This window comes from Streptomyces virginiae, assembly GCF_040638905.1.
GTDB lineage: Bacteria > Actinomycetota > Actinomycetes > Streptomycetales > Streptomycetaceae > Streptomyces > Streptomyces virginiae_B.
The window spans coordinates 56,948-167,610 of record NZ_JBEZYV010000013.1; the positions used below are offsets into that span (position 1 = coordinate 56,948).

General features: G+C 72.3%; 108 protein-coding genes and 8 pseudogenes. 58 read left to right on the forward strand and 58 right to left on the reverse strand.

What is annotated here, in order from left to right:
- Window positions 1–192 precede the first annotated feature (192 nt).
- The 9 genes and pseudogenes from AB0F82_RS19895 to AB0F82_RS19935 form a co-directional block, all read right to left on the reverse strand.
- Window positions 193–720: a hypothetical protein gene (locus AB0F82_RS19895; RefSeq protein WP_362629343.1), complete on the reverse strand. Its 528-nt coding sequence runs from the start codon at window positions 718–720 to the stop codon at window positions 193–195.
- Between the two features lie 245 nt (window positions 721–965).
- A complete protein-coding gene (locus AB0F82_RS19900) occupies window positions 966–2,444 on the reverse strand; it encodes an RNB domain-containing ribonuclease (protein WP_362629346.1) in 1,479 nt (492 codons plus the stop codon).
- A gap of 117 nt (window positions 2,445–2,561) precedes the next feature.
- A complete protein-coding gene (locus tag AB0F82_RS19905; protein ID WP_356812655.1) occupies window positions 2,562–2,804 on the reverse strand; it encodes a protealysin inhibitor emfourin in 243 nt (80 codons plus the stop codon).
- A gap of 195 nt (window positions 2,805–2,999) precedes the next feature.
- Window positions 3,000–3,242 (reverse strand): hypothetical protein, encoded by a 243-nt coding sequence (locus tag AB0F82_RS19910; protein ID WP_362629349.1) that lies wholly within the window; start codon window positions 3,240–3,242, stop codon window positions 3,000–3,002.
- Window positions 3,243–3,433: 191 nt separating this feature from the next.
- On the reverse strand, window positions 3,434–3,697 hold the full coding sequence (locus AB0F82_RS19915) for a hypothetical protein (RefSeq protein ID WP_356812656.1): 264 nt from the start codon (window positions 3,695–3,697) through the stop codon (window positions 3,434–3,436).
- Window positions 3,694–3,999 carry a DUF6247 family protein gene (locus tag AB0F82_RS19920; RefSeq protein ID WP_362629654.1) on the reverse strand — a complete coding sequence of 102 codons (306 nt, stop codon included), beginning with the start codon at window positions 3,997–3,999 and terminating at the stop codon, window positions 3,694–3,696. Before AB0F82_RS19920 ends, AB0F82_RS19915 begins: the two co-directional genes overlap by 4 nt.
- Before the next feature lie 82 nt (window positions 4,000–4,081).
- On the reverse strand, window positions 4,082–4,510 hold the full coding sequence (locus AB0F82_RS19925) for a hypothetical protein (RefSeq protein ID WP_362629352.1): 429 nt from the start codon (window positions 4,508–4,510) through the stop codon (window positions 4,082–4,084).
- A gap of 643 nt (window positions 4,511–5,153) precedes the next feature.
- Window positions 5,154–5,540, reverse strand: a pseudogene (gene tpg, locus AB0F82_RS19930) (telomere-protecting terminal protein Tpg); the annotation flags it as partial.
- Window positions 5,541–5,772: 232 nt separating this feature from the next.
- A pseudogene (locus tag AB0F82_RS19935) lies at window positions 5,773–5,865 on the reverse strand (IS5/IS1182 family transposase); the annotation flags it as partial.
- Between the two features lie 289 nt (window positions 5,866–6,154).
- On the opposite strand from AB0F82_RS19935, the gene AB0F82_RS19940 reads away from it, so the two are divergent.
- Window positions 6,155–6,634 carry a hypothetical protein gene (locus AB0F82_RS19940; protein ID WP_362629355.1) on the forward strand — a complete coding sequence of 160 codons (480 nt, stop codon included), beginning with the start codon at window positions 6,155–6,157 and terminating at the stop codon, window positions 6,632–6,634.
- Between the two features lie 322 nt (window positions 6,635–6,956).
- A complete protein-coding gene (locus AB0F82_RS19945) occupies window positions 6,957–7,460 on the forward strand; it encodes a hypothetical protein (RefSeq protein ID WP_436842117.1) in 504 nt (167 codons plus the stop codon).
- Window positions 7,461–7,588: 128 nt separating this feature from the next.
- Here AB0F82_RS19945 and AB0F82_RS38720 read toward each other — a convergent pair.
- Window positions 7,589–7,690: pseudogene (locus AB0F82_RS38720) on the reverse strand (Mu transposase C-terminal domain-containing protein); the annotation flags it as partial.
- Between the two features lie 138 nt (window positions 7,691–7,828).
- Entirely contained in the window at window positions 7,829–8,416 is a 588-nt protein-coding gene (locus AB0F82_RS19955; protein ID WP_362629358.1) for a GNAT family N-acetyltransferase, read from the reverse strand.
- Window positions 8,417–8,583: 167 nt separating this feature from the next.
- Here AB0F82_RS19955 and AB0F82_RS19960 point away from each other — a divergent pair, with 167 nt between their 5' ends.
- Entirely contained in the window at window positions 8,584–9,303 is a 720-nt protein-coding gene (locus AB0F82_RS19960; RefSeq protein WP_362629360.1) for an MBL fold metallo-hydrolase, read from the forward strand.
- A gap of 1,181 nt (window positions 9,304–10,484) precedes the next feature.
- Here AB0F82_RS19960 and AB0F82_RS19965 read toward each other — a convergent pair.
- Together AB0F82_RS19965 and AB0F82_RS19970 are read right to left on the reverse strand one after the other, a co-directional pair.
- Window positions 10,485–11,531: a fatty acid desaturase family protein gene (locus AB0F82_RS19965; protein ID WP_362629362.1), complete on the reverse strand. Its 1,047-nt coding sequence runs from the start codon at window positions 11,529–11,531 to the stop codon at window positions 10,485–10,487.
- A 304-nt stretch (window positions 11,532–11,835) separates the two neighbouring features.
- A complete protein-coding gene (locus AB0F82_RS19970; protein WP_362629365.1) occupies window positions 11,836–12,174 on the reverse strand; it encodes a helix-turn-helix domain-containing protein in 339 nt (112 codons plus the stop codon).
- Window positions 12,175–13,445: 1,271 nt separating this feature from the next.
- Between AB0F82_RS19970 and AB0F82_RS19975 the strand changes: the two genes are divergently transcribed.
- Window positions 13,446–14,324, forward strand: coding sequence for a helix-turn-helix domain-containing protein (locus tag AB0F82_RS19975; RefSeq protein ID WP_362629367.1), 879 nt, complete (start codon window positions 13,446–13,448; stop codon window positions 14,322–14,324).
- A 583-nt stretch (window positions 14,325–14,907) separates the two neighbouring features.
- On the opposite strand, the pseudogene AB0F82_RS19980 reads toward AB0F82_RS19975, so the two are convergent.
- Window positions 14,908–15,191 (reverse strand): annotated as a pseudogene (locus AB0F82_RS19980) (chaplin).
- Window positions 15,192–15,708: 517 nt separating this feature from the next.
- Here AB0F82_RS19980 and AB0F82_RS19985 point away from each other — a divergent pair.
- The 6 genes from AB0F82_RS19985 (at window position 15,709) to AB0F82_RS20010 (ending at window position 21,538) form a co-directional block, all read left to right on the forward strand.
- Window positions 15,709–16,605 (forward strand): MEDS domain-containing protein, encoded by an 897-nt coding sequence (locus AB0F82_RS19985; protein ID WP_362629369.1) that lies wholly within the window; start codon window positions 15,709–15,711, stop codon window positions 16,603–16,605.
- Entirely contained in the window at window positions 16,602–17,582 is a 981-nt protein-coding gene (locus AB0F82_RS19990) for a sensor histidine kinase (RefSeq protein WP_362629372.1), read from the forward strand. Before AB0F82_RS19985 ends, AB0F82_RS19990 begins: the two co-directional genes overlap by 4 nt.
- 1,162 nt (window positions 17,583–18,744) lie before the next feature.
- Window positions 18,745–19,059 (forward strand): hypothetical protein, encoded by a 315-nt coding sequence (locus tag AB0F82_RS19995; RefSeq protein ID WP_362629375.1) that lies wholly within the window; start codon window positions 18,745–18,747, stop codon window positions 19,057–19,059.
- Window positions 19,040–19,975 (forward strand): DUF2637 domain-containing protein, encoded by a 936-nt coding sequence (locus tag AB0F82_RS20000; RefSeq protein WP_362629378.1) that lies wholly within the window; start codon window positions 19,040–19,042, stop codon window positions 19,973–19,975. Before AB0F82_RS19995 ends, AB0F82_RS20000 begins: the two co-directional genes overlap by 20 nt.
- Before the next feature lie 638 nt (window positions 19,976–20,613).
- Window positions 20,614–20,841: a hypothetical protein gene (locus AB0F82_RS20005; protein ID WP_362629381.1), complete on the forward strand. Its 228-nt coding sequence runs from the start codon at window positions 20,614–20,616 to the stop codon at window positions 20,839–20,841.
- Between the two features lie 532 nt (window positions 20,842–21,373).
- Entirely contained in the window at window positions 21,374–21,538 is a 165-nt protein-coding gene (locus AB0F82_RS20010; protein WP_362629384.1) for a hypothetical protein, read from the forward strand.
- A gap of 538 nt (window positions 21,539–22,076) precedes the next feature.
- Here the strand turns inward: AB0F82_RS20010 and AB0F82_RS20015 are convergent.
- Window positions 22,077–22,739 (reverse strand): response regulator transcription factor, encoded by a 663-nt coding sequence (locus AB0F82_RS20015; protein ID WP_356812671.1) that lies wholly within the window; start codon window positions 22,737–22,739, stop codon window positions 22,077–22,079.
- Window positions 22,736–23,857, reverse strand: a complete 1,122-nt coding sequence (locus AB0F82_RS20020; RefSeq protein ID WP_362629388.1) for a sensor histidine kinase — start codon at window positions 23,855–23,857, stop codon at window positions 22,736–22,738. Before AB0F82_RS20020 ends, AB0F82_RS20015 begins: the two co-directional genes overlap by 4 nt.
- A 264-nt stretch (window positions 23,858–24,121) precedes the next feature.
- Between AB0F82_RS20020 and AB0F82_RS20025 the strand changes: the two genes are divergently transcribed.
- From AB0F82_RS20025 to AB0F82_RS20040, 4 genes are all read left to right on the forward strand, one after another.
- Window positions 24,122–25,042: an ATP-binding cassette domain-containing protein gene (locus AB0F82_RS20025; RefSeq protein WP_362629391.1), complete on the forward strand. Its 921-nt coding sequence runs from the start codon at window positions 24,122–24,124 to the stop codon at window positions 25,040–25,042.
- The gene (locus tag AB0F82_RS20030; RefSeq protein WP_362629394.1) at window positions 25,039–25,863 is read left to right on the forward strand and encodes an ABC transporter permease; all 825 of its coding nucleotides are present in this window, start codon (window positions 25,039–25,041) and stop codon (window positions 25,861–25,863) included. Before AB0F82_RS20025 ends, AB0F82_RS20030 begins: the two co-directional genes overlap by 4 nt.
- A gap of 656 nt (window positions 25,864–26,519) precedes the next feature.
- Window positions 26,520–26,888: a hypothetical protein gene (locus tag AB0F82_RS20035; protein WP_362629397.1), complete on the forward strand. Its 369-nt coding sequence runs from the start codon at window positions 26,520–26,522 to the stop codon at window positions 26,886–26,888.
- 1,183 nt (window positions 26,889–28,071) lie between these two features.
- Window positions 28,072–29,052 (forward strand): L-threonylcarbamoyladenylate synthase, encoded by a 981-nt coding sequence (locus AB0F82_RS20040; protein WP_362629661.1) that lies wholly within the window; start codon window positions 28,072–28,074, stop codon window positions 29,050–29,052.
- Between the two features lie 19 nt (window positions 29,053–29,071).
- On the opposite strand, the gene AB0F82_RS20045 is transcribed toward AB0F82_RS20040, so the two are convergent.
- Window positions 29,072–29,707, reverse strand: coding sequence for a carbonic anhydrase (locus AB0F82_RS20045; RefSeq protein WP_362629400.1), 636 nt, complete (start codon window positions 29,705–29,707; stop codon window positions 29,072–29,074).
- 712 nt (window positions 29,708–30,419) lie between these two features.
- Here AB0F82_RS20045 and AB0F82_RS20050 point away from each other — a divergent pair.
- From AB0F82_RS20050 to AB0F82_RS20060, 3 genes are all read left to right on the forward strand, one after another.
- Entirely contained in the window at window positions 30,420–30,644 is a 225-nt protein-coding gene (locus AB0F82_RS20050) for a hypothetical protein (RefSeq protein WP_362629403.1), read from the forward strand.
- Between the two features lie 175 nt (window positions 30,645–30,819).
- Window positions 30,820–31,941, forward strand: coding sequence for a nucleotide disphospho-sugar-binding domain-containing protein (locus AB0F82_RS20055; protein WP_362629406.1), 1,122 nt, complete (start codon window positions 30,820–30,822; stop codon window positions 31,939–31,941).
- Between the two features lie 80 nt (window positions 31,942–32,021).
- Complete coding sequence (locus AB0F82_RS20060; protein WP_362629409.1) at window positions 32,022–32,261, forward strand: hypothetical protein; 240 nt, start codon at window positions 32,022–32,024, stop codon at window positions 32,259–32,261.
- A gap of 61 nt (window positions 32,262–32,322) precedes the next feature.
- Here the strand turns inward: AB0F82_RS20060 and AB0F82_RS20065 are convergent, their stop codons facing one another.
- The 4 genes from AB0F82_RS20065 to AB0F82_RS20080 form a co-directional block, all read right to left on the reverse strand.
- Window positions 32,323–33,198 (reverse strand): alpha/beta hydrolase, encoded by an 876-nt coding sequence (locus AB0F82_RS20065; protein WP_362629412.1) that lies wholly within the window; start codon window positions 33,196–33,198, stop codon window positions 32,323–32,325.
- 210 nt (window positions 33,199–33,408) lie between these two features.
- On the reverse strand, window positions 33,409–33,825 hold the full coding sequence (locus AB0F82_RS20070; protein WP_362629415.1) for a hypothetical protein: 417 nt from the start codon (window positions 33,823–33,825) through the stop codon (window positions 33,409–33,411).
- A 93-nt stretch (window positions 33,826–33,918) separates the two neighbouring features.
- Window positions 33,919–34,443 carry a DUF3291 domain-containing protein gene (locus AB0F82_RS20075; protein ID WP_362629418.1) on the reverse strand — a complete coding sequence of 175 codons (525 nt, stop codon included), beginning with the start codon at window positions 34,441–34,443 and terminating at the stop codon, window positions 33,919–33,921.
- A gap of 32 nt (window positions 34,444–34,475) precedes the next feature.
- Entirely contained in the window at window positions 34,476–35,189 is a 714-nt protein-coding gene (locus tag AB0F82_RS20080; protein WP_362629421.1) for a helix-turn-helix transcriptional regulator, read from the reverse strand.
- Between the two features lie 477 nt (window positions 35,190–35,666).
- Between AB0F82_RS20080 and AB0F82_RS20085 the strand changes: the two genes are divergently transcribed.
- Window positions 35,667–36,278 carry a hypothetical protein gene (locus AB0F82_RS20085; protein ID WP_362629424.1) on the forward strand — a complete coding sequence of 204 codons (612 nt, stop codon included), beginning with the start codon at window positions 35,667–35,669 and terminating at the stop codon, window positions 36,276–36,278.
- Between the two features lie 127 nt (window positions 36,279–36,405).
- Here AB0F82_RS20085 and AB0F82_RS20090 read toward each other — a convergent pair whose 3' ends face one another.
- Window positions 36,406–36,942 (reverse strand): MarR family winged helix-turn-helix transcriptional regulator, encoded by a 537-nt coding sequence (locus AB0F82_RS20090; protein WP_362629427.1) that lies wholly within the window; start codon window positions 36,940–36,942, stop codon window positions 36,406–36,408.
- 131 nt (window positions 36,943–37,073) lie between these two features.
- On the opposite strand from AB0F82_RS20090, the gene AB0F82_RS20095 reads away from it, so the two are divergent.
- The 4 genes from AB0F82_RS20095 to AB0F82_RS20110 all read left to right on the forward strand — a co-directional run bounded on the left by AB0F82_RS20095 (window position 37,074) and on the right by AB0F82_RS20110 (window position 40,703).
- Window positions 37,074–38,204 carry an NADH:flavin oxidoreductase gene (locus tag AB0F82_RS20095; protein ID WP_362629430.1) on the forward strand — a complete coding sequence of 377 codons (1,131 nt, stop codon included), beginning with the start codon at window positions 37,074–37,076 and terminating at the stop codon, window positions 38,202–38,204.
- Between the two features lie 483 nt (window positions 38,205–38,687).
- Complete coding sequence (locus AB0F82_RS20100) at window positions 38,688–39,230, forward strand: hypothetical protein (protein WP_362629433.1); 543 nt, start codon at window positions 38,688–38,690, stop codon at window positions 39,228–39,230.
- A 225-nt stretch (window positions 39,231–39,455) separates the two neighbouring features.
- Complete coding sequence (locus tag AB0F82_RS20105; RefSeq protein WP_362629436.1) at window positions 39,456–39,938, forward strand: DedA family protein; 483 nt, start codon at window positions 39,456–39,458, stop codon at window positions 39,936–39,938.
- A gap of 513 nt (window positions 39,939–40,451) precedes the next feature.
- Window positions 40,452–40,703, forward strand: a complete 252-nt coding sequence (locus AB0F82_RS20110; RefSeq protein WP_362629439.1) for a hypothetical protein — start codon at window positions 40,452–40,454, stop codon at window positions 40,701–40,703.
- Between the two features lie 275 nt (window positions 40,704–40,978).
- Here the strand turns inward: AB0F82_RS20110 and AB0F82_RS20115 are convergent, their stop codons facing one another.
- The gene (locus AB0F82_RS20115; RefSeq protein WP_362629442.1) at window positions 40,979–41,695 is read right to left on the reverse strand and encodes a response regulator transcription factor; all 717 of its coding nucleotides are present in this window, start codon (window positions 41,693–41,695) and stop codon (window positions 40,979–40,981) included.
- Window positions 41,696–42,421: 726 nt separating this feature from the next.
- Between AB0F82_RS20115 and AB0F82_RS20120 the strand changes: the two genes are divergently transcribed.
- Window positions 42,422–43,060 (forward strand): ClpP family protease, encoded by a 639-nt coding sequence (locus tag AB0F82_RS20120; protein ID WP_362629445.1) that lies wholly within the window; start codon window positions 42,422–42,424, stop codon window positions 43,058–43,060.
- A gap of 1 nt (window position 43,061) precedes the next feature.
- Window positions 43,062–43,664, forward strand: coding sequence for a ClpP family protease (locus tag AB0F82_RS20125; RefSeq protein ID WP_356812690.1), 603 nt, complete (start codon window positions 43,062–43,064; stop codon window positions 43,662–43,664).
- Window positions 43,665–43,752: 88 nt separating this feature from the next.
- On the opposite strand, the gene AB0F82_RS20130 is transcribed toward AB0F82_RS20125, so the two are convergent.
- Entirely contained in the window at window positions 43,753–44,202 is a 450-nt protein-coding gene (locus AB0F82_RS20130) for a helix-turn-helix domain-containing protein (protein ID WP_362629449.1), read from the reverse strand.
- A gap of 125 nt (window positions 44,203–44,327) precedes the next feature.
- Here AB0F82_RS20130 and AB0F82_RS20135 point away from each other — a divergent pair, with 125 nt between their 5' ends.
- Window positions 44,328–44,462: a hypothetical protein gene (locus AB0F82_RS20135; protein WP_362629452.1), complete on the forward strand. Its 135-nt coding sequence runs from the start codon at window positions 44,328–44,330 to the stop codon at window positions 44,460–44,462.
- Window positions 44,463–45,020: 558 nt separating this feature from the next.
- On the opposite strand, the gene AB0F82_RS20140 is transcribed toward AB0F82_RS20135, so the two are convergent.
- The gene (locus AB0F82_RS20140) at window positions 45,021–46,532 is read right to left on the reverse strand and encodes a DHA2 family efflux MFS transporter permease subunit (RefSeq protein ID WP_362629455.1); all 1,512 of its coding nucleotides are present in this window, start codon (window positions 46,530–46,532) and stop codon (window positions 45,021–45,023) included.
- 811 nt (window positions 46,533–47,343) lie between these two features.
- Here AB0F82_RS20140 and AB0F82_RS20150 point away from each other — a divergent pair.
- Both AB0F82_RS20150 and AB0F82_RS20155 read left to right on the forward strand, forming a co-directional pair.
- Window positions 47,344–47,700, forward strand: coding sequence for a hypothetical protein (locus AB0F82_RS20150; protein WP_362629458.1), 357 nt, complete (start codon window positions 47,344–47,346; stop codon window positions 47,698–47,700).
- An 11-nt stretch (window positions 47,701–47,711) separates the two neighbouring features.
- Window positions 47,712–48,143, forward strand: coding sequence for a hypothetical protein (locus AB0F82_RS20155; RefSeq protein WP_356812889.1), 432 nt, complete (start codon window positions 47,712–47,714; stop codon window positions 48,141–48,143).
- 321 nt (window positions 48,144–48,464) lie between these two features.
- Here the strand turns inward: AB0F82_RS20155 and AB0F82_RS20160 are convergent, their stop codons facing one another.
- On the reverse strand, window positions 48,465–49,961 hold the full coding sequence (locus AB0F82_RS20160; protein ID WP_362629461.1) for a hypothetical protein: 1,497 nt from the start codon (window positions 49,959–49,961) through the stop codon (window positions 48,465–48,467).
- Between the two features lie 315 nt (window positions 49,962–50,276).
- On the opposite strand from AB0F82_RS20160, the gene AB0F82_RS20165 reads away from it, so the two are divergent.
- Together AB0F82_RS20165 and AB0F82_RS20170 are read left to right on the forward strand one after the other, a co-directional pair.
- Window positions 50,277–51,074, forward strand: coding sequence for a peptidoglycan recognition protein family protein (locus tag AB0F82_RS20165; protein ID WP_362629464.1), 798 nt, complete (start codon window positions 50,277–50,279; stop codon window positions 51,072–51,074).
- Between the two features lie 380 nt (window positions 51,075–51,454).
- Entirely contained in the window at window positions 51,455–51,790 is a 336-nt protein-coding gene (locus AB0F82_RS20170; RefSeq protein WP_362629467.1) for an STAS domain-containing protein, read from the forward strand.
- 47 nt (window positions 51,791–51,837) lie between these two features.
- Here AB0F82_RS20170 and AB0F82_RS20175 read toward each other — a convergent pair whose 3' ends face one another.
- Window positions 51,838–52,791 carry a helix-turn-helix transcriptional regulator gene (locus AB0F82_RS20175; protein ID WP_362629470.1) on the reverse strand — a complete coding sequence of 318 codons (954 nt, stop codon included), beginning with the start codon at window positions 52,789–52,791 and terminating at the stop codon, window positions 51,838–51,840.
- 72 nt (window positions 52,792–52,863) lie between these two features.
- Window positions 52,864–54,084, reverse strand: a complete 1,221-nt coding sequence (locus AB0F82_RS20180) for a cytochrome P450 family protein (RefSeq protein WP_362629473.1) — start codon at window positions 54,082–54,084, stop codon at window positions 52,864–52,866.
- Window positions 54,085–54,297: 213 nt separating this feature from the next.
- On the opposite strand from AB0F82_RS20180, the gene AB0F82_RS20185 reads away from it, so the two are divergent.
- Complete coding sequence (locus AB0F82_RS20185; protein WP_356812896.1) at window positions 54,298–54,834, forward strand: NUDIX hydrolase family protein; 537 nt, start codon at window positions 54,298–54,300, stop codon at window positions 54,832–54,834.
- A gap of 197 nt (window positions 54,835–55,031) precedes the next feature.
- Here the strand turns inward: AB0F82_RS20185 and AB0F82_RS20190 are convergent, their stop codons facing one another.
- Complete coding sequence (locus AB0F82_RS20190; RefSeq protein ID WP_362629476.1) at window positions 55,032–55,604, reverse strand: TetR/AcrR family transcriptional regulator; 573 nt, start codon at window positions 55,602–55,604, stop codon at window positions 55,032–55,034.
- 149 nt (window positions 55,605–55,753) lie between these two features.
- Between AB0F82_RS20190 and AB0F82_RS20195 the strand changes: the two genes are divergently transcribed.
- A complete protein-coding gene (locus AB0F82_RS20195) occupies window positions 55,754–56,545 on the forward strand; it encodes an SDR family NAD(P)-dependent oxidoreductase (protein WP_362629479.1) in 792 nt (263 codons plus the stop codon).
- Between the two features lie 158 nt (window positions 56,546–56,703).
- On the forward strand, window positions 56,704–59,160 hold the full coding sequence (locus AB0F82_RS20200) for a CehA/McbA family metallohydrolase (protein ID WP_362629482.1): 2,457 nt from the start codon (window positions 56,704–56,706) through the stop codon (window positions 59,158–59,160).
- Here AB0F82_RS20200 and AB0F82_RS20205 read toward each other — a convergent pair.
- The 5 genes from AB0F82_RS20205 to AB0F82_RS20225 all read right to left on the reverse strand — a co-directional run bounded on the left by AB0F82_RS20205 (window position 59,157) and on the right by AB0F82_RS20225 (window position 62,916).
- Window positions 59,157–59,432: a hypothetical protein gene (locus AB0F82_RS20205; RefSeq protein WP_362629485.1), complete on the reverse strand. Its 276-nt coding sequence runs from the start codon at window positions 59,430–59,432 to the stop codon at window positions 59,157–59,159. The two genes, AB0F82_RS20200 and AB0F82_RS20205, sit on opposite strands and share 4 nt — an antisense overlap.
- Window positions 59,433–59,820: 388 nt before the next feature.
- The gene (locus AB0F82_RS20210) at window positions 59,821–60,987 is read right to left on the reverse strand and encodes an alanine--tRNA ligase-related protein (protein ID WP_356812901.1); all 1,167 of its coding nucleotides are present in this window, start codon (window positions 60,985–60,987) and stop codon (window positions 59,821–59,823) included.
- A 262-nt stretch (window positions 60,988–61,249) separates the two neighbouring features.
- Window positions 61,250–61,930, reverse strand: a complete 681-nt coding sequence (locus AB0F82_RS20215) for a class I SAM-dependent methyltransferase (RefSeq protein ID WP_362629488.1) — start codon at window positions 61,928–61,930, stop codon at window positions 61,250–61,252.
- Between the two features lie 244 nt (window positions 61,931–62,174).
- A complete protein-coding gene (locus tag AB0F82_RS20220) occupies window positions 62,175–62,573 on the reverse strand; it encodes a cofilin family protein (RefSeq protein ID WP_362629491.1) in 399 nt (132 codons plus the stop codon).
- Window positions 62,574–62,640: 67 nt separating this feature from the next.
- Window positions 62,641–62,916, reverse strand: a complete 276-nt coding sequence (locus AB0F82_RS20225; RefSeq protein ID WP_356812905.1) for an isoamylase early set domain-containing protein — start codon at window positions 62,914–62,916, stop codon at window positions 62,641–62,643.
- A gap of 261 nt (window positions 62,917–63,177) precedes the next feature.
- Between AB0F82_RS20225 and AB0F82_RS20230 the strand changes: the two genes are divergently transcribed.
- The gene (locus AB0F82_RS20230; protein ID WP_356812906.1) at window positions 63,178–63,723 is read left to right on the forward strand and encodes a hypothetical protein; all 546 of its coding nucleotides are present in this window, start codon (window positions 63,178–63,180) and stop codon (window positions 63,721–63,723) included.
- A 102-nt stretch (window positions 63,724–63,825) separates the two neighbouring features.
- Here AB0F82_RS20230 and AB0F82_RS20235 read toward each other — a convergent pair whose 3' ends face one another.
- The 5 genes from AB0F82_RS20235 to AB0F82_RS20255 all read right to left on the reverse strand — a co-directional run bounded on the left by AB0F82_RS20235 (window position 63,826) and on the right by AB0F82_RS20255 (window position 66,248).
- Window positions 63,826–64,425, reverse strand: a complete 600-nt coding sequence (locus tag AB0F82_RS20235; RefSeq protein WP_362629496.1) for an alkaline shock response membrane anchor protein AmaP — start codon at window positions 64,423–64,425, stop codon at window positions 63,826–63,828.
- A gap of 47 nt (window positions 64,426–64,472) precedes the next feature.
- Window positions 64,473–65,051, reverse strand: coding sequence for a DUF6286 domain-containing protein (locus tag AB0F82_RS20240; RefSeq protein ID WP_362629499.1), 579 nt, complete (start codon window positions 65,049–65,051; stop codon window positions 64,473–64,475).
- Between the two features lie 37 nt (window positions 65,052–65,088).
- Entirely contained in the window at window positions 65,089–65,448 is a 360-nt protein-coding gene (locus AB0F82_RS20245) for an Asp23/Gls24 family envelope stress response protein (RefSeq protein ID WP_362629502.1), read from the reverse strand.
- Between the two features lie 47 nt (window positions 65,449–65,495).
- Window positions 65,496–65,675, reverse strand: a complete 180-nt coding sequence (locus AB0F82_RS20250) for a hypothetical protein (protein ID WP_356812910.1) — start codon at window positions 65,673–65,675, stop codon at window positions 65,496–65,498.
- An 87-nt stretch (window positions 65,676–65,762) separates the two neighbouring features.
- On the reverse strand, window positions 65,763–66,248 hold the full coding sequence (locus AB0F82_RS20255) for an Asp23/Gls24 family envelope stress response protein (RefSeq protein WP_362629504.1): 486 nt from the start codon (window positions 66,246–66,248) through the stop codon (window positions 65,763–65,765).
- Window positions 66,249–66,610: 362 nt separating this feature from the next.
- Here AB0F82_RS20255 and AB0F82_RS20260 point away from each other — a divergent pair, with 362 nt between their 5' ends.
- The 7 genes and pseudogenes from AB0F82_RS20260 to AB0F82_RS20290 form a co-directional block, all read left to right on the forward strand.
- The gene (locus AB0F82_RS20260) at window positions 66,611–67,135 is read left to right on the forward strand and encodes an RNA polymerase sigma factor (RefSeq protein WP_362629507.1); all 525 of its coding nucleotides are present in this window, start codon (window positions 66,611–66,613) and stop codon (window positions 67,133–67,135) included.
- Complete coding sequence (locus AB0F82_RS20265; RefSeq protein ID WP_362629510.1) at window positions 67,126–67,845, forward strand: hypothetical protein; 720 nt, start codon at window positions 67,126–67,128, stop codon at window positions 67,843–67,845. Before AB0F82_RS20260 ends, AB0F82_RS20265 begins: the two co-directional genes overlap by 10 nt.
- Window positions 67,842–68,204 carry a hypothetical protein gene (locus AB0F82_RS20270; RefSeq protein ID WP_362629513.1) on the forward strand — a complete coding sequence of 121 codons (363 nt, stop codon included), beginning with the start codon at window positions 67,842–67,844 and terminating at the stop codon, window positions 68,202–68,204. The genes AB0F82_RS20265 and AB0F82_RS20270 overlap by 4 nt, the downstream gene beginning before the upstream one ends.
- 196 nt (window positions 68,205–68,400) lie before the next feature.
- On the forward strand, window positions 68,401–69,321 hold the full coding sequence (locus AB0F82_RS20275; RefSeq protein WP_362629516.1) for an SDR family oxidoreductase: 921 nt from the start codon (window positions 68,401–68,403) through the stop codon (window positions 69,319–69,321).
- Between the two features lie 191 nt (window positions 69,322–69,512).
- Complete coding sequence (locus AB0F82_RS20280) at window positions 69,513–70,469, forward strand: TIGR03557 family F420-dependent LLM class oxidoreductase (protein WP_356812916.1); 957 nt, start codon at window positions 69,513–69,515, stop codon at window positions 70,467–70,469.
- Between the two features lie 287 nt (window positions 70,470–70,756).
- Window positions 70,757–70,915 carry a hypothetical protein gene (locus AB0F82_RS20285; RefSeq protein WP_362629519.1) on the forward strand — a complete coding sequence of 53 codons (159 nt, stop codon included), beginning with the start codon at window positions 70,757–70,759 and terminating at the stop codon, window positions 70,913–70,915.
- Window positions 70,916–70,971: 56 nt separating this feature from the next.
- Window positions 70,972–71,219: pseudogene (locus tag AB0F82_RS20290) on the forward strand (IS5/IS1182 family transposase); the annotation flags it as partial.
- Between the two features lie 123 nt (window positions 71,220–71,342).
- Here AB0F82_RS20290 and AB0F82_RS20295 read toward each other — a convergent pair.
- From AB0F82_RS20295 to AB0F82_RS20305, 3 genes are all read right to left on the reverse strand, one after another.
- Window positions 71,343–71,858 carry an SRPBCC family protein gene (locus tag AB0F82_RS20295; protein ID WP_356812921.1) on the reverse strand — a complete coding sequence of 172 codons (516 nt, stop codon included), beginning with the start codon at window positions 71,856–71,858 and terminating at the stop codon, window positions 71,343–71,345.
- An 82-nt stretch (window positions 71,859–71,940) separates the two neighbouring features.
- Window positions 71,941–73,224, reverse strand: a complete 1,284-nt coding sequence (locus AB0F82_RS20300; RefSeq protein ID WP_362629522.1) for a ClC family H(+)/Cl(-) exchange transporter — start codon at window positions 73,222–73,224, stop codon at window positions 71,941–71,943.
- Between the two features lie 3 nt (window positions 73,225–73,227).
- On the reverse strand, window positions 73,228–73,842 hold the full coding sequence (locus AB0F82_RS20305; RefSeq protein WP_362629525.1) for a dihydrofolate reductase family protein: 615 nt from the start codon (window positions 73,840–73,842) through the stop codon (window positions 73,228–73,230).
- A gap of 252 nt (window positions 73,843–74,094) precedes the next feature.
- On the opposite strand from AB0F82_RS20305, the gene AB0F82_RS20310 reads away from it, so the two are divergent.
- Window positions 74,095–76,221, forward strand: coding sequence for an MMPL family transporter (locus AB0F82_RS20310; RefSeq protein ID WP_362629528.1), 2,127 nt, complete (start codon window positions 74,095–74,097; stop codon window positions 76,219–76,221).
- A 143-nt stretch (window positions 76,222–76,364) separates the two neighbouring features.
- Here the strand turns inward: AB0F82_RS20310 and AB0F82_RS20315 are convergent.
- The 9 genes and pseudogenes from AB0F82_RS20315 to AB0F82_RS20355 all read right to left on the reverse strand — a co-directional run.
- Window positions 76,365–76,523: pseudogene (locus tag AB0F82_RS20315) on the reverse strand (DUF1295 domain-containing protein); the annotation flags it as partial.
- Between the two features lie 37 nt (window positions 76,524–76,560).
- Complete coding sequence (locus AB0F82_RS20320; protein WP_436842119.1) at window positions 76,561–77,310, reverse strand: DUF1365 domain-containing protein; 750 nt, start codon at window positions 77,308–77,310, stop codon at window positions 76,561–76,563.
- Window positions 77,304–78,569, reverse strand: a complete 1,266-nt coding sequence (locus AB0F82_RS20325; RefSeq protein ID WP_362629534.1) for an NAD(P)/FAD-dependent oxidoreductase — start codon at window positions 78,567–78,569, stop codon at window positions 77,304–77,306. Before AB0F82_RS20325 ends, AB0F82_RS20320 begins: the two co-directional genes overlap by 7 nt.
- A gap of 136 nt (window positions 78,570–78,705) precedes the next feature.
- Window positions 78,706–79,458, reverse strand: a complete 753-nt coding sequence (locus tag AB0F82_RS20330) for an anti-sigma factor (RefSeq protein WP_362629537.1) — start codon at window positions 79,456–79,458, stop codon at window positions 78,706–78,708.
- Entirely contained in the window at window positions 79,455–80,057 is a 603-nt protein-coding gene (sigK, locus tag AB0F82_RS20335) for an ECF RNA polymerase sigma factor SigK (protein WP_362629540.1), read from the reverse strand. The genes AB0F82_RS20330 and sigK overlap by 4 nt, the downstream gene beginning before the upstream one ends.
- An 828-nt stretch (window positions 80,058–80,885) precedes the next feature.
- Entirely contained in the window at window positions 80,886–81,338 is a 453-nt protein-coding gene (locus AB0F82_RS20340) for a hypothetical protein (RefSeq protein ID WP_362629542.1), read from the reverse strand.
- A 252-nt stretch (window positions 81,339–81,590) separates the two neighbouring features.
- Window positions 81,591–83,924, reverse strand: coding sequence for a DUF6777 domain-containing protein (locus AB0F82_RS20345; protein ID WP_362629545.1), 2,334 nt, complete (start codon window positions 83,922–83,924; stop codon window positions 81,591–81,593).
- A 493-nt stretch (window positions 83,925–84,417) separates the two neighbouring features.
- Complete coding sequence (locus tag AB0F82_RS20350) at window positions 84,418–85,359, reverse strand: alpha/beta fold hydrolase (protein WP_362629548.1); 942 nt, start codon at window positions 85,357–85,359, stop codon at window positions 84,418–84,420.
- A gap of 68 nt (window positions 85,360–85,427) precedes the next feature.
- Window positions 85,428–85,757 (reverse strand): hypothetical protein, encoded by a 330-nt coding sequence (locus AB0F82_RS20355; RefSeq protein ID WP_362629551.1) that lies wholly within the window; start codon window positions 85,755–85,757, stop codon window positions 85,428–85,430.
- Here AB0F82_RS20355 and AB0F82_RS20360 point away from each other — a divergent pair.
- The 6 genes and pseudogenes from AB0F82_RS20360 to gap all read left to right on the forward strand — a co-directional run.
- Window positions 85,756–86,259, forward strand: a pseudogene (locus tag AB0F82_RS20360) (MFS transporter); the annotation flags it as partial. The gene AB0F82_RS20355 and the pseudogene AB0F82_RS20360 overlap by 2 nt on opposite strands.
- A gap of 88 nt (window positions 86,260–86,347) precedes the next feature.
- The gene (locus AB0F82_RS20365) at window positions 86,348–86,437 is read left to right on the forward strand and encodes a hypothetical protein (protein ID WP_362629664.1); all 90 of its coding nucleotides are present in this window, start codon (window positions 86,348–86,350) and stop codon (window positions 86,435–86,437) included.
- Between the two features lie 112 nt (window positions 86,438–86,549).
- Complete coding sequence (locus tag AB0F82_RS20370; protein WP_362629554.1) at window positions 86,550–87,122, forward strand: PadR family transcriptional regulator; 573 nt, start codon at window positions 86,550–86,552, stop codon at window positions 87,120–87,122.
- Window positions 87,123–87,212: 90 nt separating this feature from the next.
- Window positions 87,213–88,937, forward strand: a complete 1,725-nt coding sequence (locus AB0F82_RS20375) for an acyl-CoA dehydrogenase family protein (protein WP_362629556.1) — start codon at window positions 87,213–87,215, stop codon at window positions 88,935–88,937.
- Between the two features lie 289 nt (window positions 88,938–89,226).
- Window positions 89,227–90,183, forward strand: a complete 957-nt coding sequence (locus tag AB0F82_RS20380) for a GlxA family transcriptional regulator (protein ID WP_362629559.1) — start codon at window positions 89,227–89,229, stop codon at window positions 90,181–90,183.
- Window positions 90,184–90,300: 117 nt separating this feature from the next.
- On the forward strand, window positions 90,301–91,299 hold the full coding sequence (gene gap / locus AB0F82_RS20385) for a type I glyceraldehyde-3-phosphate dehydrogenase (RefSeq protein WP_356812938.1): 999 nt from the start codon (window positions 90,301–90,303) through the stop codon (window positions 91,297–91,299).
- Window positions 91,300–91,385: 86 nt separating this feature from the next.
- On the opposite strand, the gene AB0F82_RS20390 is transcribed toward gap, so the two are convergent.
- Both AB0F82_RS20390 and AB0F82_RS20395 read right to left on the reverse strand, forming a co-directional pair.
- A complete protein-coding gene (locus tag AB0F82_RS20390) occupies window positions 91,386–92,948 on the reverse strand; it encodes a glutamate synthase subunit beta (RefSeq protein WP_362629562.1) in 1,563 nt (520 codons plus the stop codon).
- A gap of 165 nt (window positions 92,949–93,113) precedes the next feature.
- Complete coding sequence (locus AB0F82_RS20395; RefSeq protein WP_362629565.1) at window positions 93,114–94,313, reverse strand: serine hydrolase domain-containing protein; 1,200 nt, start codon at window positions 94,311–94,313, stop codon at window positions 93,114–93,116.
- Between the two features lie 290 nt (window positions 94,314–94,603).
- On the opposite strand from AB0F82_RS20395, the gene AB0F82_RS20400 reads away from it, so the two are divergent.
- From AB0F82_RS20400 to AB0F82_RS20415, 4 genes are all read left to right on the forward strand, one after another.
- A complete protein-coding gene (locus tag AB0F82_RS20400) occupies window positions 94,604–95,482 on the forward strand; it encodes a MetQ/NlpA family ABC transporter substrate-binding protein (RefSeq protein WP_362629568.1) in 879 nt (292 codons plus the stop codon).
- Window positions 95,479–96,495 carry a methionine ABC transporter ATP-binding protein gene (locus tag AB0F82_RS20405; RefSeq protein ID WP_362629571.1) on the forward strand — a complete coding sequence of 339 codons (1,017 nt, stop codon included), beginning with the start codon at window positions 95,479–95,481 and terminating at the stop codon, window positions 96,493–96,495. The genes AB0F82_RS20400 and AB0F82_RS20405 overlap by 4 nt, the downstream gene beginning before the upstream one ends.
- Complete coding sequence (locus tag AB0F82_RS20410; protein ID WP_362629574.1) at window positions 96,492–97,154, forward strand: methionine ABC transporter permease; 663 nt, start codon at window positions 96,492–96,494, stop codon at window positions 97,152–97,154. Before AB0F82_RS20405 ends, AB0F82_RS20410 begins: the two co-directional genes overlap by 4 nt.
- A gap of 82 nt (window positions 97,155–97,236) precedes the next feature.
- Complete coding sequence (locus AB0F82_RS20415) at window positions 97,237–97,737, forward strand: hemerythrin domain-containing protein (RefSeq protein WP_362629577.1); 501 nt, start codon at window positions 97,237–97,239, stop codon at window positions 97,735–97,737.
- Window positions 97,738–97,755: 18 nt separating this feature from the next.
- Here AB0F82_RS20415 and AB0F82_RS20420 read toward each other — a convergent pair.
- The 3 genes and pseudogenes from AB0F82_RS20420 to AB0F82_RS20430 all read right to left on the reverse strand — a co-directional run.
- A pseudogene (locus AB0F82_RS20420) lies at window positions 97,756–98,083 on the reverse strand (YbaK/EbsC family protein); the annotation flags it as partial.
- A gap of 47 nt (window positions 98,084–98,130) precedes the next feature.
- The gene (locus AB0F82_RS20425) at window positions 98,131–99,339 is read right to left on the reverse strand and encodes an anhydro-N-acetylmuramic acid kinase (protein ID WP_362629580.1); all 1,209 of its coding nucleotides are present in this window, start codon (window positions 99,337–99,339) and stop codon (window positions 98,131–98,133) included.
- Entirely contained in the window at window positions 99,336–100,670 is a 1,335-nt protein-coding gene (locus AB0F82_RS20430; RefSeq protein ID WP_362629583.1) for an MFS transporter, read from the reverse strand. Before AB0F82_RS20430 ends, AB0F82_RS20425 begins: the two co-directional genes overlap by 4 nt.
- A gap of 312 nt (window positions 100,671–100,982) precedes the next feature.
- On the opposite strand from AB0F82_RS20430, the gene AB0F82_RS20435 reads away from it, so the two are divergent.
- Window positions 100,983–101,429, forward strand: coding sequence for a C40 family peptidase (locus AB0F82_RS20435; RefSeq protein ID WP_390074437.1), 447 nt, complete (start codon window positions 100,983–100,985; stop codon window positions 101,427–101,429).
- 209 nt (window positions 101,430–101,638) lie between these two features.
- On the opposite strand, the gene AB0F82_RS20440 is transcribed toward AB0F82_RS20435, so the two are convergent.
- The gene (locus tag AB0F82_RS20440) at window positions 101,639–101,875 is read right to left on the reverse strand and encodes a hypothetical protein (protein ID WP_030036182.1); all 237 of its coding nucleotides are present in this window, start codon (window positions 101,873–101,875) and stop codon (window positions 101,639–101,641) included.
- 256 nt (window positions 101,876–102,131) lie between these two features.
- Here AB0F82_RS20440 and AB0F82_RS20445 point away from each other — a divergent pair, with 256 nt between their 5' ends.
- Both AB0F82_RS20445 and AB0F82_RS20450 read left to right on the forward strand, forming a co-directional pair.
- Window positions 102,132–102,449 carry an SCO4225 family membrane protein gene (locus AB0F82_RS20445; RefSeq protein ID WP_362629587.1) on the forward strand — a complete coding sequence of 106 codons (318 nt, stop codon included), beginning with the start codon at window positions 102,132–102,134 and terminating at the stop codon, window positions 102,447–102,449.
- A gap of 105 nt (window positions 102,450–102,554) precedes the next feature.
- Complete coding sequence (locus tag AB0F82_RS20450; RefSeq protein WP_362629590.1) at window positions 102,555–102,749, forward strand: antitoxin; 195 nt, start codon at window positions 102,555–102,557, stop codon at window positions 102,747–102,749.
- Window positions 102,750–103,466: 717 nt separating this feature from the next.
- On the opposite strand, the gene AB0F82_RS20455 is transcribed toward AB0F82_RS20450, so the two are convergent.
- Window positions 103,467–104,843, reverse strand: a complete 1,377-nt coding sequence (locus AB0F82_RS20455; RefSeq protein WP_362629593.1) for an aminopeptidase P family protein — start codon at window positions 104,841–104,843, stop codon at window positions 103,467–103,469.
- Between the two features lie 173 nt (window positions 104,844–105,016).
- Here AB0F82_RS20455 and AB0F82_RS20460 point away from each other — a divergent pair, with 173 nt between their 5' ends.
- From AB0F82_RS20460 to AB0F82_RS20475, 4 genes are all read left to right on the forward strand, one after another.
- Complete coding sequence (locus tag AB0F82_RS20460) at window positions 105,017–107,401, forward strand: collagenase (RefSeq protein WP_362629596.1); 2,385 nt, start codon at window positions 105,017–105,019, stop codon at window positions 107,399–107,401.
- Between the two features lie 82 nt (window positions 107,402–107,483).
- Window positions 107,484–108,659 carry an NAD(P)/FAD-dependent oxidoreductase gene (locus AB0F82_RS20465; RefSeq protein ID WP_362629599.1) on the forward strand — a complete coding sequence of 392 codons (1,176 nt, stop codon included), beginning with the start codon at window positions 107,484–107,486 and terminating at the stop codon, window positions 108,657–108,659.
- Window positions 108,659–108,970: a (2Fe-2S)-binding protein gene (locus AB0F82_RS20470; RefSeq protein WP_390078462.1), complete on the forward strand. Its 312-nt coding sequence runs from the start codon at window positions 108,659–108,661 to the stop codon at window positions 108,968–108,970. The genes AB0F82_RS20465 and AB0F82_RS20470 overlap by 1 nt, the downstream gene beginning before the upstream one ends.
- 205 nt (window positions 108,971–109,175) lie before the next feature.
- The gene (locus AB0F82_RS20475; protein ID WP_362629602.1) at window positions 109,176–110,642 is read left to right on the forward strand and encodes an NAD(P)/FAD-dependent oxidoreductase; all 1,467 of its coding nucleotides are present in this window, start codon (window positions 109,176–109,178) and stop codon (window positions 110,640–110,642) included.
- Window positions 110,643–110,663: the final 21 nt, after the last annotated feature.

Here is a 110,663-nt window from a genome sequence, read left to right on the forward strand (position 1 = left end):
GACGACCGGCTCCGGGTCGCGAATCTCGGAGTCGTAGCCGCCCTGGGAACGGTGGGGCGGTGGGGCGGTGGCCTCGGGGGAGCCGTCGGCGGCCGCGACGATCCCGATCGCCACGCCCGTCCGGCTCCTGCGCCGCTTCTGGACGCCGGGCTTCCGGGGCTCCACCGCTCCCCCGCCCACACCCCGAACGGGTCAGGCGGCGCGGCAGAGTTCCGCGGGCCTCGCGTGGGCCGAGGGCCGGGCCACGGTGGCGGGAAGGGTGCAAGCGGCACGAAGGGTACCCGCGGCCTGCGAGCGGGTCCGCGCGAACACGTAGAGGCGGAGCACCGCGAACCGCGCGACACCGGCGAGCGCGGAGGCCGACAGGTAGACGACCTGCTCCAGCATCGGATCGGGCGCCGCCACCAGCTGCCGCAGGGTCAGCACCGCCACACAGGTCACCGCGTACGCGGCCACCGCGGACCCGGCCGACTGCGCGTGCTGGCGCCGGCTCGCGCGCCCGCCCGCACCGAAGGTGAAGCGGGCGTGGAGCTCGGTGGCGAGGAGCGTGGAGAGCACGGCGATCAGGGCGTTGGCCAGGACCCAGGGAATCCAGGAGGCGAGGGCGCCCACGCCGAAGCTGGAGGCGAGCCCCACTCCGCCGCCGCAGAGTACGAAGCGGGCGAAGGCGGCGATGGCGCCGGGCTGCGTCGCCCGCTGCCCGCTCTGCACTTTCTCCATGATCCCCACCCCTTCGACGGCCCACCCGCGAACGCGCCCACCGGTCGGCGAAGGACCCGGGCGCGCCACTCATGATGCCATGATGGCGCAGCAATGGCGCCACGTCGAGCCATAATTGACGCCACGTCTGCGAGCACCCGTTGAATGCGCAGGTCAGGAGCAGCACCAATGCGGCCAAGCCTTTCGCCCACTCGACCGCTCTTGGGTCCGGGTGGAATGGGTGTGGGCGTGGGGTTCAGGGACGGTCACCCCTCGCCCTCAACCAGGCTGAAGAGGATCCGCCTGTTCTTGTCGGCGAAGGCGGGGTCGGCCCGTTGGAGCTTGACCCGGACGCTCGCGCCGAGCTCGAGCTCGGCGGCGGCAGAGGTGACGCTGCCCAGCACGGCGGGCTCCGCCAGCTGCACCTCCCCCTCCCGCGGGTTCGGTCGGGACCCTTCCGCGTCGGTGTCGATGACCACGGCGTCGAAGGTGGCTCCCACCCGGTCCATGAGCAGCGCCGCCTCCACCAGGTCCACGGACTGCCGGTCCGCCGCACTCCCCTTCGCCCTCGCCATCGTGCCCGGCAGGTCGTCCAGGGCCGCCAGTACCCACTCCGGCGCGTCCCGGTCCGCGCCGGCGGCCACGCACACTTCGCCGGCGTACCGGTCGACCAGGCGCCTCAGCGGCGCCGTGCAGTGCGTGTACGGTGCCGCGATCGCCGCGTGGACGGTCTGCGCGGGGATGTGGTCGGGGTCGCGGAAAGACCGGTAGACCGATTTCAGCAACAGGGCGCCGGCCGCCTCGTGGAGGAACGCCGCGTGTTTGTGGTCGTGCGGATTCAGCGAGCGGATCAGCTCCGCGTACGACACGTGGTGCGGCCAGTCGATGCCGAGGCCCTGGGCGATGCGGCGCAGACGCGTGACCTCGTGCGTCGGAGCCTGCTCCTGGGTCCGCAGGATGCCGGGACCGCCGGCCAGCATCATCGTGGCCGCGGCCATGCCGGTCATGAGGGAGATCTGCTCGTTCCAGCCGTCCACGGGCAGCGCAGCCCGGTAGCTCAGCCGGAACGATCCGTCCTCGAAGGTGACCTCCTGGTCCGGCAGGCTGAGCGAGATGCCGCCGCGCTCGGCCTCGACGGCCTCGCGGAGGGTGCCGATGTCGCGCAGCAGTGCCAGGGGCTCCTCGGCGGTGCCGGAGTCGATGGCCTGTTGGACGCCCGCGTAGTCGAGTTTGGCCTGGCTGCGGACGAGGGCACGGCTCACGGACGACCTGGTCACCTCGCCGTGGGCGTCGAGGTCGTGCTCCCACAGCAGGGCGGGGACCTTCTGGTTCGGCAGCAGACTGGCCGCGCCCTCGGACAGGACGGGCGGGTGCAGCGGCACCTTGCCGTCGGGGAAGTACAGGGTCACGATCCGCTTGTGGGCTTCGGCGTCCAGCGCGTCGCCGGCGGTGACGAAGGCGGCCACGTCGGCGATGGCGTAGTGCACGCGGAACCCGCCGCCGGGCCGCCGCTCGAGGTACATGGCCTGGTCGAGGTCCTTCGATCCGGGCGGGTCGATCGTGAAGAGCGGCAGGTCGGTGGCGTCCTTGTCGGGCAGCCGGGGGGCGCGGGCGGCGGCCTCGGCCGCCGCGAGCACCGGATCGGGGAAGACCGAGCGGGCCTGCAGATCGGTCCGGAGCTTCTTCAAGGCGGTGGCCAGAGCGGCCTCGGCCGCTTCGGACAGGCGCATCGGGCGGCGTGGCATGCCCCGAGCGTAGGGCGGCGCGCATGTCCCGGCACGGCGGGCGACCCGTCCGGGGGCCGGGCCGGCGCGCCGCCGCCGGTCGCCGCGGGGCGGCCCGCCCGGCCCGTGGTGAGCCGGTCAGCCGCCTACGCCGAGGACGGTACGGATCAGTGTGCGCTGGGCGTCGGACAGACAGGGGTCCTGGAGGTCGAGTACTTCGTCGTCGACGGTGATCCGGTAGCGGTAGCCGTCGGCGACGGGTGTGACGGCCCGCTTGGCGAGCTCTTCGAGGTCCGCGGCGTCCGTGCGGCCGGACGTGTCGAGTGCGCTGAGCTTCTCCCCGCCGGCGAAGCCTCCGGAGCGGGTGACCGTTATCAGCATGGCCGTTCCTTCCTGGTCGCTGGTGTGGCACACGGTCTGCGCGTCGCAGCCACTGCCGCGCATGCCCCGAACCGCGGCCCGCTGTCACCCGGCGGGGCCCGTTCCCCCCGAACGTCCGGAAACCGCCGCTGCACGGCGGCGACCGGGATGGCATGCCGCTCAGGATCGCCGGCTCCGCCCCTTCGATCACTTCTGTCAGGAGGGGCCGGCTCTGGCGGAGGCATCCCGTCGGCCCGGTTCGCCGGGGCGCACGCTCGGCGCGGGCGAGCCGGTCCGTGAGGAAGGCGCGCAGGAGTTCCGATTGCTGGTGCGGCAGGGCGTGTCCCACGTCGTCGCGGCGTGTCCCGGGTCGTCGACCACGGCGAGCGCGGCGTGCGGGTGGTGGTGGACGAGGTCGACGGCGGCGTAGCCGACCGTCGAGTCCGGCCGCTTGGCCACGACCAGCGTGGGGCCCGGGTACGCGGGCGCGTGGCCGGGTGTCAGCGTCCAGCGTTCGCCGATGCGCCCGGGCGCCGCCTCGCCGACGAGCGCCGCGGCCGGTTCCTCGTGGCGTCAGTACCCCGCCCGCGGCGCTCCGCGCGTCGGCCCGGCCTGCTCGCGGAGCCGGGCACGGGGTACCGGTTCGGGGGCTATCCGAGCCAGACGATGTTCAGGACCGTCAGGCGGCGCAGGGGCCGGTTCACCCAGTAGGTGAGGGAGAGCCGGCCGACGGACGCGTAGCGCACGTCCTCACCCTCGGGGTCCTCGGCGTTCCACTGGCCAAAGCCCCACGGGTCTGCGGCCGCGGCGTCCAGGACGTCCCACACGGTGCCTTCGGCGTGCTCGGGCAGGGTGTCGAGGACCTTCGCGGCCGGTGCGGAAAGGCGGACCGCGTACGGCTGCTGTGCGGTCACCGGCGCCTTCCTCGCAGCTCCGCCATGTCGATGGCCTCGCTGTCGTCGTAGCCGGAGGCGGCGAACGTGTCGACCGCCGGGGCGTGGGCGAGGCGGCCCTGCCAGTCCTGGACGACCTCGTACAGCCCGGCGAGGGAGAAGGTTCGGCGGGACTCCTCCAGCGCGGCCGCCCAATCCCGCTCGAAGGCCGGCACCCATTGTGCGGCGCGCGGGTCGGCGCGCAGCTGGGCGAGCAGGTCGGCCGGCGCCCCGGGTGCGGGGGCGTGCGGGGTGACAGGGTTGTGGTCGGGCTGGGCGCTCATCGACGGTTCCTCCCGGCGGCGGGTCGTACCGCAACGGTACGCGCGCCGGATCGCCGCGGGTGCGGTCATGGGCGGATCCCTCCTACGGGGTGAGCGGCGGCACGAGGGCCCGGGCCCGAGCAGTTGCCGATGTCGGTGCCCGGCCCGTGGTGTGCCGACCGGGTCGGGCGGCGGGGCTGAGGGCCAGGGTGTAGTGGCGGCCGGTGGCCAGGTGGATCGTGAGGGTGTCGCCGTCGGCTGTGATGGTTTCGAAGGCGGGGTGGGCCAGGAGCGCGGGGACGACGACGTCGCGCAGCACGTCGGCAGTGGGGCCGTCTGCAGGGGCACCGGTCGTGTCCCGAAACACGTTGCCGTCGGCGCCGGCCTGGAAGTCGAGCACCCACGTACCCCCGGCCGCGGTGAAGACGATGTCGCCGCGGGTGCCGGAGTCGGTGACGCGCTGGAGTCCGGGGTCGCTGGTGTCCGGGTGGGCCTCCAGGACGTCGGCCAGGCGCACTGCCTCTTCGTCCACGGCGGTCAGCGGCCTCCTGTCACGGTCGGTGGGCGTGAGCCGAGGCTCGATAGATGTCACCGGCGGCACCGCTTAGGCTGCACACAAACCAGGTCGAAGCAGCCGGACTGTCACCAGAGAGGCGCAGGAGTTGTCACACATAGTCGGTCACCGGTGTTCCTGTCACGGGGGCGCAGTGTGACTCGCGACGACCTCATCGCGATGCTCCGCGACCAGACTCCGGCATGCGGACCTGCGCGTAACGCCTTGATCGCCGGGGCTGACTTCGTCGTCTGGGACGGCCTGGTCCCTGCCAACCGGCACGCAGGCGTCTTCCGGCGTCGAATGCACAACTCCTTGAAGCGTGGCCGCACGGTCGATGGCGCGGCCGAGAGTGTCGGCATCCTTCTGCGAGCCGGGGAAGAGCCGCTTCGTACCGGATCCATCGACGCGGTGGACAGGTCATCCTGGTTCACGATCTTCCTGAACTCCACGGCGACAGTAGTGGTGGCCTGCTGCGGCGGACGCCGACCCACCACCATGGAGTCGGCCGACCCCCCGAGTCCGGCGCCCAACCTCGCGGGTGACAACTAGCCTGCCCATGTGACACCTGTCGCGCTTCGGCTTACGGGTGCGACGCTGCCGGTGTGCCCGGCGGCGGGGTTCAGAAGGCGACGTCGAAGTAGTCGATGTCGGTGAACTCGACCCGGAGCTGGTCGGCCCGGGTTCCGCCGTCCTTGAAGTAGATCTCCTGCAGTCCCTCGGCGACGATCGTGCGCAGTTCGCGGTCGGCGGCGCCCCGTGCCCGGGCGTCGAAGAGGCGCTGGGCGTAGGCGGCGGGGAGGTGGACGGTGAGGCGGCGGACCCGGCCGTCGTCGGTGGTGCCGACGGGTGCGGTGTAACCGAACCGGGCGCGGGTCTCGACGGTGATGCCGGTGCTGGTGGCGGCCTCCCTGCGGCGGCGGCCGCGCACCACCGGCTGTCAGCGGGCGCGCACGGCTGTGCCGATGCGGTCCGCAACGTGCTTGGGCGGGGTCTTCCGGTCGCCCTTGTGACCGCCCACTCCCCCGGCGTCCGATCACGCCGGATCGCGCGGTGCAGCGTCGGAATCGACGCGCTAGAACACCCTCGCCCCGGGCCGCGCGAGCGGTCAACTCACGATGGACAGCGGCCACGTTCCCCTTCCACAGCCCCAGCAGAGCCGGCACCTCCGCACTGACCGTGAACCGGCCCCTGATACCGGTCCCGCTCCCCCGGCGCCCCAGCCGCGGCCGCATCCTCCCGCGGATTCCCCGGCGCCGCAGACGGGCCCCGATGGCACGTGAGGAGTAGGCGTGGTCGGCCAGAACAGCGTTGGGCCTGGTTCGGGGCCTGATCTCAGCGACAACGGGGTTTTCCGCGCCCGGCCGGGAGTCGGGCGCCATCCATGTGCGTCCGGGTGCATCCGGAGAGATCCGGACGGACGCTGGGAGAGGGCTCGGGAGCGGGCGCCCGAGCCGTCGGTCAGCGAGCACGTCATGGGAAGTGATCGGCATGACTCACCGTTCTCGGACACAGCGCCTTGTGATGCTTTCGGCCTCGGTAGTCCTGATCGCAGGGGGTGGGCCGGCTTCCACCACAGCGTTCGCCGCCCCCTCCGCCCCTGCGTCGCTGCACGTCACGGCCATGACCGGTACGCCCACCGTGGACTGGGTGGAGACCGCCGATCCGCCCAGTGGCATCAGCGCCGAGCTTCCCGGGAAGGCCACCGTCCGGAAGGCGACCGTTTCCATCGAAGGCAATGCCGTCGACGCACGCGTGTACAGCCTGGATACCCCGGAGGGAGCGGTCGGCTTCGCCGTCCACGACATGCCCGGCGACCAGTACCCGCTCGAGGACAATCTCCAGCGCGTTCTCGAGTCATACATGATCAACACGGCCGAGCCTCTGACCAGCAGCAACGTTCGCAAGATGACGTTCGACGGGCGTCCTGCTCTCGACGCGCGTCTGACCTCCGAGACAGACAGTGAGCCCCTGACCGGCTTTATTCGCCTCATAGCCGACGACAAGCACCTCGTGCAGGCGCTGGTCCTCGGTCCCGAGGCGAACGAGAAGGCACTGAAGGCAATGCAAGAGCGGCTCCTCGCCAGCCTCCGCATCCCCTGACCTCGGCCCCGCGGCGCCCGGGCAGCCAGCCAGCCAGCCAGCCCAGGATTCATGCCAAGCTTCCAGCCGCCGGGCAGCGCCTTGCCGTCACGAAGGTCGATCGGTACGCCCGGCGCTCTTGCGGACCGGTGCCCGCCAACGGCCGCGGGGCCGGCTCCAGCGCAGCAGCGGCCGAGGGCGCTGTCGCGCGGACGGTCAAGCCCCGAGATGCAGGGTCATGCTCCGCTCGGCAGGGTGGGGCTTACTGGAACCAGGGTCCGCAAGGCGATTGAAACGATCGTAGGAGCTCGAGACGGACCGGCACGCACATCAGGAGTCAGCCGTGGCGATGGTAGGACTGTTCTGGATCACCGAGGACTCGGTTTACGTAGGTTCCCCGCCGGACGCGGAGGGGCACTGCGTCCGTATCACCTCCGAAGGGGTACAGGCGCGGGGCCCGGACGGCATCCGGGCGTGGCCGTGGTCGATCCTGCGCTCCGCAGGCGTGAACGCCGCGCCCGTGGAGGGCAACGCAAGGGGCGGAGGCCGATTCCTGGCGGCGGTGCTGGAAGCGGTGGTCACACTGGGATCCAGCTACGGCGGAGAGGAACCGCCACAGATGTACCTGGTCCTGGAGACGCAGGACGGTGCGGAGGAGGTGCGAGTGCCGGCGGCGACCAGGGGCTACACCTCCCACGAGATCACCTTGTCCCAGCGCCTCCTGGCCCGCTTCCGGGAGGGCACGGCCGACCCCCGGACCCTCACGACCTGGAGCCGGGACCACAGCGGTGGCACGCCGAAGCCGCCCGAGCGCGAAGCCCTCCTGCGGGAGTGGACACACGCGTGAGCCCGGCGGGCGGACGGCGCACATCCGCGCAGCACCGCCGTTTGGCTCAGGACGCCGCGGCCCGGCTGCGGCAGCACCACAGCACCGCTCGCTGGGCCCGCGGGCTCGGCCGGGCCCAGGTAGCGGCCCGTGGCGGCGTCGAACGCCTCGATCCGGCAGTCGTGATGCGGCATGAACCGGACCCGGACCCGCTCGCCGCCCAGACCCGTCATCCACGCCGCCACGTAGTCGCGGTTCCGGAAACAACCTTCCGGACGCGCACGGCCGCCTCCGGTCGGACAAAGAACTCATCGACCTCGCCATAGAGAGGGCCATCGCCTCAGGCCGATGCTCTCAACCCCAATCCGCTGGCACCAGTGGCTCAACCACTAACCGCCTCGACTGCTCCCCTCAACAGGCACGTCAACGCCGAACTCAAGCTCAAGCAGTTCCTCTGAAGGCTGGAAGCCGGACCGTTGATAGAGCGGGCGGCTGCGCTCTGATGGCCAGACGATCAGGCCTTCGAAGCCGGCGCTGCGTGAGTGCTGCTTCAGCACCTCAAGGAGTGCCGAGCCAGCTCCTTTGTTCCGTTGTGACGGTAGGACGAATAAGTTCGTTACATAGCCGACCGGGTTGTTGTCCTCGTAGGGCTCCGGAATCCGCTCCACCTGACAGAGGAAGACGTGACCGGTGATTTCGCCTGCGGTCTCCGTGACCCATGCCAACCAGTGGCCGGCGCTGAGCCGGTCGCGGATCCAGTGCTCGGCCTCTTCCAGGTGCCGAGCAGGAGCTGGCGGTTGCCCTGCGTAGTCCTCCTGCTTGAACGTCCAACGCAGTTCGGCCAAGGTCCGGGCATCGGCGGACCGGGCAGGACGCACGATGAAATCTGCGGTCATGGCGGCGAGCATTGCTCGTGCAGCATCCGGAGGCAAACCGATTTCTGCGCCGATCACAGCCGTGGCGGGGTCAGCCGTCAACGCTGTTCAATACCTTGCTGGCGGCCGTACCGAGCGGACGTCTGCGCCCATGGGACTTTCCGCCCCTGGAGCCGTTGGCGTCTCGTGGCCGCGAGTTCACGCTGCGCAGAATTCGCCGGCAGCACAAAGCGACCGGCTGCTCCTCCGGCGCCCGTTAGCGTCGCGCCATGGAACTTACGCAGATCACCCCTGTCGTCTGGCAGATACTCTTCCCCGTCGGACACGTGCACATCGTGCGTCTGCCGGACGGGTACGCCCTGATCGATACCGGTGTGCCAGGGTCCGCCCCGGCGATCCTGGAGGCCCTCGACCAGCTCGGCGGCCGTCCTCAAGACGTGCGGCAGATCGTTCTTACCCACTCCCACGGCGATCACATGGGCTCGGCTGCGGATCTCGTCGCGGCAACGGGCGCCCGAGTTCTGGCCGGTGCGCTGGATGCCCCGTTCATCCGCGGCACCGCCCCCGAAGCCGAGCCCGTATTCACTGCCTCAGAACGTGCCCTTCACGAGCAGGTCATGGCGGGACTCGCCGACGCGGGCGTGCCTCCTACGAAGCATGTTGCAGTGGACGTTGAGCTCCGCGACGGCGACACCCTCGACGGCTGGGCCGAGCCCGTCCACGTCCTGCATGTTCCAGGCCACACCCCGGGGAGCATCGCCCTCCATCTCATTTCCAGCGGCGTGCTGTTCACAGGCGACATCGTTGCCACCACAGAGGGCCGGGCCATCCTTGGTCCGTTCAACGTGGACAGGGAGGAGGCCATCGCTTCCTTCCGGCGGTTGGCCGCGCTAGAGGTCGAGACCGTGTGCGTGCCCCACGGCGAGCCCTTGATGAAAAACGGGGGCGCTGTGCTCCGGGCAGCTGCTCCCGAGGGTGACTGGGTGTAAAGAGGCCCGTTGCCGATGTCGGATCAGTCCTGCGGGTAAGGTGAGGTCGCCGCCGTGCTCCTCGTGTACGCCTTCGCCACACAGCACGGTCTGGGGGCCTTCGTGCTTGACCAGGCCCGAGTTCAAGACCCGCCGGGGAGCGGCTTGCCCTCGCGGGAGGGCGGACCAGCGGGCTCGTCCCGTCGAACAACCCGGTCCGAGAGGACCGCGACCGGGTACTGCCCGGTGAGGTGCATGGGATCGACGTCGGCCGGTACCCCGCGTTCTTGGCAGGCGCGGACTGTTGCCGGGAGCAGGTACCGCGGCTTCGGCCGGTGCTGGCTGACCGGGGGCTGCCGCGGTGAGGGAGCGGGGGCGGGAGCGGGCCGCTGCCGAGGAGACCTACAGCCGGGAGGCGGGCGCGGGCAGGAGCCGACGGCGGCGGATGTTCGCGCGCCACAACCGACGGCGACATGCACGAAGACTCCGCCACCGCCAAGCACCTCGGCGTCGGCCACTCCACCCTCTCTCGGCACCCTCGCCGCGTACGACGAAGCCGCGGCCCGGCCGCGCTGAAGTCGACGCCGCAGACGGTGAAGAACTCATCGTCACGAGCGACAGCAGCGGCAACTCCGCCAACAGGCCGTTCACCGTCGCCGTGCTCTGACCGCACCCCACGCGTCGAGGCCCGTGTCACGCCGGCTTCAACCTTTCCGTTCGGGGAACGGTCACGGGGACCGTTCCCCGAACGCACACTTAAAGTCCACTTTTGGACCGCCGGCACTTGACCTGCTGATACAGGGTTGAGAAAGGGCTCTGAGCGCGATGGCGTATGACAGCAGGCCCGGCACGCCCGGCGGCGGCCAGGGCAGCCCGGTGCACGTGACGCTCCCCGGCGCGATCCCGAACCCGCCCCCGGCTGTCCGGAGTGCGCGGGCGCTGCGGTACGGCGGGCCGCGTGCCGGCGGGCCGGGGACATGCCCGGGGTGTCCGACTGCGATGTCGTCGTCCGCCGCCACTCGCACGCCCGAGACGGGGGTGCCCGGTGATCCACCGGACGGACATCGGGGAGCGGGTAGCAGCGTTCGCAATGCGGCCTGTGTCCCTTGCGCCCGGTCCGACCCGCGCCGGCCGCTGTGCCCCCGGCTGCGGCCGGTGTCCCGCCGACCAGCCGGCCTCCCGCGTGCCGGCTGGTGGTGGCGTCAGGTGGTCCGCGGCCCCCTCAAGGGGGCTCCCGCCGCGTGGAGACTGGCGAGGGTCTGCCGGTAGGAGTCGACCAAGCTGGTCTCCAGGTAGCTGACCCCGAGTTCCTGGCAATACCCGCGGACGATGGTCTGAGCCCTGCGCAGGTGCGGGCTGGGCATGCTCGGGAAGAGGTGGTGCTCGATCTGGTAGTTGAGGCCGCCGAGAAGGATGTCGGTCAACCGGCCTCCGCGGACGTTGCGGGAGGTCAGGACCTGGCGCCTCAGGAAGTCGGGCCGCTCGGCGCCCGTCAGGATCGGCATGCCCTTGTGGTTCGGGGCGAAGATCGAGCCGAGGTAGACGCCGAAGAGGCACTGGTGGACGAGGAGGAACACGACCGCCTTGCCGGGCGGCAGCACCAGGAACAACGCGCCGAGGTAGGCGGCGAGGTGCGCAGCGAGCAGGGCCCCTTCCCACATGCGGTGCTTGAGCGAGCGGTCGAACAGCGACCGCACCCCGGACACGTGCAGGTTGAACCCCTCCAGCGTGAGCAGCGGGAAGAACAGGAACGCCTGCGAGCGGCCGAGCAGCCGCGGCAGCCCCCTGGCCGCGCGGGCCTGGTCCTGCGTCCAGACGAAGATGTCCGGGTCGAGGTCGGGATCGAGGTCCTCGTGGTTGGGGTTGGCGTGGTGACGGGTGTGCTTGTCCTGCCACCAGCCGTACCCCATGCCGATGCCGAGGTTCCCGGCGACGCGCCCGGACACCTCGCTGCCCTTGCGCAGCCGGAAGACCTGCCGGTGGGCGACATCGTGCGCGAGCAGCGCCACCTGCCCGAACACGAAGGCCAGAAAACCGGCCACCAGCAGCGTCCACCAGCTGTCGCCGATCAGAACGAAGGCCGTCCATCCGGCGGCGTACAGGGCCGTCACGGCCGCGATGCGCAGTGCGTAATACCCGGGGCGTCGGGCCATGAGTCCGGCCTCCTGGATCTTCCGGGAGAGCCGGGCGAAGTCGCTCCCCGCATCCGACCGCATGAGAGGGGGACGCACCGTCTCGGAGGAATTCATGATCAGAAGCCACTTTCCGTTCCGTCGGACACAGGAGGGGGCCAGGCCGCCCTACCCGGGGCTGCGCCCGGCACGCGGGTGGCGCTCCCCATACCGCGCATACCCGGGATAAAGGAATCGACGTACGCCTCGGTTCGCCTCTTCCGTTCCCACTCGCGGCGACTGGACGCCGACCGCGGCCGGCCCGGCGTTGCCGCTGAGGCGGGCTGCTCCACGCCGTCCTCGCCGTGGGCTTCCTCCGGCGGCAGGCACCGGATGGACGCCGACGACGTGGTCTCCGCGGACCGGGAGGGCGCGTACTGCCTCAGGCCGCGGCCGTCGGGTTCGCCGCTTCGGCAGTGCGGCTGTATGCGGCGTTGATGCGCTGGGCTTCTTCGAGCTGGTCTTCAAGGATGACGATGCGGCAGGCGGCCTCGATTGGCGTGCCCTGGTCGACGAGTGCCCGGGCACGGGCGGCGATGCGCAGCTGGTGGCGGGAGTAGCGGCGGTGTCCGCCGGCGGAGCGGAGCGGGGTGATCAGGCGGGTCTCTTCGATGGCGCGGAGGAAGCCCTGGGTGGTGCCGAGCATGTCGGCGGCCCGGCCCATGGTGTAGGCGGGGTAGCCGTCGTCGTCGAGACGGCTGAGCGGGTCGTCTGCTGTCATCGCACCTCACTGCGAAACAGGTGGGGGAAAGGGGTCAGAACGCGGGGAGGGGCCCTGGTGCGTACGACACCAGGGCCCCGAAGGAACTGCTACACCATCTGCCGGCCCTCAGTACTGCGCCGGCCTTCTGTGTCCGCATGCCCGACCGAGATGCCGTCGGGGTGCGGGGATCGCGGATGCGTGACCGGAGACCACCTCACTATCGATGTCCTGCGGTACCCGGGCTCGACTTCCGCCCGGGCGATCCTGATGGCGCCCAATTCCTCCGTTCTTCCCTCGGTCCTACCAAACGGGAACTTGTACTGCTGGTACTGCGTACTTCCGGTACTGCTGTATTGCGAACCGCTCGTACTGCTCGTGGCCTCACCCAAGCGCCACGCTTCGGCAGCCAGCCCCGTCGCCCATCCTGCATCTGCTCTGGCTTAGAACCCCACTGCCGAACTTCCCGGCGCGCGCGCCCGCAGCCGACGCCTTCACCGAGGTACCGCTCACTGACTTCACTGCTGGGTACCGCACTTACGGGTATTGCCACTGCATCAACTGCGGTACTGCTCCTGCTCACGGCAGCCCCTGATCACTGCGGGCCACCCGGTCCGGTCGCCAGTCCCGTCGCCGTCCTGCAAACGCTCTGGCTTCGAAACTCCACCACCGCACCGTCCTACGCACTGCAACTACGGGAACTGCGGTACTGCGAGTACTACTGCCCGGCAGTTCGTCTCTGCCAGGCCCTGCGGTCTCTCTGCGTTACGAGAGAAACCATAACCACACCACCACCCAATGTCTACTCCGGCCGACATAGATTTTCGCGTGTCGACAGCGAGGTAATCGGGCTCGAACAGCGACACGGGCAGGGCGCGAGGCGGTCATCGCCGGGTTAACCGCCACGGGCCCGGCCACAAGCACCAGACAGACAGCAGGGGGCGACCGGTCGCCCCGGGTGGTAGCGGCGTGTTGGCGCTGCCGGGCGAGGAGGGCGCCTACGGTCTTGCCTCCGGTCGCCTGATGCAATGACACCCAGTCACAGCCGTTACCCCCGCCATGGCACCAAGCAGCGCACTCGACCAGCGCAGTCCGCCGCTTCCAGATAGGTGGAAGATCATGGCATCCGGGTGAACTCTGCTCGGGCAGTGCACGCGCCCGTACTCGCGCGACGTGACACTCGCCGACAGGGCCCCGTTGATCATCGCTGCGCGGCGAAGTCGTTCGCCCGGGTCCCGGCCGCGGAGATTCCCGTGGCCGGCAGTCAGTCCCGAGCCGGAGGTAGACCGCCCGTGGCGGTGAACGGAAACCCCACCGTCAGACGACGCCGGCTGGGCGCGGAGCTGCGCCGGCTCCGCCTGGCCCGTGGTCTGACCAGTACGCAGGTGGCTGAACGCCTGTTGATCTCCCAGCCCAAGCTCAGCCATCTGGAGAACGGCCGGCGTGCCATCAAGCCCCGCGATGTCCGGGACCTGTGCGGGCTCTACGGAGTCACCGACCCGCAGGTCGTCGACGCGTTGATGCAGATGGCCACGGAAGCGGACCGGCAGGGCTGGTGGGTCGCCTGCGGCGAGGTCCCGTACGCCGCCTACATCGGCCTGGAGACGGAAGCCTCCTCGATCCGCTCCTACGAGCCCCTGGTGATCCCCGGCCTGCTCCAAACACCCGCCTACGCCCGGGCCGTCATTGAGGAAACGATCCCTCGGGCGACCCCTGAGCAGATCGCCGTGCACCATGAGGTCCGGCTGCGCCGCCAGTCCCGGGCCCACCACCCGGCCCGCCCTTTCCGCTTATGGGTCGTGCTGGACGAATCCGCCCTGCGCCGCCTCGTCGGCAGCCGGCAGGTCATGCGTGAACAGCTCCAGCACCTGAACCGTCTCGGCGCGCAGCCACACATCACCGTGCAGGTTCTCCCGCACGACGCGGGAGCCCATCCGGGCATCTCGGGACAGTTCTCCATCCTCGACTTCCCAGACGCCGCCACGGGTACGGTGTATCTGGAGCGATTCACCAGCGACCTCTACCTGGAGAAACGATCCGACGTGCAGCACTACAGCGTCATGTACGACCATCTCCAGGCCCAGGCCCTGAACCCGGAGCACACCCGCCACCTCATCACCCGCACCGCCGACGAGCTGCCGATCGCCGCATCGCTGCCCGGCCGGCCGTGACCACCGCAGCCGCAGGCCACTGCGTCGCGTACAGGCGCTCACGCAGGTACAGCAGGGCGGCGGTGTCCGCGGCGGCGGCCAGATCTGCCAGCAGGGTGCGGATGGCCGCGTCGTCGCCGCCGCGGACCGCCTGAAGGATCTGCACCCCGGTGGGACGCGGGAGAGGGATCCGCGGGGCGGGTTCTCATGGAAGGGGCGGTGTCAGCGCCGGGCGTCAACGCCGACCCCGCATTCACACGGGATGCCGAACGCTGTGGTTGTGCTGCGGGGTGCTGGCCGCCCGCGGCTATGGTCGGGCGCAGTCCGCGCCGATAGGGCGTGCGCGGGCGAGGCCCGGTGACCAGAGCGCTCTGGCGGCAGTAGCACCGGGCCGCCCCACCACCCACCGCGACCGAGGTCCGGCGCGCGGACCGGGCGGAGCGGAACCCGCTCCCCGTGACCTGGCTCGGCTGGTCAGCCGGCTGCACGAGCTGGCCCCGTCATGAGAACGGCCTCCCCTTGGAGGATGAGGGGAGGCCCTTCTGCACCGGGCTGTGCGCTGTGGCTGGTTCAGATGACGCGCCGGGTCCAGGACTTGGTGCTGTCAGTGCTTGCCGTGGTGGTCGGCCTTGTGGTGCCCGTCCGAGCCGCCGTTGTTGATGCAGGTGTTGCCGAAGGCGGGGTTGAGGAGGCCGACGATGTTGACGGTGTTGCCGCAGAGGTTGACCGGGATGTGGATGGGCACCTGGACGACGTTGCCGGACAGGACACCCGGGGAGCCGATGGCAGCGCCCTCTGCCGTGGCCTCGGCGGCGGCCATGCCGGCACCGCCTGCGGGACAGCACCAGCGGCGGCGGCAACGGCTACGGCCTTGGCAATACGGAACATCAAGATCTCCTTGAACTCACTTCGCTGCGGGGAAGTACGGCACTGGACGACGTCCCCCACAACGGCCGGAGGCGCCCGCCCGTACGGACGATGGGCCGAACCGGTGAGCTCGAGAAACGTCCGCTCAGCCTGGCCCAGGCCGCGACCGCCCGAGCCGGCATCCGCGCCGCCATCGCCTTGCGGGCCTGGCGCGCGGGCAGCTGAAGTCCACGCGACCGTGACCGCGCGCTTGCCGTCCTTGCGGGCCTCAAGGGTGTGGACACCGGGCTGCGAGGAGCGACTTTTCGCCAAGACGGCACCTTCTACGCCCCCCGCCCCATCACCTTGACCGAACCCATAGGGGCACCCCCGTCGAACTCACGCTCATCTATGTCGGCCAGAGCCGGACGAGGGCAAGCGGCGGCGCGGCAGGCGACTGCTGGGCGGTAAGATTGTTCGGTTTGCGGCCTGGTCCAGGCGGGCGCCAGGCGTGGGCGCGGGGCCCGGTTCATGTGTCGACGGGAAGGAGCGTGAGGCAGTGGTGGTCACACAGGACGGCAGGGAGCGGCCGGTCCAGGAGCTGGGGCATGGTGATCATGTGTGCCTGGCGTTCGCCGACGACGCCGAGCAGCGCCGGGTCCTGACGGCATACCTGTATGAAGGGCTTGCCCGCGGGGAGCGGGTGCTGTATTTCGCCGAGCAGCAGGATCCTGCCGTGGTGCTCGAATGGCTGCGGCCGGCTGGCGCGGAGGTGGACACCGCTGTAGCGCGGGGTCAGTTGCGGGTGACCACTGCCGACGACAGCTATCTGGCGGCGGGCCGGTTCGACGCCGAAACCATGGTCGCCACCTTGCGGCAGGAGGTGACCGACAGTCTCAAGGCAGGTTATACGGGGCTGCGTGTCAGCGGGGAGATGAGCTGGGGCCTGCGCGACGTCCCCGGAGTCGACCAGCTCGCCGAGTACGAGGCGAAGGTCAACGCGGTGTTCGCGGGCCAGCGCGCGTCGGCGGTCTGCCAGTACGACGCCCGCCTGTTCGCTCCGGATCAGCTGGACGCATTCGACCGGTGCCACCCCGGCACGGTGGAGGCAGAGCCTCTCCACAGCGACGGTGTGCTGCACATCCTGCCTGCGTTCGAGGAAGGTGAACGCGTGCTGCGCATGGCTGGCACCGTGGACTATCGCACCACCGGTGCGCTGGCCCGGGCTCTGGAGACGGTTCTGGGATGGTCAGGGGATGTGCGCGTGGACTTGGGCGCGCTGGAGTTCATCGACCTGGCGGGTTTGCGGGCCCTGGCGCACACCGCCGGGCAGCTGACACGGGGCCGGCGTCTGCGGGTGACGGGGCTGGCGCCGATGCTGTGCCACGTGATCAGCGTGGCAGGTTTCGACCAGCAGGACGCCTTGGTCGTCATCCCCTCGGAGGTCCGGGCATGAACACAGTGATCGACATGCACGGCAAGCAGCCCGGTCAGGCTCCGCGCCTGGTGCACCAAGGCCTGGTCTACGGATCGGATGAGGCCTTCCTCACCGCGACCGTCCCGTTCTGCCTGGACGGTCTGGAACAGGACGAGGCGGTCCTGGCCGTCACCACACCGGCCAACATCGACCTGCTGCGCCAGCAGCTGGGCAGCGCCGCCAAGAGTGTGGAGTTCATCGGGGCCGACGACTGGTACCAGGCACCGGGACGGACCCTGGCCGCCTATTACCGCTACGTCGACGAGCGGACCGCGACCGGCCGTCACCGGCAGGTGCGGGTGATCGGTGAACCGGTCTGGCACGGCCGGGACGTGCTGGAGACCGACGAGTGGACCCGGTACGAGTCGGTCATCAATGTCGCGTTCGCCGACTGCCCGGCCTGGATCGTGTGCCCCTACGACACCCGTGCCCTGCCCGAGGCCGTGGTGGCCGACGCCCGGCGCACCCATCCGCAGCTGGTGACCGGCCCCGCCGCCGAGTCCAGCAGTCACTACGCCGACCCTCTGGGCGGTACCTGGGGTCGGGAGCTGTCACCGGCTCCCGCGGACGGTAAGGCTGTCCTGCGCTTCGACGCCGACCTGACCGCTGTGCGGTCCTTCGTGCACGACACGGCCCTGTCGCTGGGGATGTCCCGGGACGCGGCGGGCCGTCTGGTCTTCGCCGCCAACGAGGTGGCCACCAATGCCATTCAGCACGGCGGCGGCGCCGGGGAGATCACCGTGTGGCGTACCAGCCACAGGGTCATCTGCGACGTCAAGGATCTCGGCAGTGCCGGTGGTCCTGCCGAGGCCGGCTGGGTCCTGGGCTACCTGCCACCGGACCCCAAGCGGCCGCACGGCCACGGTCTGTGGACCGTCCGGCAGCTGTGCGACCTGGCGGAGGTACACACCGGCGACCGGGGCACCACCGTCCGCCTGCACCTGAACCTCGTCTGAACCCTCTCTCCCGCCCGGGGCCGGGCTCGTGGCGAAAGCCCGGCCCTCCGCCGGCACCGGTGCCCCGCGGAGCCGGCCCGCCGCCCGAAGATTTGGATCGGCCACGCGTAGGCCGACTGCGCGTTGATGTCTTGGCTGTCGCCGCAGCGGGCACGCCGAACGGATCCGGCGGGGGCCGGTGGTGTGCAAGCGGCGACCCCATCCACCCCAACGAGGCCGGGCTACCAGCGCATGGCCCGTGCCATCCCCCTCAGCAGACTCTGACAAGCAACACCGGCCCCGGTTGCAGCCATGAGCAGACTGCACCATCAGGGGTGCGGTGATCCGGCGCCGCAGGTGGACAAGCTGGCCCCGAAGGTCTCCGAGGCGTTGGAGGAACCGCAGCCGGCCCCGCGGGACCTCATTCTCTACCCCTGCTTCACCACGCCGCGTTCAGCAGCCAGAAACGGGTAATGCACAGATTGTCGGGGTTTTTGTACGCCTTCACCGGTGTCCGGATTGCCGGGGTTTCAATGCACGCGCAATGTACGGAACGGATTGCCCGGGTTTTTCGGCGGTATCAGCCGCCTTTCCGACCTGGGGTGCGGAATTGGGTGGCGCACCAGCCTGCTGCGTCGGGCTCTTCAGGCCACGGCTCGCGGAACGATGTCACCGCCGACGACGAGGCGCTTGGCTGTGGCCGTCTCCGCGGCCTTCCCTTGACCCAGAGCCTGCATCACTGCGGATGCGGGCCTCCCGCGGAGCCCCGGGGATGTTCCGGAAGCCGCGCCAACGCCATCGTTCCGGGGAGTCAGAGGGAGGGCCGGCGAGACCTCCGAGGCGCACGCGTTCAGCGCGTGGGGTCGGCTGCCGGCGATATGCGGAGACGATCCCGCCGCGCATGAGCCGCCGCCGCGGGTGCGCGGCACCAGCAAGGCCGTCGCGTCGGAGCATGCGCGTGGCTGCCAGGCCGGCGCGGGACGGGGTGAAGGGTCCGTCGCGCTGCGTGTGTCGGCCGCAGCTCATCGTCTCCCGAGTCGCGGGCATGGCGGCGCCGAATGAGGCGCGGCTACTGCCCTCCTGGTTGGCATGGAAACCGATAGGCCGGCGTCAACGCTTATTCGTCGACCACCATCACCCGGATGGCACACACCCAGACCGACACGGAGAGCGTTTACGGAATATGGCAACAGCAAAGCTCCCCGTCTTCCTCCGCAGGACTGCGCAGGAAGACGGACAGGGAGGCAGATTTCACTCCGGGGCCACCCGGATCGGGAAGTGGATGTTCACTCCGCCCTCCACCGACTGTGGCGAGACCCGGAACGCCACGCTGAGACACGAAGATCTGGAAATCGATCTTTGGTACTCCTCCCCGATCCTTGAGGACTTCCTCCACACGATGAGCGTGATCCAGGTCGAGTTCGGCAGGCGCATGGAGAACACGTTGGCGTCCGCGACGGCCGTCGGCGAGTGCTGGGGTGGCAGCTCACGTGTATGAGTCGTACGGGTACCCGGACATCCACGGTCTCCACCCCCAGCCGGAGACCTCCGCGTTCTGGGACCGGCCGGAGAACGTACAGCACGCCTCCACCGGGCAACCGCTCGGCGGGCCCGGTGAGGTGCATCCGCCGTGGGACCCGGTTGAGGAACTCGCCATCCTTCTCCAGGAGAGCGCTGCGCCCGGGCAACCGGAGCCCTTCACCCGAGTCGGCGTCGACGTCGACGTCGACGACACCGGGGTCACCGGTGACACGGTCAGCGCGCTCGGCCTCGTTGCAGGGCTGAAGCACACCCCTACCGGGCGTCTGCCCACACAAGCCTCCGGCGGACACCGCCGGAACCCGTCGAAGCCGCCGGCAGTGACCCTGCTGCAAACGGGCAGTGTGTTCACCGCCGTGCTGGTCGGTGCCATCGCCGCTGTGGTGAGCGTCCTCAGCGGGCTCGCCGTCTGCGACGCCCTGCGCCACAGCGCCGAACCCCACACGGACCGCGAGGTGGCCAGCTGGTGGCCTCTGCTGATCTACGGCCCCTGGGTGGTCGCCTCCCTGTCCGTCCTCAGATCCGCTCTGCACCAGCGCCGCGCGCTTCATTCCTGGTCCATCGTTTTGCTGTTCTCCACCCTGGCCACGCTTCTGTGCGTAGCCCAGGCACCCAGAACGATCGCCGCCATGGCGGGGGCTGCTCTTCCTGCCGTCGCGGCGCTGGCCTGCTTCCAACAGCTGGTCCGCCAGATCACACTCACGCGACCGCCGCGCCAAGCCGCTCCGCGACATCGAACCCCGAGGCTTTCTGCGTCCGTCCCGCTGGGGAAGACGGCCGCAGTCAGACGCAGGCCGGTCAGTTTCCCTCCCGGCTACCCCGCGGCAGACAACACAGCTGTCCGCTCTCCGTCTCACGGTCACAGATTCGGATAAGACGCATAACGGTCGTACGCGTGGAGCAGTGCCACTCGTGCAAGTCAATGTCACGGTCCCAGGCTCGGGCCATGGGTTTGGGTTACTCGAGTCCGCACTGTCAGCGGAGTCTGACTGGCCGACAGTCTTGCCGTCGGCGAGATCGGTCCGCCGTCCACGCGCGGGAAGTGGGAGTCCTGGGCGAGCGTCCCACCGGAAACGGCACTGTCGGACCACGACGCAAGAGGGTCGAGCATCCCATGGGCGGCGACCGCGAAGCACAAAGGCGGTAGCAGCCGCTGACTCCCTGGCCACCCGGGTCCTTCCCACACGTCAAAGGGGCGCTCGCCTGCACCTTTGAAACGAAGATCGAAACCGATAGTCACGGGCCGTGCACAGACTCAGCCCGACGGTCTACCCACCCGTGCCCCATCGGAGCCTGGGGCTATCCACCGCGATGCGCCTCGGACCGCACCCCCGGCACCCCAGACGTCCGGTCAATGCGGCACATCCGAGCGGCGTGCCGTGGGGAATGGTCCTGCCCGCGCGAGGCGGGCCCCCACGGCGACCGAGTACACAACGCGCTCCGGCGCCTCATCCCCCCGCGTTTACCACAAGAGGTCAGCAACATGGTGTACGAGTTGTCCCACGCTGAACGAATGCAGTACAAGCGGCGCCAGGACGCCGCCTACCAGGCCGGCGAAGAGGCTGTCACCAACCTCCAGGCGGCGCTCGCGCTCGCAGACCTGACCCTCCCCTCCCTGAGCAACGACGGGCCAGTGGCCGGCCACGGCTTCGTCCGGCTCGGCGGATGCAACGCCGACTTCGCCAACCGGCTCGCCGTAATCATCGCCGCAGGTGCCGACGCTCTGCAGCATCAACGGTGAATCGGCAGGGCACCGGGTCCTTCTCAGCCGGGGCTGAAGCCGCGCGCGGGCGATGCCATCCTGTTGGGCGGTGATGGACATGTGCTCGTTGCGCCGGCAGGCCACCGCGTCACGGACAGCCCTCGACGCGGCAGTGTCGTGCTCGGCGCCGCCCTCCAGCGCCGTCCACCCCGATGTGCCATCGGGCCCCGGGACTTCCACGAGGCGGTGATCCATACGTCCCGTGATCATGCCCCGGCCTCGGACCACCCCGCCGCACAAGGATCCGTAGCGTTCGGGGAAGCGGTGTCGGGCGGGCGCAAGAATCGTTTTGAGGATCGTGACCGCTGATCAGCGACAATTCTTGCCTCATGTCCTGGGGCAGGCCCGGCTCATGCCTGGTTCCCTCATTCCCACGCAGATCCGGCCGTACGCTGCCGGATCCGGTCGGCATGCCCGCCGCGGCGGCCCCGAAGACGTCGCAGACCAATCCGCGCCCCTGTATGCGCGGCTCGCAGCGGAGTGGACTGCCCGCGGCGCCGCGGTGCCCGGTATGCCCGACCCCCTCTGGGAGCGCCTGATCTCCGTGGAGCACTTCGCGCGGGAAACCGAATCCACCCTGCGCCGGCTCCACCTCGCCGCGGACCCGACCCCACCCTTGTGCCTGCCGGACCCGGATGCCGGCGAATCACGTGAACCACCCACCCGGCACCAGTGAGCCTGCAACCACCCGCGGGCGTTCCAGCGCACAGCCCGACCCACGGGTCCGTCAAGCGAAAGGGACGGTGCAGTTCAGGCGGTGTCCTTTGCCAGGGGCGAGCCCTGGCCAAAACGCTCGCGCTCACCTTTGAAGTCTGGCCTGCCTCGGCCGGCTGCACCGCACTGGACCTCGTCATGAGAGCGGCCTCCCCTTGGAGGATGAGGCGAGGCCGTTCTGTGAAGGGCTGCGTGCTGCGGCTGGTTCAGATGGCGGCGCTGGACGTGAGGGCGCCGCAGCCGAAGCCCGGTTCCGTCGGGGACGAAGAAGGCATTCCGCGCCGAACGTTTGCCGTAGAGAGCGTCCTGGATCCGCCGCCATCGCTCGGTCTGGTTGCACTGGTTCGCGGCCTTCTTCGACCCTGGGTTGTCCCGGTCCACGTTCAGACGGAGCCACTGCGGAGCCCGCCTGACTTCCAGGACGGCCCTTTTCAGTGGCTCGTACACGACACGGGAACCACAGGACATCTCCGACCTCACCATGGGGTCCAGGGACACCATCAGCGAGGCAGCGTGACGAGCCCCATTTCATAGGCGGTGATCACGAGCTGGACCCGGTCCCGGGCGCCCAGTTTGGTGAGCAGCCGTGACACGTGCGACTTGGCGGTGGCCACCGTGATGAAGAGGTCCTCCGCGATCTCGGTGTTCGACCGTCCGCGTCCGACCAGAGTCAGCACTTCCCGTTCCCGTTCGGTGATGCCCTCGACCGGCCGCAGGGAGCGTTCCGGGACAACTTCGGGGCGCCCGACGAAGTCGGCGATCAGACGGCGCGTCACACCCGGCGCGATCAGTGCGTCGCCGGCGGCGACCACGCGGACCGCCGCGAGGATGTCGTCCAGCGCCATGTCCTTGACCATGAAGCCGCTCGCGCCGGCCCGGAGCGCGCCGTAGACGTAGTCGTCCTCGTCGAATGTGGTCAGGACGAGGACACGGGTCGTCGCCGGACCAGCCATGATCAGGCGGGTGGCCTCGATCCCGTCCATGCCGGGCATCCGGATGTCCATCACCACGACGTCGGGGCTGACATTCCTGACCAGCTGGACCGCCTCAGCACCGGTGCAGGCCTCACCGACGACCTCCAGGTCGGGGTGATCGGCCATGAGTACGCGCAGACCGGAACGCACCAGCGGCTGGTCATCGGCGAGCACCACCCGAACGGTCATCGGGCCTCCACCGGAACTCCGACGCGTGCGGGAAGCGGTAGCCTGGCCGCCACCCGGAAGCCGCCCCCGGTCCGCGGCCCGGCGCTGAGGTCACCGCCCAGCAGGGCGACCCGCTCCCGCATTCCGATGATGCCGAAGCCGCGGGCCGAGCTGTCACCGGTGGCGCCGCGCCCGTCGTCGACGACCTCCACGGACAGCTCCTCCGCCCTGTAGTCGATGGCCACCCGGCAACGCTTGGTGCCCGCATGACGGACCACGTTGGTCAGCGCCTCCTGCACGATCCGATAGGCGGACAGATCGATGTCGGCCGGCAAAGGACGCTGCTCCCCTCTGCGGCGCACGTCGACGCGTATCCCAGCATCCGCGGTCGCTGCCGCCAGCCGTTCGACGTCCGCCAGCCCCGGCGAAGGTGCGAGCGGTGACTGCTGCGATACGGTCGCGCCCAGGTCGGCCTGACGGAGCGACACCAGCGTGCGCCGAAGACCCGACAGGGTCTCCCTGCTGGTGGCCTCGATGGCCCGCAGGGCCTCGCGGGCCTCCGCGGGCTGGGTCTGGATGACCCGGCTCCCCACACCGGCCTGGATGGCAATGATGCCGATGCTGTGCGCGACCATGTCGTGCAGCTCCCGTGCGGTCCGCAGCCTTTCGGCGGTCACGGCCTCGGCCACCTCCTGCGCACGCAGCGCCACCGCGTGCTCGCGGCGCTCGCGGCTCAGCAGGCCGACCGTGCAGGATGCGGCCATCGCCAAGAGGGCGATCACGACGTTGACGGTCAGGTTGTCCCCGTGCGCGAAGACGCCGATGACCAAAAGCTGCACGACGAAAGACACGGCCACGGCGGCGAGCGAGGCTCGCCGACTGCAGGTGGCGACGATGAAGCCCAGGACGAGATCCACCGCCACAAACGACAGGAACTGGCCCTGATACCCCACCGACAGGCCCGCATGGACGGAGCTTGGAGTGCCCACCACCACGGCGGTGGATCCGCAGAGCGCCATTGCCAGAGCCAGCAGCGGCATCCGTCGTACCACGCCGATGAGCAGGCTCACGGCCATCAGCGACCCGACACCGTGGACCGTGCCCGACGCCCGCGGCGCGCCCCCCACCAGCAGACCCACCACGAGAAGGTGGGAGGCAGCCCCCGCCCAGGCCACGGCCTTCGTTCTCGTCATCGGCGGCGTGCCCCCCACTCGGGAACAAGGCCACGGTGCGCAACACGCACAGGCAACGGGGTGATCGTTATGAGGTCCACGCCGCGAGACTAACCGGCCACCGCCCGCGCGGCATTAGGCCCGGGACGTACGCCCACGGGCTAACCCGGCCGCGCGATTGCCGCCCACGGCCCCATGTCCGGACGGGGGTCTCTCGGCACTGTGGGTGCCGTGATCGAAGTCAACGAACTCACCAAGCGCTACGGCGGCCAGACCGCCGTCGACCATCTGTCCTTCACCGTGCGGCCAGGCCAGGTCACCGGATTCCTCGGCCCCAACGGAGCCGGCAAGTCCACCACCCTGCGGATGATCCTCGGCCTGGACGCGCCTACTACCGGCTCCGCCACCGTCAGCGGCGTCCCCTTCCACCACCACCCGCGCGGACTGCGGCACGTCGGCGCCCTCCTCGACGCCGCACAGGTCCACGGCGGACGCAGCGCCGCCGCCCACCTGTCCGCCCTCGCCCGCAGCAACGCCATCCCGCGACGCCGGGTGGACGAGGTGCTCCAGGAAGTGGGACTGGCCGAGGTGGCGAACCGCCGCATCGGCGGCTTCTCCCTCGGCATGAAGCAGCGGCTGGGTATCGCCACCGCCCTGCTGGGCGACCCGCCCGTACTCGCGTTCGACGAGCCGATCAACGGCATGGACCCGGAGGGCGTGCTCTGGGTGCGCCGACTCTTCCGGCGCCTGGCCGCCGAGGGACGCACGGTCTTCCTATCCAGCCACCTGATGTCGGAGATGGAGAACACCGCCGACCAGCTGGTCGTCATCGGCCGGGGCCGGCTCATCGCCGCCGAGTCGGTACGGGACTTCGCGGCCCGCGGCACCCACCTCAGCGTCGCGGTCGGGACACCACAGGCCGCCGAGCTGGCAGCGGTGCTGACCGCGGCGGGCGCCACGGTCGAGCCGGAGGGCTCGGCGGGCGCCGAGAAGCTCGCCGTGACCGGGCTCCCGGCGGACCGGATCGGAGCGCTCGCCTTCGAAAACCGCATCCGTGTGGACGAGCTGACCACCCGCACTGCCTCACTGGAGGCGGCTTTCATGGAACTCACCGCCGGCAGCGTCGAATACCAGGCAGGACAGCCCCGATGACCACGCCCGCCCCCGTCCCCCCGACCACCGCCGTCACCGGGCCACCCGTCCGCTTCCGTGACCTGCTTGCCTCCGAGTGGATCAAGCTGCGGTCTCTGCGCTCCAGCCCGTGGACGATGGCACTCACCGTCCTGTTCGTCATCGGGTCCTCTGCCGTAGCCACGCTCGCGGACAGCACCGCCCGCTCCGGCCCCGCTGAATTCCTCCCCTTCGACGCCTATCCGCCGGCCGGCTACTGGACGCTGGTACTCGTCGCCGGCAGCGTCGGCGCCCTTACCGTCGTGAGCGAGTACAGCAGCGGCCTGATCCGCACCACCACTGTGGCCGTCCCCGCCCGCGGCTCGGTGGTGCTGGCCAAGGCGGCCGTCACCGCCGCGCTGTGGACCGCGGTCGGCACGGTCATCTCCACCGGTTCCTTCCTCGTCTCCCAGGCCATCCTGAGCGAGCGGCACGCCGGGGTCCCACTCACCCACCCCGGGGTGCTCCGGGCACTGGTGGCATCCGCGCTGCTGGCACCTGTCTGCGCACTGATCGGTCTGGGCCTCGGCGTCCTGCTCCGCCACAGCGCCGCGACCCTGGTCACCACCGTCTTCACCCTGCTGATGCTGCCCCCCATGTTCTCGGAGAGCGCTCGCTGGTCGGCGGACATCAACCATGCAATGGTGTCAGCCGCCTGGAAGCGCCTGGTCCAGACCTGGGAGCCGGATCCCGGATCCCTGGGCTACCCCGCCACGGTCCCCGGCTCCTGGATCGTTTACGCGCTCTGGCCACTGATCACGGTCGCACTCGCCGTGCTCGTCATCAGGCGCCGCGACGTCTGAGCGTGCCTCCAGGACGCGCACATCGCGCTATGCACGCTCCGGGGGCAAGGCCCATCATGGGATCGGCGTGCCTCTTTCCTGTCCATGCGGCCGCGTTGGGCCGACCGGGCCGAGCCGGGGCGTTCGGAGCACGGTTCCCGCAGACCTGACCGGACCGTCGACCCTGACGGGGAGGGTGGGCTGACGGGGATGGTGGCGGGCTGCGGAAGTCGGTCCTCGGGACAGCGGCTCGGGTCGCGTTCGGGTCGGTGCTTCCCGTCCGGCGTTTCTGCTGTTCTCGGTGGACATCAAGACCGCAGGCAGCCTCTCCTGCCGCTGTCGCTACCGACCTTGCGGGTGGCCTTCGCCCGCTACAGCGGCAGCGCGAGGGTTCACCGGGTGGTGGTGTGCGTGTTCAGCAGCTACGGCCATGAGCACCATCAGCGGCGCCAGCACCTTGTGGAGGGTGGAACTACGCATGCGCACCGCCCAGGACGCGCCGATGTCGGCGTACACGTGAACGTACACCACCCCGTGCGGATACCAGTTCGACCGCCGGTACTCGCAGCAGGCCGGCGGCGGAAGGAACGGATTGGCGACGGCAGCCCGCCGAGGTAGCCCCGTTTGGCGGCAGCATCGGCGGTACGCTCATTCCCGCACGATGGGAGGGGACCCTGGTGATGCAGCCGCTGGAGGCCGGTGATCCGGAGCGGATCGGCACGTACGAACTGGTGGGCCGCCTTGGCAGCGGCGGCATGGGGGAGGTGTTCCTCGGCCGTTCCGCGGACCAGCGGCTCGCCGCGGTCAAGGCCGCCCATGCCGAGTATGCACACGACGCCGAGTTCCGGCGTCGCTTCGCCCGCGAGGTCGAGGCCGCCCGACGTGTCGACGGCCGCTTCACGGCCGCGGTCCTCGACGCCGACCCCAGCGCCCGGCGGCCCTGGCTGGCGACCGAGTACATCCCAGGTGTCTCCGTCACCGAGGCTGTCGTCTCCGTCGGTCCGCTGCCGGAAGCCTCGCTGCGGGTGCTCGCCGCCGGCATCTGAGAACCATCAGGGCGGCCAGCACTTTGTAGAGGGTGGCGGAGCGCATACGTACCGCCCAGGAGGCTCCCGCCCATGCCCCCAGCATGCTTCCGACAAGCAGGTTGGCCGCCACCGGCCAGCGTGCGATCACCTCGGCGGCCGGGACCGCTGCCATGCGGGCGGGCAGGGCGACCAGGACCACAACCAGGCTCATCGCCTTGTTCAGGTGACTGCGGAGAGCGCGGCGAAGGAGAACGGGCTGATGAGCAGCGGGAGGCGGAACTCCGCGCCGCCCAAACCGATCATCCCGCCCCGAATACCAGGGGCGCTGAGTGCGTCGAGCGGAGGGGAAGCAGGTTCTGGTCGGACGTCATGACGGGCATCCTCGCTGCTGGCCGGCCTTGCCTGCTACGGCAGGGCCTTGCCTTCGGGGAAAGGTACCGGCTGTCCCCTCGGGGCTCGTCCGGGCCTCTAAGCGCGAGGGCATCGAGGCCCGGCCCGTGAACTGGCCGCCGCACCGCACGGGCATCTGTCCGCGGTAGCGGCACCGAGCCCGTCAGGGAGATGGTTCGGGCACAGCGCGGGTGAGGGGTGCGAGGTCGCCGTACAGGGCGGCGTACAGTGCGGCGGCGAGTCCACGGGCGCGGCCTTCGGTCTCGACGTCAATACAGCACGAAGTAGACCGGGCCGGCGGAGGAGTCGGAGCGGACCTCCCGCGCGTGGAACAGGCGGACGACGGCGGCGCGGATCGCTTCGGACGCGGCATCGCTCATGGTGTGGTCCGGGTCGGCCATGAGTACGTCGGCTTGCTTTTACGCGGCGTTGAAGGCATCGACGGCGGTGGCGTCGGGGACCTGGCCGGCGGGGCACGGAGTGGGCAACGGCTGCATGAGGGCGTCGTCCGAGGTGAGGCGGGAAGGCTGCGGCGTTGACGCCGATCGTGCCCTTGTCGGTGCGGCGGCGTCGGTGGGGTGAGGCGTGTGCGGGTCGTAGAAGGCGCTTCATGGACGTGTGCAGGTCGGCGGCCCCGGTACCTGCCCGGCACCCGGGGCCGCACCATGTTCGGCCCGACCCTTCCGGGTCCGGCTCGGCCCTGGCGGTGGACCGCCGGGCCGGGTCGGCATGATGAGGTCCGTAGGGCGTGTCCTTGCCGTCATCTGCCGGCGAGGTCATGGACGTGGGCACGGAACAATGGAGTACTGCGATGGTGACGGCAACGACCAGTGACATCGAGCGGGCGGCCGAGGTGCTGCGCGCCGGCGGTCTGGTGGCCTTTCCGACCGAGACCGTCTACGGTCTGGGCGCGAACGCCGAGGATCCTGCCGCCGTCGCGCGCATCTTCCAGGTGAAGGGGCGTCCGCCTTCCCACCCGCTGATCGTCCACATCGCCGCGGCGGAGCATCTGGACGACTGGGTCGAGACCGTGCCCGCGACTGCGCGTCTGCTGGCCGAACACTTCTGGCCGGGACCGCTGACCCTGGTCCTGCGGCGCGGCCACCGGGTGCCGTTGGAAGCGACGGGTGGGATGGAGACGGTGGCCGTGCGCGTGCCCGACCACCCTGCCGCCCTCGCGGTGCTGTCGGCCTTCGGTGGCGGCGTCACGGCCCCGTCCGCCAACCGCTTCGGCTCGGTCAGCCCCACGACGGCCGAACATGTCCGTACGGAGCTTGGTGATGCCGTCGACTTCGTGCTCGACGGCGGCTCCTGCGAGGTCGGCGTCGAGTCGACCATCGTTGATGTCACGGGCGAGATCCCGAGCATCCTGCGGCCCGGCGGGGTGACGCGCGAGGACCTCGAAGCGGTACTGGGGCGCTCGATCGCGGTGCCTTCGACGAGTCATGTCCGGGTACCGGGCCAGCACCCGTCGCACTACGCGCCGCGTGCGCGGGTTGTCCTGGTCGAGCCGGAGAAGGTCGTTGCCGAGGCCGAGCTCGCGCAAGGGCTGGGGCACAAGGTCGGCGTCTTCGTGCCTGGCTCCTTCGCCGACGCCCCGGTGAAGGCGCACGCGGTGGTGACGGTCCCCGGTTCGATGGACGCCTACGCGCACGGCTTGTATGGATTCTTGCGCGAGCTCGACCAGCAAGGGTGCGACCTCATCATCGCCTACCTGCCGCTGGAGGACGGGCTGGGGCTGGCGATCGCCAACCGGCTTCGCCGGGCTGCGGGGCCCCGGCCCTCCCGGTGAGCGGCCGCAACTGGGACGGTCAGGACGCGGTGGGGACCGCCGCATCGATGCCGCGGGCGGCGACGGGGTGTGCAGTGCCGTCGGCCAGCCGGTAGGACAGCCCCACCACTGCGAGGCGGCCGTCGGCGACCCGTTCGGCCAGGACGCGGGAGCGTTCGAGCAGCAGGTCCACGGTCTGCTCGATGTGCTCGTCCAGGATCTCCTCGGCCGTCTCGCGTCCGGCGGCGCGGGCTGCCAGCACGCTCGGGGTCACCCGTTCGACGACATCCCGGACGAAGCCGCCTGGCGTCTGTCCGTCTTCCAGGGCGGAGGAGGCCGCGGCGACGGCCCCGCACGAGTCGTGGCCGAGGACGACGACCAGGGGCGCGTTGAGGACGCTCACGCCGAATTCGATGCTGCCGAGCACTTCTGTACCGGCGACATGCCCGGCGGTGCGGACCACGAACAGGTCGCCCAGGCCGCGGTCGAAGATGATCTCGGCGGCCAGCCGGGAGTCGGAGCACCCGAACAGCACGGCGAAGGGCTGCTGGGACGGTGCGGTCTCGGTGCGGCGGGTGGCGTCCTGGTTCGGGTGCTCAGGCGTGCCGGAGACGAAGCGCTGGTTGCCGGCCATGAGCAGCTCGAAGGCGTCGCGGGGCGTCTGGGTCTGAGTCATGGCCGCAGCTTACGAGGCGGCACCGGCCGTCGCTGCGACCGGTCCCGCCGGAAGGCGCCGGGTCGGGCGACGTCGCCCGGCCGCCAATTGACCCCAGGCGCCGGGCGAGGGCGCCCTTGAGGCAGAACCTCAGCGCGCGGCTCGGCTGCCCGGCCCCGTACGGGTCCCCAGCTCTGCGTACGTCCTGCACAACCGCTGAACGAGCCAGGCGCTGCTCGCGCTGTCGGCCGAACGGGCCATCACGTCCTGAGTGCGTAACGGTCCCCTGGGACGTACATTTCGGGCACTGCGCGGGGCAGAACCGGGGCGTCGACCGCACCATTCAAGCCATGTGAAGGCACACGGGGACCACCATGCGCACTGCCCGCAAGAGTTGGAAGACCTACAGCCTCGGGGCCGCGGCCATCGCCGCACTCCTTTCGTCCGCGGCATGTGACTCCGACGGCGGCACCGCCCCGGGCAAGCGCCCGGCCGCGTCCGATGCCCCCACCGCGTCCGGCGCCGCTTCCCCGTCCGGTACCCAGCGCCCGTCCGGCAGCACGGCCCGGCCGGGTGGCAGCGGGGGCACCGCCGCCCCCGCGCAGAGCACGGGTGGTGGCGACACCACCATCGCCGCCCGCAACGACAACGAGTCGGCGATCCGGTCGCCCCGACGGAGTCCAAGCCGCGGGCCGCCGCCACGATCGGGCCGAAGGAAAAGGCGTACGCCGGCGTGTTCGTCTTCCGGGCCGGCCAGCAGACGAGGACCGTCACCTCGTTCTCCCTCGGCTACCAGGACCGCGCCCCCGACAGCAACCGGGAGGCGGCGCCGCTCGACATCAGGTTGTCGGACGAGGTGGGCACCCTCACCGTCGGTCCCAACCCCCGTGTCACGTACTGGAACACCGATCTGCGCGTGGTCGAGGACTTCCTGTTCAGGTCATCCGGCAACGGCTAGCCGGCGCTCTGAGGCGCGCCTTGAGGTGGCGCCTTGCCCACGGTGCTCCCAGAACGTCTGGTTTTCGATCTCCCAGGGGGAACACCGGGCGTCGTTCCGGCAGTTCAACGGGTGGAACCGGGGGCGGGCCCGCACGACTCGTCCCCGACCGGCACACCATGGGCAAGGAGAAGCCGTGCGCATACTCTTCACCGGCCCGGCCTCGGCCGGGCACCTCTTTCCGATGGTCCCGACGGCGCAGGCCTTACGCGCCGCCGGCCACGACGTGTTGTTCGCCGGCTCGCAGCCGCTGCACCAGCTGCGCCAGGCGGGTTTTCCGCTCGTCGAGATAGGCGACGGCCGCAGCATCCGGGACGTGTTCGAACGGTCCACGGGCGAGGAGGTGCGTTACGTCGCGCCCGACATGACCTCTGACCAGATACTCGACCGGGCGGCACACGGCTTCGCGCTCATCTCCCGTTCCACCGTGGACGGTCTGCTCGAAGCCGCCGAAAGCTGGCGCGCCGACCTGCTGGTCTACGACTCCTTCCAGGCCTCGGCACCTCTGGTCGCGGCCAAGCTCAAGATCCCTTCGGTGATCCAGAACTTCGGCGTCACCTCCGGCCATGACATGGTCGGCCGGCTCGCCGCCAACTTCACCGAGGCGTACGAGACGTACGGGGTGGACGGACCCGCCGAGTCCACCGCGCTGAACATCGTCCCCGCCTCCCTCGGCGGCGACCCGGGCGGCCTGCGGATGCGCTACCTCCCGTACAACGGCGGCGGCACCGTCCCCCTCGAACTGCTCCGCCGCGGTACCCGCCCGCGCGTCGCCGTCACCCTGGGTACGGTGCTCACCGAGCTGGACGGCGTCCGCGCCATCGTCGGCCTGATCGAGGCCGCGGCGTCGGTGGACGCGGAGTTCCTGCTTGCCGTCGGCGACACCGACCTCGCGCCGCTGGGCACTCTCCCGGACAACGTCCGCCCCTTGCCGTGGGTCCCGCTGGCCGAGCTGCTGACCGCCTCCGACGCGCTGATCCACCACGGCGGCTCCGGCACCCTGCTCACCGCCCTCCAGGCCGGTCTGCCCCAGCTCCTGCTCCCTCAGGGCGCCGACCACTTCACCAATACCGGGGCCCTCACCGCGACGGGCGCCGCCCTGCGCTCCACCTCTGACGAGGTGGACGCCGCGCTCCTGACGCGGCTCATCGCCGACCCGGCCCTGCGCGAGGCCGCCGAACGCCTCCGCGCGGAGAACGCCGCTCTGCCGAGCCCGGCCGAGACGGTCCCCGCCCTGGAGGCCCTGGCCGCCGCCTGAGCCTCCTCCACGCGATCGCCGAGGCCCGCAGGAGCCCGGACGGGGAACGACCCCCTGTCCGGGCGACGCGGGAGCCCGACATGATCGGCAAGCAGGACACCCCCCTGGCGAAGGGCGGCCGCGCGGGTCCCTGCCGGGCGAGGCGCTGGTGGCCGGATCGGAGCCCGGCCCGGTGCAGCGCACCGGACCCGGAGGGTCGGGTCGGCTGCGGTGGCACGGTCGCGGAGGCCGACCTGGTGGCGGCGGCCGACGGCTCGGCGGTGCCGTGCGGCGCCGCCTCCTGCCGGCCCACCCGGGTCCGGCGGACGGCCCCGCACTGAGGACCCTTCACCGGCCCCGGCGCGGTCACCGTGGGCGCACTCCTCACCCGGCTGCGCTGCGTCAGGAACCGGTGGTCGGCACCGTGAGCGCGGCGAGCTCCCCGAGGACCCGGGCCGCCGGCGCCGGGTCGACCAGCCACTTCAGGTGGCTGCTTGCCAGGGTGCGGACGTCGTAGGGGTTGTCCGGCGTGAGGGCGTTGCCCTCGCGGATCAGCCGGTCCTGCAGGGCGAGCGGCAGACTCGCGTCGTCGGCCAGGCGTACGAAGGTCTTGGGGATCGTGCCCCAGGTCGCCGCCTGCGCCCGGTCTGCCGAGGTGCCGGTGTCGAGGTTCTCGTCGGGCTGGAAGGTGTTCAGGAAGGTCAGGAACTCCTCGTCGGTGCCGTCGGCGAGGAAGGCCGCCTTGAACGCGGTGAGGGCGGCGGGGTCAGCCGTGCGGAAGTTGACGCGCAGCAGGCCGAGTTCCGCGGGGTTGCCGGCCAGCGCCAGGCCGAGGGAGGCCGCGTCGACCGTGGCCATCTCCGGTTCGGCGTAGTAGGCGCCGACCTCCAGGTCGACCGGGGCCCAGGCGGCGACGTAGACGATGCGGTCGATCAGGTCCGGCCGTGCGTTGGCGGCGGCGGTGGCCGTGATTCCGCCGCGGCTGTGCGAGACGAGGACCACCGGCCCGTTCTGCTTGGCCCGTTCCAGGACGCCGATCAGGTGCTTGGCGTTGTCGGCGAGCGTGACGCCCCGGATCGAGCCGGGCGCCGCGGCGAGCCCTTCGAGGTCCTGCGGTGCCTGGTAGGAGCGCTGGTAACCGGCCTCGAAGCCGTGACCGGGCAGGTCGACGGCTACGGAGCGGTGCCCGAGGAGGCCGAGTTCGGCCTGGAGCGGCGCGAAGGAGAAGGAGTTCGCGAAGGCGCCGTGAACGAGCACGAAGGTGGGGGTCGGCTGCATCTGTCTGATCGCTCACTCTCTCCGTCGGTCACGAGGAATCGTTGGGACACCGGTGGCACCGGGTGGCGGCGAGCTCCTGCCGGGTTCCCCTCAGGACAGTACGCAGAGAATGATCATCAAATCAATCGGTACGGGTTCCTCCGCTTGGCGCCCGGCCTCCCGCGCGCCGTCGACCGTCGGCGGAGAGGGTGGTGACGGTCCGGGGCCGGGTCAGGGCATCTCGTCGGGGTCGCAACTGGCCCGGCGGAGCCCGATCGTGCGGAGGGCCCGCATCAGGGCCTCGGAGTCCCCTTCGCGCACGACATGGACGGCTCCCTCGACCACGAGGCCCGACACCGCACGGGGCACGCGCGCGGAGGGCGTCCGCAGCACCACCCCGCTGGGCGGGTCCAGCCCCCGCACTCCGCGGAACACGCGGAGGACCGCCAGGTTTGAGTCGATGCTGTCGATCCCGGCGGGCAGGGACAGGACCGTGATGTCGGGCAGCAGGACCCGGGCGTGCGCGAGGGCGACGGTGGGGTCGTCGCCATGCGACACGACCTGGAAGTGCGGGTTGCGCTGGATGCCCGAACGGAGCAGTTCCAGCTGCTCGCCCTCGGGCACACCGACCACCAATACCGTCATCACCCTCCCATCGTGCTTTCCGGCGCAGCACGGGGCGACCGGGAGAGATGGGGAGGGGCTGGCCGTACCGGGCTTGGACTGGACCGGGCGCGCGCCTCAGACCGCCGCCGCCCGCGCCTCGTCGGCCGGCCTCGCGCGCCGGGCATCCAGGTGCGGGGCGGCCTCGGCGGCGGTGTACGAGGAGGCGAAGGTGAACGCTCGCGGCGACGGCCCGTGCGCCCGCAGGTCGCTCAGCCGCTCCAGCGCCTCGCCGACGGTCGGCCGGTGGCCGGCGGGAATCCACCAGAGCACCATGTGCGCCTCGACGTGCCGCTCGAACCATTCACGGCGCCGCCGCATCACCTCCAGGTGCCCGCTGCGGTAGGCGAAGTCCCACAGGGCTTCCTGGTTCTCCCACACCGACAGGTTGACGATGACGTCCGCGCCCGCCGGGCGCAGTCCGGTGGCGTCGGCCTCCCCCTCCTCCACGAGCCGCCACACGAAGCCGGGCGCCGCGTCGGCGGCGGAGTTGACCGGATCGAGCAGTTCGACGAACGGCGCGATGCGCGGATCGTCCAAGGGGTGCAGGAGCGTGGCGACGTTGAGTTGGGCGAGGTGGAAGGCGTGCGCGGGTTCGGTCATGGCCTCATCCCAGCACGTAGTCCATTTCTATGTCAATGCTCATTGTCTTTAGAAGCTTCGACGACGACGCAGCACTCCCCCGGCCGGGCGTCCATGCGCGCACGGACGGGGCCGTTGGCGCCGAGCAGCCCTTCCAGCAGTGCGAGGTTCATGCCGCAGACGAGCGGCGGAAAGCGTTGGGCGACGGCATGGAACGGGCAGTTGCGCATACGGACGACGCGCTCCCGGCCGCCCTCTCCTCCCTCGCCTCCTTCACCGTCGTGGCCGCTGTCGCCGTCGCCGCCTTCCAGGTGCGGCTCGTAGCCGCGCGCGACCAGCAGCTTCATGGCCTCTTCGAGCCCGCCGCAGGGCGCCGCCGCGCCGCGCAGGGACTCCCCCCGGCGGCGCGCCGCCGCGCACAGCCCGGCGTCCAGCCCGGCCTCCTCGGCGGCCTCGGCGAGCAGCTCGGCGGCGGTGCGGTAGTCGCGAGCGGGCAGCGAAACGGACCGCTCGACGCGCGCCCGGGTGTACACCTTGGCGGGACGGCCGGCGCCCGGCCCCGAGCGTCCCGTCAGGCGGCGGCTACCGCTCTCCAGCAGCCCCGCCTCGGCCAGCCGGTCCAGATGGTGCGCGGCGAGCGTCCGCGCCACCCCGGCCGCCTCGGCCGCCTCGTTGCGCCCGACCTCGCGCCCCTGGGCGGCCACGTACTCGTACAGTCGGCGCCGCACCGGATCCTGCAGCACCGCGATCACATCGATGTCCTCCACCCTGCCATTCTAGAAACAACACAGGTGGGAGATAGAAGGTGACCACCTCCGCGTGCTCGCCGTGCTGGACGCATGGTGGGGCGGCCTCAGAGGAGGGGCGGGAGCGGCGGAACGTGCGTTGCTGCTGCCCCGGCTGTACCGGCGCACCTTCTACCGGGCCCTCTTCGAATTCGCCCGATCGCATGGGCGCCGCCGGGTGCGCTGCATCACCAGCCCGGAGAACACGGCATCGCAGGCGTTCCCCACCCGGTTGGCTTTCACGGCCCCGGGGGGTGAAGCAGGACTACGACGGCCCCCGACTCGACCGAGTCGCGTTCACCGTCGAAGTGCCCACGCTCTCGAACCCCTCCGTCCCTGGCCCCGTCCACCCCTGAGACCGCCCCATCGCCGACCCTGGCTCAACCCCCGGGGCTCATGGGGGTGTTGTCGGGGCGATCACCCATGTCCCGCAGCACGGGCGGGCGGCAGGGTGAGGCCATGACACCGAACGCGCCGGCACGTCTCGCCGGTATCTCCTTCGTCGCCGCCCCCGTCCTCCTCATCGCCTACGGCTCCGTCCGCCTCCTGGCGGAGGGGTCAAAAGAACCCGGCGCAGCCTGGACCGTCGGCCACCTCGCGTTCCTGCTCGGGGTGCTGTTCTTCGGGGCGGTATGCACGGGGGTGAACCGCATGGCGACGGCCGGCGCGGGGCCGGTACGGCGACGGCTGGCCAAGGCCGGGCTCGTGGCCGGGCTGCTGGGGGTGGCGGCGGCCGCCACGCAGGCGCTGATCGACCTGTATGTGGGGTTTCGGGCGGCGGACAAGCCGGAGATGCGGGAGCTGTTCGGCCGGGTCCAGGACGTCCCGGGCGTGATGCCGGCCGTTTACACCGTTGGACCGCTCTTCCTCTACCTGGGAATGATCATCCTGCTCGCCACCCTCAAGGGCCGTGCCGCCATCCGGGCGCAGGCACTCTTCGTACTGGGCACGGCCGCGAACGCGATCGACCTGGACCTGCTGCCCCTCGGAGGACTCTGCTACCTCCTCGCTTTCGCCCCCCTGGGCCGACGGACATCCACCACCGACACCCTCCCCGCCCGCCCCGCGTAGTCGACCCGGCCATTCGACCGGCCCGTACGCCCCGCCCCTCGACGGATCTGGCCAGTGCCGTCGCCCCCTGCGGGGGCACCGGCCGGGTCGTCGACGTGCCACCCACACTGGGCCGGCGGCCCCCGGTCTACGGGGCGGGCGGCGCCTGTTCGTGCGGGGCCTGCGGGCGGCAGGCGGTGCCGGTGTCGTCTTCCTCCGCGCGCGGCCAGTGCCGTCCTTCGAGGGCCTCGGCGCTGCGGTTGAGCCGGACCAGCACGTCCTCCAGCTCCTGCACCTCCTCTGGGGACCAGTCGGCGACCACCCGGGCCAGGCAGGACCGGTTGACCTCACGGTCTCCTTCGAGCCGGCGCCCGCCCTCGGCGGTGATGCGCAGCTTGCGGGCCATGCCGCCGTCCGGGTCCGCGACACGCTCGGCCAGTCCGCAGCGCAGCAGTGCGGCCGTCTGGCGGTTCACGGTGGAGGTGTCGAGGCCGAAGGCCTCCGCCAACTGTCCGATGGACATGGGCCCTTGGGTGTCGATCCGGCTGAGCAGCAGGTACGCCGACCGCTCCAGGCGTTCGGCGTCGCGCTCGCGCCGAGCCAGCACCTGGTGTCGCGAGAGAAGCATCAGCTCCCGCTCCAGTTTTTCCAGCACTCCGCCTCCCGCTCCTTTCCGGCGCTCCATTATCGCGGACCGGCGGACCGGCGGACCTCTGCGGGCGGGCCCCCGAAGCAATATGCATGATACATAACGTGTGTACTATGCACTTCTCGTTGTCACCCCGACGAGCCACAGCCTCACACCGGAGGACCCTCATGTCCGTCACCCCGTCCACCGCCTCCCGCGCGGCCGAGATCCTCTCCCGGCCCGTCACGCTGAACGGCCTGACCGTCCCCAACCGCATCGCGATGGCGCCGATGACGCGGATGTTCTCCCCCGGCGGCGTGCCCGGCGAGGACGTGCAGGCGTACTACGCCAGCCGGGCCGCCGCGGGTGTGGGCCTGATCGTCACCGAGGGGACCTACGTCGGTCACGAATCCGCCGGGCAGAGCGACCGGGTGCCGCGGTTCCACGGCGAGGACCAGCTGGCGGGATGGGCGAAGGTCGCCGCGGCCGTGCACGAGGCCGGCGGCACGATCGTTCCGCAGCTGTGGCACATAGGCATGGTGCGCAAGCAGGGTGAGGCACCGTACGCGGACGCGCCCGCCGTCGGCCCCTCGGGCATCCGCGTCGACGGCACCGAGGGAACAGGCAGGGCGATGACCCGTGCCGACCTGGACGACGTCATCGGCGCGTTCGCCGACGCAGCCGCGGAGGCCGAGCGGATCGGCTTCGACGGCATCGAACTGCACGGCGCCCACGGCTACCTGCTCGACCAGTTCCTGTGGGAGCGGACCAACCGCCGCACCGACGCGTACGGCGGCGACGCGGTGGCCCGTACGAAGTTCGCGGCGGAGATCGTGGCGGCGGTCCGCGAACGCGTCTCGGCCGACTTCCCGGTGATCTTCCGCTACTCGCAGTGGAAGCAGGAGGCCTACGACGCCCGGCTCGCCCAGACCCCGCAGGAGCTGGAGGCGATCCTGGCTCCGCTGGCGGCGGCCGGCGTCGACGCCTTCCACGCCTCCACCCGGCGCTACTGGCTCCCGGAGTTCGAGGGCTCGGACCTGAACCTGGCGGGCTGGACCAAGAAGCTCACCGGCCGGCCGACCATCACCGTCGGCTCGGTCGGCCTCGACGGCGACTTCATCCGCGCCTTCACCGGCGAGGGTGCGGCGCTGGGTGACATCGACAACCTCCTGGACCGCATGGAACGCGACGAGTTCGACATGGTCGCGGTCGGACGCGCGCTGCTCCAGGACCCGCAGTGGGCGGCGAAGGTCCTCGGCAACCGCTTCGATGAGCTGCAGCCGTACGACGCGGCGGCCCTCAGGTCGCTCAGCCACTAGCGGCACCCGCCTGTCTGCGATTGCCCCGGGAGTCCGGTCCACCGGCCTCCCGGAGCAATGGCCGCTTGTGCCCCTTCGAGGCGGTGACCGTGTGACAAGATCGGCAGCATGAACGAATCCTCAGCACGGAAGGGCGACCCCCGCCCCGGCTCGTGAAGTGGCCGGACGCAGCGGTGGCCGACGGGACCGCTGCGATGCCCGCCCGCATCGCACTCTTCGAGGCCGTACGCGCGACCGCACCGGGCCGGTCCCCATCCGGCTCCTCGGCCTCGCCCGCACCGGAGAGCCGTTCGTACGGCGCGAGGCGATGGACCTCCTCTGCCGCCTGACCGGCGAAAGTCCTGGCCGAGGCCGTCGAAGCGGGTCGCCGACCCGGCTCGGCGACCCCGACGAGGAGGTACGGCGCGGGGCCGCCCACCTCGTCGGGCGCCACGGGCAACGGACCTCGTCCGTGCCGCTCTCGGCGATCTCACCGACCCCGCGGTGCGCACCGTCCTGGCCGGGGACTGGGAACTCCTCACCGATGTCCACGAGGCTGCAGTCCACCTGGCGGACATCGGGCGGCACTGGGGTCGCGTCCTCTCTGCACTGGGGCGCGAGCGGCACGCCCACGCCCTCGTGGCGCGACTCCTCGCGACACCTGACGAGCAGCGGCAGCAGTGTGACCGCGGCCGCCGCCAGTTGGGGCACGCCTCGCGGGCGAGCCCGGCGCCGATGTCACGGGTGGTGGGAAACCACCCCTGGTCTCGGGACGCACTCAGGACCGCCTTGATCTCCGAGGAGGCACGGCAGGTGCACGGGGCCCTCATCGCAGGACTGCCCTTCACGCCGTCCGCGAGGCCCCGCCGGTGCTCCTTCGGGGATCAGCCGACGTACGGCAGCCCGTCCGCCGCCGCCCTCCTCGCCACCAAGCCCGTGGGCATCGTCCGCCTCGGGCACGCCACCGCGATCTTCACCACCGCCGCGCACTTGCCGGGGACGGGGCGAACAGCCAGTGCAAGGCCCCTGCCGTTCCTCCTCCGGTAGCCCGGCATCCCGTATGCGTGTTCGGTTAGGCTAACCTCGTTTGACGTGCAGGCGTACCGGACAGGGGTCTGGTGCCGCAGGCGGCAACCAGGCGGAACGCGCAGAGGCAGGGCGCAGGTGAGAGGTGGTGACCGGGCTTGTGCGCGTCGTGCGCCCGCCGGGGCGGACCGAGCATGCGGATGACGGGCATGCCGGGGTGCGGCCCGGAGATCGGGGCGCTGCCTCGTGGATAAGATCGCGCTCACGGCCGGAGCCCTGTACGTCGTTGTCCTGCTCCGCGCCGGAGGGACGTTCGCCGTCGGGTGGCTCGCCGGCGCCGGTGCCCGGCGCACCAGGCTCGCCGGGCGCATCTCCACGACGAGGTTCCAGCGCGCCGAGCGGGCGATCCAGCGGTGGGGCGCGCCGGTGGTGGCCGTCTCCTTCCTGACTGTCGGTTTCCAGACCGCCGCCAACTTCCTCGCGGGCAGCATGCGCATGCCCTTGCCCCGCTACCTCCCCGCCCTGTTCGTCGGCGGAGCGGCCTGGGCGCTGATCTACGCGACAGCGGGGCTCGGCGTGCTCGAGGTGCTGGGGAGGCTCTTCGCCCTGCGGCCGGCCCTCGCGGTCTCCGCCGTGGCCGTCCTCCTCCTCGCGGTGTGCGGGGCGGTGGTGTACCGCAGACGCAGGGCGGCCCCGTCCTGCGGTGACACCGCGGCCGACGAATCGTAGGCCGGCCCATGGGCGCCACGGTGCCGCGGCTTCGGCCCGGGCCGGCTTCCGGGAACCGTGGCGGCCGATGTCGTGGAGACCTGAACCGGATGCGGGCGCAGCCGGGCGCCGGAACGAGGCGCCGCACGCAGCCGGTCCTCCGGCGCCCTTCCCCGACGCCCGGATGCACCAACCCCGTGCCGAACGACACCGTCGCACGAGCGGTCCGGCGGATGGTGGGGCGGCCCGGTGCTACTGCCGCCAGAGCGCTCTGGTCACCGGGCCTCGCCCGCGCACGCCCTATCGGCGCGGACTGCGCCCGACCATAGCCGGGGCCGGCCATCGCCCCGCCACAGAAGCGCAGGGTTCCGCATCCTGTGTGACGCGGGCCGGCGAGGGTTGACCCCCGGCGCTGACACCGCCGTTCACGCCGGGGCCCTCTCATCGCCGTTCACGCCGGAGCCCCCTCCTCGCACCTCCCCGCACTGCAGGCCGGGCGGCGACGCGGCCGGTCTCGGGCGGGGCGCAGCACCCGTGCACGACACCGGACATGCGGAGAGCCGTCGGGCTCCGCCCTTCCAGCCGCTCGATCACGGTGTCCGGGACGACGGGAGGCCGGCGAGCGGCCACGTCGTTCCGCCGGGCGTATCGAGCGGCTTCCGACCGGTTCGCCATGCCGAGTTTGCGCAGCACAGCGGCGACGTGGTGCTCTACGGTGCGTCGTCGCACGACGTCCCGCAACAAATTGATTTCTGGCAGCCCATGGGCGCCGCGGTGCGGCCGTGACGAGCGGACTCGGCACGTGGACGGAGCACGGCTGGACCGTCCCCCGGCCGGACAGTGCAGTTGCGTCGGCGATCAGCCTGCGACGCAGCAAGCTGGACCCCCTGCTGCGGGAGATCGCCGCTGCGACACGGGGTGTGGATCCCATGCTGGGACACCGCGTGGTCGACCTCCTCCAGGACCATGCCGGTGGCGTCCGGGGTGTGGGCACCGCGAACGGCGAGGCCGCCAACACCGAGTGCCGCGCCCGCCTGCGCAGACCGGGCAGGGGCCGGCCGTCACCACCGGGACGGCTGAGCGGCGGCCGGGTGTCTGTGAGCGTCGCCGGGGGCCCGTCCTGCCGCCTGCGGCAATCCGTCCCGTCCGACGATCCCGGCTTCCCAGGCGAGGACCGCGGCCTGGATCCGATGCTCCAGTCCAAGTCGTTGGACCAGGCGCGAGACGTGTGTCCTCACAGTGGTGATGGACAGACGGCACTCATCGGCGATCCGCTGGTTGGTGTGCCCGCCGCCGATGAGGGCCAGCATCTGCCGCTCCGTGTCCGTGAGGCTGCCGATCCTCTGCAGCAGATCATGGGCGCCCGCGGAAGGACGGCCTCGGGTCAGCGTCTGCATGATCTTCGGATCGAGGACGTTGCCGCCGACAGCCACGATCCGCACCGCGTGAGCCAGCTCGTCAGGACCGCAGTCCTGCACGACGAAGCCCGAGGCTCCGGCACAGAGCACGTCAAGGAGCCTCCCGCCCGGGCTGGAGGTGATCATCGCGAGAATCCTCGGAGGGAAGCCGAGCCCCAACAACTGGCGGGTGGCCTCGACCGCACCTTGGCCGGCAAGGGACACATCCATGATCACGACATCGGGCTGATACTCCTTGGCGGCTTTGACGGCCTGCACAGCATCAGCCGCTTCACCCACAACCACCATCGCCTCGATGGCCTCCAGTACCGGCCGCAGGCCGGACCGGTCATGACTTTCGACGATCAAGACGCGACTCACGCGCTTTCCTTTCCTCCCGGCGTTGCGACGCCGCTGCGAGTTGGCGCCGTGACCAGTACCCCCCGCGGCACCCGGCATACCCGGCCCGGACCGACTACAACGCCCCCGGCCCAATCGACTCGCTCAGCCCAGCGACCGGGTGTGACGCCCGCACCAGCGGCCCGCACCCGCCGGGCGCGGCCGGCACGGAGCTGACCGGACTGCACCACGCCACCGGTCTCGCTGGCCGGGAGCTCCGTGCCGCGGGGTTCACCACGAAGACCCAGGACGACCGCATCCTCGTACTGCCCCCATCACCAGCGTGAGAGCACCGCAGCCCCAGTGGCCGTGTCCTTGACCGGTGCCGTCACAGCCCTTGTGCAATTGCACCGTCAGGCCGGCGACCGGGCGGCTCCCGGCCGGCACAACCAGCCGGGAGCTGCGTACCCGGGCCAGGTCGTCCAGGAACGCCGAATCGGTGAACAGGCCCAGCGCGATGGGGTGGCCGGAGCGAATCGGAGCAAGAAGCGCTGGGCCGCGCTCCCCTACCCGCCGTTGATCTGGTGCTGAAGACGTGGAGCAGGCCGTTCGACTCCAGCGTGGGCAAGGAACTGATCAGGTGCGACCACCAGTGCCGTGACGTGGTGTCCGCCCGTGGCGGATCTGCCGGGGGCAGAGGAACGGCGTCCGGGGGGTTCCCGGGGTCAAGAGTGGAGTCGACGGCATCCGCCTCGAAAAGGAGAAGAGATGACTCCCCTCACCATGCTCGCGCCCCGCGCGGAGGAGGGCGACACACCGCCCGGCCACTTCGACGACCACCTCGCGGCAAGGTTGCTCGACCAGCGGATCGTCCTCCTCGGCACCCAGGTCGACGAGGTGTCGGCCAACCGGGTGTGCGCGCAGCTGCTGCTGCTGTCGGCGCAGGACCCGCGCTCCGACATCAGCCTGTACGTCAACAGCCCCGGCGGGTCGGTCACCGCGGGTCTCGCCATCTACGACACGATGCGGCTCATCCCGAACGACGTCTCGACGCTGGCGTTGGGCTTCGCCGCCAGCATGGGCCAGTTCCTGCTCACCGTGGGGACGCCCGGAAAGCGGTTCGCGCTGCCGAACGCGCGGATCATGATGCACCAGCCCTCGGCGGGCATCGGCGGCACCGCCGCGGACATCGAGATCCAGGCGGAGAACCTCCAGTTCACCAAGAAGGCCGTCGAGCGGATCACCGCCCAGCACACCGGGCAGAGCGAGGAGACGATCGCGCGGGACGGCGACCGGGACCGCTGGTTCACGGCCGAACAGGCCAGGGAGTACGGGATGGTGGACCGGGTGGTGGAGTCGCTCGCCGACATCCGCCCGGCCACGCCGCGCCGACGGACGGGGCTGTGACATGGGGTCGTACACGGTTCCCTACGTGATCGAGCGGACCGCGCAGGGCGAGCGGTCCTACGACGTCTTCAGCCGGCTGCTGAACGAGCGGATCATCTTCCTCGGCACCGAGATCGACGACGGGGTCGCCAACGTGGTCATCGCGCAGCTCCTGCACCTGGAGTCGGCGAGCCCGGAGCAGGAGATCTCGATCTATCTCAACTCGCCCGGAGGTTCCTTCACTTCACTGATGGCGATCTACGACACGATGACGTTCGTGCAGGCGCCGATCTCCACCTTCTGCGTCGGTCAGGCGGCGTCGACGGCGGCGGTGCTGCTGGCGGGCGGAGATCCCGGGCGACGGTTCGTGCTCCGGCACGCGCGGGTGCTGCTCGGCCAGCCGGCCAGCGGCGGCCGGCAGGGGACGGTCTCCGACCTCAGCCTCGCGGCCAAGGAGATGGTCCGCGTCCGCTCGCAGGTGGAGGAGGTCCTGTCCCGGCACACGCACCACGACGTGGCGACGCTGCGCGCGGACATGGACCGGGAGAAGGTGTTCACCGCCGAGGAGGCCGTGGCCTACGGTCTCGCCGACGAGGTACTGAGCCGACGGTTCGCGTTCGTCTGAGCCCGAACCCGGCCGTGGCCGACGGCCGGCGAGCGGCCGGTACGGCGGGGGCGCGCCCCGCCGTACCGGCCGTCGGCCCACGGTCCGGTCAGGCGGCGAGGCAGAAGCCGTCGTACTGCGCCGTGGGCGACGTGGGAGACGTGGGCGATGTGCGGCTCCGGACCACCCGGCTCCGGGCGTGCCGGGCCAGCTGGTCACCGGCGAGAAGGAGCAGGTCGGCGAGGCCGAGCCCGAGGGCCTGAGCGGCGGCCGCGAGTACCTCGGAGGATGCCTCCTTGCGTCCGCGCTCCACTTCCGACAGGTACGGCATCGAGATCCGGGCCGCCTCCGAGACGTCCTTCAGCGTGCGCTCCTGTGCGAGCCGCTCGCGCCGCAGCACGTCGCCGACGAGGTCACGCCACAGGGGCTCCCTCGGCGGGCATGGCTGTGGAGCCCCCACGGGTCGCCTCGGGGCGCCGGCCGCCCGGCCGGAACCGGGCGACGGAGCCTGCGGGCGCAGGGAGTTGACTCGGGACTCGTTCGGCGCATGAGTGCTCACCCCCTCACCCTAGGGATCCGGGGCGCTGGGGGAAGGGAGCGGCCTTCTGCCCTGGGTGAAGCCGCGCCGGTGCCCGGGGCGACGCGGGTCCGGCGCTGAACGTGGTGCGGCGGTTCGGTCCGGACATGGCGGGCCAGACCCTGATCGTCGTACCGAAGAGAACGGCGACCGGCTACACGGGGACCTTCCGCGCCCTCACCAGCGACTTCTCCCTCCCATCCGGGACGGACATCCGCGACCACCTCCTCATATACACCTGAGCCTGCATGCCGGAAACCGCGCGGCACCGGCGGGTGAGCGGGCGACGGACGGGGAGCGCCTTCGCTCCGGCTGGGCGTACGGCAGGAGGTCCTGCGCGAGCGAGTTTCCGGCCTCCTGGCCGAACCGCTGCGCCTGACCGTCAGCGGTGCACCCCAGAACGATTTCGCCGGGAGGAACCGTGCCGCCGGGCAGCAGTACGGTACGGGCGCTACCCCGTGTACTCACCGGGGTCACCGTCCCGCCGAACCGCGGCCCTCGCCCGGCGCCAGGCGCTCACACCGATGAACGCGGCGGACGGCCTCGGCGCAGGCCCGGTCGCCGCGTGCCGTTCGGCCCGCGAGGTCACACCGTCACCGACAGCACGTGGTAGGCGTCCTGCGGGTAGAGGGGTTGGCCGAGGCGGCCGAAAGGCCAGGCTTGGACGATTCGACCACCGCACGGCCTCCGTGTCGTCTTGGCCTTTCGCCCTCTCGCGCCCGTGTGCACCCTTGCCCCCAGTGTTCGCGGAACAGTTCACCCCTCGTCGCGGCGGGCACCGGGCCGAGCCGATCCCGGTATCAGGGTGTGTGGACGGTTGTGTTCGTCGTTGTGCCGTCGTCGTCCTGGACCTCCGGCGCAGCAGGCTGTTGAGGCGCGGGTGGGGTGCGGATCAGCAACGCAACCAGCACGGCCAGGATGCCGAGCGCGGCGCCGACGCCGAATCCCCATTGGATGCCCGTGGCAAGGGCGCCGGTGGCGTCGGCGCCCTCGGCTGCCGCTGTGGCTGCCTGTCCTGACATGACGCTGATGACCAGGGCCGTGCCGGTGGCGGCCGCGACCTGTTGGAGCGAACCCAGAATGGCGGAGCCATGGGGGTAGAGGTGCGGCGGCAGTACGGACAGACCGGAGGTGAAGACGGGGGTGAAGACGAACGCCATGCCCGCACTCAGGGCCACGTGAAGGGCGAGCACCAGCCACGGGGAGGTCTGTTCGCCCGTGAGTGCGAACAGTGCGAGGCACAGCGCTGTGAGTACGGCGCCGGGTACGACCAGGCGTGGTGCCCCGAGTCGGTCGTAGAGCTTGCCGACCTGCGGTCCGAGCAGGCCCATGGCCAGGCCGCCGGGAATGAGGAGCAGCCCGGTCTGCAGGGAGGTCAGGCCGCACACCTCCTGCAGGTAGATCGGCAGCAGGATGAACGCACCCATGAGGGCCATGAACGAAAGACACATCAGGCCCAAGGCCACGGAGAAATGACGAAACGCCAGGGCGCGCAGGTCCAGTAGCGGGGTGGAGGAGCGCTGCAGTGCCAGTTGTCGCCATACGAACAGCCCTACGAGCACGGCGCCGGCCAGGGTGGTGGCCTCCGGGGGCACGAGGGCCTGGGCGGCGTTCTCGGCACCGAGTCCGCTCAGGCCGTAGACCAGGGCGCCGAAGCCCGCTGCCGCCAGGGGGACGGACATCCAGTCCATGGGGGCGGCCTGCGGCTCGCCGATGTTGATCAGGTTGCGCCGGCCGAACACGGCCATGGCTCCGGCGATGGGAAGGACGGCCAGGAACAGCAGGCGCCACGAGCCCAGCTGCAGCAGCACACCGGAGACGGCGGGGCCGAGGGCGGGTGCGACGGAGATGACGAGGGTGATGTTGCCCATGACACGGCCGCGGTCATGCGGGGGTACAAGGGTCATCAGCGTCGTCATGAGCAGCGGCATCATGACGGCGGTGCCGCCGGCCTGGATGACGCGGGCGGCCAGCAGCACGGGGAAGGCGGGGGCGACCGCGGCCAGAGCGGTGCCGGCGAGGAACAGCGCCATCGCGAGACCGAAGGCGGTTCGGGTGGTCACGCGCTGGAGGAACCACCCCGTCACCGGGATGACGACGGCCATGGTGAGCATGAAAGCCGTGGACAGCCATCCTGCGGCCGCTGCGCTGACCTCGAAGTCGCGCATGAGCCGCGGGATCGCGTTCACCATGATCGTCTCGTTGAGGAGGACGACGAACGTGGACAGCACGAGGATTCGCAGCACGGCGGTAACGCGGGCGGGCGAGAGGGTGGGCGTTGCGTGTGGTGCGGGCATGATGCCTTCCGTCATGTGAGTGTCCTCCGTACCTGGCAGGTCACACTGGCAGACTGCGACGCCGGGAAGAACTCATCGGTCGCCCCCGATCCTGTCGGTGCCGCCGTCCAAGCTCAAACCATTTCCGACCCGGAACAGGGTCCTGCTCGGCCTCACCCGGGTCGTCCTCGGTCGTCGGCGGCCGAGCGACATGACCGGCTGCACCACCTTGACTTCCGCCCCAACGACCAGGTGGCGGAGGTAAGCCGCCTGCTGGCGCACGGCGAGCGCCCGGCCGATGTCGGGCAGGGCCCCCGAGGTGACGTGGGTCGTGCTCGCCGATCCGGAGGGCAATTGAGTTCTGCGTCGTGGCCCGCACCGCACCTGACCGGGCGGTGACCCCGTCCGGTCGGCGGGTCTCGGGACAGTCTCCTCCCCTGGTCAGAAGGACCAGGGGAGGGAACGCGCGGGGCGGGGACGTAGGCGCAGTAGGTCCCCGTGCGGATCGTGCGGTCGAGGTGGTCGGCCAGCTCCGGAGCGGCTTCGCGGAGGCGGCCGATGGCCTTGCGCACGGCCTGGGTGCCGCGGCCCGGGCCCGCTCGGAGGCGGCGCCGGCGCGGCGGTCGCGTCCGCCGAGGCCGACGGCGCGGGCGAGTTCGCCGATCAGGAATCACCGAGGTTCGGCTGTCGAGGGTGCGTTGGCCGCGGATGAGGGCCTACAGAACGTCGAGCCGGCGCCGGGCGAGGGCGGGGGGATCGCCGGCTTGTGAGTCCCGGACCGCCGGCAAGGCTTCTGAAACGCACGCGTCGCTCGCGTAGGAAATCGAACATGTGTTGGAATATAGGGGTGACGGCTTCATTCCGGTTTCCTGATGACCTGGTCGCGCTGCAGGCGGCGTGGCTGCGCTCCTATGCCGAGCTCGCGCAGGTGCCCGCCGGGGGTGGGACGACCCTGCTGCGTCGGCGGCTCATCGCGCTGTCCGGCCGCCTGTGCACCCACCCGCACTGGGCCGCTCCCGCCGGCTGGCGGGACGGGGGCGTTGAGCTGCGGCGCGTCGCCCGCGAGAGCCCCCACGACGCCGTTCGGGGGAAAGATCCAGGGAACCCCTGCCCCGCGGGCCCGAAGCGGGCCATGGTCTGTTCCGAGACGGCGGACTCGACTGACTCGGCGGACCCCACGAAGGGCATGGAACGTTGCATCTGAGGCGCATCGGAATGATCTTGGCCGCGGCCGCACTGGCCGTACTGGCGGCCCCGGCCACCGCGGACGCCGCAGCCGTCGCCTGCGGCGGCGGGACGTCGACCGGCCGGGTGGCCGTCAACGGGTGCATCAGCGCCCAGCGCGGATCCGCCGGCAGGTTCCCCACGCGCGAGATCACGGCGTACATCAAGGCGCGCAACACCGGGAGCAAGGGAGTCAACGTCGCCTACGAGGCCTTCTTCCGCGTCGTCGACGGCGGTCACTGGGAGAAGCTGGGCAGTGGCCGCACCTACGTGCGCGCCGGCGAGTCCGTCGGCCCTCTCGAAGTGGGAAGCAGCACCCGGGTGTGCGGCCCCGTGAAGGTCGAGATCCGCGTTCACGCCCGGGCCGACGGCGCCGCCTGGAGCGGCTGGTCCCCCGCTGCGACGAAGCAGTGCCAGACCTGAGCGTCAGCCGGGGCTCCGGTCGTCCGCGTGGGCCGGGTCGCGCCACATCGGCCACGAGGTCGGGCCGCCGTCCGGCAGCCGGATCTCACCGGTGACGCGGAAGCCCAGCCCTTCGTGGCAGGGGATGTTGCCGGACTCCAGGACTCGGAGGGCCGGGCGGGCCGGATGCCGTACCCGGCCGGCGGCACTGCGGGACGTCTGCTCATGCGAGCACGGTAGGCAGCCGGAGCCGGCCCTCCCCGCCGCACGGCGGTGGACACGCCGTAGACCCCGTACACGCCGTACGCGCCACCCGCTCACCGGTCGGCCGCGGCGAACCGTTCAGCGGGGTGTCCCGCTCGGCACACGGACCGGCGGACAGCGCAGCACCTGGCCGGCGGCGGTGCCGACGACGACCGCTCCGTCGGGTGCCGCGTGCAGGGAGAGCGGCCCGTGCGGGGGCAGTCGACGCGTGGCGACGAGCGCGCCGTCGGCCGTGTCGACGGAGACGAGGGTGCCGTCGGCGCACAGGGCGTGCAGCACTCCCGCGTGCGTGTCGAGGCCGATGACCTCGGATTCCAGCGGCCTGCTCCACTGGACCCCGCCGGACGGGAAGGCCCTGCGGACGAGCTCCGTCCGCCCGTGGTACAGCGCGGCGCCGGTGCCGTCGTCCGCGTGCACGGCGCGGCCCAGCGGGGCGTCGGCGCTGAAGAGCACCGTCTCCGGGGCCCCGTCGGGGACGAGCGCGACCACGTCGCGGCGCCCGCGCACGAACAGCAGCTCGGGGCAGCGGCGGGCGTCGAGCGGGACGAGGTCGTAGCGGTCCGCGACGTGGAGCGAGCCCAGCGGGCGTCCGTCGGCGGCGAAGATCCGGGTGTTGGGCGGGGCCGGCGGCTCCGCCCCGAGGCAGCGGTCGTAGGTGTCCCGGATCGCCCAAACCCCGTCGGTACGGACGCACATCGCGGCCGAGAACGGCACCGAGCGGCGGTCGAGGACCCTGCCGTCGGCGGTGTCGACGAGCAGGAAATCGGTCCGGGTGCGGCTGTCGGGACCGGGGGCGGCCACGCGTACGGTCCGCTCGTCGGCGGCCGGCTCGATCCGGGTGCCGCCGTACGAGGACGGCGCGGGCACGCTCCACAGGACCGAACCGTCAGCGGCCCGGCACTCCACCGCCACGTCCCGGCGGGTGGCGAGCACCCGGCCGTCGCCGAGTCCCGCCACGGCCCGGACCGCGCCCTGCTCCTCGTAGCCGCGTCCCGCCCGCTCGGCGAGCGTGCGCAGCGTCTGCAGCGGGGGCGGCGCGTCGTCGTACGTCCCCGGTTCCCCCGGGTCCTGCGCCGTCCGGTCGAGACCGGTCAGATCGAGGGCGTCGGGGCCGAGACCGCGCCAGTCCTCGCGTACGACGGTCGCCCGCGCCACGCGGCTCTCGCTGCCGTCGTCCATGGCGAAGAAGGTGAGTTGCAGCGTGCGGTCGTCCAGCCAGCGGAGGGGATCGATGCCCCATGCGGGGTCGGTGAAGTCGACGCGGTGTCCGGTGTCGGCTTCGAGGAGGGTGAGTCCGCCAGCACGGGAGTACTCGTCGCCGTTGTCGAGGCCCACGGCGAGCAGCGGAAGTGCGGGGTGGAAGGCGATGGATTCGGCTTCCATCGTGAAGGTCAGCAGGTGTGCGCAGGACAGGTCGTCCGTGCGGTAGACGGCGATCCGGCTGTACCGGTGCATCACCGAACTGACCGCGAGCCACTGTCCGTCGCTGCTGACCACCGCCTGGCAGGCGAGTCCCAGCAGTTCGGGGAACGGCTGGTCGTTGAGGGTGGTGTGCGGTTCGAGCTGGTCAGCCATGGTGCTCCGTCATGTGGGCGGACGACGCCCGGGCAGGGGTGTCGATGTTCTCCGGTGTCGCGGCGGCGGGAGGGTCCGGAACGGCCGGGCGGGGGTGCCGGACCGCGCGCCGAGCGGCGTGGCCCGTCCTACTCCCCCGTGCTCGTCCACGCCCATCAAACCGCCCCGCGATGAGCGCCGTCGCGGCGGGGGGCCGGTCGCGCGAGTCGGCGCCACGGCCGGTCGGGGAGAGTCCGGTCGCCGCTCGGTGTGTCTGCGCGACCGGTGCGGCCAGGCTCCCTTGAATGGGCAGCCTCCTACGGAAACGGGCACCGTATGACCCTCCGCGCACCGCACCACCAGCCGGCACCCGCTGCGGGCCGGCACTCCCGCCGGTCAGTCCTCACGGGTGCGTTCGCCCTGGCCACCGCGGCGGCACTGCCCGTCGCCGCGGCCGGGCGCGCGTACTCGGCCGCGGGCCCGGACATCATCGCCTGCGCCACCTGGGGTGCGCGGGCCGCCTCCGAACCCGTCGTGGTCCTCGCCAACCGCCCGGAGCGGATCGTCGTCCACCACACGGCGACGGCGAACGTGACGGACTACACGAAGCAGCGCGCCTTCGCGCTGGCCCGGGCGATCCAGACGTACCACATGGACGCGCAGGGCTGGATCGACACCGGTCAGCACTTCACCGTCAGCCGCGGGGCGTTCGTGATGGAGGGCCGCCACAACAGCCTCGCGGAGCTGCGCACCGGCACCCGCCAGGTGCGCGCGGCGCACTGCGTCGGGCAGAACACCGTGTCGATCGGCATCGAGAACGAGGGGACCTACACCTCGCAGACCCCGCCCGCGGCGCAGTACGCGGCGCTGGCCGACCTGTGCGCCCACATCTGCGACCAGTACGGCCTGCCCGCGTCGGAGATCTACGGGCACCGGGACTTCAACGCCACGTCCTGCCCGGGTGACCGGCTGTACGCCCTGCTGCCGAAGCTCCGCCAGGACGTCGCCGCCCGCCTCGGCAGGCCCCTGTCGGACCCGGAGGGGGAGGACCCGCTGTGGGACCTGGTACGCCAGGCCGCCGGACGGCCGGCCGCGACGATCGGGGAGCACCTGCCGGCGGGCCTCCTGTCCTGACGGAGCACCGGGCGCCCCCACGCATCCGACGAGGCGTCAGCCGCAGCCTTCGCGCAGGGCGTCCCCACGGCGTGGGCTCGATTGCGCAGGTGCAGGCGGGTGGTGAGCCCGTGCGTCACGGTCCCACTTGACCAGCACGTACCGCCGGCTCGGCAGCCGGCGGCGCGCGGAACCAGCCCCGCGTTGAACATCGGCGGCGCAAGCCGCCGGGTCACCGCATCAGGGGCCGCACCCTGACCGCCTGTCCATCAAACGAACACCTGCAGGATTTCGTCTGAGGGGCTGTACGCGCCCGCCCGCCCGGATAGCGTCGGGGCGGGGCGACCGCTGCCGAGGTCCGCCCCGCCCCCCGGAGGCAGGACACCGAAGGCAGGACCGAGATGAACCCCCTGGCCGCCCGCGGTCCGCACAGTGTCACGCTCGCCACCCGCGCCGACCGCAGCGTCATCACCCTCACCGGCGACATGGACCTCGACCACGTCGGCCCCTTGCGCACGGCGCTCCAGGAGGCGTGCACCGCTCCCACCGCTCCGGAGCGGGTGGTCGTCGACCTCTCGCGGCTCGACTTCTGCGACTCCACCGGACTCAACGCCCTGCTCCACGCACGGTCCCTGTGCGAGCAGAACGGGCGGACCCTGACCCTCGCCGATCCCGGCCCGCAGTTCCACCGTCTGCTGCGCATCACCGGCACCGACGCCCTGTTCGACCTCTCCTAGGGGGTGTCGGGCGGGTTCGCCCGACGCGGCGTGCTGACCGCGGCCGCTCAGTCCGATCTCAGCGTGACGGAGGGCGCCACGCCGTATTCCTGCCGGTAGGCGGCGGCGAAGCGGCCCTGGTGGGCGAAGCCCCACCGGCCGGCGACGCCGGCGACGGTCGTGGCGCCCGCCGGGTCGGCGGACAGCAGCTCGGAGTGGGCCCGGGTCAGCCGGACCCGGCGGAGGTAGCCGAGCGGCGTCGTGTCGGCGTGGCGGGTGAAGGCGTACTGCACCGCGCGCGGAGTGACCGGGATCGAGGCGGCGATGTCGGTGAGCGTGATGTCGCGGTGGGCGTTGGCCTCGATGAACGCGACGGCGCGGCGCAGGGTGTCGCTGTGCGCGTCGCGCGTGTCCCGTGGGGTGGCCGCGTCACCGCAGGCGGTGTTCGGCAGGGTCCCCAGTACCAAGGCCGCCAGGTGCTGGGCGGCGGTCGAGACGAGCAGCCCGTCGGGGTCGGCGGCCGCGGCGCTGTCGTCGAGGACGTGGTCCCGGAGGTAGGCGACGGCCGCGCCGAGCCGCCGGTTCTCGGCGGGGCCGGCGGGCCGGGCACCGGTGATGCGGACGTCCTTCCCCCTGGGAACGCCGGCGACCCGGCCCAGCAGACCGGGGTCGAACATCGTGATCGTGTACCGGGCTTCGCGCACCTGCCCTTCGTACGGCCGGTCGTGAGGGGCCAGGAGGAAGGTCTCGCCGGGGCCGTAGACCTCCTCGCGGCCGCCCGTGGTGTCCACGATGGTTCCGCTGTGCATCGTCACCAGACACACCTTGCCCAGGCACCCCGCGTCGTAGCCCATCGTGTAGCCGAAGGACAGACGGTCCACGCTCAGCCCGCCGACCTCCGTACGGGAGATCCGCGCCCGGGTGTCCGCGGGGCGCCCGCCGATCTGCATGGGGGTGTAGGCGGCGGAAAGGAACGCCTCCGTGGCTTCCAGGTTCCCGCTCTCGAAGAAGAGGTTGGTCATCGGGCTCTCCCTCGCCGACGCTCGGCACGACCTGCTGGCCGCCGGAGCCTCCAGTATGCCGTGGACGGCAGGCTAACTACCGGCGCTGAAGGTCACCGGAAGGCTCAGGGGGCCGCGCAGTCCGCCCGGGCGCCAGCGGATCTCGTCGGGCGGCACGGCGAGGGCGAGCCCGGGGAGTCGGCGCAGCGCGGTGCCGATCGCGATGTGCCCCTCCAGCCGGGCCAACGGGGCGCCCAGGCAGTAGTGGACGCCGTGGCCGAACGCGAGGTGGGCGTTGTCCTGCCGGGTGATGTCGAGGCGGTCGGGGTCCGGGAAGCGTGCCGGGTCGCGGTCGGCGATGGCCGAGGCGATCAGGACGGTGGCGCCGCGCGGGACGGTCACACCGGCGATCTCGACGTCCTCACGGGCGAAGCGGGCGATGCCGGGGCTCACGGGGCCGTCGTAGCGGAGGAACTCCTCGACGGCGCTCGCCAGGAGGTCGGGGTCGGAGCGCAGGAGGTCGAGCTGGCCGGGGTGGGCGAGCAGCATCGCGATGCCGCCGCTGATCAGGTTGACGGTGGTGATGTAGCCGGCGGCCAGCAGCAGGAACACCATGGCGATGAGCTCGTCCTCGCTCAGCCGCTGTTCCTCGTCCCGCGCCGTGATCAGGCCGCTGAGCAGGTCGTCGCCGGGGTGGGCCCGTTTGGCCCGGATGAGGTCGGTGACGTAGGCGCGCATGTGCTGCCATGCCTCGTTCACGACGGCGGGGTCCGGCGGCTCCGCTCCCCGCATGATCATGCGGTCGGTCCAGTGCTGGAAGTCGTGTTGGTCGTCGACCGGCACGCCGAGCAGTTCGCCGATGACCGTGACGGGGAGCGGGAGGGCGTAGTCCGCGACGAGGTCTGCGCGGCCGGCCGGCACGATCTCGTCGAGCAGGCGGTCGGTGATGGCCTGGATCCGGGGCCGCATCTGCGCGACCCGGCGGGCGGTGAACGCCTGGGAGACCAGGCGGCGCAGGCGGGTGTGGTCGGGCGGGTCGCTGCGGAGCATGTTGCTGAGCATCGACTCGCGCTCGGTTTCGGGCAGCTGGGCCAGGAGCCGGGGATCCGAGGCGTCGCGGACGTCGCTGCTGAGGCGGGGGTCGGACAGGGCCGCGAGCCCGTCCTCGTACCGGGTGACGAGCCAGGCATCCAGTCCGCCCGCGACGACGACACGGCGTACGGGGCCGTCCTCGCGCAGTTTCCCGTAGAGCGGGAAGGGGTCTGCGAGGAAGTCCTGGTCGGCGTAGGGAAGTAGGACCGGCTGCTCACTCATCGTGCCTCCCGGAATAGGTCACCCTCTCCATGGGAAGTGAGGATATGCGCCCGAGTCTCCATGAATGCTGCTTTTCGGTCATGGCGGAGGAGCCGTCGCGGACCGTCACGACGGCCCGTCGACTGTCCGCTTCGACGACAACCTGACGGCCGGCCGGTTTCCGATGGACGCGCGATCTGGGCCAACGCCCACTGCGGAAAGTATGATCAAGAAATGGCTGACATGACCGAAACAACGCCCGGCTGGCTGACCAGTGACGAGCTGGACATGGCCAGGGCCCAGATGCCGATCCTGTACGTCGAGGCCGTTCCCGTGCGCGTGAACGCCACCGGCGAAGTCACCAGTGTCGGACTGCTCCTGCGGATCGGCGCGGAGGGAACGATCAGCCGGACGCTGGTGTCCGGCCGTGTCATGCACCACGAGCGGATCCGTGACGCGCTGCTGCGCCACTTGGAGAAGGACCTGGGTCCTGTGGCCCTGCCCCTGGTGCCGGCCTCCCTCCAGCCCTTCACGGTGGCCGAGTACTTCCCCACGGCCGGCATCACCCCGTTCCACGACCCCCGCCAGCACGCGGTGTCCCTGGCCTACGTCGTGCCGGTGACGGGGGATTGCCGTCCCCGGCAGGACGCCCTTGACCTGGTCTGGTTCAGCCCGCAGGAAGCGGCCTCGCAGGCCGTGCAGGGCGAGATGCCGGGCGGCCACGCGGTGCTGCTGAAGCAGGCCCTCGCGCACGTGGGACTTGCGTACTGAGCCGCGCCGCACCGCGGCACGACACCGCCTGAGGGCTGTCCCGTAGTCCCCGGTGGATCGGCGCGCGGCGCCGGATGCGGTGCACCGCAAGGCGCAGGAGCGTCCTGATACCGGGCTGGGCGTATCCGGGCGTTCCGACAACGCGGCGGGGCGCCGTAGCGGTCGCTGTGCGCCCGCCGGGGATGGCGGGACAGCCCTCAAGCGGTGTGCGCCGGGGTGAAGTTCGTGAGGATCAGCAGCGTGTCGACCAGGTCCTCGGCGGGCGCTCCGGTGGCCAGGCGGCGCAGCTGCTGCCCGAACACCAGGGCCACGGCCGCGCCGGCCAGGCGTTCGGGGTCCGGCACGCCCAGCTGGGTCAGGATCCGCGTGGCCAGCAGGTCATAGGCCGCGAAGCACTCGGCCGCGGCGGCACGCAGCCGTTCGTCCCGGCCCGCCTGCACGTACAGCTCGAAGGGCGCGATGTGGCGGCTGTCGAAGGCGTTGCCGCCCGCGACCTGCGCCACCACCTCGGCCGCCCGGCCGATGTCGAAGTGCTCGTCGGAGCATTCGTCGGCGAGCGCGGTGAAGTGCCGGGTCTCCTCGGCCACGAAGTGCAGCAGGCTCTCGCGCAGCAGCTCGTGCTGGGTGGCGAAGTGGTAGGTGACGGAGCCCAGGGAGACCGCTGCCTCCTTGGCGATCCGCCGGTTGGTGACGGCCGCGATGCCGTCCTGCCCGATGATCCGCAGTACGGCGTCGATGATGCTCTGGCGGGTGGCGGAAGCGTGGGGCATGTCCGCATTCTGCCCCATCGGACGACGCGATCGCCGTGCGGGGGCCGGGGAGTTGGGGACGGGTGGGGTGTGGACAAGCAGCGGTGCGGTCCCTACTGTTCGTTCGAACGAACAGTGGAAGAACGCCGAAACGCCGTACGGGAGTCGTCGTGGAGATGTCCGGATCGAACGTTCTGCTCACCGGGGCCACCGGAGGCATCGGCGCCGCCCTGGCCGCACGCCTGACCGCGCAGGGAGCCCGCCTCACGGTCACCGGCCGGCAGGAGGCCGCCCTGAAGGCCGCCGCGGACGCCTGCGGGGCCCGGACCGTGCTCGCCGATCTCGCCGTCCGGTCGGACGTCGTGCGCCTCGCCGAGGCCTGCGCCGACTCGGACGTCCTCGTCGCGAACGCCGCCCTGCCCGCCAGCGGCGACCTCCTCGACTACACCGAGGAGCAGCTCGACCGCGCCCTCGACGTCAACCTGCGGGCTCCCGTCCTGTTGTCCCGGCTGCTCGCGGAACACATGGTGGCCCGCGGCCGCGGACACATCGTGCTGGTCGGTTCCATCTCGGGCAAGGCGGCGACCAAGTCGACCTCCCTGTACAACGCGACGAAGTTCGGGCTGCGGGGTTTCGCCCTCGCCCTGCGCCAGGAGCTCAGGGGCACGCGGGTGGGGGTGTCCCTGGTCCAGCCCGGCTTCGTCCGGGACGCGGGGATGTTCGCGGCCACCGGCGCAGCCACCCCGAACGGCATCCGGACCGTCACGCCGGGCCAGGTGGCCGACGGCGTCGTACGGGCCGTCCGCCGGGACCTGTGCGAGGTCAACGTCGCGCCGCTGGAGCTGCGGCTGCTCAGCGCCATAGCCGGGCAGTTCCCCGGCTTCGCGGAGCGGATCCAGGCCCGTACGGACGTCGACGGCTCCGTGCGACAGATCGTCGACGCCCAGCGCGCACGCCGCTAGGTCGTGTCGGCCCCGCCGGCCTGGCGGGGCTTTGACCACCCGACCTGGGCCGCGCCTCCCGCGTCTCTGCTCCTCTGCTCCTCTGCTCCTCGCGTCGTTCGTTCGTCCTCGCACCTGCACGCCTTCCATGCCACCCCATGTGAACGGAGAGCACGGCTGTGCCGAGTGAACACCTCCCGAGTGACGGGCCCGGGGCCGGCCCGCAGGTCGAGCGCAGGTCCCTGCTGCGATTAGGGGCACTGCTGGCCGCGGGCGGGACCGCCGCGCTGGCGCCGGCACCGGTCGCGCACGCCGCGACGAGGGGCCGGGGCACCGATACGGTGACCACCACCTACACGGGCCGCTCCCCCTACGGCAACGACCAATGGGCGTACGTCGCCTTCGACGTCGACGCCGGAGTGCAGCGAATCTCCGTATCGACCGCTCACGACGGCTCCGCCGGCATCCTGGACCTCGGGATCTTCGGCCCGACCGGCTTCCGCGGCTGGTCGGGCGGCGCACGGTCCGGCTTCACCCTCGCCGCGTCGGACGCCACCCCCGGCTATGTGCCCGGCCCGGTGGAGCCCGGCCGCTGGTCCGTCACCCTGGGCCCCATGGTCGGCAGCCCCGACGGCATGGCCTGGCAGGTCGACGTCACCCTCCACCAAGGGGCTCCGCTGCCCGGAACCCCGTACGACATCCTGCCCGCCGCGGTGCCCGGACGCGGCCCCGGTTGGTACCGGGGCGATCTGCACCTGCACAGCGTGCACTCCGACGGCCAGCGCACGGTGGACGAGATCGTGGCGGCCGCACGCCAGGAGGGGCTGCACTTCATCGCCACCTCCGACCACAACACCAGCTCGACCGGCGTCACGTGGAAGGGGAACGTACCGGCCGACCTGCTGGTGATCAACGCCGAGGAGGTCACCACCCGGCACGGCCACTGGCTGGCCGTCGGCCTGCCGCAGGGCGAATGGGTGGACTGGCGCTACGGACCCGCGAACCAGGGCGAGTTCGAGGGACACGCACGGCGCGTGCACAGTCTGGGCGGACTGACGATCGCCGCCCATCCGCTCACCCCGGCACCCGGATCCTTCTGGGAGTTCGGCCTCGACCGCGTGGACGCGCTGGAGGTGTGGAACGGACCGTGGACCCTGGACGACGCGGCCAACATCGCCGCCTGGCACGTCATGCTCTGCCTCGGCAAGCGGGTCGCGGCCGTCGGCAACAGCGACGCCCACAGCCCCGCGGACGCCGTCGGCCGGCCGCACAACGTAGTGCGCGCCGACAGCCTGTCAACTCCGGCGGTCCTGGACGCGCTGCGCATGGGACGCTCGTACGCCGTCGAATCCGCGGCCGTGACCGTGGACTTCACGGCCCGCGCCGGCGCGGCGGTGGCGGGGCCCGGCGAGGAGCTGCCCCTGTCGTTCTTCGACGCCGTCGACGTGACCCTGAACGTGACGGGCGCCCCGGAGAGCATCGCCACGCTGTACACCGAGTGGGGCATCATGGCCGCCACCTGCATCGACGCCGGCGGCCGCGGTCAGCTGAGGTGGCGCGGCTGGGGCAAGGCGTCCCTGTTCGCCCGGGCGGAGGTGCGCCGCCCCAAGCCCGCGTCCACCACGCTGGACCAACTGGTGGCCATCACCAACCCGGTGTGGTTCTACTCCGCCCGACTGCCCCCGTACGACGTCGAGCGGCGCGTGCTCTTCCACACCGAGCGTCGTCCCGACGGATCGTGGAGCGGCATGCGTCCGCTGCCGGGTGCCGGCGGCTCCGCCTCGTTCGCCGGGGTGCAGAGCGCCGTGGCGGGCATGGCGGACGGCTCGGTGGTGGTGCTGGGCATCGCACCCGACAACGGCCTGTGGCTGACCTCCGTGCGTGGTGCGGCCACGCTCCGGCCCTGGCAACGTGTCGCGGGGCCGGACGGATCGACCGATTTCACCGTCAGGGAGGCGGACATCACGGCCTTCCCCGACGGCACCTGCCAGATCGTGGCGACGGCCATGGACGGCACCACGTACCACCAGATGCGGCGGGCCGACGGCGGGCTGCCCGGGTTCCGCGCCGTGCCCGGTCCCACCGCGACGAGCCGTTGGGGTGCGACGAAGGTGGCGATCACCGCCATGCCCGACGGGTCCGCCCAGTTGCTCAGCTACGGCACGGACGGTGCCATGTACCACTGCGTCCGCGGGCGTACGGGTACGTGGACGCCGTGGGGACGGTTGGCCGGCTACAACGGTGCGGCGACGTTCTCCGGCCCCGCCCTGGCGATCACGGGTTTGCCCGACGGGGTCGTCGCAGGTCCTGGCGATCGGGATCGACGGGATCGTCTACCACCAACTGCGGCGGCCGGACGGCTCCTGGAGCGGCTTCCGGGCCCCGAGGGGCGCCACCACCGCCACCATGGGGCCAGCGCCATCGGCATCGCGGGAACGCCGGACGGCTCGGCCCAGGTCGTGGCGGTCGGGCTCGACGGACGGGTCTGGCACAACGTCAGGAGGCCGGACGGCTCCTGGACCCCGTTCGGTCGGATACCGGGCCCCAACGGCAGGGACCCCTTCCCCGCGGGGCAGGTCCGCATCGCCGCCCTCCGCGACGGCACCACCCACGTGGCGGCCATCAGCGCGGGCTAAGGGGCCTTTGCGGGGCGGGGCCAGGGTGCGTCGGCGTCGTCGCCCCGTTCCGGGCGCAGGCCCAGCTCGTCGAGTTCGTCGAGTCCGTCGAGCGCCATCATCGCGGTGAACACCGGGTTGGGCTTGGCGCCTCCCACTCCCCCGTCGGCGAGGACCTGCGCGTAGCGGGTGGTGCACGTACTCGGCCGTACCTGCCCGTTCGCGCCGGTCAGCCCCAGTGCCGCCGTCCGGAGGGCGGTGGCCTGCACCGGCAGCCCGTCCAGGTGGGACACCGCCGCGGCGGCCCGGTGCAGCGCGAAGGCGTGCCCGTCGGTGAGGATCGCGGCTTCCCCTGCTCGAAGAGGCCGGCGACGGCGCCGCGCACGGTCTGGATCTTGAGCTGGGCGGCGTCGTACTTCGCACCGCAAGCCCCGTTCCCCTCGTCGGACAGGTGGAGGACGCCGCAGTCAGGTCCGGGTCGTCGCTCGTCGCGGACAACGGCTCGGCCTGGTTCATCTCCGGTGAGGAGAACTCCGGCTGGGACAACTCCCAGCTCGCCGGGCTCAAGGCCTTCAAGGGGTCCGACTTCGAGGCGGTCGACGCGTCCGGACTGCAGCAGTCGCCGGACTCGGGAGCCGTCGTGAACGCGCCGCGTCGGCAACCTCGTCCGCGTCGTCGTCGTCATTCCTGTCGCAGGGTCGTGACCAGGCCGCGCGGCAGACCATGGGTGTCGTGGAGGTAGTGGAAGTCCTCCTCGGTCAGCAGTCCGTGGAACCGGGGGCGGGCGAGCACCCGACGGCCGCGCTCCAGGAGCCCGCGGAAGCGGTGCTCCTCCTCACGGAGCAGCCGGAGCACGTCGCCCGGCGGCATGTCCTGCCGGAAGTGGTCCAGGGTGTGCCGGACCAGTTCCTCCGGCAGGTCCCCGATGCCGCGGGAGGGGTCGTCGCGCCACAGCACCGTGAGCACCCGTCGCACCAGCCGCCGCAGCACGTATCCGCGTCCGGTGTGGGCCGGGCGCACGCCGTCGCCGAGCACCACGACGGCCGAGCGGAGGTGGTCGCAGACCACGCGCAGGGACGTTTCGTCGAGGTGCCACAGGGGCGGTACGAGGCGGCGCCAGGGGTCGAAGACGTCGCACTCGAACACCGAGGACCTGCCCTGGAGCAGTGAGGCCAGCCGTTCCAGACCGAGCCCGGTGTCGACGTTGCGCTGGGGCAGGGGCACAAGGGAGCCGTCGTCGAGTCGGCGGTGGCTCATCGTGACGTGGTTCCACACCTCCACCCAGCGGTCGTCGCGGGTGGGAGTGGACCGGGGCGGGCCGTCGCCGCTCCACAGGAAGATCTCCGAGTCGGGGCCGCAGGGGCCGACCGGGCCGTTGGACCACCAGTTGTCTTCGGCGGTGAGTTCGACGGGGACGCCCCGCTCCTGCCACAGGCGGAGGGAGGCGGTGTCCGGCCCGGTCCGGTCGTCGCCCGCGTGGACGGTGGCGTACAGCAGGCGGGGATCCACGCCGAGTCCCTCGGTGAGCAGACCGTATCCCCAGTCGAGGCTGAGCGGTCCGTCGTAGTCGCCCAGCGACCAGGTGCCGAGCATCTCGAAGACCGTCAGGTGCGTGTCGTCGCCGACCTCCTCCAGGTCCGTGGTGCGCAGGCAGCGCTGTACGTTGACCAGTCGCCTGCCCTGCGGATGGGGGCGGCCTTCCAGGTACGGGGTGAGCGGGTGCATGCCGGAGGTGGTGAAGAGCACGGGGTCGCCGGGTGGTGGCAGGAGCGTCGAGCCGATGATCCGGCGGTGCTCGCGCTCCTCGAAGTACTCGACGAACGTGTCGACCAGCTGTTCGGTGTTCATGGGGTGGCTCCTTGGCATCGCAGCGGGAGGGCACCGGAGAACGGGACCGAGGGTCTCCGGCCGGGGCGGGGACGCCACGGCATGGCCGACGGACCGTTTCCGGTCGCCGGGGGGAGGGGAAGGTCAGGCGGCGGCAACCGGCGAGCTGGTCGCTCGCGCGGTCGCGGTGGTGCTGGGGCCGTTGACGTTCATGCGGGCAACGGTAGCGCGGTGGTGCCTGCCGGGCACGCGGTTTTCGTCCGCCCGGACGTCGCGGAGACGCTCACCCCGGTTCGTCGCCGAGCCGGTCCTGCGCCCGCATCAGGAGGTGGCCCCGGCGGAAGCGCTCCTGCGGACCGGGCTCTCGCAGCATCCGCCCGACCTCGCCGAACCCGGCCTCGCGGGCCATCTCCGCGAGGTCGTCGATCGGCCACCGGTAGGCGGTCGTCACCTTGTGGTCGAACGCCGCCACTGGACCGCCCTCGGCCTCGAAGAAGGCGAGCAGGAGGGGCCCGCCCGGAGCCAGAGCGCGGCGGAACTCGGCGAGGTACGAAGGGAGTTCCCGCGGCGGGGCATGGATCACCGAGTACCAGGACACGATGCCGCCCAGCTCGCCGTCGGTCAGCCCCAGGGCGTCCATCGAACCGACGTCGAACCGCAGGTCGGGGTGGGCCTCGCGGGCGAAGTCGATCATGGCGGGTGAGAGGTCGACGCCGAAGACGTCCAGTCCCAGACCGCGCAGATGAGCCGTCACATATCCCGGACCGCAGCCCAGTTCGGCCACCGGCCCGGCGTCGGCGGTCAGCGCGAGCTCGGCGAACGCGGCGAGGACCGAGCGGTCCAGCGGAACGCCGTCGAGCCAGTCGCGGGCGAGATCCGCGTAGCGGACGACGACGGAGTCGTAGGCGTCGGACGTCTCACGGAGGTACGCGGGGAGTTCGGGGAGTTCGGGGAGTTCGGCCACAGGGGACAACCTTAGGGCGTGCGCGGCCGGGGCGCGCCCTTGTCCGCCGGCGCGGGGTGGTCTCCCGCACCCAGGCCAGGTAGCCCTACGAGGTCCTGGCCGCCGGGAGCGCGAGGCCCTGTCCATGGCCGGCGTGGACGAGACCCGGTAGCCCCGTTCGTGCCGCAGGGCCTCCTTGCTCCAGTGGAAGGGGGCCGTCCGTGCCTCGACGTCGGCGGCTGCCACGGTCGTCTGCGCGGCCGGATCAGCCGGCCAGGGCGACCAGCCTTCGGTAGGCCAGTTGGTCCGCGCGCCTGGCGGTGAGGTGGACGTGGACATCGCCGAGGTATTCCTTCAGCGCGGAGTACCCCGCCGTGTAGGTCTCCTCCTGTTCACCGGCCGCCGGCGGCATCCAGAAGATCAGCAGCAGCTCGTTGCGCCGCGTGCCCTCCGGGCTGGCGAAGGACAGCTCGTGGAGGACCAGTCGGGGCTCGTCCGACGGCAGGCCCTGCACCAGCTCGTCGTGGGTCAGGTTGGCCTCCAGCTCCGGGGCAAGGCCGTCCGGGGGGTCCGCGCGGAGGACCACGGTGTTGATCTCCCGCAGCTCCCTCAGGTGCTGAACGGCAGCAACGCAGCCTTCCGACAGACCGATCGGGCTGCTCACTGGGTCTCACCTCGGTGCTGGTCAGTGCGGGCGGCGTGGGGCGGCAGGAGGGCGGGAGCGGCTGCCGTCAGGTGTGGATGCGGCCGTTGGTCCCGTCGTGGGCGTCGGCGTGTTCGTCGTCGAACCAGTAGTCGCCGGCGGCGAGGTAGCGGAAGGAGTGGGCGCTGTGGGCGGGCAGCGCGACGGTCGCGGCGCGGGTGCCGTCGCCCCGGGGCTCCAGGGGGTGGGCGGCGGGGTTCCAGTGGTTGAAGTCCCCGACGACGCTGACCGGCCCGTCCGGAGTTTCCGCGGGGAGGACGAAGGTGACTTGCGTACGGCCCTTGAGCTTCTTGCGTTCGAGCACTGGGACACTCCAGCGGTGGAGGGACGGGGGAACCGGCCCGTGCATCCTCACGCCGGCGTGCGTGCGCCGCGGTGGCACCGGGCCGGGGTACGGGCAGAAGTCACCCGGCTGGCCGCGCCTGCCGGGTGCCGGCGGCACCGGCGGCAGCTCTGGGACAGGAGGGGCGGCCGAACGCATGTGCTCCGTGCGGAAGGTGGGTAGGAGCTGTCTGCCGCGACGCACCGAACGTGCGGCACCAGGCGTACGGTTCGGGGAGGGACTGTGGCACTGCTCGATCAACTACCGGCGCTCATCGGCGTCGTGGTCGGTTCGCTCGGCTCCTACGCCGTGCAGACACTGACCGAGCGCCGGCGGTGGACGCGGCAGCGGGAGGAGCGGTGGGACGAGAAGCGCTTCGAGACGTACGGCCGTTACGCCAACGCCCTCAAGGCGCAGCTCCGCCTCACCCAGCGCATCGGCGCCTCACTCGGATACTCGGACGTGGTCGATCCGCTGGCACCGGCCGACGGCCTGCCCCTGCTCGCCGACGCCGAATCCCACCGTGCCACGGAATGGGAGGCCGTCCTCCTGGTGGGGGACGCCGCGACGGTCGCGGCCGCACGGCGCTGGCACGAGACGATCTGGACCATACAGCTGCTGATACGGGAGGACTCGGTCGACGGCGAGCTCTGGACCAAGGCGCACCGGCTGGCGAGCGCGGCACGGGACGCCTTCTACGAGAGTGCGCGTCGGGACCTGGGCATCGCAGGGGCTCCCCCGCCGCCGGGGCAGTGGCCGCGGCAGTGGCGGGCCGAGCTGTCGGGGTGAGCGTCGCCCGCACCGTCGCCTGGCACTGCCGCTCGCGCCGCCGCCCGCATCGCCGCCCGCTCGCCGCCCCGCACCGCCGCACGACCGTCCGGGCCGTCGGCCCTATTCGGCGCGGTGCGGTTTGTGCGGGGTGACCCTCATCCGCGCTTCGGCGGGCAGCCGGGCGCGGCCGGTGGACCGGCGGGCGCGGGTCAGGGGGCCGTCGCACAGCGTCCGCAGGACGGGGCCGGGTTCGCTGTCCTGGGTGAGGGTGAGGTCGAGTTGTGCCTTCGGACGGCGTGGCGGGCCGATCATGCGCGCCTGCGCGCGGGTGACACCCGGTTGCCGGCCGGCATCGGCGGCCAGCGCGTCGCTGAGGGCGTGCTCGCGCAGTTCCACCCCGTCCGCGGGGGGCTCGCCCAGCCGTATGTGGCCGGGGTGGGTCCGGTGCAGCTGCGCCACCAGCCACCACAGGGCGAGCAGGAACACGACGGCCAGGGCGGCGATGACGGCGGGCCACCACCAGGCCTCGTCCGTCCACCGCGTACGGTCCGCGTCCTGCAGCACCACGGCGTCGGGAGCGGTCCACGGCATGCCGTCAGGAGACGAGAGGGACCAGCGCCGGTAGACGTCGAAGCCGCCCGCCAGCATCAGGACGCCGGAGCCGAGCATGACGATGCCCGTCAGGGCCAACAGGATCCGGTTGATCGCGGATTTCCTCATGAGATCCGTCCTGTCTCGGGTCGCGGGCGGGGGGCGTCCACGACGCGTCACGTGTGGCGGGAGCGGGTCCGGACGGCGAGCCCGGGCGGGTCGGCGAGGGCGAGCCGGTCGATCTGCTCCCGCAGGGCGGCCTCCAGATCGGCCCGGACATCGGCCGGGGAGCGGAACCGTACGTCCGCGCGTGCCGCGACCCGGTGACGGCGCATGCGGATCCTCGCACCGCTGACGCCGGGAACGCGCAGGGCGGCGTCCCGCAGCAGCATGACCGCCGCATCGCGGTCCAGCACGGCCCGTACGTCCGCGTCCGGGGACTTCAAGGGGTACTGGTGCCGCAGGCCGGGCGTGAGTGCCAGCACGATCAGCCAGAGACCGAGCAGGGCGAGGACGACGGCGCCGACCCGGATCCAGACGTCGTCCAGCGGGCGCGTGGCCAGCTCAGGGGCGAGGCTCGTACGCCAGGCGGCGGCGTTGCCGCCCGCGCGGACCCGGACGATGTCGAACAGGAGGGCTCCGGTGGCGGCTGCGACGACCAGGGCCGTCAGTGCGGCGGGGATCCTGCGCTCGGACCAGGGTCGGCGCGCGGGAGGTACGTCTCGCGCGGGCGCTTGGTCTTGGTCCGTTTTCATTCCGGCGCTCCTTCCGGGAGGGGTCGCCACCCCGGGCTCACTGCACGCGCCCGCGTTCCGGGCCCGCGCCGCCGAAGGGGACCAGGTGCTCGATGGCCAGGGTGACCTCGGTGACCTTGATCCCGGTCAGCTGGCTCACGCGATCGCTGACGTACTGCTGCAGTCGACGGGAGACGTCGGCGAGGTCGACGGGGTACGGCAGGTCCAGGGAGAGGCCCAGGCGCGCCGTGCCGCCACCGACCGTGACCGAGGCGCGTGGCGCGGCCAGTTCCGTGCGGGCCGGCGAGGTGTCGTCCCGTGCGGCCAGAGCCTCCCGTGCGGCGCGGACCGCGATGCGGGCCACCACCTTGTCCCGTACCACCGTGGCGCCGCGCTCGGCCTCCGGCAGCGCCGGCAAGGCCGGACCGGCCCCTGCGTCGGGCGTGGCTGCGGGCGTCCGCGAGGTCACCGCGGGCCGCCGGAACGCTTGAAGTCGGACGTCGTGAGATCGCCCTGAACCATGAGGCCGATCATGAGGCCCACCGCGCCCAGGACGGCCACGAGCAGGAACGCCCAGAAGCCTCCGAAGAATGCGGCGAAGCCGAGGGCCATGCCGGCCAGCAGGCCCACCTTTGCTGCGCTCATCTCACTCACCTGAATCCTCACGTCAACGTGTGTCCTGCGTCGTGCGCCGTGCGCGGTCGCACACGGGGCGAGGAGGGCGCGACGGGGTCACTGCACACGGCCCTCGCCCGCCTCCTCGTCCTCCTCGTCGGGCAGGTGGACGTCGTCGACGGTGATGTTCACCTCGACGACCTCCAGGCCGGTCATGCTCTCCACCGCCGTGATGACGTGGGTGCGGGCGGCGCCGGCCATGTCCACGATGGCCACGCCGTACTCGGCGACCACATCGAGATCGATGGCGGCCTGCCGTTCGCCCACCTCGACCTTCACCCCGCGGCTCACGCTGGGACGGCCGCCCGGAACCATGTCCTTCACGGCCCCGAGCGTGCGGGTCACGCCGGCGCCGAGGCTGTGGATGCCCGGCACCTCACGGGCGGCCATGCCCGCGATCTTCTCCACGACACTGTCGGATATGGACGTCCGGCCTCGTGTCTCGGGCGCCGCCCCGGCGCCGCTGCGGCCCTTCAGGGTCTTGCCCGCCGAGCCCGCGCCGGGCTCGCTCCCACCCGCGGTGGGGCTGATGGTGTCCGACATGAGGGACCTCCCGAGGGTCGTACGGGTGCCGGTGTGGCGCCCTCGACTGTTTGGACACGCCCCGGACGCATTCGTCACCCTTGTCGCACGATCCGTTCCACCTACCCTGGAGGTGCGTACGCGACTGCGAGGACCGTTCCCGACGAAAGTGGGCGGCGATGCGCAACCGGCCCGGGCCCCCACCCCCCTACGAGGCGGAGTCCCGGCCTGCGCCGCAGCCGGCCACCGGCTCCGCCGCCGGGCGGGGGGACCCCGGCGATCCTGGCGGCCCCGGCGCCGCCGGCCGTCCCGGCGCTCCCGGCGCTCCCGGCGCTCTTGAGTCTCCCGGCGCTCCCGGCGCTCCTGAGGACCTGAACGACGGCATGCTGGCCGTCCGGGCTTCGGAGGGGGACGACGACGCGTTCGCCGTCCTCGTCCGGCGGCACAGCGGTCGGCTGCTCGCCCTGGCACAGCATCTGCTGGGAGACCGGGCGGACGCCGAGGACGCCGTACAGGAGGCGTTCCTCAGTGCCTGGCGACGCCTGCCGGAGTTCCACCACACGGCCTCCTTCGGCACCTGGATGTACCGCATCGTGACGAACCGCTGCCTGAACGTCCTGCGCCGGCGTCCCCGCCCCCTCCCCCTGGACGCCCTCCCCGAGCCCGCCGCCGCGGACGCCCGCAGCTCCCCGCCCCGGGTCTGCGAGGGGGACGCCGCGACCGCCGCCCTCAAGCGGGCGCTGCTGGAACTCGCCCCGGACCTGCGCGCGTGCTGGGTCCTGCGGGAGCTGCACGAACTGCACTACGAGGAGATCGCCCACGTCCTGGGGACCAGCGAACAGACAGTGCGCGGGAGGCTCTTCCGCGCACGACGCGCACTGACGGAGGCGATGCGCCCATGGCGCTAGACGACCCGCACCGACCCTCGGGCGACCGCCCCGAGCCCGTGGACGCCGTGGAGGCACCGGCCCCGGCGCACCACGAGGCCGAGCTGCGGGCCGGCGCCGAGCTCCTGCCCTGCGGGCGCCCCGTCGGCCGTGCCTGGGAACAGGCGCGCAGGCCCGCCGGCGCCGCTGCGGACCCGCACACCAGTACGTGCACGTGGTGCCGGCAGGCTGTCGAGGGACTGACGGCCCTGGACCGGGCCGCCCGTGCCCTGCGCGCCGAGGAACAGCCCGACGGCCGAACCCTCGCGCAGCGGGTCGTCGACGTGGTCCGTGCCGAGACGCGGCTGGGCGCCATGCTCCTGCTGGACGACCCGGGTCACGATCTGCACATCGCCGAGAGCGCCGCCGCGAAGGTGCTGCGCCGCGCCGTCGACACCGTTCCGGGCGCCCGTGCCGGCAGCTGCCGCCTCGTGCTCGTCCAGGGGAGACGGGCCGTGCACACCGTCGCCCTCACCATCGCGGCCGCACTCGATCAGCCGCTGCCGCAGCGGGCCGAGGAGGTGCGCCGAGCCGTCCTGCACGCGGCTCACCGCGGCTTGGGCCTGCAGGTCACGGCGGTCGACCTGACGATCAACGCCGTGCTGGACGTTCCCCGCGCCACGGCCGGCGGGCGGTCGGCGGGTGGCGGCCGATCGACGGATGGCGACCGATCGACGGGTGGCGACCGATGACCACCGCCGCACGCGAGGACGTCCACCGGGCAGCGGCCCGCGCCGCCCGCGGGGTACCCGGGGTGGCAGGTCTCCAGCCCGCCCTCGGCGACCTTCTCTCCCGCGTCGCCTCCCGGACGAGGCATGCCCTCGCGGGCGACACGGCCGCCGGGCATCCCGTCTCCGGCATCCGCTGCCGCCACACGCCGGAAGACGGCTGGCAGGTGGAAGTGCGGTGCGTGCTCCGCTCGGACCGGCGCGTGGTCGACGTAGCCCGGGACGTCCGCGAGCGGGTACGGGCGGCGGTGACGGCCCATCTCGCGCAGCACGGCAACTCCGGACCGGTCACCGTCCTGGTGGTGGTCACCCGCACCGAGTAGCTCGTCGTCCGGATGCGCCGGCACTTCGCCCCGTGTGTCCGCTCGATGTACGCCACCCGGGGTGACACGGGGGGCCCGGTGCGGGGGTGCGCCGGCTGCGGAGCCCGGGACTGTTAGAGAGGCCGTGCGGCCTGCGCGATGCCGGAGGCCGGAGGCCGGCCAACGGGCTCTGCCCGCACGAGGAACGAGGGGCGCAATGCGCGACATCTCCACGCCCGGCCGACACCGCCACCCCGGCACCCGGCTGCGGGGAAGGGTCGCGGTCGTGACCGGCGCCGCACGCGGAATCGGGGCGGCACTGGCACGGAACCTGTCCGGGGCGGGGATGTCCGTGGCGCTGCTGGGCCGCGAGGAGGCGTCCCTGCGCGCGACGGCGAGCACCCTGCCGAGCCGGAGCGTCTACGTCGAGGCCGACGTCACCGACAACGCGGCACTGCAGGCCGCCGCCCGGCACGTGGAAGAGGTGCTGGGACCGGCCAGCGTGGTCGCCGCCAATGCCGGGATCGCCGTCGGCGGGCCCTTCGACCGTACGGCCGCCGACCTGTGGCAGCGCGTCATCGACGTTAACCTCACCGGCTCCGCCAACACCGCCAGGGCATTCCTGCCCCAGCTGACCCGCACGCGTGGCTACTTCCTCCAGGTCGCCTCCACCGCCGCGCTGGGCTCCTCCCCCATGATGAGCGCCTACTGCGCCTCCAAGGCCGGAGTCGAGTCCTTCGCCCTGGCGTTGCGCAGCGAGGTGGAGCCCGACGGTGTCGCCGTCGGGATCGCCTACGTCCACTGGACCGGCACCGACATGATCAGCGGCGTCGACGAGCTCCCCGTACTACGGGCCCTGCGCCGCCACCAACCCCGTTTCGCCCGTCGGGTCCGCACTCCCGAGCAGGTCGCCGGCTGGCTCGCGGAGGGGATCACGCGCCGCTCCCACTCCGTCTACGCGCCGCCCTGGCTGCGCTGGTGCCAGCCACTGCGGCCGCTCTTCCCGCCGATCGTCGCCCGCATCGCCCGACGTGAGCTGCGTACCCCCGCGCGCGGCGACCTGACGGCCGAGGCCGGCGTCCTGGGCGCCGGAGGCCTCGCCGACTGGCACGCCTGCAACCCGCCCCGGGACTCTTGAGCCGCCGCAGAGGCGGTGCCGCGCGGGGACGGCCACCGTGGCGCCGTCGTGGGGAAGGCGTCGGGCGGCGACCCGGGCGGGCCCCGCCGAGGCCCGGGACCCGGGAAGTTTGGCCGCCGGGGGCACGGGCACGCGCGAACCGACGGCCGACCGTTGTCCGCCACCTCTGCCACCCTGGAGGCACGAGATCCATGACGACCTTCGGATACTTCCTCTCCTGCGAGGAGTTCACCCCTGCCCAGCTCCTGGACCAGGCCCGCAAGGCCGCCGACGCGGGATTCACCCGTCTGGCGATCTCCGACCACTTCCACCCGTGGAACGACGCGCAGGGCAACAGCCCGCTGGTCTGGTCGATGATCGGGGCCCTGTCGCAGACGGTGGACCTGCCCGTGACCACCTTGGTCACCTGCCCCACCGTGCGCCTGCACCCGGCGGTGACCGCCCAGGCGGCGGCCACCTCCAGCCGGCTGCTGGACGGCCGGTTCGCTCTGGGGGTGGGAACCGGCGAAGCGCTGAACGAGCACATCCTCGGGGACCGATGGCCCTCGTTCGACGAACGCGCCGACATGCTGGAGGAAGCGGTCGAAGTGATGCGGGCCCTCTTCACGGGCCGCCTGGTCAGCCATCGCGGCAGGCACTACACGGTGGACAACGCCCGTCTCTACACCGCCCCGCACGGGCGGCTGCCGGTGCACGTCTCCGGTTTCGGGCCCAAGGCGGCGGAGCTCGCCGGCCGTATCGGCGACGGCTTCGTCACCATGGGCCCGGACGAGGAGGCCATCGGTCGTTTCCGGGACGCGGGCGGCGGCGGGAAGCCGGTGATCGGAGGCCTGAAGGTGTGCTGGGGCGCGGACCGGGACGCGGCGGTCGACACCGCGCACCGGCTGTGGCCCAGCGAGCACCTTCCCGGTGAACTGGCCCAGATCCTCCCCACTCCTGCCCACTTCGAGCAGGCGAGCCGGCTCGTCACCCGTGAAGAGGTGTCCGCCAACGTGCCGTGTGGCGACGACGTCGAGGAGCACCTGGAAGCCGTCCGCGGCTACGTCGACGCCGGCTTCGACGAGGTGTACGTCGGGCAGATCGGACCGGACCAGGATTCGTTCTTCGCCGCCGCCCGCGACAAACTGCTGCCCGCCCTCGTCAGCTAGGCGGGCGTTGAGACGCCCCGGCGAGGTGGGGGGCCGAGTGGAAGCGTTAATTCCGGATGATCGCGTAACGGTCGGTCCCTACCGCGTCGTCGCGCGGCTCGGCAGCGGGGGCATGGGACGGGGCTATCCGGCCCTGCCGGCGGGCGGCGGGCGCAGCGTGGCCGTGCAGGTGGTGCATCCCGGGCCGGCGCGGGATCCGGAGTCAGACGGCGCTTCGCCTCGCCCGCGGGGTCGCGGCCGCGAGGGCGGTGGACGGGCGGTTCACCGCGCAGCTCCTCCGTGCCGGCGTGGATGACCCGACACCGGGGCTGAGTACGGTGTTCGCCACCGGGATGCCGCTCGCCGAGGCGGGGGCCGAACAGGGCCCATTCCCCGCGGAGTCGGCGGCCCCCGAGGAGTCGGCGCTCGCGGCGGTGCACGCGGCCGGGCGGGTGCACCGGACCTGAAGCCGTCGAACGTCCTGCTGGGCCCCGACGGCCCAGGTGATCGACTTCGCCATCCCATCGCGTCGGCCCGGCCGGCGCCGGGCCCCAAGGCCGGTGCCCATGTCTGGCCTGAGGCCGATGTGCCGGCCGTCGCGGCCGGGACGACGGTGATCGCGGACGGCGCCCTGTCCGGGCACCGGGCCGATCGTCCGCCACGGCGGAAGGGCCGGACGTCCCCTCCTGGCGTGGGCAGGAGGAGGACGACGCCGAACGCCGAAGGGTCCGTGCCCGCGTCGAGCACACCTTCGCCCGCATCGAGACCGGGTAGATCCTTCGTGACCACCGCCAGAGGTGGACGGCTTCCACCCCGCCGTCCAGCCCTGGCGCGGTGAAACAGCAGGCCGAGCACTCCTCACGCATGCCCGAGCCGGAGCCCCTGCACCACCCTTCAGGGGGTGTCGGGGTGGGCCTCCAGCTCGGACTTCAGCTTGCGCAGGGTCGCCCGGATGTTCTTCCGCTGGAACTCGGCGAAGGTGTGCCCCCTCGTCGCGATCCTGTCGAACGTGTTGGCCACCGGGTCGGGCCAACCGCGCCGGTCGTCGGTCCACGACTCCGTGACCTCGGTGCCCCCGGGTACGGCGGCGAAACGATACTCCCAGGTGGCGATCGGGCCCCGCAGCCACGGGCGGCGCAGGCCTATGGCGTGGACCCTGAACCGGAAGACCTCGTCCGGGTCGGCGGCCGTCACCGTGCAGCGGGTCGTCCAGCGGAACGGCCCGCGCTTGTTGTGGCCGTCGAAGACCATCCCGACGCGGGTCGCGGTGCCGGGGCCCTCCGCCGGGGTCGCGCCCAGGTTCTCCGGGCTCCAACGGCCCATGAGGGCCGGGTCGGAGACGTGCTGGTAGACCGTCGACGGGTCGGCCTCGACGATGATGGAGTCGCGGACGCTGAACGTACGGGGCATGTGGCTCCCTCCTCGGGGCACGACGGTAGCGGCAGCCGCCCCACCCGCAATCGTCGCCCCCGCCCCGCGGCCCGGGCCCCCGTCAGGACCGTTCCTGCATCCGGCGCCGCAGGGTGTCGTACAGGGGGTCGCTCCCCAGCCGGTCCGCGGTCACGGCGGCGGCGAAACAGGCGGTCAGCAGGGGCAGCAGGAGCACGCCGGCACCCGTCATCTCGGTCACCAGGACGATGCCGGTGAGCGGTGCCCGCACCACGCCGGTGAACACGGCGGCCATCCCCACTACCGCGAACGCGGCCGGACCCGCAGCGTCCGCCGGGAGCAGGAGGGAGACGAGGGCATGGGTGAGCGTCCCCCACAGGGCGCCGAGGGCCAGCAGCGGGGCGAACAGCCCGCCGGGCGTCGCGGCCGCGTAGCTGAGCGGGCCGGCCACGAACCGTACGGCGAGGCAGACCGTCAGGGCCGCCGCCGTCAGGCCTCCGCCCGCCAGCAGGCGCTCGCTCAGCTGGTCGCCGCCGCCCGTGAGGAGCGGATCGAAGGCCATCAGCGCGCCGACCAGGGCCCCGATGACGGCCGCCCGGGCGACGAGCGGAACCCGGGTCAGCCGGTCGCACACCTCCAGGGTCCCCACGACCAGCGCGCTGTACGCGGCGCCCAGCGCCCCGGCGGTCACCCCGCACAGCAGGAAGACCGGCAGCATCCACAGCGGTGGCGCGGGGAGGGCCGCGACGGGAAGGACGAGCGCGTCTCCCACGAGGGGCTGGGAGACGGCCACGGCGGAGAGCGTGCCGACGAGCGTCAGCAGCACCAGGCGGGGCCGCACCGTGCCGGTGACCTCCTCGCAGACGAACACCAGCCCGCCCAGCGGGGCGGTGAACGCCACCGCCAGGCCTGCCCCGCCCAGCGCGGTGTGCAGCATGCGGGCGTCCTCGGCGTCCAGCCGGCCGCGCCGGCCCGCCCGGGACCCGATCGCGGCACCCATGTGGACGATCGGCCCCTCCCTGCCCAGCACCAGGCCCGAACCGATCGCGATGAGTCCGCCCACGAACTTCACCGGCAGCAACCGGGCCGAACCGGCCTCCGACTCCTGCCGCCACACCGCTTCCACGTGCTGGATCCCGCTGCCCGGGGCGTGCGGGACCCGCCGGGCGATCGCGCAGGCCAGCGCCGCGCCCGCCGCGGTGAGGGCCACGGGAATCAGGCGGCCCGCCCCGCCCTGTGCGGCGGCCGCTTCCAGCAGCGACGCGCGCAGCAGGTCGGCGTGCTCCAGGCACCAGCGGAAGCCGCCGCCGACCAGCCCCACCAGACATCCCGCGAGCGCCGCGGCCACGAAGGCGCGGCCGCCTCTCCCCCGGCCTGCGGCAGCCATCGGCTAGTGCTGGGGGAGGTGGGTCTTGGCGTCGTCGTACGCCGCCCCGCCGGGTGCGGCGGCCAGGGCGTACGAGAGGTTCAGCACCCCGGTGCGGAACGTCTCGCAGGACAGCAGCTCCAGCGGGACCGGGGTCGCGTCCTGCCCGAACAGGCGCATGCCGGTACGCACGGCGATCGGGTGCAGCAGGAGGTTCAGTTCGTCCAGGAGTCCGGCGGCCATCAGCCGGCGCACGACGGAGACCGAGCCGCTGATCCAGACGGGTGTCCCGGCGTCCGGCTCCTCCTTGAGTGCGGCGACTCCCTCGGTGAGGTCACCGGCGAGCTGTTCGGAGTTGCGCCAGGTGAACGCGAGCGGGCCGTTCGACACCACGATCTTGCGGGCGTCACCCAGTACCTTGGCGAACGGTGCGTCCTCCCCGCCCGCCGCCTCCCGCTCCGGCCAGGCGCCCGCGAAGCTGTCGTAGGTCCTGCGTCCGAGCAGCAGGGTGTCGGCCCGGCCGAGGGTGGCGTCGACGGCGGCGCCCATCTCCTCGTCGAAATAGGGGAAGTGCCACTGGTCGGGTGCCTCGACGACGCCGTCGAGCGAGATGAACAGCTGCGCCTTGATCTTCCTCATACCGGTCTCCGGGAGCTGGTGGTCGGTCCGTCCGCGTACGGACCCCATCCAAGGGCACGCGGTAGTCGGCACCCGGGCCATTCACCCGCACGGCGGCTGCGTCGCCCCCGGTCGACCCCGGCACTTTCCCTGCATGGTGTGCGGAGAAAGTGCAACCCGATCGGGTGCTTCCCCGGAAGGGAGATGAGGGACCGTCGTTGACATGGACGGTCCTCACCGGCCGACGCACCTGTCACGACCCAAGGACTCGCATTGAGAAACGCACCGCGCTGGGCCCGCTGGATCGTTCCGCTCGCGCTGTTGCTCGTCTGGCTCGGCATCGGCGGGACGCTCGGACCGTACGCGGGGAAGCTGCGCGAGGTCGCCACGAACGACCAGGCGGCGTTCCTGCCGCGCAGCGCCGAGTCGACGCAGGTCATCGAAGCCCGCAAGGCCTTCGAGCGGGGTCAGTCCGTCCCGGCGGTCGTGGTGTGGACGGCGGACGGTGCCCCGGTGACGGCCGGGCAGCAGGAGGCCGCCGCGCGGGCCGTCGCGGGCCTCGCCGGCCGGCCCGGAATCACCGGCGCGCCCTCGCCGGCGGTCGTCTCCGCCGACGGTCTGGCCGTCCAGGCGGTCGTCCCGCTCGCGCCCGACCTGGGTGAGGAACTTCCGGCGGTCCTGGACGAGGTGCGGCAGACGGTGCAAAGGGTGCCGGGCACCTCGGTGGGGATCGCCGGCCCGGCAGCCACCCAGGCGGATCTGTCGGACGCGTTCGCGGGGATCGACGGGCTGCTGGTGGGCGTGGCCCTCGGAGCGGTGCTGTTGATCCTGCTGCTGGTGTACCGCAGCGTGCTGCTGCCACTGGTGATCATCATCAGTGCGGTGTTCGCCCTGGGCCTGGCGTGCGCGGTGGTGTACGCGCTGGCCGACCGGGGCGCCGTCCGTGTGGACGGCCAGGTCCAGGGGATCCTGTCGATCCTCGTGATCGGCGCCTCGACCGACTACGCCCTGCTCGTCGCGGCGCGCTTCCGCGAGGAGCTCGCCGTACGGGGCGACCGGGCGGACGCGGCGCTGGCCGCCGTGCGCCGGTCGGCGGGGGCGGTCACCGCCAGCGCGGCGACCGTGGCGCTGGGACTGCTTGCCCTGCTGGCGAGCGATCTGACGAACAACCGGGCTCTCGGGCCGGTCGGCGCGATCGGGATCGTCTGCGCGGTGCTGAGCTCGCTGACCTTCCTGCCGGCGGTTCTGGTCCTGCTGGGCCGCACCGCGTACTGGCCCGCCGTGCCCGGGCCGGCCGACGCCGCGGGCGAGGGGCACGGCGTGTGGCGCCGTGTCGCCGCACTGATCGACCGGGGGCCGCGGCGCGTGTGGGTGTCCACCTCCGTACTGCTCGTGGTGCTGGCCGGCTTCTCCCCCGCGCTGTCGTCCAAGGGCGTGCCGCTGGACGAGATCTTCGTGGGCGGCGCCCCCTCGGTCGGCGCCCAGCAGACCCTCGCCCGGCACTTCCCCGGCGGCTCGGGCAATCCGGCCGTCGTCATCGCGGACGCCGACCGGGCCGCCGAGGTACGGGCGGCCGCCGAGAGCACGGAAGGGGTCGCGGCGGTCGTCCCCGTCACCGCGGGCGGCGGACGACCCGGCGGCCCGGGCGCTCCGCTCGTCGTGGACGGCCGGGTGCGGTTGGACGCCACCCTGGAAGCCGCGGCCGACAGCGACGCCGCGAAGCGGACGGTCCAGAGGCTGCGCGAGCGCGTGCACGCCGTGCCGGGGGCCGACGCGCTCGTCGGGGGTTACACGGCCCAGCAGTTCGACACCCAGCAGACCTCGGCACGCGACCGCACCGTGATCGTCCCGATCGTCCTCGGCATCATCCTGCTGATCCTGGTCGCGCTCCTGCGGTCGGTGCTCGTGCCCGTCCTGCTGGTGGCGACGGTCGCGCTGAACTTCCTCGCCACGCTGGGGGTTTCCGCGCTCGTCTTTGAGCACCTGCTGGGCTTCAGCGGGACCGACGCGTCCGTACCGCTGTACGGGTTCGTGTTCCTGGTCGCCCTCGGCGTCGACTACAACATCTTCCTGATGTCCCGGGTGCGCGAGGAAACCGTTCGATCGGGTACCCGCGAGGGCGTGTTGCGGGGGCTCGTCACCACGGGCGGGGTCATCACCTCCGCCGGAGTCGTCCTCGCCGCGACCTTCGCCGCGCTGATGGTGATCCCGCTGGCCTTCCTCGTCCAGATCGCCTTCATTGTCGCGTTCGGCGTCCTGCTGGACACCCTCGTCGTGCGTTCCCTGCTGGTGCCGGCCCTCATCATCGACATCGGCCCTCGCGCCTGGTGGCCCAGCACGCTGTCCCGGCCGGGCGGGGGAACCGGCCCGCACAGCGCACCGGCGGCGCGGGCTCGGTGATCACCAGGCCGGCCACGGCGTTCCGGTCGTGTTCCCGGCGGGGCCGACCGGGTCGGCGAGGCCTGCGAAGTCGGCCGGGAACGGGGCGCGCCCCAGGAGCGCCGCGGTGGCCCCGGCCGTGATCCGGTGCCAGAGGCCGGCGGGACGAGGCTGTCGCCGAAGTAGTGGGGATGGCGGGTCCAGCCCCACAGGCCGCGGTCCATGATGCGGCCCCGGTTGGCCGGGTCCTCCTTGTACCGGGCCGACTGGTGGTCGCCCACCGCCTCGAAGCCGAGTCCCGCGGCCCACACGGCCAACCCGGACGTCGGGGCTGGTGGTCGGGCGTGGTGGCCGGGCGGGTCACGGAACCATTCCCTTCTGCGGGGTGTGCCGGGGGCGGGGTTGTACGGGCAGGCCGCGCAGGAGCAGACGGACACCGTGGAGGTGGATCCCCGCCCGGACGGCGGCGGTCGACCAGGGCCGGCGGGCGGCGGCCCGCAGGAGGGCGCGGGCCGTGGCGGAGCGGGCCCGTCCTCGCACGGTGGCGGTGAACGGCCGGCCGGCCTCGGTGTCGAGGTGCACGGTCAGGTGGAGGCGTTCCTCGGGGAGCGGCAGGCGCATCCGGTAGTGGCCCTCGACCGGGAAGAACGGCGAGACGTAGAACCGCTTCTCCGCCCTCGCCCGGCCGCCCGCGTCCGGGTGCAGCAGGTAACAGTGCCGCTGCCCGTACGTGTTGTGGACCTCCGCGACGACGCACACGAGGGACCCTGAGGCGTCGTGGCACCAGTAGACGCTGAGGGGGTTGAAGACGAAGCCGAAGACGCGGGCGTGGGCGAGCATCACCACGCGCCCGCCGGCTATGTCGATGTCGCGGGACGCGAGGAACTCCTCCAGACCGGCGCGGATCGTGGGTGCCCGGCCCGCGAAGTGGTCACGCGGGTCGAACCGGGCGAGGGGGCGCAGCGGGCGCGGCAGGACCGGCAGCCGGTCGAGGTCCACGCACCACAGGTAGGTGCGGTGCCGGACGTCATGGCGCAGGGGGGCGGTACGGGTGTGGACGACCACGCACTCGTACAGCGCGGCGGCGGGCGCCGCTCCCCCGGTCACCAGCGCACCCCCAGGGCGCGGGCGGCTGCCACGCCCGAGCGGCAGCCGTCCTCGTGGAAGCCCCAGCCGTGCCACGCTCCGGCGTACGCGGTCACGCCGGTGTTCAGGCGCGGCAGTTCCTCCTGCGCGGCGACCGAGGCGGGCGTGTGGACGGGGTGTTCGTACAGCATGCGGCGCACCACCCGGCCGGGGTCGACGCGGTCGTCGGCGCCGAGGGTCACCACGTGGTCGGCACCGTCGGGCAGGTTTTGCAGGCGCCTCATGTCGTAGCTGACGCGGACGGCCTCGGTTGAGGGTTCGCAGGCCGGCAGGTGGTAGTTCCAGCTGGCCCGGGCACGGGGTGAGCGGGGCAGGAGGCTCGTGTCGGTGTGCAGGACGGCCGGGTTGGGCGCGTACGTGAAGGCGCCCAAGAGCCGCCGTTCGTCCGGGGTGGGATCGGCGAGCAGGCGGAGGGCCTGGTCGGGGTGGGTGGCGATCACGACGGCGTCGTAGCCGTCGGTGGCGCCGTTCTCGGTGGTTATCCAGGCGCCGGAGCCGCGCGCGGCCCGGTGGACCGCCTGCACGGGGCTGGAGGTACGGACGCGGTGCACGCTCTTGGCCACGGCCTCGACGTAGGTGGCGGACCCGCCGGTGACGGTCTTCCACTGCGGGGAGCCCGTGACCGACAGCAGGCCGTGGTGGTGCAGGAAGGTGAAGAGGTGGGCGGCCGGGTGGGCCAGCGCCGTGCGTGCGGGGCACGACCACACCCCGGAGACCAGCGGGAGGGCGAAATGGCTGACGAAGTACGGGGAGAAGCGGCCTTCGCGGAGGAAGTCGCCGAGGGTGACGTGAGGGGAGGGCGGGTCGGCGAGCAGCCGGCGGGCCTTGCGGTGGAAGACGGGCACCTGCCCGAGCAGGCGCAGGTAGCGGCCGCGCAGCGCCCGCCGGCCGGTGAGCAGGCCGGCCGGGCCGCGGGCGCCCGCGTACTCCAGGCCGCAGCCGTCGCACCGTACCGACATGCTCATCTCGGCGTCCTGGGTGGAGACCCCCAGCTCGCGGAAGAGCCGTAGCAGGGTCGGACAGGTGCGCTCGTTGTGAACGACGAACCCCGAGTCCACGCCCATGGGCCGCCCGTCCGGGCCGGTGAGCTCATGGGTGTGGGCGTGGCCGCCGAGGCGGCCGTCGGCCTCGTAGAGGGTGACCTCGTACGAGCGCGCCAGGACGTGGGCGGCCGTCAGGCCCGCGACCCCGGCGCCGATCACCGCTGCTTTCCGGTGTTCCACCTCAGCACTCCCGCCACTCACCGCGCCGCCGGGTGCGGTCGCGCACCCGTTCTTCGCGGCGGAGGGGCGGGCGGATTGGTGGAGATCGCAGGGTGGGCGGATCGGCGGGGTGCGCGCCGGGGCGCGGACGGAGGCGTCAGGTGGGCAGGGCCATCAGGATCAGGGGGGCGGAGGTGGGGCGGCGGGAACCCCCGGCCGGTTCGAGGGTGAGTCCGACGGCGCCGGCGTCGGCGGTGTCCCCGTCGATGAGGACGGTGCCGTCCTGTCGGATGAACCCGGCCGGGCGCATGGTGCCGTCGTGGTCGAGCCAGAGCTGGTAGGTCTTGCCGGGGGCCGGTGCGGGCAGGCCGGATGCGGTGAAGACGGCCCTGTTCTGCCGCTGGGAGGCGACGACGGTGGTGGCCGCTCCGTTGCTGGCCCGGCCGTGAGCCGTACGGGCGTCAGGAGCGGCCAGGACGGTGCTGACGTCGTCGAGACGCTGCTCGGCCCGGGTGGCCCGCTGCTGGTACTGCTCGCTCTGCTGGTTCTGCCAGGCGGCCAGGCCGGCGAACGACGCGGCCGCGACCACGCTCGCGGCGAGCGCGAGGGGTACGGCCCGGCGCCGCAGCGCGCTGCCGATGGACGCGGTCGGCGCGGTGTCGGGGACGCGCGGCGGCAGTTGGCGTACGCCGTCGACGGCGGCCAGGACGTGGTGCTTCATAGCGGCCGGCGGATACTGCGCGGCGGCGTCCGCCAGGCGCGCGGCGGTCGCCTCGAACTCGGCCACCTCCTCGCGGCACGCCTGGCACTGCGGCAGGTGCTCGGTGAACGCCTGCCGCTCGGCGGGCTCCAAGGCGTTGAGGGCGTAGGCGGCGGCGAGGGTGTGGACGTCGGAGTGGTGTTGCTTCATGTGGTCACCCCCATGCAGTCGCGGAGCCGGATCAGCCCGTCGCGCATGCGTGTCTTGATGGTCGGCAGCGGTGTGCGCAGGGCTTCGGCGACCTCACGGTAGGTCAGGCCACGGTAGTAGGCCAGGGTCACGACCTGGCGCTGGAGTTCGGTCAGTCCGCGCATGCAGCGGCGCACCTGCTCGCTCTCCAGGCGGGTCTCGACCTGCTCGGAGACCTCGTCGAACGCCGTCTGGTGCTCGCGTGCCGCCTGGGCCTGTTCCCGGTCGGCGGACGCCTGGGCGGAGCGGACCCGGTCCACGGCCCGCCGGTGGGCGATGGTCGCCGCCCACGCGGTGACGCTGCCGTGGTCGGGCCGGTAGCGGGCGGCCTGCCGCCACAGGTCGATCATGACCTCCTGCGCGACCTCCTCCGACTGGGCCCGGTCGCGTACGACTCTGACCACGATCCCGAAGACCAGGGGTGCGAGCGCGTCGTAGAGGGCGGAGAAGGCCTGCTTGTCGCCGTGGGCGACCTCGTCCATGACCTCGGAGAGGTCGCTGCGGCCGGCATGACTGACACGGCCCGCGCGACCTGGACCGAACGGGAGTGGTTGGTTCACGGGGCGGGCTCCGGCTGCGGCGACAAGGCGAAGGGGCAGCCGATGCCGGCCTGCCGGGGGCGGGGTGTCCATCGCATGGTGGTCCTTGTCCTTGTCCTGGGTACGTGGAGCCGGGCCGTGAGGTGTGTCCGAGGGTTCTTCGTAGCGGAAGTGCGCACGGATGGCCGGACTTTTGGCAAACGGAGCAGATGAGCGTGCCGGCGGAGCGTCCGGGCACGGGGGTGGCCGGGCGGCCTGTCTGCCTGGCCGTCTGGCCGTCTTGCCGTGCCCGGCCTCCGCCTGGCCGCACCACACGCGTCGTGGGTCAGGGCTCGGGCCGGGTGAGCGCCGCGATGACCTGCTTGCCGAAGGGCGCGGGGCTGACGAAGAACTCGGCGCCGAGGCGCGGATGATCGCCAGGCCGCGCCCCCGCGTGGCCGGCGGGCCGCGGCCGCTGGGCTGCCGGGGCGGCGAGCGGGAGGCGTCGCTGAGGGCGATCCCGGCCGGGCCCGACTGCACGCTGAGTGTGAGGGCGTAGGGCGGTCGGGCGTGCCGGACGGCGTTGGCCCTCAGCTCGGAGACGATGACGAGGACGTCCTCCGTGGTGTCGTGCGGGCGGTCCGCGGAGTGGACGGCGAGCAGACAGCGGCCACGCGGCGGGCTTCTCGGGCGGCCTGCGGGCCTGGTGGCAGGGGTGGTGCACCGTTGACGGCGCCGTGGGGGGCGGGTGCGGCTGCAGTGGCGATGGCGGTGTCCATGGTCGTTCCTGAGACCTGGTCGCTGACAGGGGGTGGATCGGCGGGGTTCCGGGGCCGTGGCCCCGGAACCCCGGCCGGGCCCGGGTCGGCGCTACCACTTGCTGTGGCAGTTCCAGTGGCCGGGCACCCAGTGGTTCACCGAGTGGCCGGGCACCCAGTGCTGCTTCCAGTGGCCCTTGCTCCACCAGCCGTCGTGCCAGTTGCCGTGGTGGTCCCGGTAGCCGTGGTGCCAGCTACCCGGATGCCACTTGTGTTCCCAGTGGCCCTTGCCCCACTTGTCGGTCGCCCAGTGGCCCTTGACCCAGGTGCACCGATCGTGGTCAATGCGGTCCCAGCGGTCGTGGCGGTTGTCCCAGTTGCGGTCACGGTCACGGTCGTGACCACGGTCGCTGGTGCCGGTGCCGGGGGCCGTCGAGTTCGCCGTCGCCGCCGCCGCGGGGGCGGCGCTCGCCGTACCGGACAGACCCAGCAGCGAGCCGCCTGCCAGCAGCCCCGCGGATGCGACTCCGACGACCACGCGCTTCATGTGCATCGAAGCGGTCATCGGACTCACCTCCTCCCTTTCATCAGGTTCATCAAGCATTCGGCTTTGTCTGCTCCTTCACCATCTGGAGCGTCACCACAGATTCGTGATGAACGGGGTGAAAGATTGCCAAGAGATTCAAACCGCTATATCTCTCCTTTCGGAGTGGGTGCCGTGAACCCTGTCGACGCTGCTCGGACCGTGTTGCGCTCACGGCCGGGTTCGAGTCCCGGTCCGGAAGGGGCGGCGGCCTCGGCTGCGGCATCCAGGGGGCTACCTGAGCAGCGGCTCCTCCTCCCGGCTCCCCGAACCGTCGGATCGGCGCGACTGCTCTTGCGCGCCCCCCTCGGCAGGGCCGTCCTGGACCCGGTCCCTTCCGGGCTCGTGGCCGGCATCCCGCCCGGTCTTCCGGCCCTGGCCCCCGCCGCCCGTTCCCATGCCGGGCGCCTGCCCCGACCCCTGCCCCTGTCCCCCGCCCTGGACCTGGCCGCTGCCGGTGCCCGTGCCCTGGCCGGGCGCCTTCCCCGTGCCCTTGCCGGTGCCCTGGGCGGGTGCCTTGCCCGTGCCCTGGGCGGGACCGCCGCCCGGCTCCTGGCCCGAGCCGCCGCCGGAACCCTGGCCGGGGGCGCTGCCGGTGCCCTGGCGCGCCATACCGGTCTCCTTGCCCGTGCTGTGGCCGGGCGCCTTCCCGGTGCCCTGGGCGGGTGCCTTGCCCGGGCCCTGGGCGGGACCGCCGCCCGGCTCTTGGCCCGAGCCGCCGCCGGAACCCTGGCCGGGGGCGCTGCCGGTGCCCTGGCGCGCCTTACCGGTCTCCTGACCGGGCGCCTTGCCCGAGCCCTTGTCCGGCGCGCCTCCGGGTTCCTGCGGCACGGGCCCGGGTGCCTGGCCCGACCCTTGGCCGCCGGAGCCCGGCTCCTGCCGTCCCGGATTCTTCTCAGGGGCCTGGCCCGTGCCCGTGCCCGATCCCTGACCGGGCCCCTGGCCGTTGCCCTTGCCGGACTCCTGACCGGGCGCCTTGCCCGTGCCTTGGCCGGGCGCCTTGTCCGACCCGTGACCGGTGCCCGGCTCCTGGCCCGGTGCCTTGCCCGGGCGCGTTCCTGACTCCTGTCCGGGCACCTTGCCGGGAACGTTCGCGGGATCGTTGGCAGGCTTGTCGCCGCTACCCGTGCCCGGCTCCTTCGCCGGAGCCTCGTCCGGCACCCTGCCGGGGTCCTTCCCGTGGCCCGTCCCCGACTCCTGAGCCGGCGCCTTACCAGGCGGCTTGCCGGTGTTTTGACCGGCTCCCTTGCCCGGGTCCGGGCCCTTGTCCGGGGCCGTCGCGGGCGCCTTGCCGGGGTCCTGTCCCCGGCCCGTCCCCGGCTCCTTGCCGGGCGCGTTCGCGGGGTCCTTGCCCGACGCCCCACCAGGTTCCTCGGACTGGCCGGTGCCCCGCTCCTTCACCGGAGCCTCGTCCCGGGCCTTGCCCGGCTGCTCCTTTCCCCGGCCCGACCCCGGCTCCTGGCCCGGCGCCTTGCCGGGCGCCTTGCCGGGCGCATTCGCGGGTTCGTCACCCCGGCCGGTGCCCGGCGCCTGCGCCGGAGCCTCGTCCGGCGCCTTCCCGGGGTCGTTGCCATGGTCCGGGCGCCCTTCATGGGGCTTCGGGGAGTGCTTCTGCGGGGCCTCGCCCTCGTCCCCGTGTCGTTCGCCGCCTGACTCCCGCGCAGGGTCCGGGTTTCGGCCGGGGGCCACTCCCGGGGCCGGGTCGGGGCCCCGGTCCGGGCTCGTCGGCGGCTTCGTGTCCGCGCCTGCGGGACTCGTCCGGACCGATCCCTGGGGGGCCGGGGGCAGGGCCGGGTACGGCGAGCCGGCGGGCCGGCTCGGCGGCGGCTCGACCTCGCGGTCCGACCGGCCCCTCACCGCACCGCTCGGGCGCTCGTACCAGGCCTTGCGATCCGCGTCGAACACCGTGACGGCCTTCACCGGCTTCGCGGCGGGCTTGACCGCCACCAGCTCTCCCGACCGGAACGAGGACCACTCCGTACCGCTGAGCCTGGCCTTCCCCTGGACCGCGACCGGCGGCGTCAGAGGGTTGCCACAGGCACACCGGACCCGCGGGACACCATGGCCGTCGACCAGTACGGACGTACCGGCCTGCAGGATCGCCTGGTAGCCGGTGGGCGCGTCGTTCTTGTACCCGTGGTTGGTGACCCGGGTGTCCCAGCCCAGCCGGACCGGCGTGAGCGATCGCAGGTAGGAGGGGATGCCGGCCTCCCGGACGCCCAGCGTGGCGGCGAAGGCACCGCCCTTGTCCGTGTGCTGCGTGAGGAACTTGATCTGCTTCTCCACGTCACAGCTCGCGACGTTGCGGGTGCCCCCGTACAGGCCCGGGTGTCCCCCGTCGACTTCGAGGGTGCGCGCCCCGCCCGTACCGCCCCGTACCGTCCCGGTCGTCCCGGGCGCGGCGACGGCCTCATCGGGCTCCGTGGCCGTCGACGGGGTGAACGGATCGGGTCCGGCCGCCGCGGCGGCCTCCAGGAAGACCTCGCCGCCGGCCGCGCTGTTACCGCCCAGCACGGTGAAGCTGACGATCGCCGCCGAGACCACGGCGGCCGCCGTGCCCGCACTCACCAAGGTCCTGCGCGACCGCCAGCGCCGCTTGGGACGCCCTTCCCCGTCGCCGCCGGGGGACGCCGGGGGGCCCGTCGGCCGGGACGGAGGCGGCGGCGGTGGCGGCACCGGCGGTGGAGCCTCCGGCGGGGGCGCGGGCTGCGGCTGCGACCCCCGTCCCGACAGCGGACCGGGCGGAGGGCCCGTGGGGTGCTCGGACGAAGAAGGTATGGAACTCACGACTCTCGCCCCCTGACACAGGGCACCGGGACAATCTTGGTGACTCGCATGCGCTCGCTCCTTCTGGCCGTCAACGCCTCCACATCCCGGAGGGGAACCTCGAAACCGGTGCCGCGCAGCAGAAGTCGGCGAAGGGACGACCCCGGGCGGGGCCGTCTGGTCACCTGCGACATCGGTGGGGCCACGTACTGGGTGAGCCCGTCCCCTGAGTAAGCCCCCCGCCCCCGGGCCGCGTCATGTCGCGACCATTCGGGACTTGACACAACCGCGCCGGTTACGGCCGGGCCGCCGCCGGCCGGTCGACGATCAGGCGTACTGCCGCGATCGTGAGATCCGGGTCGTGGAGCTGGACGTAGTGGTCGCTGCCGGTCGCCAGCAGGTGGGGGGTCTGCGGCCGCATGCCCACCAGTGCCTGCTGGGCCTTGGGCCAGGCGGCCTCGAGCTTCGCCAGCAGGTCCTTGGACATGGTGGGCGGCGCGGCGAAGGGTTCGGTCTTGCTGAGCACCGCGACGGGGACGGGTGGAAGCGGGCCGCCGCGGTCGATGGCGGTGACCCCGCCGTCGATGTCGACCTGCTCGAATTCGCGGTCGGCGTCGAACGGCGTACCGGGATGCCGGAGCGCTTCGACGTACGCCGCCCAGTCCGCCCCCATCGCGGGCTTCAACGCGGGCCCCAGCGCGTCGACGAGGACCAGCCCGCGCGTGCGCTCCGGGTGCTCCTGCGCGTACCGCAGGGCGAGCATCCCGCCGAAGGAGTGCCCCACCAGCAGGTACGGGCCCGGTACGCGGGCGGCGGTCAGCAGCCGGTCCAGGTCCTGGACCATGGCGGGCAGCGCCCGGGTGCCGCGCACGGGCGTGCTGCGGGTGCTGAGCGTGGGCGGCTGTGTGTAGCGGATGGTGCCGGGCCGGTCGTACGTGCACACGCGGGTGAACGCGGCGACGCCGGGAAACACTGCCGGGGCCTTCGGCACGGGCGGGGCGGTGTCGGTCAGCGACCACGGGTCGGAAGCCTCGTGCAGCCCGGAGAGCAGGACCACGGTCGGGCTTCCGGAGCCGGAACAGTGCAGATACAGGCTCCGCCCACCGCCGATGTCCACCCGCTGTCCGGTGTCCCCGCGCCGTCCGGTGTCCCCGCCGCCGCTCGGCGCCGGTGTGCCGGCCACCAGCAGGATGGCGGCCATCGCGGCCACCAACGCGCCCGGGACAGGCCCTCGCATGTCCTCAGCTTCCCTCGCCGCGCGTCACCCCGCCAACGAGCCGGCGGCCCGGCCGCCGGCCGCTCCGGTCAGCCGGCGCCGAGGTAGAAGAAGAACCAGACGAGTGGCCCCAGGATGCCCAGGGTGCCGAGCAGGACCCCGAGACGGGCCCGTACCGGAGCCGGCCGCTCGCTGCGCCGCGCCCGCCAGAGGTCGGGACTGCCCCAGACGACGGCGCAGATGCCGAGCGGGATGACGAGATAGAGGGGCAGGAAGCGCACCAGGGGCGGGAGCGCTTCGGGCAGGAACGGGCAGCAGAACGCGACGACGGCCGTGACGCCCAATACCAGCGATCCCGTGCCGCGGCGTCGCGGGTCTTCCTGGTGTGCCGGATCGGCGTCCTGCTTCAGGTGACTCATGAACGGCAGGCTATGCGCAGGGTGTCCGGCACCGCTTGAGCGGGTGTACCCAGGTGCCACCCAGGCCCTGGTGAGTACCCCCCCGGCGCGGGCGCCGGGCGTCGGCGCAGCCGCGATCGCGCCCGCCGCACTCGCCCTGGTCATGCGGCTCCATCCACCCGGGCCCGCCCGCGCCAGGGCCCTCGGCGTCTGGGGTGCCGTCTCCGGCGCGGGCGGCGCGGCCGGGGTCCTGCTCGGAGGGATCCTCACCGAAGGCCCCGGATGGCCCTGGGTGTTCCACGCGTCCGGCATCGGCGCCGCGGCGGTCATCGCCGCCACTGCGCGGCTCGTACCCGCCGACCCGAAGGAGGCCGCAGGACCCCGCTCCCAGCTCGACGTGGCCGGATCCCTCACCGTCACCTCCGGCCTGGTCGCGCTCGTGTACGGGCTCACGGCTGCGGGCCGCTCCGGCTGGACCGACCCCCTGGTCCTCGGCTCCTTCGGCGCGGCGGCCGGCCTGCTCGCGCTCTTCGTCCGGGTCGAACGGCGGCACCCCGCCCCGCTCCTGCCGTCGAGGCTCCTCGCAGCTGCTCGTCCTGGACGCCTTCGACCTGACGGCCCCGCCGGTCGTCACCATCCACCTGCCGCGCCGGGTCCCGGCCATGATCCACGGCTCCTGGATCTCCGACGCCGCCGCCTGATCCGGCGCGGGCGAGAGGCTGTGAGCGGCGCGTGACCGGCCCCTGGGTGAGCCGCGTCTCACCTGGGCACCGCCGCTTGTCTATGCAACGAGTTGCATAGCAGGATCGGGGCATGGCGCTCGAACACGCGATCCTCGTCTCCCTGCTGGAGAAGCCGGGCTCCGGCTATGAGCTGGCCCGCCGGTTCGAGCGGTCGATCGGCTACTTCTGGACCGCCACGCACCAGCAGATCTACCGCGTGCTGGGGCGCATGGAGAGCGACGGCATGCTCGCCGTCCGTACGATCCCGCAACAGGGCCGGCCGGACAAGAAGGAGTATTCGGCCGCCGGTCCCGGCCGGGTCGCGCTCGCGCAGTGGCTGCACGAGCCGATCGAGCCGGAGAGCCTGCGGCACGACCTCGCCGTGAAGATCCGCGGGGCGGCCTTCGACGACCCGGCCTCCCTGATCCGCGAGGTGGAGCGGCACCAGCAGGCCCACCGGGACCGCCTCGCGCGCTTTCTCGCCGGGGAGCTGCGCGACTTCACCGGGCCCGACGCCCCGGCGCCGCTCGACGCCGGCCAGGAACTCCAGCACGTCGTGCTGCGCGGGGGGATCGCGCAGGAGCGGATGACGATCGCCTGGCTCGACGACGTCCTGACCACTCTCCACCGGCTGGGCCGCAGCGCGCCGCCCGCGACCGACTGAGCCGTACCCGGCGCGCCACCCCGCCTCCTCTTCCCTCCCTCCGCGCACCCGCGCGACCCCCGACTCCGACCCCTCGGAAGGTGATCCGCCATGTCCGACCCCCTGCTGTTCCACCCGCACACCTACGACCCGGCCCACTTCGACCCGGAGACCCGCAGGCTGCTGCGCGCGACCGTCGACTGGTTCGAGGCCCGCGGCAAGCGGCGGATCATCGAGGACTACCGCACCCGTGCCTGGCTGGCCGACTTCCTCGCCTTCTCCGCCAAGGAAGGTCTCTTCGCGACCTTCCTGACCCCGGCGGCCGCCGCCGGCGAGGACGAGCCCGACAAGCGCTGGGACACGGCACGGATCGCCGCCCTCAACGAGATCTTCGGCTTCTACGGCCTCGACTACTGGTACGCCTGGCAGGTCACCATCCTCGGCCTCGGCCCGGTCTGGCAGAGCGACAACGCCGCCGCCCGGGAGCGCGCCGCGCAACTGCTGTCGGAGGGCGAGGTGTTCGCCTTCGGCCTCTCCGAGAAGACCCACGGCGCCGACATCTACTCCACCGACATGCTGCTGGAGCCCGACGGCGACGGCGGCTTCCGCGCCAGCGGCTCCAAGTACTACATCGGCAACGGCAACGCCGCCGGACTCGTCTCCGTCTTCGGCCGCCGCACCGACGTCGAGGGCCCCGACGGCTACGTCTTCTTCGCCGCCGACAGCCGCCACCCGGCGTACCGGCTCGTGAAGAACGTCGTCGACTCCTCCAAGTACGTCAGCGAGTTCAGCCTGGAGGACTACCCGGTGGCCGCCGAGGACGTCCTGCACACAGGGCGCGCCGCCTTCGACGCCGCGCTCAACACCGTGAACGTCGGCAAGTTCAACCTCTGCACCGCCTCGATCGGCATCTGCGAGCACGCGATGTACGAAGCCGTCACGCACGCGCACAACCGGATCCTCTACGGCCGGCCCGTCACCGCCTTCCCGCACGTGCGCCGCGAGCTGGCCGACGCCTACGTCCGCCTCGTCGGGATGAAGCTGTTCAGCGACCGCGCCGTGGACTACTTCCGCTCCGCCGGACCGGACGACCGCCGTTACCTGCTCTTCAACCCGATGACCAAGATGAAGGTCACGACGGAGGGCGAGAAGGTCATCGACCTGATGTGGGACGTGATCGCCGCCAAGGGCTTCGAGAAGGACAACTACTTCGCCCAGGCGGCCGTCGAGATCCGCGGACTGCCGAAGCTCGAGGGCACGGTCCACGTCAACCTCGCGCTGATCCTCAAGTTCATGCGCAACCACCTGCTGGAGCCGGCCGAGTACGCGCCCGTCCCGACGCGCCTCGACGCGGCCGACGACGACTTCCTGTTCCGGCAGGGACCGGCCCGCGGCCTGGGCTCCGTACGCTTCCACGACTGGCGCCCGGCGTACGACGCCTACGCCGCCGTGCCGAACGTCGCCCGCTTCCGCGAACAGGCCGACGCGCTCGCCGAGTTCGCGGCCACCATCGCGCCCGACGAGGCGCAGGGCCGCGACCTCGACTTCCTCCTCTCCGTGGGGCAGCTGTTCGCCCTGGTCGTCCACGGGCAGCTGATCCTGGAGCAGGCCCGCCTGACGGACCTGGACGAGTCCGTGCTGGACGAGCTGTTCTCGGTGCTCGTGCGCGACTTCTCCCAGCACGCCGTCGAGCTGCACGGCAAGGACTCCAGCACGCCCGAGCAGCAGACCTGGGCCCTGGCCGCCGTCCGCCGCCCGGTCATCGACGAGGCCCGCTCGGCACGCGTCTGGTCCCGCGTCGAGGCCCTCGCCGGCGCCTACGAGATGGCGCAGTAGCCACACCACTCCCCTCGGCGGTCCGCACACCACCACCGTGCGGCCCGCCGGGGGCGCGCGCCGCCGTCAGCTGTCGGCGGGGACGAGGACGGCCACGTAGTCCTCGAACCCCACGTGCGCGCCCCATTCTTCCGCTCCATCGGGGCGTCGTGCCGCTCCCGGGAGTCCTGCCGGCCCCTTGCGAAGACGAGGGCTCCCCGCCGGCCCTGGGCCCTGGCCGCCTCTTGTACCGCACCGGCGGCGACCGCCCCGGGAGGACGCCCGCGGTGCGCCGCGTAGGCTCGACCCCGTGTCAGCCTCCCGCCTCCACCGCGTCGCCGTCCTCGTCCTGGAAGGCGCGAAGCCGCTCGACGTGGGCATCCCCGCGCAGGTCTTCACGACCCGCGCGAGCATGCCGTACGAGGTACGGGTGTGCGGCGCGGCCCCTGGGCTCGTGGCCGGCGGCGACGGCCTCTCGTACCACGTGACGCACGGGCTGGACGCCCTCGCGTGGGCCGACATCGTCTTCGTCCCCGGCTACCGCTACCCGGACCGCGAGGACCCGCCGCGGCCCGTCCTCGACGCGCTGATCGCGGCCCACGAGCGCGGCGCGCGGCTCGCCGCCATCTCCACGGGCGCGTTCGCGCTCGCCGCGACCGGCCTGCTCGACGGCAAGCGCGCCACGACGCACTGGCACTACGCCCGGGCCCTCACGGCCAAGCACCCGCTCGTCCGGGTCGACGAGAACGTCCTGTTCGTCGACGAGGGCAGCGTCCTCACCTCGGCGGGCGCCGCCTCCGGCATCGACCTCTGTCTGCACATCCTGCGCAGCGACCTCGGTGTGGCCGCGTCCAACCACGCGGCGCGGCGCCTGGTGGCCGCCCCCTACCGCAGCGGCGGCCAGGCGCAGTACGTGCCGCGCAGCGTGCCCGAGCCGCTCGGTGAGCGGTTCGCCGCTACGCGGGAGTGGGCGCTGATCCGGCTCGGCGAGCCCCTCACACTGGAGTCGCTGGCCCGGCACGCCGGGGTGTCGCCCCGTACGTTCTCGCGGCGGTTCGCGGAGGACACCGGCTACACGCCGATGCAGTGGGTCATGCGCGCCCGCATCGACGTGGCCCGTGAGCTGCTCGAACGCTCGCAGCGCGGTGTCGAGCAGATCGCCGCCGACGTCGGCCTCGGCACCGGCGCGAACCTGCGGCTGCATTTCCAGCGGATCCTGGGCACCACTCCGACGGAGTACCGGCGCACCTTCACGAAGGGCGAGTAGGGCCCGTGAGGATCCCGCCACTCCTGCTGGCGAGATCCTTTTGAACAGTGGCGATCACGCCGCTGTCGCGGGTGGCCCCGGGACGCGAACCTGATGGCGAACGAAAGGGACTCGCTCATGACTCGCATCGCCATCAACGGATTCGGCCGCATCGGACGCAACGTGCTGCGCGCGCTGCTCGAGCGCGAAAGCGACCTCGAGGTCGTCGCCGTCAACGACCTCACCGAGCCGAAGGCCCTCGCGCGGCTCCTCGCGTACGACAGCACCTCCGGCCGGCTCGGCCGCCCGGTGACCGTCGACGGGAACACCCTGGTCGTCGACGGCCGCCGCATCACGGTGCTGGCCGAGCGGGAGCCGGAGCAGCTGCCCTGGGCCGAGCTCGGCGTCGACATTGTGCTGGAGGCCACCGGCCGCTTCACGTCGGCCGGCGCCGCCCGCGCCCACCTCAAGGCGGGGGCCAAGAAGGTCCTGGTCAGCGCGCCGTCCGACGGCGCCGACGTGACGCTGGCGTACGGCGTCAACACCGACGCCTACGACCCGGCCGTGCACACCATCGTCTCGAACGCGTCGTGCACGACCAACGCGCTCGCCCCGCTGGCCGCGGTTCTCGACGAGCTCGCGGGCATCGAGCACGGCTTCATGACGACGGTGCACGCCTACACACAGGAGCAGAACCTGCAGGACGGCCCGCACCGCGACCCCCGCCGCGCCCGCGCCGCCGGCGTCAACATCGTGCCGACCTCCACGGGCGCCGCGAAGGCGATCGGCCTGGTGCTGCCGCAGCTCGACGGCAAGCTGCAGGGCGACTCGATCCGGGTGCCGGTACCGGTGGGCTCCATCGTGGAGCTCAACACGACCGTCTCCCGCGAGGTGACGCGCGAGGAGATCCTCGAGGCGTACCGCGCCGCCGCGCAGGGCCCGCTGGCCGGTGTGCTGGAGTACTCGGACGACCCGCTGGTGTCGTCCGACATCACCGGCAACCCCGCCTCGTCGATCTTCGACTCGGAGCTCACCCGCGTCGACGGCCGCCACGTCAAGGTCGTCGCCTGGTACGACAACGAGTGGGGCTTCTCGAACCGCGTGATCGACACCCTCACGCTCCTGGCCGCGGGCTGAGGCAGCCGCCCCGCCGTCAGTGACCCGCGCTCCGGCCGGCCCCCTCGGGCCGGCCGGGGCGTGCCGTTTTCCAGGGCGTGCCGTTTTCAGAAGTCCCCGTAGCGCATGCGGCCGAGCGCCGACATGGGCATGTCGTGCGCGGCGACCGGGGCCGGCAGGCACGTCGAGCCGGTGAGGTAGCGGTCCACGGCGGCGGCCGCCGCACGGCCTTCGGCGATGGCCCAGACCACGAGCGACTGGCCCCGACCCGCGTCGCCCGCGACGAACACCCCCGGCGCCCGCCCGCCGCGCGCCGCGAAACCGGCGTCCCGCGCGAAGTTGCCGCGCTCGTCGAGTTCCAGGCCGAGCTGCTCGCGCAGGCCACCCGCCCGTTCGGGGCCGGAGAAGCCGAGCGCCAGCAGCACCAGCCCGGCCGGCAGGACCCGCTCGGTGCCCGCCAGCGGGCTGCGGCCCACCGGCTCGACGGCGGTCAGGTGCAGGGCCCGTACCCGGCCCGAGGCGTCCCCCTCGAAGCGCAGGGTGGCGCAGGCGAACAGCCGGGGGTCACGGCCCTCGCGGCCGCGGGCCTCGTCGTGGGCGTGGGAGATCCGGTACGTCTTCGGATACACCGGCCACGGCTCGTCGTCGGTGCGGCCCGGGCCGGGCTCCGGGTTGATGTCGAGCTGGACCACGGACACCGCGCCCTGCCGCAGGGCCGTCCCCATGCAGTCGGATCCGGTGTCGCCGCCTCCGACGATGACCACGTGCCTGCCTTCGGCGGTGACGGGCGAGTCGACAAGGTCGCCCTCCTGTATCCGGTTGGCGCAGGTCAGATAGTCCATGGCCTGGTGGATGCCGTGGAGCTCGCGCCCGGGGACGGGCAGTTCCCTGCGCTCGCCGGCTCCTGTCGCGACGAGGAGGGCGTCGCACCGGCCGCGCAGCTCTGCGGCGTCGACTTCGGCATGTGCATGTGCATGTGCATGTGCATCGGCATGGGCATCGGCGTCTGCCGCGGTTCCGACGTCGTGGCCCGTGACGAACACCGTGCCCTCGGCGCGCATCTGCTCGATCCGGCGGTCCAGGTGGGTCTTCTCCATCTTGAACTCGGGGATGCCGTAGCGCAGCAGGCCGCCGATGCGGTCGGCCCGCTCGTGGACGGTGACAGCGTGACCGGCCCGGGTCAGCTGTTGTGCGGCGGCCAGTCCGGCCGGACCGGAGCCTACGACCGCCACGGTCTTGCCGCTGTGCCGCTCCGGCGGCCTCGGCCCCATGTAGCCGCGCCGCAGTCCCTCGTCCGCGATCGTCTGCTCGACGTTCTTGATGGTCACCGGGTCCGCGTTGATCGTGAGGACGCAGGCGTCCTCACAGGGCGCCGGGCAGAGCCGTCCGGTGACCTCCGGGAAGTTGTTGGTCGCGTGCAGCCGCTCGTAGGCCGCGCGCCAGTCGCCGTGGGCGGCGTACGCGTTCCACTCGGGTATGAGGTTCCCGAGGGGGCAGCCGGTGTGGCAGAACGGGATTCCGCAGTCCATGCAGCGGTCGGCCTGCCGGGAGACGAGCGGGAGCAGGGCCTGGCCCGCGTGGACCTCGCGCCAGTCGCCGAGCCGTTCCTCGACGGGGCGGGCCGGGACGGGCTCGCGCGGGATCCTGAGGAAGCCGAACGGATCGGTCACTCGCCGCCTCCCTGGATCGTTCGCGGCGGGGTGTACGGGTGCGCGCACCCGTACACCCGGCGCGCGCTCACAGTGGCGGCCCGACCAGATTACGCCGCCTCCGTGGCGGGCGCGCAGGGCCGCGCGGCCCTGCGCCTCCGCCGGCTCTCGGGGGGGGCGCGGCGGTCAGCCTCGCAGCAGGGCGCAGACGAAGTCCTCCTGGACCTCCCGGACCCGCGCGAGCAGTTCGGGGTTGTCGGTCAGGGACGTCTGGGTGGTGAGGGTGAAGGTCAGCGAGCGGCTGCCGTCCGCCGTGGCCGCCGCGAGCTGTGTGTAGCCGGGCGTGTTGCCGGTGTGGCCGTACACCGTTCCGCAGCGGGTGGTGTAGCGGTAGATCGCCAGGCCCGCCTCCGTGCGGCCGGGGCCGGGGGGCTGGGAGAGCGCGCCGGGGATGAACCTGAACTGCTGGCGGCGGGTGCGGTCCGAGATGAGGTCGCCGCCCGCGTAGCCCCGGATGAAGGCGGTGAGGTCCTTCGGCGTCGAGACGATGCCTCCGGCCGCCCAGGCCCCGGAGGCGCTCACGGCCTCGCTGACGTCGACGGGCCCGTCCTGCGGGTCGATCCGGTAGCCGTGGAGGAAGGGCTCGGGCAGCCGGTAGCCCTGGGGCAGGCTGGTGGCGGTCAGGCCCAGCGGCCGGTACACGAGCTCGCGCAGCAGCGTCTCGTACCGTCGTCCGGTGACGGCCTCGGCCATCAGGGCGACGGCGATGTTGTCGGAGTTGGAGTAGTGGTAGCGGCTGCCCGGCCGGAATCCGAGGTCCTCGTCGGCGACGAACTCCAGCAGGCGCCGGGAGTCGAAGTGGTGGCGGGGGTCCTCGGAGACGATGTCGATGAACTCCCGGGAGGCCGAGTAGTCGGGCAGTCCGCTGGTGTGGTTGAGGAGTTGACGCAACGTCACCTCGTGCCACGGGGCCGGCTGATCAGGCAGGACCTCACCGATGGTGGCGTCCAGGTCCAGCCGGCCGCGGTCGACCAGGCTCAGGGCCACCGCTCCGCTGAAGGCCTTCGCGACGCTGGCGATGCGCATGTGGTCGGTCACGCTCGGCGGCCTGCCGCTCTCCAGGTCGGCCACACCCGCGCGGTAGACCTCGGTGCGATCTGCGTCGCGCAGGACGGCGATGACTCCCGGGGGCCCGTCGGGGCTGTCCACCAGTGCGCGGAGCTGCTGGCGGAGGTCCGCCGCGGTGGGCGGCGGCGGGTTGCGGTCCGCCACGGCCTGGGCGGGCAGTACGCAGACGCCGAACAGGGCGCCGCACACGGCGGTGGCGGCGGCCAGGCGCAGGAATGGACGGGTCCTGCGGGCGTGGCCGTACGGGCGTGGGGACACGGCGGAACCTCCAGGGCGGGACACGGGGCGCGGTGGCCCACGATGACACCGGCCGCGGCGATGCCGGCGCAGACACGGCCGCGCGACGGCGACCGTGGCCCATCCGGCCGCCACGGGCTCCCCGAGACGGGGTGGGCGCCGATCCCCACGACCATCGACCTTTGCTTCATTGCACATTTATGAACAGAGCCTCACATTCTAAGGTCATAAGGCGAATTCGATCTACGATCCATCCATCCCTTCATCTGGCTCTTCCTCTGCACATGGATCACATGCACATGGATCACACAATGACTTCTGCACTGCCGCGCCGACGTAGCCTGATCGCCGCTTCCGCCGCCACCGCCCTCGCGCTCCTCCTGTCCGGATGCGGTGTCGGCGGAGGGGACGGCCGCCGCATCCGGGTCGGGGTGTCCGGCGACTCGCCGGAGTGGGACGTCCTCGCCAAGGAGGCCGCGAAGCAGGGCCTCACCGTCGAGACCGTCGTGTTCGACGACTACTCGCTGCCCAACAAGGCCCTCAGCGCGGGTGACATAGAGCTCAACGCCTTCCAGCACCTGGTCTTCCTCGCACAGTCGAACACCGAGAACAGGACCGACATCGCCCCCATCGCCGCGACCACCGTGGTGCCCCTCGGTCTCTACTCCGGCAAGCACAAGCGGCTGGCCGACCTCCCCGACGGCGCCGATTTGGCCCTGCCCAACGACCCCGCCAACCAGGGGCGCGCGCTGCGCGTGCTGGAGCAGGCGAAGCTCGTCCAACTGCGCCCGGAGGCCGGTCTCTTCGCGACTCCCGACGACATCACCGCCAATCCCAAGCACATCAAGATCACCCCGGTGAACGCGCAGCAGACGCCCCGTACCCTCCAGGACGCGGACGCCGCCGTCATCAACGACGGCGTCGCCGAACTCGCCGGGATCAAGGCCGACACCGCGCTGTTCAAGGACGACCCGGCCGCCCCGCAGTCCCTCCCCTACCTCAACGTCATCGCCGCCCGCGCGGACCAGAAGGACAACGCGGACTACCGGAAGATCGTCGAGCTGTACGCCTCCCAGGCCGTGCAGGACGAGGTCCGCCGCACCAGCAACGGCACCGCGCACCACGTCGAGCTGCCCGCCGCCGACCTCCAGGCCGAGGTCGCCCGCATCCAGAAGCAGCTGGGGCGATGACCGCCGCCGTGGAACTGCGCGACGTGGCCAAGGAGTTCCCGGGCGGAGCACGCGCCGTCGACGGCGTCAGCCTGTCCGTCGAGGCGGGTACGGTCTTCGGGGTCGTCGGCCACAGCGGTGCCGGGAAGTCCACGCTGCTGCGCCTCGTCAACGGCCTGGAGGAGCCGACCTCGGGCAGTGTCCTGCTGGACGGCCAGGACATCTCGGCGCTAGGGGAGCGCCGGCTGCGCCCCCTGCGGCGCGAGATCGGCATGATCTTCCAGCAGTTCAACCTGTTCCGCTCGCGCACCGTGCTGGGCAACGTCCTCTACCCGCTGCGCCTGGCCGGGACGGACCGCGCCTCGGCCCGGGCGCGCGCCGAGGAGACACTGGAGTTCGTCGGCCTGGCCGACCACGGCGGACGCTACCCCGAGCAGCTCTCGGGCGGACAGCGCCAGCGCGTCGGCATCGCCCGCGCGCTCGCCACCCGCCCGAAGGTCCTCCTGTGCGACGAGGCGACCTCCGCCCTCGATCCGCGGACCACCGGCGAGGTGCTGGCGCTTCTGGGCCGCGTCAACCGGGAGCTGGGCGTCACGATCCTGTTGATCACCCACGAGATGGAGGTCGTACGGACCCTGTGCGACCGCGTCGCGGTCATGGAGGACGGCAAGGTCGTCGAGAGCGGCGAGGTGTACGAGGTCTTCGCGCGGCCCCGGCACGCGACCACCGCCGCCTTCGTGCGCTCCGAGCGGCACAGCGAGCCGGACGCCGTGCTCATGGAGCGGCTGCGCACCCGCCACCCGGGGCGTCTGGTCACCCTGCCCGTCGCCGACGGCAGCCCCGCCCTGGAGGGCCTCTCGGAGCTGCTGCAGCTCCACGGCGTCGACTTCACGCTGGTGCACGGCGGTGTGGGCGAGGTCCGGGGACGGCCCCTGGGCAGCGTGACCCTGGAACTGCGCGGGAGACCCGCCGCGGTCGAAGCCGTCGTCGCCGGGCTGCGCGTACCCGGCCCGGTGGAAGCGGGCGCCCGGTGAAGGCCGACTGGAGCACGTTCTGGCCCAAGGTCCTCGACGCCACCGGCGAGACCGTCTACATGGTGCTCATCACGCTGGCGCTGTCGACCGTCGGCGGACTGGCCGTGGGACTCACGCTGTACGCCACCCGCAAGGGCGGCGTCCTGCCCAACCGGCTCGTGCACGCGGTCCTGGGGACGCTCATCAACACCATCCGGCCCGTCCCGTTCATCATCGCGATCGTCGCGCTCGCGCCGGTCACCCGCGGGGTGGTCGGCACGATGATCGGTACGAACGCGGCGATCTTCCCGATGACGGTCGTCGCGACGTTCGGGGTGGCCCGGATCGTGGAGTCCAACCTGCTCGCCGTCGAACCGGGGGTGATCGAGGCCGCGCGTTCCATGGGCGCCGGCCCGCTGCGGATCCTGCTCACGGTCCTCGTGCCGGAGGCCCTGGGGCCGCTGGTCCTGGGGCTGACCTTCATGCTCGTGGCCCTGATCGACTTCTCGGCGGTGGCGGGCACCGTCGGCGGTGGCGGCGTCGGCAACCTGGCGATGACCTACGGCTACCTGCGTTTCGACACCTCGGTGATGGTCGTGACGGTGCTCGTCCTGATCGCACTGGTCCAGTCGGCGCAGCTGCTCGGCAACCTGGTGTCCCGCAAGGTGCTCCGCCGCTGACAGCGGACTCCCACCGGGATGTTTCAGGTCGCGGCGAGCGAGCAAGCGCCTGACCGGAACCCCGATCGAGGAGGCATGTGGAATGGCGGACCAGGGCAAGGACCAGGACGTGGTCGCGGTGATTCTCGAGGACCACCGGACGATGGAGGAGCTGTTCCGCCGGATGCGGAGCATCGAGGCCGACCGCGAAGCGGCCCGGGACCAGTTCTCGGCGCTGCTCATCGCCCACGGTGAGGCCGAGGAGGCCAAGGTCTACGGTGCGCTCAAGCGCTTCAGGGGCGTCGACGACGAAGAGGTGGAGCACGGCGAGGAGGAGCACGCCGAGGGCAACGAGGCGCTGCTGAAGCTCCTGGAGGTGGACGACGTCGGCTCCGACGAGTGGGACGAACGTCTGGAGGACCTCGTCAAGGCGGTCTCCCACCACCTGGACGAGGAGGAGCGGACCATCCTCAACGGCGCCAGGGAGAACGTCCCGGACGAGCGCCGGGCGGAGCTGGGTGCCGCGTTCCTGGCGGAGCGGGAGAGGCAGCTGGCATCGGACTGCGGCAGCATTGAGAACGTTCGCAAGATCGTGGGCAGGTGACGGGCCCCGGCCGGGACGTCAGAGGGCGAGACCGTCGATGAGTTCCGCGCCGGGGAGCTGCGCGAACAGCGTGCCCGGAGCGATCAGTTTGCCGCGGCGGCGCCCGCTGCCGACCAGTACGCAGGGCATGTCCGCGACCACCTGGATCCACCAGAACGGGCCAGCCGTCCGCCAGGCCCAGCGGGGTGATGCGGCCGTACTCCGTGCCGGTCGCTTCCCCGGCCGTGTCCATCGGCGCGAAGGACACCTGGCGCGCGCCCAGGTGGCGCCGGACGGCGCCGTTGACGTCGACCCGGCCGGCGGAGGGCACCAGGCAGGCAGCGAGAGTGGTCGCGCCGCCGCGTTCGGCGGCCGCGAGGCAGTCGGGAGCCGGCACGGCATCGTCGAAGGGCCCTATGGCAGCGCGCATACCGGCACGTTGACACCGTCCGATCGCACGGACAGGGAGTGCGGGGCGAAGGGCGGCGGGGCGGGCAGCCGGAGCGGGCGGCTGCCCGGGGTGATCGACCCGAGGAGGCGGGGGCCGGCGGCCCCGGTGCAGCCGGGCGCGTTGCCCGGGAGGCCGTGCAGGGTGAGGTACCCGAGTACGGCGAAGGCGTACGCCTCCTTCGCCGCGGCGGGCAGCCCGAGCTCGTCCGAGGCGCGCAGCCGCGTACCGGCCAGCTCGGCGCGGAGCATCGCCGTCAGGGTCGGATTGCGCACCCCGCCTCCCGAGGCGAAGACCTCGGTGGCGCCCAGCCGCCGCAGAGCGTCGGCGACGGTCCGGGCCGTGAGGCGCGTGAGCGTGGCGACGACGTCCTGCGGCGGAAGCTGTCCGAACTCCCCCAGGTGGGAACGGAGATAGCCCGGGTGGAACAGTTCCTTGCCCGTCGTCCGCGGCTCGGGCAGCCGGTAGTACGGCTCGGTGAGCAACTGTCGCAGCAGGCCTTCGTGTACGCGACCGGCGGCGGCGAGCGCGCCGTCCTCGTCGCACGCGAGCCGTCCGCCGCTCAGTTCGCGTACCGCGGCGTCGATCAGCGCGTTGCCCGGGCCGGTGTCGAAGGCCACGGGGTCCGCGTGCCGGGGCACGACGGTGACGTTGGCGATCCCCCCGATGTTCAGGGCGGCCGGCACTCCGGGGCGGCCGCGCAGCAGCATCAGGTCGACCAGGCCGACCAGCGGTGCGCCCTGTCCGCCGGCCGCGACGTCGCGCGTGCGGAAGCCGGAGACGACCGGGCGGCCGGTGGCCTCGGCGATCCAGGCCGGTTCGCCGAGCTGGAGGGTGCCGTGGACCTTCCCGTCCGCGGCCCAGTGGTACACGGTCTGCCCGTGCGAGGCGACCAACTCGGCCCGCCCTCGGCACAGTTCGCGGTCGGCCCGGACGGCGAGCCGCCCGAAGGCCTGTCCGATGCGGGTGTCGAGACGGCATACGTCGGCGAGTGCGGTGGGGGCGGGGGGCAGGGCCCGTGCGAGGTCGGCCCGCAGGCCGGCCGGGTACGGCTCACTGACCATGCCCAGGGGGGTGAGGTGCAGCGCGCGCTCCTCCGGCCGGTGGTCGAGGTCGCAGGCGGCGGCGTCCACGGCGTCGTACGAGGTCCCTGACATCAGGCCGATCACCCTCATCGCAGCGGCTCCCGGTGGTCGTTGCCGCGCAGGGTCAGCAGCGCGGCGGCGCTGAGGGCGCAGGCGCCGGCGGCGTAGTGGGCGGGGACGGCGGCGTCTGCGGTCCGGGCGGTCAGCGCGGTGATGAAGAGCCCCGCGCAGCCGGAGAACACGGCGTTGGCGAGGGCGTAGGAGAGTCCGAGCCCGGTGCAGCGGACGCGTCGTGGGAACATCTCGGCCAGCATGGCCGGCCCCGGACCGGCGAGCAGGCCGACCAGCGCCCCGGCCGTGACCACGGCCGCGGCCCGGGTCTGCGGGGACGCCCCGGGCGACTGGAGCAACTGCATCAGGGGATGGGCGAGTACGGCGATCCCGAGCGCACCGCCGAGCATGACGGGGCGCCGCCCGACGCGGTCGCTGAGCAGTCCGGCGGGCAGGATCGACGCGGCGAAGCCGAGGTTGACCAGGGTGGTGGCCAGCAGGGCGTCCCGGAACGACGCGCCGAGCGCGGACTGCAGATGGGACGGCAGCACGACGAGGAAGGTGTAGCCGGCCGCCGACCAGCCCATGATCCGTGCGATGCCGAGCACGACGGCACGGGCCTGCTCCCCCAAGGCGGTCGGGCCGCTTCGCCCGACCGCCTCGGATGACTCTGTTGCGCCGGGCGGGCCGGCAGGGGGCGCGCCCGGAGGTTCCTCCAGCGCCGTGCGCAGCCACAGCGCGACCGTTCCGAGTGGCAGGGCCAGCAGGAAGGGGACGCGCCACCCCCACCCGTACAGCGCCTCGGCCGGCAGGACCACGGCCAGGGCGGCGGCCGTTCCGGCGCCGGCCAGCAGGCCGAGGGCGACGGTGAAGGACTGCCACGCGCCGTACAGGCCGCGGCGGCCGGGCGGGGCGTACTCCGCCATCAAGGACACCGCGCCGCCGAACTCCCCGCCGGCGGAGAGCCCTTGGAGCACACGCAGGAACGTGAGCAGCCAGGGGGCGGCGGCGCCGATGTCGGCGCGCGTGGGAAGGAGCCCGATCAGGGTGGTGGCGAGCGTCATGAGGCCGATGACGAGCACGAGGGCGGGGCGGCGGCCGAAACGGTCCCCGATCCGCCCGAACAGCAGGGCGCCGACGGGCCGGAAGAAGAAGGCGAGGGCGAACGAGGCGTACGTGGCGACCAGCGCTCCGGAGCCGCCGCCGGGGGCTCCCGCGTGCGGGGTGAAGAAGTTGGCCGCGATGACGGTGGCGAAGCAGCCGTAGACGCCGAACTCGTACCACTCGACGAGGTTGCCCGCCGAACCGGCGAGCAGGGCCCGGCGGGCAGCGGCGTGCGGCGGCGCCGGGAGCAGTTCGGTCGGGGTCACCCGTGCTGCGTGCCCGCTCGGCGGCGGGCCGATACCTGTCGGCGTCCCGATTCAGCACATCGGCGGCGACGTGATGGTCATTGGTTCCTATCATCCCCAATCGAACGCAAAATCGAGACAAATCATTTCGTGTCCGATGCGGCAGAGGCAGGGCGTGCGGGAAAACTGGTCCGCCGTCAGAGCCAAGACGACTGCCACCGAGAACAGGACCAGGCCGCTGATCTGATTTGTCGCCTGCCAACCGATTGCGGAGGTGTCATGATGTCCTGCTCCAGGACCGACTTCCGAAAGGCCCTGAAGGGCACTTCTCCGATGTGCTGTTGCCCCAGAGCACGCGCCGTCTTCTTCATACTGCTCCTCGCGGCCGGCGCATTGACCGGCCACACTGACCCGGCTCACGCGACACCGTCGTACGGCGCGAAAGCCGTCGAGGTGGCCGCCTCCAAACAGGGCTCGCCGTACGCCTACGGCGCCACCGGCCCCAGACGCTTCGACTGCTCGGGCCTGACCCTCTACGCCTTCAAGAAGGCCGGCAAACGCCTCCCGCGCACGGCCGACCAGCAGTACGAGCACACCCGCCACATCCCCAAGGCCGATCGCACGGCCGGGGACCTGGTCTTCTTCCCCAGTGGAGCGACCATGACCCACGTCGGCATCTACGCCGGCCACGACAGGATCTGGCACGCTCCCCGTCCCGGCACGGTCGTACGTCTGGAACGGATCTGGAGCGAAGCGGTCCGATACGGACGCGCCACCTGATCCAGCAATGATCCACCACCCGTTCGCGGCGCGTTCGCGTTCACCGCCTGGCCGGCAGTGGCCGGCGCACGCGCGCGTGCACGTCGACCGCCCCCTGGTCACCGATCCTTTCTCGGTGGTGTGCGTGACCTGGAAAGCGGGCGACGGCACGGCGCGGCCGCTCGGCACGGCCCCCGGGGCCCCGGTGCCGCCAGGAGGTGTCCGACTCCCTAGTGCAGCCGCCAGGTGAGTTTTCCGCCGCCGACCCAGCGGACCGCGTCCGGATCGTCGAGGTCGTGGATGGTGATCCCCGCGTCCGCGGCAGCCAGGATCACGTCGGTCATGGATGTCGCCATACGCACCACCTCCCCGTCGATCTCGACGATCCGGAAGGGCGGGTCGCCGGGCTGCACCCCCAGGACGGTGACCCGCGCCGAGGACATGTACGGGCTCATGCTCTCTGTCATGCGGAGATCGTTCCATGCGGACCCCCGTGTCCCGCCCATTGGCAGCGCGTCGGCCACCCGCAATGACAGCCCGCTCCCGCCGGGGCCCTGACCTGGCAGTGCTGCTGACGGAGCCGTGTGCGCAGTACGCACACTGAGTACGTGTGCCGAGTACCTGTGCTGAGTACGCGTACTCTGACGCGCCCGGCGGGGCGGCCCCACCATGGTGATCATCAGGGCCACACGGCCGTCCCACCCGGGCATCACGAGGAGTTCCATGCGTTCTGGACCGGTGCGCACCTTCGCCGTCGTCACCTTCGGCAACTGGCTGTCGGGGATGTACCTCGGCCTGGCCGCGTTCCTGCTGCTGATAGGCGCCGGCGACGGAGGCGACCAGACGGCCGGGCTGTTCGCCCTGATGCTGGCCGTCCCCACCGGGGCCGTACTGCTCTCGGTGGTCAACTCGATGGGGTCGTGGGCGCAGACCGACGCCACCATCTGGTGCAGCCTGGCCTTCTCGTACCTCTTCCAGGCCTTCCTGCTCGGCCTGATCGTCCGTGCGGTACGCCGGGGAACGAGCCGCGCGGACCTCTGACGGCGCGGGTCGAGACGGTATTCGCTGAGGTCAGAGCCTCGCAGATGCGGCCTGGGCGATCATCGGCAACCCTTGCCGTGGGGGACGGACGCAAAGGAGGCCGTCATGTCAGTGATGGACAAGCTCAAGCAGATGCTGCGCGGTCACGAGAGCCAGGCCGACCAGGGCATCGACAAGGCCGGTGACTACGTCGACGGCAAGACCCAGAACAAGTACAGCGGTCAGGTCGACACCGCCCAGGACAAGCTCAGGGAGCAGTTGCGCCGCGACCAGGGGAACCCGCCGCCGCCTCAGGGCTGACCCCGTTTCACGCGACGCCAGCCGGTGCCGGCCGCCCTTGCGCCGGCGGGGCTGGTTTCGCGCATGCGGGTCGGTTGCGGCGGGCGGGTGGGTGCTGGGGCTCTGCGGTTCGGCTGCGGCTGGCCGGTGGTGCTGGGGCGCTGCCCCGGGCCCCGCGCCTCAATCGCCGGCGGGGCTTGGTGGTGTGGGGCGGTGCCCCGCCGGAGTGTCTCCTCGGCTCGGCGCCCGCGGGCATGTCGCGGCCAGGCGGGCAAGGTCGCGCCTCGTCCTGCGGGGACACTCCGCCGTGTCCCCGCCCCACGGCAGGGTTGCGACAGTGCCCCGAAGACGCCCCCGGGCCGACGGGGCGGTTCCCGGAGCGTGCCCGACGCGTGGGGAGCGGGGACGGGGAGGGGTGTCCCCGCAGGACGAGCGCGCAACCACCGGGCACAACCGCGACACCCCGCACGCGCCGAGCCGAGGAGACACCCCTGCCCGACCCCGCGGACCGGCCCCCACCGCACCCGGATCCCGACCCGCGAACCGGTCCGCATCACGATCCGAACCCGCCCGCCCCGCCGAGGGAAGGGCCCCGCGGGGCGGCCCGCACCGTGCCCGTATCCCGACCCGCGAACCGGTCCGCATCACGATCCGAACCCGCCCGCCCCGTCGAAGGAAGGGGCCGCGCCCGTATCCCGACCCTGCGGACCGGTCCGCCGGACGTCCCGCCCCGGGGGTCTAGCCTCGGTCTTCCAGGAGGACCCCCATCCACTCCTCGATGCCGGCGACCGTGCGCGGCAGTGCACCCGACATCAGGCGGGCACCGTTCGCCGTGATCACCAGGTCGTCCTCGATGCGGACCCCGAGGCCGCGCAGTTCGGCCGGCAGGGTCTCGTCGTCGGGCTGGAGGTACAGGCCCGGCTCAACCGTCAGGACCTGGCCCTCCTCCAGGACCCCGTCCAGGTAGGTCTCTGCCCGCGCCTTCGCGCAGTCGTGCACGTCGAGCCCCAGCATGTGCCCGCTGCTGCACAGCGTGTACCGCCGGTGCAGGTCGCCCTCCGCGTCCTTCAGGACGCCCCAGTCGGCCAGCCCCTCCGCGATCACCCGCATCCCGGCCCGGTGGAAGTCACCGAAGCTCGCCCCCGGCCGCAGCGCAGCGATGCCCGCTTCCTGTGCCGCGAGGACCAGTTCGTAGACCTGCCGCTGGACGGGTGAGAAGCGGCCCGACAGCGGGAGGGTGCGGGTGATGTCCGCGGTGTAGAGGGTGTCCGTCTCCACGCCCGCGTCCAGGAGGAGCAGTTCCCGCCCGTTCAGCCGGCCGTCGTTGCGGATCCAGTGCAGGGTGCACGCGTGGGCGCCCGACGCTGCGATCGTCTCGTAGCCGGTGCCGTTGCCCTCGACCCGGGCGCGCAGGCCGAACACCCCCTCGATCCAGCGCTCCCCGCGCGGGTGTGCCAGCGCGCGCGGCAGGGCCCGTACGACGTCCTCGAAGCCCGCCGTCGTGTGGTCGACGGCCAGCTGGAGCTGTTCGACTTCCCAGGCGTCCTTCACCAGGCGCAACTCCGAGAGGGCGGCGGCGAGTTCCGGGTCGCTCGTCGCGTGGCGGCCCTCCGGCGAGCCGAGGGCGTCCAGGTGTGCGCAGCGGATGCCGGTGAGGCGCTCCGCCTCCGCCAGGTCGGGCCGGCGGCCCACCCAGAACTCCCCGTACCGGCGGTCCCGGTAGAACTCCCCGTCCCCGTCCGCCCGCGGCGAGCGGGGCCGCAGGTAGAGCACCGCCTCGTGTGCGTGCGGGCCCGACGGCTCCATGACCAGGACGTGGCCCGCCTGGTCCTCGCCGGTGAGGCCGGTCAGCCAGGCGTAGGCGCTGTGCGGGCGGAACCGGTGGTCGCAGTCGTTGGAGCGGACCTTCAGCTCGCCGGCCGGGACGATCAGCCGCTTCCCCGGGAAGCGGGCCGAGAGCCGTGCCCGCCGGGCGGGGGTGACGTCGTACCCCGGGACCCGGGCGGAGTCGGGGAGCGGGGAGGCGGCCCAGCCGCCCGCCATGAACCGGGACAACTCCGGTGACACCGGACGGTCGTGACTGCCCGTGTTGAGGCGGGCGGGGGAGTCGGTCACGAGGGCTCCTTCACGAAAGACGCGAACTGGTGGGCGCACAGGTCTTGTCAGTGCAATTTCACATTACTATGTTACAGCTCACACCGCGGCACGTTAATCCCCGTCAAACGCCGCGTGACGCAGGGCAGTTCACGCACCACCCCCCACCTGACCCCTCCCAACAGGAGTTCTCGGTGCTCAAGCACAGAGCTGTGCGCTCTTCCCTCCTCGCCTCCGCCGTAGCCGTGACGCTTCTCGCCACCGCGGCACAGGGCACCACGCAGGCGGCCGAGTCCGCGGCCCCCGCCGCGTTCACCGGCGCTCCGGCCGCCGCGCCCGCCACCGCGGCCCACGGCCCCACGGGGAACCCGTTCGACGAGGTCGACCGCTTCGCCGACGCGAAGGACAACGCCCCGGCGCCCGCCCCCGCCCCGGGCGGCCTGAACATCTCCGGCCAGGTCCCCGGCGCGGCCCCCGCCAGTGCGCCCGCCCAGGACCTGGAGAAGCGGGGCACGGCCGCCAGGTCGGCCCCCACCGCGAAGAGCGTCGCCGCGGGCGTCCCCTGCACCCTCGACGGGATCACGAACCTCACGCCCGAGCAGTTCGCCGACTTCCTCGCCGACCAGGCCGTGCTGGCCGACGGCTGTCTGCGCGGCCTCATCTGGACCTGGGACGCCCGCCTGGCCCCCGTGATGTCGGACGCACACGTCCAGGCCGTCTCACGCCGGATATCCGCCCTGGCCGCCGCCCACGACGGCCGCAACTCCTCGCACCTGGAGGAGATGTTCACGTACCTGCACGCCGTCGCCTACCACGACTTCTCGCGCGACGAGATCGACGTCACCGACGCCCCGACCACCGCCGCGATACGCAAGGCCATCGACGACTACGGCAACGCCGCCCGGACCTTCGACGTCACCCCCACCAACGCCCGCACCCTGCGCGAGGCCCTCTACTCCGCCGGCCCCGGCCTGCGCCAGCACCAGCTCGGCCTGGTCAAGAAGGTCCTGGCCACCATGGACCCGGCCCACCCGGCCACCCACCTCGACCCCACCTGGGGGGGCGCCGTGCTCGCCGCGCTCTCCACCAACTACTTGGGCGTCTACCCGGGCAACGAGGACACCGCCTTCCACGCCGCCGTGGCCGCCGACCCCGCCTACCGCGCCGCTTTCAAGGCCTTCGCCGGCTACACGCACCTCAAGGGCACGGCCAACGCCTGGGTGGTGCGCGACGCGCTGAGCGAGTACGCCCGCTTCGGCCAGGTCGACGGCCTGCGCGACCAGGTCGTCGCCGACCTCGGCGCGATGCTCGGGCCGCTGAAGGCCGGCTTCGGCGACGGCAGCGAGCCGTGGGCCAAGGTCGTCTCCTGGCTCAACTTCTACGAGGCCTGCAAGCCGTACGGGGTGTGCAAGGAGGACATCGAGAAGCAGCTCTTCCCCCACACCTACACCTACGACAACGGCGCCATCAAGGTCCGCACCGGCCTGGACCGCGCCACCGTCGACCAGCTTTACTACGCGAGCAAGCAGGTCAAGGCCCAGTACCACCGCGTCCTCGGGACCGACCAGCCGCTCGCAGGAGACCCCAACGCGACGCTGAACATCGTGCTCTACGGCTCCCGCGCCGACTATGTGAACTACCACCCGATCCTGACCGGCTACGACACCAACAACGGCGGCATCTACATCGAGAACGGCGCCACCTTCTACACCTACCAGCGCCGCGTCCCGCAGGACTCCTCCCTCACCCTGGAGGAGCTCTTCCGCCACGAGTACACGCACTACCTCAACGGCCGCTTCGCCGTCCCCGGCTTCTTCGGCCAGGGCCCCTGGTACGAGAGCGACCGCACCACCGCCATGGACGAGGGCACGGCCGAGTTCTTCGACGGCGCGACCCGCGACAACGGCATAGCCGTCCGCAAGTCCCTCGTGAAGAGCATCATCAGCGACACGGCCGGCGGCGGCCCGCGCATGACCGTCGAGCAGCTGCTGAACGCCACCTACGAGGGCGACGGATTCCGCTTCTACAGCTACGCCGGCACCTTCTTCGAGTTCCTGTGGACCGAGAAGCCCTCGCTGCTGCGGGAGATGTACGCGCACCTGCGGGCCGACGACGTGGCGGCATACGACGCCTGGCGGCACCGGATGGGTGCGGACACCTACCTCCAGCGCGACTATGACCGTTTCCTGAACGCGCAGATCGCCAAGGTCGACCAGCTCTTCGTGCCGAACACCACCTTCACCCCCAACGAGCAGCTGCGCGACTCGGCGCTCGGCTCCGTGAAGTCGACCTTCGCCACGGCCACCCACAACACCCCGGACTGCGTGGAGAACGGCGACCCCGGCAAGCGCCGCTTCACTTGTACGGGCCGGATCACCGCGAACCTGAAGAACTGGCGCAACGACGACCAGAACTTCAAGGACATGTCGGAGACGGTCGACTACTTCATCCTCGACCGGGCGGGCGCCGCCTCCAACAACCTCGCCGACATGAACTGCTCCTTCGGTACGCCGGAGATCTGGAGCAACAAAACCGCCGCGACCTCGAGTTACAGCTGTGAGGGACCGCTGCGCAGCTGACGGGCTCCGGACCGGTCCCGCGCCCGAGGAGGAGCGTGGGACCGGTCTGGGCAGGCACTAAAGAATGTGACATATTACTGTCGTGCTCAAGAGACACTCCCTGGACGCCGTGATCATCGGCGCCGGCGTCGTCGGAGCGGCCTGCGCCTACTACGCGGCCCGCGCCGGCCTCTCCGTGGCCGTGGTCGACCGCGGCGCCGTCGCGGGCGGCACCACCGGCGCCGGAGAAGGCAATCTGCTCGTCTCCGACAAGGAGGCGGGACCGGAGCTCGACCTCGCCCTGCTCTCCACCCGGCTGTGGACCGAACTCGCCGCCGTCCTCCCGCAGGAGGTGGAGTACGAGCCCAAGGGCGGGCTCGTCGTCGCCCCGGACGAGGCCACGGTGAAGGCCCTGCGGAGCTTCGCCGAGGGGCAGCGCGCGGCCGGCGTCGACGCGGTCGAGGTCCCGGCGCACGCCCTGCACGACCTGGAACCGCACCTGGCCCCGGGCCTCGCGGGAGGCTTCCACTACCCGCAGGACGCGCAGGTCCAGCCGGCGCAGGCGGCCGCCCGGCTGCTGGCCGCGTCGGGCGCCGAGACGTTCCTCGGCGAGGAGGTGACGGAGGTGCTGCGGGACCGGGGCGCCGTACGGGGGGTCCGCACCACGCGCCGCCAACTCCTGGCCCCCGCCGTGGTCAACGCGGCCGGTACCTGGGGGGCGCACATCGCCCGGCTCGCCGGCACGGAACTGCCCGTCCTCCCGCGCCGCGGCTTCGTCCTGGTCACCGAACCGCTGCCGAGGGTGGTCCGGCACAAGGTCTACGCCGCCGACTACATCGCGGACGTCGCCAGCGGCTCCGCCGCCCTGCAGTCCTCGGCCGTGGTCGAGGGCACTCCTGCCGGACCGGTCCTCATCGGCGCCACCCGCGAGCGGGTCGGCTTCGACCGGGGCCTGTCGACGCAGGCGCTGCGCCGGCTGGCCTCCCAGGCGGCGGCCCTCTTCCCCGTACTGGCCGATGTACGGGTCCTGCGCACCTACCACGGCTTCCGCCCCTACCTGCCCGACCACCTCCCCGCGATCGGCCCGGACCCCCGCCGCCTGGGGCTGCTGCACGCCTGCGGCCACGAGGGCGCGGGCATCGGCCTGGCCCCCGCCACGGGCCTGCTGATCGCCGCCGCCCTGACGGGGGCCGAACCGCCGCTCGCGACCCATCCGTTCCGCCCGGACCGCTTCGGCGCCGGCCCGGCCCCCGCCGACACCCCCGAGGAGCACCACTGATGCGCAGCCCCCGCTCGCTGGTCGGCGGCAGCCCGGCGGCCGCGTACGAGATCACCTTCGACGGCCGTGAACTGCCCGCGCAAGAGGGCCAGAGCATCGCCGCCGTGCTGTGGGGCGCCGGGATCCTGGCCTGGCGGACCACGCGCGAGGGCGGTGCCCCGCGCGGGGCGTTCTGCGGGATCGGCAGCTGCTACGACTGCCTCGTCACCGTCAACGGCCGCCCGAACCAGCGCGCCTGCCTGGTCCCCGCCCGCCCGGGCGACGCCGTCACCACCCAGGAGGGAACCGGCCGTGCCGACCTCGCCGTCTGACCCCGCCGAGCCGCCTCGCCCCGCGGGGCAGCCCCGATCCCCGCAGCCGCCGGCGTCCCCCGGGCCGGGTGTGCACGTCGGCCCCGCGCCCGCCGGGCAGGCTGTCACCGCCGGGAAGCCGCGACCTGACGGGCCGTCCGCGCTCACCGGGCGGCCTGCGCCCGCGGGGCGGGCTACGTCCGCCGGGCAGGCTGCGCCCGGTGGGGTGGATGCGGTCGATCTGGCCGTGGTCGGGGCCGGGCCGGCCGGACTGGCCGCCGCCGTCACGGCCGCCCGCCTCGGGCTGCGGGTCGCGCTCCTCGACGCGGGCGACCGCCCGGGCGGGCAGTTCTACCGCCATCCCGCGCCGGGCCTGGGCGCGGCCCGCCCCGAGGCCCTGCACCACGGCTGGGCCGAGTTCGCGACCCGCGAAGCCGCCCTGCGCGCCCACGAGTCGGCCGGCCGCATCACATACCTCCCGCTCCACCACGTGTGGAGCGTCGTCCCGGGCGAGGCAGTGGCGGCCGAGGCGCGCCGCGGGCATGCCGCGCCCGCCACCGAGTGGACCCTGCACGCCGTCGCCGGCCACGCCCCCGACGAGCATGCCGCGGCCGTCACCGCCCGCGCCGTGCTCATCGCCACCGGCGCCTACGAGCGCCAACTCCCCTTTCCCGGCTGGACCCTCCCCGGAGTGGTCGGGGCCGGCGGCGCGCAGGCCATGCTCAAGGGCGGGCTGGTACTGCCCGGCAAGCGCGTGGTGGTCGCCGGGAGCGGTCCGCTGCTGCTCGCGGTGGCCGGTTCCCTCGCCGCCGCCGGAGCCACCGTGCCCGCCGTGGTGGAGGCCGCCGCCTACACCGCGTACGCCGGCCAGGTGCCGGCCCTGCTGCGCAACCCCGGCAAGATCGTCGAGGCCGCCGGCTACGGCGGGGCGCTGGCCCGGCACCACGTCCGGCTGCTCACCCGGCACGCCGTCACCGAGGCCCACGGCACGGACCGGATCGAGGCCGTCACCGTGGCCCGGCTCGACCGCGACTGGCGACCGCTGCCCGGCACCGCCCGCCGAATCCCCTGCGACGCGCTCGCCGTGGGCCACGGGCTCGTGCCCCAGCTCGAACTCGCCACCGCACTGGGCTGCGCCACCCGGCCCTGCCCCGACGCCGCCGTCGCCCTGGAGGTGGACGCCCTGCAGCGAACCTCCGTCCCCGGCATCTGGTCCGCGGGGGAGACTGGCGGCATCGGCGGCGCCCAACTGGCCATGGTGGAGGGCGAACTGGCGGCGCACTCCGTCGCGGACGCGCTGCGGCCCGGGGCGGGCGCCCCGGGCCCCGACCGCGCCGACCGCGTCGGACGGCTCGCCCGCCGCCGCGCCCGGCTGCGTGCCTTCGCCGACGCGATGGCCGCCGCCCACCGCCCCGGCGACGGCTGGACCGGCTGGCTCCGCGACGACGCCGTCGTGTGCCGGTGCGAGGAGGTCCCGGCCGGCCGGATCCGCGAGGCGGCGCAGGACCTCGGGGCGCGGGACGCCCGGACCGTCAAGCTGCTCACCCGGGCGGGCATGGGCTGGTGCCAGGGCCGGATGTGCGGCCCGGCCGTCGCGGCCCTGGCCGGGGCGGAGCCCGCGGCGGACCGCCGGCCCTTCTCCTGCCCGGTCCCGCTGGGCCATCTCGCCGAACTTCCCGCCACCGACCGCTGATCAGGGGCGCCCCGGCCCTTG

What these genes read in the sequence shown, in the direction of transcription:
- AB0F82_RS19895 (WP_362629343.1), bottom strand. Translation starts at nt 720, where the DNA reads ATGGAGAAAGTGCAGAGCGGGCAGCGGGCGACGCAGCCCGGCGCCATC.
- AB0F82_RS19900 (WP_362629346.1), bottom strand. Translation starts at nt 2,444, where the DNA reads ATGCCACGCCGCCCGATGCGCCTGTCCGAAGCGGCCGAGGCCGCTCTG.
- AB0F82_RS19905 (WP_356812655.1), bottom strand. Translation starts at nt 2,804, where the DNA reads ATGCTGATAACGGTCACCCGCTCCGGAGGCTTCGCCGGCGGGGAGAAG.
- AB0F82_RS19920 (WP_362629654.1), bottom strand. Translation starts at nt 3,999, where the DNA reads ATGAGCGCCCAGCCCGACCACAACCCTGTCACCCCGCACGCCCCCGCA.
- AB0F82_RS19940 (WP_362629355.1), top strand. Translation starts at nt 6,155, where the DNA reads ATGACCGGTACGCCCACCGTGGACTGGGTGGAGACCGCCGATCCGCCC.
- AB0F82_RS19960 (WP_362629360.1), top strand. Translation starts at nt 8,584, where the DNA reads ATGGAACTTACGCAGATCACCCCTGTCGTCTGGCAGATACTCTTCCCC.
- AB0F82_RS19965 (WP_362629362.1), bottom strand. Translation starts at nt 11,531, where the DNA reads ATGAATTCCTCCGAGACGGTGCGTCCCCCTCTCATGCGGTCGGATGCG.
- AB0F82_RS19970 (WP_362629365.1), bottom strand. Translation starts at nt 12,174, where the DNA reads ATGACAGCAGACGACCCGCTCAGCCGTCTCGACGACGACGGCTACCCC.
- AB0F82_RS19990 (WP_362629372.1), top strand. Translation starts at nt 16,602, where the DNA reads ATGAACACAGTGATCGACATGCACGGCAAGCAGCCCGGTCAGGCTCCG.
- AB0F82_RS19995 (WP_362629375.1), top strand. Translation starts at nt 18,745, where the DNA reads ATGGCAACAGCAAAGCTCCCCGTCTTCCTCCGCAGGACTGCGCAGGAA.
- AB0F82_RS20005 (WP_362629381.1), top strand. Translation starts at nt 20,614, where the DNA reads ATGCAGTACAAGCGGCGCCAGGACGCCGCCTACCAGGCCGGCGAAGAG.
- AB0F82_RS20010 (WP_362629384.1), top strand. Translation starts at nt 21,374, where the DNA reads ATGCCCGACCCCCTCTGGGAGCGCCTGATCTCCGTGGAGCACTTCGCG.
- AB0F82_RS20015 (WP_356812671.1), bottom strand. Translation starts at nt 22,739, where the DNA reads ATGACCGTTCGGGTGGTGCTCGCCGATGACCAGCCGCTGGTGCGTTCC.
- AB0F82_RS20030 (WP_362629394.1), top strand. Translation starts at nt 25,039, where the DNA reads ATGACCACGCCCGCCCCCGTCCCCCCGACCACCGCCGTCACCGGGCCA.
- AB0F82_RS20040 (WP_362629661.1), top strand. Translation starts at nt 28,072, where the DNA reads ATGGTGACGGCAACGACCAGTGACATCGAGCGGGCGGCCGAGGTGCTG.
- AB0F82_RS20045 (WP_362629400.1), bottom strand. Translation starts at nt 29,707, where the DNA reads ATGACTCAGACCCAGACGCCCCGCGACGCCTTCGAGCTGCTCATGGCC.
- AB0F82_RS20060 (WP_362629409.1), top strand. Translation starts at nt 32,022, where the DNA reads ATGATCGGCAAGCAGGACACCCCCCTGGCGAAGGGCGGCCGCGCGGGT.
- AB0F82_RS20065 (WP_362629412.1), bottom strand. Translation starts at nt 33,198, where the DNA reads ATGCAGCCGACCCCCACCTTCGTGCTCGTTCACGGCGCCTTCGCGAAC.
- AB0F82_RS20075 (WP_362629418.1), bottom strand. Translation starts at nt 34,443, where the DNA reads ATGACCGAACCCGCGCACGCCTTCCACCTCGCCCAACTCAACGTCGCC.
- AB0F82_RS20085 (WP_362629424.1), top strand. Translation starts at nt 35,667, where the DNA reads ATGACACCGAACGCGCCGGCACGTCTCGCCGGTATCTCCTTCGTCGCC.
- AB0F82_RS20090 (WP_362629427.1), bottom strand. Translation starts at nt 36,942, where the DNA reads ATGGAGCGCCGGAAAGGAGCGGGAGGCGGAGTGCTGGAAAAACTGGAG.
- AB0F82_RS20095 (WP_362629430.1), top strand. Translation starts at nt 37,074, where the DNA reads ATGTCCGTCACCCCGTCCACCGCCTCCCGCGCGGCCGAGATCCTCTCC.
- AB0F82_RS20120 (WP_362629445.1), top strand. Translation starts at nt 42,422, where the DNA reads ATGACTCCCCTCACCATGCTCGCGCCCCGCGCGGAGGAGGGCGACACA.
- AB0F82_RS20125 (WP_356812690.1), top strand. Translation starts at nt 43,062, where the DNA reads ATGGGGTCGTACACGGTTCCCTACGTGATCGAGCGGACCGCGCAGGGC.
- AB0F82_RS20135 (WP_362629452.1), top strand. Translation starts at nt 44,328, where the DNA reads ATGGCGGGCCAGACCCTGATCGTCGTACCGAAGAGAACGGCGACCGGC.
- AB0F82_RS20140 (WP_362629455.1), bottom strand. Translation starts at nt 46,532, where the DNA reads ATGACGGAAGGCATCATGCCCGCACCACACGCAACGCCCACCCTCTCG.
- AB0F82_RS20155 (WP_356812889.1), top strand. Translation starts at nt 47,712, where the DNA reads ATGATCTTGGCCGCGGCCGCACTGGCCGTACTGGCGGCCCCGGCCACC.
- AB0F82_RS20160 (WP_362629461.1), bottom strand. Translation starts at nt 49,961, where the DNA reads ATGGCTGACCAGCTCGAACCGCACACCACCCTCAACGACCAGCCGTTC.
- AB0F82_RS20165 (WP_362629464.1), top strand. Translation starts at nt 50,277, where the DNA reads ATGACCCTCCGCGCACCGCACCACCAGCCGGCACCCGCTGCGGGCCGG.
- AB0F82_RS20170 (WP_362629467.1), top strand. Translation starts at nt 51,455, where the DNA reads ATGAACCCCCTGGCCGCCCGCGGTCCGCACAGTGTCACGCTCGCCACC.
- AB0F82_RS20175 (WP_362629470.1), bottom strand. Translation starts at nt 52,791, where the DNA reads ATGACCAACCTCTTCTTCGAGAGCGGGAACCTGGAAGCCACGGAGGCG.
- AB0F82_RS20180 (WP_362629473.1), bottom strand. Translation starts at nt 54,084, where the DNA reads ATGAGTGAGCAGCCGGTCCTACTTCCCTACGCCGACCAGGACTTCCTC.
- AB0F82_RS20185 (WP_356812896.1), top strand. Translation starts at nt 54,298, where the DNA reads ATGGCTGACATGACCGAAACAACGCCCGGCTGGCTGACCAGTGACGAG.
- AB0F82_RS20190 (WP_362629476.1), bottom strand. Translation starts at nt 55,604, where the DNA reads ATGCCCCACGCTTCCGCCACCCGCCAGAGCATCATCGACGCCGTACTG.
- AB0F82_RS20210 (WP_356812901.1), bottom strand. Translation starts at nt 60,987, where the DNA reads ATGAACACCGAACAGCTGGTCGACACGTTCGTCGAGTACTTCGAGGAG.
- AB0F82_RS20235 (WP_362629496.1), bottom strand. Translation starts at nt 64,425, where the DNA reads ATGAGGAAATCCGCGATCAACCGGATCCTGTTGGCCCTGACGGGCATC.
- AB0F82_RS20240 (WP_362629499.1), bottom strand. Translation starts at nt 65,051, where the DNA reads ATGAAAACGGACCAAGACCAAGCGCCCGCGCGAGACGTACCTCCCGCG.
- AB0F82_RS20250 (WP_356812910.1), bottom strand. Translation starts at nt 65,675, where the DNA reads ATGAGCGCAGCAAAGGTGGGCCTGCTGGCCGGCATGGCCCTCGGCTTC.
- AB0F82_RS20255 (WP_362629504.1), bottom strand. Translation starts at nt 66,248, where the DNA reads ATGTCGGACACCATCAGCCCCACCGCGGGTGGGAGCGAGCCCGGCGCG.
- AB0F82_RS20260 (WP_362629507.1), top strand. Translation starts at nt 66,611, where the DNA reads ATGCTGGCCGTCCGGGCTTCGGAGGGGGACGACGACGCGTTCGCCGTC.
- AB0F82_RS20265 (WP_362629510.1), top strand. Translation starts at nt 67,126, where the DNA reads ATGGCGCTAGACGACCCGCACCGACCCTCGGGCGACCGCCCCGAGCCC.
- AB0F82_RS20270 (WP_362629513.1), top strand. Translation starts at nt 67,842, where the DNA reads ATGACCACCGCCGCACGCGAGGACGTCCACCGGGCAGCGGCCCGCGCC.
- AB0F82_RS20275 (WP_362629516.1), top strand. Translation starts at nt 68,401, where the DNA reads ATGCGCGACATCTCCACGCCCGGCCGACACCGCCACCCCGGCACCCGG.
- AB0F82_RS20280 (WP_356812916.1), top strand. Translation starts at nt 69,513, where the DNA reads ATGACGACCTTCGGATACTTCCTCTCCTGCGAGGAGTTCACCCCTGCC.
- AB0F82_RS20295 (WP_356812921.1), bottom strand. Translation starts at nt 71,858, where the DNA reads ATGCCCCGTACGTTCAGCGTCCGCGACTCCATCATCGTCGAGGCCGAC.
- AB0F82_RS20300 (WP_362629522.1), bottom strand. Translation starts at nt 73,224, where the DNA reads ATGGCTGCCGCAGGCCGGGGGAGAGGCGGCCGCGCCTTCGTGGCCGCG.
- AB0F82_RS20305 (WP_362629525.1), bottom strand. Translation starts at nt 73,842, where the DNA reads ATGAGGAAGATCAAGGCGCAGCTGTTCATCTCGCTCGACGGCGTCGTC.
- AB0F82_RS20330 (WP_362629537.1), bottom strand. Translation starts at nt 79,458, where the DNA reads ATGAAGCAACACCACTCCGACGTCCACACCCTCGCCGCCGCCTACGCC.
- AB0F82_RS20340 (WP_362629542.1), bottom strand. Translation starts at nt 81,338, where the DNA reads ATGACCGCTTCGATGCACATGAAGCGCGTGGTCGTCGGAGTCGCATCC.
- AB0F82_RS20350 (WP_362629548.1), bottom strand. Translation starts at nt 85,359, where the DNA reads ATGCGAGGGCCTGTCCCGGGCGCGTTGGTGGCCGCGATGGCCGCCATC.
- AB0F82_RS20355 (WP_362629551.1), bottom strand. Translation starts at nt 85,757, where the DNA reads ATGAGTCACCTGAAGCAGGACGCCGATCCGGCACACCAGGAAGACCCG.
- AB0F82_RS20370 (WP_362629554.1), top strand. Translation starts at nt 86,550, where the DNA reads ATGGCGCTCGAACACGCGATCCTCGTCTCCCTGCTGGAGAAGCCGGGC.
- AB0F82_RS20375 (WP_362629556.1), top strand. Translation starts at nt 87,213, where the DNA reads ATGTCCGACCCCCTGCTGTTCCACCCGCACACCTACGACCCGGCCCAC.
- gap (WP_356812938.1), top strand. Translation starts at nt 90,301, where the DNA reads ATGACTCGCATCGCCATCAACGGATTCGGCCGCATCGGACGCAACGTG.
- AB0F82_RS20400 (WP_362629568.1), top strand. Translation starts at nt 94,604, where the DNA reads ATGACTTCTGCACTGCCGCGCCGACGTAGCCTGATCGCCGCTTCCGCC.
- AB0F82_RS20405 (WP_362629571.1), top strand. Translation starts at nt 95,479, where the DNA reads ATGACCGCCGCCGTGGAACTGCGCGACGTGGCCAAGGAGTTCCCGGGC.
- AB0F82_RS20415 (WP_362629577.1), top strand. Translation starts at nt 97,237, where the DNA reads ATGGCGGACCAGGGCAAGGACCAGGACGTGGTCGCGGTGATTCTCGAG.
- AB0F82_RS20425 (WP_362629580.1), bottom strand. Translation starts at nt 99,339, where the DNA reads ATGAGGGTGATCGGCCTGATGTCAGGGACCTCGTACGACGCCGTGGAC.
- AB0F82_RS20435 (WP_390074437.1), top strand. Translation starts at nt 100,983, where the DNA reads ATGTGCTGTTGCCCCAGAGCACGCGCCGTCTTCTTCATACTGCTCCTC.
- AB0F82_RS20440 (WP_030036182.1), bottom strand. Translation starts at nt 101,875, where the DNA reads ATGACAGAGAGCATGAGCCCGTACATGTCCTCGGCGCGGGTCACCGTC.
- AB0F82_RS20445 (WP_362629587.1), top strand. Translation starts at nt 102,132, where the DNA reads ATGCGTTCTGGACCGGTGCGCACCTTCGCCGTCGTCACCTTCGGCAAC.
- AB0F82_RS20450 (WP_362629590.1), top strand. Translation starts at nt 102,555, where the DNA reads ATGTCAGTGATGGACAAGCTCAAGCAGATGCTGCGCGGTCACGAGAGC.
- AB0F82_RS20470 (WP_390078462.1), top strand. Translation starts at nt 108,659, where the DNA reads ATGCGCAGCCCCCGCTCGCTGGTCGGCGGCAGCCCGGCGGCCGCGTAC.